General features: G+C 53.9%; 116 protein-coding genes and 1 tRNA gene (1 of these 117 running past the window's edge). 66 read left to right on the top strand and 51 right to left on the bottom strand.

Annotation, left to right across the window (positions count from 1 at the left end; translation table 11 throughout):
• From B2T33_RS14885 to motA, 4 genes are all read right to left on the bottom strand, one after another.
• On the bottom strand, positions 1 to 131 hold a 131-nt coding region (locus tag B2T33_RS14885; RefSeq protein ID WP_286792523.1), incomplete at its 3' end, for a twin-arginine translocation signal domain-containing protein.
• Between the two features lie 184 nt (positions 132 to 315).
• Entirely contained in the window at positions 316 to 1,056 is a 741-nt protein-coding gene (locus B2T33_RS14890; RefSeq protein ID WP_286792466.1) for an arginyltransferase, read from the bottom strand.
• Between the two features lie 119 nt (positions 1,057 to 1,175).
• Positions 1,176 to 2,162, bottom strand: a complete 987-nt coding sequence (locus tag B2T33_RS14895; protein WP_286792467.1) for a flagellar motor protein MotB — start codon at positions 2,160 to 2,162, stop codon at positions 1,176 to 1,178.
• A gap of 40 nt (positions 2,163 to 2,202) precedes the next feature.
• On the bottom strand, positions 2,203 to 3,057 hold the full coding sequence (gene motA / locus B2T33_RS14900; protein WP_063089439.1) for a flagellar motor stator protein MotA: 855 nt from the start codon (positions 3,055 to 3,057) through the stop codon (positions 2,203 to 2,205).
• Between the two features lie 256 nt (positions 3,058 to 3,313).
• Here motA and B2T33_RS14905 point away from each other — a divergent pair, with 256 nt between their 5' ends.
• Positions 3,314 to 3,796 carry a flavin reductase family protein gene (locus B2T33_RS14905; protein ID WP_064781452.1) on the top strand — a complete coding sequence of 161 codons (483 nt, stop codon included), beginning with the start codon at positions 3,314 to 3,316 and terminating at the stop codon, positions 3,794 to 3,796.
• Positions 3,797 to 3,887: 91 nt separating this feature from the next.
• On the opposite strand, the gene B2T33_RS14910 is transcribed toward B2T33_RS14905, so the two are convergent.
• Positions 3,888 to 5,108: a threonine ammonia-lyase gene (locus B2T33_RS14910; protein ID WP_064781451.1), complete on the bottom strand. Its 1,221-nt coding sequence runs from the start codon at positions 5,106 to 5,108 to the stop codon at positions 3,888 to 3,890.
• 354 nt (positions 5,109 to 5,462) lie between these two features.
• Positions 5,463 to 6,950: an aldehyde dehydrogenase family protein gene (locus B2T33_RS14915; protein ID WP_210517943.1), complete on the bottom strand. Its 1,488-nt coding sequence runs from the start codon at positions 6,948 to 6,950 to the stop codon at positions 5,463 to 5,465.
• Between the two features lie 238 nt (positions 6,951 to 7,188).
• On the opposite strand from B2T33_RS14915, the gene B2T33_RS14920 reads away from it, so the two are divergent.
• Together B2T33_RS14920 and B2T33_RS14925 are read left to right on the top strand one after the other, a co-directional pair.
• Complete coding sequence (locus B2T33_RS14920) at positions 7,189 to 8,373, top strand: type III PLP-dependent enzyme (RefSeq protein ID WP_209272184.1); 1,185 nt, start codon at positions 7,189 to 7,191, stop codon at positions 8,371 to 8,373.
• A gap of 158 nt (positions 8,374 to 8,531) precedes the next feature.
• Positions 8,532 to 10,049 (top strand): malonate--CoA ligase, encoded by a 1,518-nt coding sequence (locus B2T33_RS14925; protein ID WP_286792468.1) that lies wholly within the window; start codon positions 8,532 to 8,534, stop codon positions 10,047 to 10,049.
• Between the two features lie 108 nt (positions 10,050 to 10,157).
• Here the strand turns inward: B2T33_RS14925 and B2T33_RS14930 are convergent, their stop codons facing one another.
• The gene (locus B2T33_RS14930) at positions 10,158 to 10,316 is read right to left on the bottom strand and encodes a DUF1127 domain-containing protein (protein ID WP_082923501.1); all 159 of its coding nucleotides are present in this window, start codon (positions 10,314 to 10,316) and stop codon (positions 10,158 to 10,160) included.
• A gap of 479 nt (positions 10,317 to 10,795) precedes the next feature.
• Here B2T33_RS14930 and B2T33_RS14935 point away from each other — a divergent pair, with 479 nt between their 5' ends.
• A complete protein-coding gene (locus tag B2T33_RS14935; protein ID WP_286792469.1) occupies positions 10,796 to 11,767 on the top strand; it encodes an HAD-IIA family hydrolase in 972 nt (323 codons plus the stop codon).
• A gap of 75 nt (positions 11,768 to 11,842) precedes the next feature.
• On the opposite strand, the gene hemB is transcribed toward B2T33_RS14935, so the two are convergent.
• The 4 genes from hemB to B2T33_RS14955 form a co-directional block, all read right to left on the bottom strand.
• Positions 11,843 to 12,850, bottom strand: a complete 1,008-nt coding sequence (gene hemB, locus B2T33_RS14940; RefSeq protein ID WP_064789151.1) for a porphobilinogen synthase — start codon at positions 12,848 to 12,850, stop codon at positions 11,843 to 11,845.
• 56 nt (positions 12,851 to 12,906) lie between these two features.
• A complete protein-coding gene (locus B2T33_RS14945) occupies positions 12,907 to 14,100 on the bottom strand; it encodes an MFS transporter (protein WP_286792471.1) in 1,194 nt (397 codons plus the stop codon).
• A 34-nt stretch (positions 14,101 to 14,134) separates the two neighbouring features.
• Positions 14,135 to 14,896 carry a DeoR/GlpR family DNA-binding transcription regulator gene (locus B2T33_RS14950; protein WP_286792472.1) on the bottom strand — a complete coding sequence of 254 codons (762 nt, stop codon included), beginning with the start codon at positions 14,894 to 14,896 and terminating at the stop codon, positions 14,135 to 14,137.
• Positions 14,897 to 15,028: 132 nt separating this feature from the next.
• The gene (locus tag B2T33_RS14955; RefSeq protein ID WP_286792473.1) at positions 15,029 to 16,315 is read right to left on the bottom strand and encodes an O-acetylhomoserine aminocarboxypropyltransferase/cysteine synthase family protein; all 1,287 of its coding nucleotides are present in this window, start codon (positions 16,313 to 16,315) and stop codon (positions 15,029 to 15,031) included.
• 227 nt (positions 16,316 to 16,542) lie between these two features.
• On the opposite strand from B2T33_RS14955, the gene B2T33_RS14960 reads away from it, so the two are divergent.
• From B2T33_RS14960 to B2T33_RS15005, 10 genes are all read left to right on the top strand, one after another.
• A complete protein-coding gene (locus tag B2T33_RS14960) occupies positions 16,543 to 17,682 on the top strand; it encodes an acyl-CoA dehydrogenase family protein (RefSeq protein ID WP_286792474.1) in 1,140 nt (379 codons plus the stop codon).
• Positions 17,683 to 17,685: 3 nt separating this feature from the next.
• Positions 17,686 to 18,774: an enoyl-CoA hydratase/isomerase family protein gene (locus tag B2T33_RS14965; RefSeq protein ID WP_286792475.1), complete on the top strand. Its 1,089-nt coding sequence runs from the start codon at positions 17,686 to 17,688 to the stop codon at positions 18,772 to 18,774.
• An 83-nt stretch (positions 18,775 to 18,857) separates the two neighbouring features.
• Positions 18,858 to 19,748, top strand: coding sequence for a 3-hydroxyisobutyrate dehydrogenase (gene mmsB, locus B2T33_RS14970; RefSeq protein ID WP_286792477.1), 891 nt, complete (start codon positions 18,858 to 18,860; stop codon positions 19,746 to 19,748).
• A gap of 123 nt (positions 19,749 to 19,871) precedes the next feature.
• Positions 19,872 to 20,063 carry a DUF6898 family protein gene (locus tag B2T33_RS14975; RefSeq protein WP_008891119.1) on the top strand — a complete coding sequence of 64 codons (192 nt, stop codon included), beginning with the start codon at positions 19,872 to 19,874 and terminating at the stop codon, positions 20,061 to 20,063.
• A gap of 352 nt (positions 20,064 to 20,415) precedes the next feature.
• Entirely contained in the window at positions 20,416 to 21,339 is a 924-nt protein-coding gene (locus B2T33_RS14980; protein WP_008891118.1) for an ABC transporter permease subunit, read from the top strand.
• Positions 21,339 to 22,859, top strand: coding sequence for a high-affinity branched-chain amino acid ABC transporter permease LivM (gene livM, locus B2T33_RS14985; protein WP_286792478.1), 1,521 nt, complete (start codon positions 21,339 to 21,341; stop codon positions 22,857 to 22,859). The genes B2T33_RS14980 and livM overlap by 1 nt, the downstream gene beginning before the upstream one ends.
• On the top strand, positions 22,856 to 23,710 hold the full coding sequence (locus tag B2T33_RS14990) for an ABC transporter ATP-binding protein (protein ID WP_064789159.1): 855 nt from the start codon (positions 22,856 to 22,858) through the stop codon (positions 23,708 to 23,710). Before livM ends, B2T33_RS14990 begins: the two co-directional genes overlap by 4 nt.
• Before the next feature lie 20 nt (positions 23,711 to 23,730).
• Positions 23,731 to 24,441, top strand: a complete 711-nt coding sequence (locus tag B2T33_RS14995; protein ID WP_286792524.1) for an ABC transporter ATP-binding protein — start codon at positions 23,731 to 23,733, stop codon at positions 24,439 to 24,441.
• Between the two features lie 11 nt (positions 24,442 to 24,452).
• Positions 24,453 to 24,809 carry a DUF6867 family protein gene (locus tag B2T33_RS15000; protein WP_008891114.1) on the top strand — a complete coding sequence of 119 codons (357 nt, stop codon included), beginning with the start codon at positions 24,453 to 24,455 and terminating at the stop codon, positions 24,807 to 24,809.
• Positions 24,810 to 25,015: 206 nt separating this feature from the next.
• Positions 25,016 to 26,131, top strand: coding sequence for a branched-chain amino acid ABC transporter substrate-binding protein (locus B2T33_RS15005; RefSeq protein ID WP_008891113.1), 1,116 nt, complete (start codon positions 25,016 to 25,018; stop codon positions 26,129 to 26,131).
• Positions 26,132 to 26,253: 122 nt separating this feature from the next.
• Here B2T33_RS15005 and B2T33_RS15010 read toward each other — a convergent pair whose 3' ends face one another.
• On the bottom strand, positions 26,254 to 26,673 hold the full coding sequence (locus B2T33_RS15010; protein WP_008891112.1) for a MucR family transcriptional regulator: 420 nt from the start codon (positions 26,671 to 26,673) through the stop codon (positions 26,254 to 26,256).
• A 464-nt stretch (positions 26,674 to 27,137) separates the two neighbouring features.
• On the opposite strand from B2T33_RS15010, the gene rpiB reads away from it, so the two are divergent.
• The 9 genes from rpiB to thiL all read left to right on the top strand — a co-directional run bounded on the left by rpiB (position 27,138) and on the right by thiL (position 34,258).
• Complete coding sequence (gene rpiB, locus B2T33_RS15015; protein ID WP_008891111.1) at positions 27,138 to 27,581, top strand: ribose 5-phosphate isomerase B; 444 nt, start codon at positions 27,138 to 27,140, stop codon at positions 27,579 to 27,581.
• Between the two features lie 88 nt (positions 27,582 to 27,669).
• The gene (gene glyA, locus B2T33_RS15020; RefSeq protein WP_064789160.1) at positions 27,670 to 28,944 is read left to right on the top strand and encodes a serine hydroxymethyltransferase; all 1,275 of its coding nucleotides are present in this window, start codon (positions 27,670 to 27,672) and stop codon (positions 28,942 to 28,944) included.
• 24 nt (positions 28,945 to 28,968) lie between these two features.
• The gene (nrdR, locus tag B2T33_RS15025) at positions 28,969 to 29,442 is read left to right on the top strand and encodes a transcriptional regulator NrdR (protein WP_008891109.1); all 474 of its coding nucleotides are present in this window, start codon (positions 28,969 to 28,971) and stop codon (positions 29,440 to 29,442) included.
• Positions 29,442 to 30,563, top strand: a complete 1,122-nt coding sequence (gene ribD, locus B2T33_RS15030; protein WP_286792479.1) for a bifunctional diaminohydroxyphosphoribosylaminopyrimidine deaminase/5-amino-6-(5-phosphoribosylamino)uracil reductase RibD — start codon at positions 29,442 to 29,444, stop codon at positions 30,561 to 30,563. The genes nrdR and ribD overlap by 1 nt, the downstream gene beginning before the upstream one ends.
• Positions 30,564 to 30,567: 4 nt before the next feature.
• Positions 30,568 to 31,155, top strand: a complete 588-nt coding sequence (locus B2T33_RS15035) for a riboflavin synthase (RefSeq protein ID WP_063089459.1) — start codon at positions 30,568 to 30,570, stop codon at positions 31,153 to 31,155.
• A gap of 6 nt (positions 31,156 to 31,161) precedes the next feature.
• Positions 31,162 to 32,316 (top strand): 3,4-dihydroxy-2-butanone-4-phosphate synthase, encoded by a 1,155-nt coding sequence (ribB, locus tag B2T33_RS15040; protein ID WP_286792480.1) that lies wholly within the window; start codon positions 31,162 to 31,164, stop codon positions 32,314 to 32,316.
• 4 nt (positions 32,317 to 32,320) lie between these two features.
• Complete coding sequence (ribH, locus tag B2T33_RS15045) at positions 32,321 to 32,785, top strand: 6,7-dimethyl-8-ribityllumazine synthase (protein WP_008891105.1); 465 nt, start codon at positions 32,321 to 32,323, stop codon at positions 32,783 to 32,785.
• Positions 32,785 to 33,282, top strand: a complete 498-nt coding sequence (gene nusB, locus B2T33_RS15050; RefSeq protein ID WP_063089462.1) for a transcription antitermination factor NusB — start codon at positions 32,785 to 32,787, stop codon at positions 33,280 to 33,282. The genes ribH and nusB overlap by 1 nt, the downstream gene beginning before the upstream one ends.
• A 1-nt stretch (position 33,283) precedes the next feature.
• Positions 33,284 to 34,258: a thiamine-phosphate kinase gene (gene thiL, locus B2T33_RS15055; RefSeq protein ID WP_286792481.1), complete on the top strand. Its 975-nt coding sequence runs from the start codon at positions 33,284 to 33,286 to the stop codon at positions 34,256 to 34,258.
• 29 nt (positions 34,259 to 34,287) lie between these two features.
• On the opposite strand, the gene B2T33_RS15060 is transcribed toward thiL, so the two are convergent.
• A complete protein-coding gene (locus B2T33_RS15060; protein WP_008891102.1) occupies positions 34,288 to 34,737 on the bottom strand; it encodes an outer membrane protein assembly factor BamE in 450 nt (149 codons plus the stop codon).
• A gap of 156 nt (positions 34,738 to 34,893) precedes the next feature.
• Here B2T33_RS15060 and B2T33_RS15065 point away from each other — a divergent pair, with 156 nt between their 5' ends.
• The 7 genes from B2T33_RS15065 (at position 34,894) to B2T33_RS15095 (ending at position 39,480) form a co-directional block, all read left to right on the top strand.
• Entirely contained in the window at positions 34,894 to 35,475 is a 582-nt protein-coding gene (locus B2T33_RS15065; RefSeq protein ID WP_371810694.1) for a ubiquinol-cytochrome C chaperone family protein, read from the top strand.
• Positions 35,468 to 36,046 carry a YceD family protein gene (locus B2T33_RS15070; RefSeq protein ID WP_008891100.1) on the top strand — a complete coding sequence of 193 codons (579 nt, stop codon included), beginning with the start codon at positions 35,468 to 35,470 and terminating at the stop codon, positions 36,044 to 36,046. Before B2T33_RS15065 ends, B2T33_RS15070 begins: the two co-directional genes overlap by 8 nt.
• 255 nt (positions 36,047 to 36,301) lie before the next feature.
• A complete protein-coding gene (gene plsX, locus B2T33_RS15075) occupies positions 36,302 to 37,381 on the top strand; it encodes a phosphate acyltransferase PlsX (RefSeq protein WP_063089467.1) in 1,080 nt (359 codons plus the stop codon).
• A gap of 41 nt (positions 37,382 to 37,422) precedes the next feature.
• Positions 37,423 to 38,394 carry a beta-ketoacyl-ACP synthase III gene (locus B2T33_RS15080; RefSeq protein WP_286792483.1) on the top strand — a complete coding sequence of 324 codons (972 nt, stop codon included), beginning with the start codon at positions 37,423 to 37,425 and terminating at the stop codon, positions 38,392 to 38,394.
• Positions 38,395 to 38,549: 155 nt separating this feature from the next.
• Positions 38,550 to 38,840, top strand: a complete 291-nt coding sequence (locus B2T33_RS15085; RefSeq protein WP_008891097.1) for an integration host factor subunit alpha — start codon at positions 38,550 to 38,552, stop codon at positions 38,838 to 38,840.
• A 12-nt stretch (positions 38,841 to 38,852) separates the two neighbouring features.
• Positions 38,853 to 39,335: a MerR family transcriptional regulator gene (locus B2T33_RS15090; RefSeq protein ID WP_286792484.1), complete on the top strand. Its 483-nt coding sequence runs from the start codon at positions 38,853 to 38,855 to the stop codon at positions 39,333 to 39,335.
• 68 nt (positions 39,336 to 39,403) lie between these two features.
• Positions 39,404 to 39,480, top strand: a tRNA-Pro gene (locus B2T33_RS15095).
• A 46-nt stretch (positions 39,481 to 39,526) separates the two neighbouring features.
• Here the strand turns inward: B2T33_RS15095 and B2T33_RS15100 are convergent.
• Both B2T33_RS15100 and B2T33_RS15105 read right to left on the bottom strand, forming a co-directional pair.
• Complete coding sequence (locus B2T33_RS15100; RefSeq protein WP_286792486.1) at positions 39,527 to 40,105, bottom strand: histidine phosphatase family protein; 579 nt, start codon at positions 40,103 to 40,105, stop codon at positions 39,527 to 39,529.
• A gap of 117 nt (positions 40,106 to 40,222) precedes the next feature.
• Positions 40,223 to 40,468, bottom strand: coding sequence for a hypothetical protein (locus B2T33_RS15105; protein WP_064781426.1), 246 nt, complete (start codon positions 40,466 to 40,468; stop codon positions 40,223 to 40,225).
• Positions 40,469 to 40,571: 103 nt separating this feature from the next.
• On the opposite strand from B2T33_RS15105, the gene cutA reads away from it, so the two are divergent.
• Positions 40,572 to 40,928, top strand: a complete 357-nt coding sequence (cutA, locus tag B2T33_RS15110) for a divalent-cation tolerance protein CutA (protein WP_008891093.1) — start codon at positions 40,572 to 40,574, stop codon at positions 40,926 to 40,928.
• Between the two features lie 63 nt (positions 40,929 to 40,991).
• Positions 40,992 to 41,555, top strand: a complete 564-nt coding sequence (locus B2T33_RS15115) for a septation protein A (RefSeq protein WP_286792487.1) — start codon at positions 40,992 to 40,994, stop codon at positions 41,553 to 41,555.
• An 81-nt stretch (positions 41,556 to 41,636) separates the two neighbouring features.
• On the opposite strand, the gene B2T33_RS15120 is transcribed toward B2T33_RS15115, so the two are convergent.
• Complete coding sequence (locus tag B2T33_RS15120) at positions 41,637 to 42,842, bottom strand: bifunctional 2-C-methyl-D-erythritol 4-phosphate cytidylyltransferase/2-C-methyl-D-erythritol 2,4-cyclodiphosphate synthase (protein ID WP_286792488.1); 1,206 nt, start codon at positions 42,840 to 42,842, stop codon at positions 41,637 to 41,639.
• Between the two features lie 116 nt (positions 42,843 to 42,958).
• Here B2T33_RS15120 and ccsA point away from each other — a divergent pair, with 116 nt between their 5' ends.
• The 11 genes from ccsA (at position 42,959) to B2T33_RS15175 (ending at position 56,127) form a co-directional block, all read left to right on the top strand.
• Positions 42,959 to 43,765 carry a cytochrome c biogenesis protein CcsA gene (ccsA, locus tag B2T33_RS15125; RefSeq protein WP_063089477.1) on the top strand — a complete coding sequence of 269 codons (807 nt, stop codon included), beginning with the start codon at positions 42,959 to 42,961 and terminating at the stop codon, positions 43,763 to 43,765.
• 275 nt (positions 43,766 to 44,040) lie between these two features.
• Positions 44,041 to 45,051, top strand: a complete 1,011-nt coding sequence (dusB, locus tag B2T33_RS15130; RefSeq protein ID WP_286792489.1) for a tRNA dihydrouridine synthase DusB — start codon at positions 44,041 to 44,043, stop codon at positions 45,049 to 45,051.
• A 56-nt stretch (positions 45,052 to 45,107) separates the two neighbouring features.
• Positions 45,108 to 46,253: a two-component system sensor histidine kinase NtrB gene (locus B2T33_RS15135; protein ID WP_008891088.1), complete on the top strand. Its 1,146-nt coding sequence runs from the start codon at positions 45,108 to 45,110 to the stop codon at positions 46,251 to 46,253.
• Positions 46,250 to 47,698, top strand: coding sequence for a nitrogen regulation protein NR(I) (ntrC, locus tag B2T33_RS15140; RefSeq protein WP_008891087.1), 1,449 nt, complete (start codon positions 46,250 to 46,252; stop codon positions 47,696 to 47,698). Before B2T33_RS15135 ends, ntrC begins: the two co-directional genes overlap by 4 nt.
• Positions 47,695 to 49,971 (top strand): sensor histidine kinase NtrY-like, encoded by a 2,277-nt coding sequence (locus B2T33_RS15145; protein WP_197147445.1) that lies wholly within the window; start codon positions 47,695 to 47,697, stop codon positions 49,969 to 49,971. Before ntrC ends, B2T33_RS15145 begins: the two co-directional genes overlap by 4 nt.
• Positions 49,972 to 50,018: 47 nt before the next feature.
• Positions 50,019 to 51,398: a sigma-54-dependent transcriptional regulator gene (locus B2T33_RS15150; RefSeq protein ID WP_008891085.1), complete on the top strand. Its 1,380-nt coding sequence runs from the start codon at positions 50,019 to 50,021 to the stop codon at positions 51,396 to 51,398.
• A 42-nt stretch (positions 51,399 to 51,440) separates the two neighbouring features.
• Positions 51,441 to 52,820: a Trk system potassium transporter TrkA gene (gene trkA / locus B2T33_RS15155; protein ID WP_008891084.1), complete on the top strand. Its 1,380-nt coding sequence runs from the start codon at positions 51,441 to 51,443 to the stop codon at positions 52,818 to 52,820.
• A gap of 63 nt (positions 52,821 to 52,883) precedes the next feature.
• Complete coding sequence (locus B2T33_RS15160) at positions 52,884 to 53,570, top strand: HAD family hydrolase (protein WP_197147446.1); 687 nt, start codon at positions 52,884 to 52,886, stop codon at positions 53,568 to 53,570.
• A 121-nt stretch (positions 53,571 to 53,691) separates the two neighbouring features.
• Positions 53,692 to 53,949, top strand: a complete 258-nt coding sequence (hfq, locus tag B2T33_RS15165) for an RNA chaperone Hfq (protein WP_008891082.1) — start codon at positions 53,692 to 53,694, stop codon at positions 53,947 to 53,949.
• A gap of 7 nt (positions 53,950 to 53,956) precedes the next feature.
• Positions 53,957 to 55,288, top strand: coding sequence for a GTPase HflX (hflX, locus tag B2T33_RS15170; RefSeq protein WP_414716644.1), 1,332 nt, complete (start codon positions 53,957 to 53,959; stop codon positions 55,286 to 55,288).
• Positions 55,289 to 55,302: 14 nt separating this feature from the next.
• Positions 55,303 to 56,127, top strand: a complete 825-nt coding sequence (locus tag B2T33_RS15175) for an inositol monophosphatase family protein (protein ID WP_252724118.1) — start codon at positions 55,303 to 55,305, stop codon at positions 56,125 to 56,127.
• 6 nt (positions 56,128 to 56,133) lie between these two features.
• Here the strand turns inward: B2T33_RS15175 and mazG are convergent, their stop codons facing one another.
• The 5 genes from mazG to ectA all read right to left on the bottom strand — a co-directional run bounded on the left by mazG (position 56,134) and on the right by ectA (position 61,133).
• Positions 56,134 to 56,958, bottom strand: a complete 825-nt coding sequence (mazG, locus tag B2T33_RS15180) for a nucleoside triphosphate pyrophosphohydrolase (protein ID WP_197147448.1) — start codon at positions 56,956 to 56,958, stop codon at positions 56,134 to 56,136.
• Positions 56,959 to 57,117: 159 nt separating this feature from the next.
• Positions 57,118 to 58,623, bottom strand: a complete 1,506-nt coding sequence (locus B2T33_RS15185; RefSeq protein WP_197147449.1) for an aspartate kinase — start codon at positions 58,621 to 58,623, stop codon at positions 57,118 to 57,120.
• An 83-nt stretch (positions 58,624 to 58,706) separates the two neighbouring features.
• A complete protein-coding gene (locus tag B2T33_RS15190) occupies positions 58,707 to 59,108 on the bottom strand; it encodes an ectoine synthase (protein WP_008891076.1) in 402 nt (133 codons plus the stop codon).
• A 66-nt stretch (positions 59,109 to 59,174) separates the two neighbouring features.
• Positions 59,175 to 60,458, bottom strand: coding sequence for a diaminobutyrate--2-oxoglutarate transaminase (gene ectB, locus B2T33_RS15195; RefSeq protein WP_197147450.1), 1,284 nt, complete (start codon positions 60,456 to 60,458; stop codon positions 59,175 to 59,177).
• Positions 60,459 to 60,584: 126 nt separating this feature from the next.
• Positions 60,585 to 61,133, bottom strand: a complete 549-nt coding sequence (gene ectA, locus B2T33_RS15200) for a diaminobutyrate acetyltransferase (protein ID WP_286792491.1) — start codon at positions 61,131 to 61,133, stop codon at positions 60,585 to 60,587.
• A 322-nt stretch (positions 61,134 to 61,455) separates the two neighbouring features.
• Here ectA and B2T33_RS15205 point away from each other — a divergent pair, with 322 nt between their 5' ends.
• Positions 61,456 to 61,944: a MarR family winged helix-turn-helix transcriptional regulator gene (locus tag B2T33_RS15205; protein ID WP_008891073.1), complete on the top strand. Its 489-nt coding sequence runs from the start codon at positions 61,456 to 61,458 to the stop codon at positions 61,942 to 61,944.
• Positions 61,945 to 62,142: 198 nt separating this feature from the next.
• Positions 62,143 to 63,081 (top strand): MBL fold metallo-hydrolase, encoded by a 939-nt coding sequence (locus tag B2T33_RS15210; protein ID WP_252724119.1) that lies wholly within the window; start codon positions 62,143 to 62,145, stop codon positions 63,079 to 63,081.
• A gap of 19 nt (positions 63,082 to 63,100) precedes the next feature.
• Here B2T33_RS15210 and B2T33_RS15215 read toward each other — a convergent pair whose 3' ends face one another.
• The 3 genes from B2T33_RS15215 to B2T33_RS15225 form a co-directional block, all read right to left on the bottom strand.
• Positions 63,101 to 64,195: a YeeE/YedE family protein gene (locus tag B2T33_RS15215; RefSeq protein WP_197147453.1), complete on the bottom strand. Its 1,095-nt coding sequence runs from the start codon at positions 64,193 to 64,195 to the stop codon at positions 63,101 to 63,103.
• A 110-nt stretch (positions 64,196 to 64,305) separates the two neighbouring features.
• Positions 64,306 to 64,668, bottom strand: a complete 363-nt coding sequence (locus B2T33_RS15220) for an ArsR/SmtB family transcription factor (RefSeq protein WP_040823953.1) — start codon at positions 64,666 to 64,668, stop codon at positions 64,306 to 64,308.
• A gap of 113 nt (positions 64,669 to 64,781) precedes the next feature.
• Positions 64,782 to 65,156 carry a transcriptional regulator gene (locus B2T33_RS15225; protein WP_197147454.1) on the bottom strand — a complete coding sequence of 125 codons (375 nt, stop codon included), beginning with the start codon at positions 65,154 to 65,156 and terminating at the stop codon, positions 64,782 to 64,784.
• 120 nt (positions 65,157 to 65,276) lie between these two features.
• Between B2T33_RS15225 and B2T33_RS15230 the strand changes: the two genes are divergently transcribed.
• From B2T33_RS15230 to B2T33_RS15280, 11 genes are all read left to right on the top strand, one after another.
• Positions 65,277 to 66,011: a cytochrome c biogenesis CcdA family protein gene (locus B2T33_RS15230; protein WP_197147455.1), complete on the top strand. Its 735-nt coding sequence runs from the start codon at positions 65,277 to 65,279 to the stop codon at positions 66,009 to 66,011.
• Between the two features lie 10 nt (positions 66,012 to 66,021).
• Positions 66,022 to 66,639: a SoxW family protein gene (locus B2T33_RS15235; protein WP_197147456.1), complete on the top strand. Its 618-nt coding sequence runs from the start codon at positions 66,022 to 66,024 to the stop codon at positions 66,637 to 66,639.
• Between the two features lie 196 nt (positions 66,640 to 66,835).
• Positions 66,836 to 67,297: a sulfur oxidation c-type cytochrome SoxX gene (gene soxX, locus B2T33_RS15240; RefSeq protein ID WP_064781412.1), complete on the top strand. Its 462-nt coding sequence runs from the start codon at positions 66,836 to 66,838 to the stop codon at positions 67,295 to 67,297.
• A gap of 19 nt (positions 67,298 to 67,316) precedes the next feature.
• A complete protein-coding gene (gene soxY / locus B2T33_RS15245) occupies positions 67,317 to 67,772 on the top strand; it encodes a thiosulfate oxidation carrier protein SoxY (protein WP_008891065.1) in 456 nt (151 codons plus the stop codon).
• Positions 67,773 to 67,792: 20 nt separating this feature from the next.
• On the top strand, positions 67,793 to 68,119 hold the full coding sequence (soxZ, locus tag B2T33_RS15250) for a thiosulfate oxidation carrier complex protein SoxZ (protein WP_063089497.1): 327 nt from the start codon (positions 67,793 to 67,795) through the stop codon (positions 68,117 to 68,119).
• Between the two features lie 61 nt (positions 68,120 to 68,180).
• Positions 68,181 to 69,041, top strand: coding sequence for a sulfur oxidation c-type cytochrome SoxA (soxA, locus tag B2T33_RS15255; RefSeq protein ID WP_197147457.1), 861 nt, complete (start codon positions 68,181 to 68,183; stop codon positions 69,039 to 69,041).
• 118 nt (positions 69,042 to 69,159) lie between these two features.
• Positions 69,160 to 70,854, top strand: coding sequence for a thiosulfohydrolase SoxB (soxB, locus tag B2T33_RS15260; protein WP_197147458.1), 1,695 nt, complete (start codon positions 69,160 to 69,162; stop codon positions 70,852 to 70,854).
• 94 nt (positions 70,855 to 70,948) lie between these two features.
• On the top strand, positions 70,949 to 72,244 hold the full coding sequence (gene soxC / locus B2T33_RS15265; protein WP_286792493.1) for a sulfite dehydrogenase: 1,296 nt from the start codon (positions 70,949 to 70,951) through the stop codon (positions 72,242 to 72,244).
• A complete protein-coding gene (locus B2T33_RS15270) occupies positions 72,228 to 73,328 on the top strand; it encodes a c-type cytochrome (RefSeq protein WP_286792494.1) in 1,101 nt (366 codons plus the stop codon). Before soxC ends, B2T33_RS15270 begins: the two co-directional genes overlap by 17 nt.
• Positions 73,328 to 73,774 carry a c-type cytochrome gene (locus tag B2T33_RS15275; protein ID WP_286792495.1) on the top strand — a complete coding sequence of 149 codons (447 nt, stop codon included), beginning with the start codon at positions 73,328 to 73,330 and terminating at the stop codon, positions 73,772 to 73,774. The genes B2T33_RS15270 and B2T33_RS15275 overlap by 1 nt, the downstream gene beginning before the upstream one ends.
• A 49-nt stretch (positions 73,775 to 73,823) precedes the next feature.
• The gene (locus tag B2T33_RS15280) at positions 73,824 to 75,098 is read left to right on the top strand and encodes an NAD(P)/FAD-dependent oxidoreductase (protein WP_286792496.1); all 1,275 of its coding nucleotides are present in this window, start codon (positions 73,824 to 73,826) and stop codon (positions 75,096 to 75,098) included.
• A 27-nt stretch (positions 75,099 to 75,125) separates the two neighbouring features.
• On the opposite strand, the gene B2T33_RS15285 is transcribed toward B2T33_RS15280, so the two are convergent.
• The 6 genes from B2T33_RS15285 to B2T33_RS15310 form a co-directional block, all read right to left on the bottom strand.
• Positions 75,126 to 76,247: an AbrB family transcriptional regulator gene (locus B2T33_RS15285; RefSeq protein WP_286792497.1), complete on the bottom strand. Its 1,122-nt coding sequence runs from the start codon at positions 76,245 to 76,247 to the stop codon at positions 75,126 to 75,128.
• Positions 76,247 to 77,929 (bottom strand): methyl-accepting chemotaxis protein, encoded by a 1,683-nt coding sequence (locus tag B2T33_RS15290; RefSeq protein ID WP_286792498.1) that lies wholly within the window; start codon positions 77,927 to 77,929, stop codon positions 76,247 to 76,249. The genes B2T33_RS15285 and B2T33_RS15290 overlap by 1 nt, the downstream gene beginning before the upstream one ends.
• A gap of 34 nt (positions 77,930 to 77,963) precedes the next feature.
• On the bottom strand, positions 77,964 to 79,502 hold the full coding sequence (locus B2T33_RS15295; RefSeq protein ID WP_008891055.1) for a tripartite tricarboxylate transporter permease: 1,539 nt from the start codon (positions 79,500 to 79,502) through the stop codon (positions 77,964 to 77,966).
• Positions 79,495 to 79,983: a tripartite tricarboxylate transporter TctB family protein gene (locus B2T33_RS15300; RefSeq protein ID WP_008891054.1), complete on the bottom strand. Its 489-nt coding sequence runs from the start codon at positions 79,981 to 79,983 to the stop codon at positions 79,495 to 79,497. The genes B2T33_RS15295 and B2T33_RS15300 overlap by 8 nt, the downstream gene beginning before the upstream one ends.
• 44 nt (positions 79,984 to 80,027) lie before the next feature.
• Complete coding sequence (locus B2T33_RS15305; RefSeq protein ID WP_174713879.1) at positions 80,028 to 81,026, bottom strand: tripartite tricarboxylate transporter substrate binding protein; 999 nt, start codon at positions 81,024 to 81,026, stop codon at positions 80,028 to 80,030.
• Between the two features lie 317 nt (positions 81,027 to 81,343).
• Positions 81,344 to 82,024: an IclR family transcriptional regulator gene (locus B2T33_RS15310; protein ID WP_286792499.1), complete on the bottom strand. Its 681-nt coding sequence runs from the start codon at positions 82,022 to 82,024 to the stop codon at positions 81,344 to 81,346.
• A 119-nt stretch (positions 82,025 to 82,143) separates the two neighbouring features.
• On the opposite strand from B2T33_RS15310, the gene B2T33_RS15315 reads away from it, so the two are divergent.
• Both B2T33_RS15315 and B2T33_RS15320 read left to right on the top strand, forming a co-directional pair.
• Entirely contained in the window at positions 82,144 to 83,361 is a 1,218-nt protein-coding gene (locus tag B2T33_RS15315) for a CaiB/BaiF CoA transferase family protein (RefSeq protein WP_197147462.1), read from the top strand.
• Positions 83,358 to 84,203: a citryl-CoA lyase gene (locus tag B2T33_RS15320; protein ID WP_197147463.1), complete on the top strand. Its 846-nt coding sequence runs from the start codon at positions 83,358 to 83,360 to the stop codon at positions 84,201 to 84,203. The genes B2T33_RS15315 and B2T33_RS15320 overlap by 4 nt, the downstream gene beginning before the upstream one ends.
• A 26-nt stretch (positions 84,204 to 84,229) precedes the next feature.
• On the opposite strand, the gene B2T33_RS15325 is transcribed toward B2T33_RS15320, so the two are convergent.
• Complete coding sequence (locus tag B2T33_RS15325) at positions 84,230 to 85,288, bottom strand: ABC transporter substrate-binding protein (protein WP_245227857.1); 1,059 nt, start codon at positions 85,286 to 85,288, stop codon at positions 84,230 to 84,232.
• A gap of 209 nt (positions 85,289 to 85,497) precedes the next feature.
• On the opposite strand from B2T33_RS15325, the gene B2T33_RS15330 reads away from it, so the two are divergent.
• Both B2T33_RS15330 and B2T33_RS15335 read left to right on the top strand, forming a co-directional pair.
• Positions 85,498 to 86,163, top strand: coding sequence for a response regulator transcription factor (locus B2T33_RS15330; protein WP_008891048.1), 666 nt, complete (start codon positions 85,498 to 85,500; stop codon positions 86,161 to 86,163).
• Complete coding sequence (locus B2T33_RS15335) at positions 86,160 to 87,581, top strand: sensor histidine kinase (RefSeq protein ID WP_286792500.1); 1,422 nt, start codon at positions 86,160 to 86,162, stop codon at positions 87,579 to 87,581. The genes B2T33_RS15330 and B2T33_RS15335 overlap by 4 nt, the downstream gene beginning before the upstream one ends.
• Before the next feature lie 38 nt (positions 87,582 to 87,619).
• Here the strand turns inward: B2T33_RS15335 and B2T33_RS15340 are convergent, their stop codons facing one another.
• A complete protein-coding gene (locus B2T33_RS15340; protein WP_063089521.1) occupies positions 87,620 to 88,354 on the bottom strand; it encodes a response regulator in 735 nt (244 codons plus the stop codon).
• On the bottom strand, positions 88,335 to 89,540 hold the full coding sequence (locus tag B2T33_RS15345; RefSeq protein ID WP_286792501.1) for a hypothetical protein: 1,206 nt from the start codon (positions 89,538 to 89,540) through the stop codon (positions 88,335 to 88,337). Before B2T33_RS15345 ends, B2T33_RS15340 begins: the two co-directional genes overlap by 20 nt.
• A gap of 439 nt (positions 89,541 to 89,979) precedes the next feature.
• On the opposite strand from B2T33_RS15345, the gene B2T33_RS15350 reads away from it, so the two are divergent.
• The 5 genes from B2T33_RS15350 (at position 89,980) to B2T33_RS15370 (ending at position 95,773) form a co-directional block, all read left to right on the top strand.
• The gene (locus B2T33_RS15350; protein WP_063089524.1) at positions 89,980 to 91,092 is read left to right on the top strand and encodes a substrate-binding domain-containing protein; all 1,113 of its coding nucleotides are present in this window, start codon (positions 89,980 to 89,982) and stop codon (positions 91,090 to 91,092) included.
• A gap of 74 nt (positions 91,093 to 91,166) precedes the next feature.
• Positions 91,167 to 92,732, top strand: coding sequence for a sugar ABC transporter ATP-binding protein (locus B2T33_RS15355; protein WP_286792502.1), 1,566 nt, complete (start codon positions 91,167 to 91,169; stop codon positions 92,730 to 92,732).
• Positions 92,729 to 93,754, top strand: a complete 1,026-nt coding sequence (locus tag B2T33_RS15360) for an ABC transporter permease (protein WP_083952776.1) — start codon at positions 92,729 to 92,731, stop codon at positions 93,752 to 93,754. The genes B2T33_RS15355 and B2T33_RS15360 overlap by 4 nt, the downstream gene beginning before the upstream one ends.
• 9 nt (positions 93,755 to 93,763) lie before the next feature.
• Positions 93,764 to 94,765, top strand: a complete 1,002-nt coding sequence (locus tag B2T33_RS15365; RefSeq protein ID WP_063089527.1) for an ABC transporter permease — start codon at positions 93,764 to 93,766, stop codon at positions 94,763 to 94,765.
• A 63-nt stretch (positions 94,766 to 94,828) separates the two neighbouring features.
• Positions 94,829 to 95,773 (top strand): SMP-30/gluconolactonase/LRE family protein, encoded by a 945-nt coding sequence (locus B2T33_RS15370; protein ID WP_286792503.1) that lies wholly within the window; start codon positions 94,829 to 94,831, stop codon positions 95,771 to 95,773.
• A 41-nt stretch (positions 95,774 to 95,814) separates the two neighbouring features.
• Here the strand turns inward: B2T33_RS15370 and B2T33_RS15375 are convergent, their stop codons facing one another.
• The 17 genes from B2T33_RS15375 to B2T33_RS15455 all read right to left on the bottom strand — a co-directional run bounded on the left by B2T33_RS15375 (position 95,815) and on the right by B2T33_RS15455 (position 111,144).
• Complete coding sequence (locus B2T33_RS15375) at positions 95,815 to 97,050, bottom strand: beta-ketoacyl-ACP synthase (protein WP_286792504.1); 1,236 nt, start codon at positions 97,048 to 97,050, stop codon at positions 95,815 to 95,817.
• Positions 97,047 to 97,772, bottom strand: a complete 726-nt coding sequence (gene fabG / locus B2T33_RS15380; protein WP_286792505.1) for a 3-oxoacyl-ACP reductase FabG — start codon at positions 97,770 to 97,772, stop codon at positions 97,047 to 97,049. The genes B2T33_RS15375 and fabG overlap by 4 nt, the downstream gene beginning before the upstream one ends.
• Positions 97,769 to 98,278: a hypothetical protein gene (locus B2T33_RS15385; protein WP_286792506.1), complete on the bottom strand. Its 510-nt coding sequence runs from the start codon at positions 98,276 to 98,278 to the stop codon at positions 97,769 to 97,771. The genes fabG and B2T33_RS15385 overlap by 4 nt, the downstream gene beginning before the upstream one ends.
• Positions 98,275 to 99,480: a beta-ketoacyl-[acyl-carrier-protein] synthase family protein gene (locus tag B2T33_RS15390; protein ID WP_286792507.1), complete on the bottom strand. Its 1,206-nt coding sequence runs from the start codon at positions 99,478 to 99,480 to the stop codon at positions 98,275 to 98,277. The genes B2T33_RS15385 and B2T33_RS15390 overlap by 4 nt, the downstream gene beginning before the upstream one ends.
• A gap of 2 nt (positions 99,481 to 99,482) precedes the next feature.
• Positions 99,483 to 100,052: a DUF3261 domain-containing protein gene (locus B2T33_RS15395; protein ID WP_286792508.1), complete on the bottom strand. Its 570-nt coding sequence runs from the start codon at positions 100,050 to 100,052 to the stop codon at positions 99,483 to 99,485.
• Between the two features lie 50 nt (positions 100,053 to 100,102).
• On the bottom strand, positions 100,103 to 101,341 hold the full coding sequence (locus B2T33_RS15400; protein ID WP_197147471.1) for an NAD(P)/FAD-dependent oxidoreductase: 1,239 nt from the start codon (positions 101,339 to 101,341) through the stop codon (positions 100,103 to 100,105).
• Positions 101,338 to 103,644 carry an MMPL family transporter gene (locus B2T33_RS15405; protein WP_197147472.1) on the bottom strand — a complete coding sequence of 769 codons (2,307 nt, stop codon included), beginning with the start codon at positions 103,642 to 103,644 and terminating at the stop codon, positions 101,338 to 101,340. Before B2T33_RS15405 ends, B2T33_RS15400 begins: the two co-directional genes overlap by 4 nt.
• Positions 103,644 to 104,282, bottom strand: coding sequence for a LolA family protein (locus B2T33_RS15410; protein WP_197147473.1), 639 nt, complete (start codon positions 104,280 to 104,282; stop codon positions 103,644 to 103,646). Before B2T33_RS15410 ends, B2T33_RS15405 begins: the two co-directional genes overlap by 1 nt.
• Positions 104,279 to 104,686: an acyl-CoA thioesterase gene (locus tag B2T33_RS15415; RefSeq protein ID WP_197147474.1), complete on the bottom strand. Its 408-nt coding sequence runs from the start codon at positions 104,684 to 104,686 to the stop codon at positions 104,279 to 104,281. Before B2T33_RS15415 ends, B2T33_RS15410 begins: the two co-directional genes overlap by 4 nt.
• 39 nt (positions 104,687 to 104,725) lie before the next feature.
• The gene (locus tag B2T33_RS15420) at positions 104,726 to 106,411 is read right to left on the bottom strand and encodes a glycosyltransferase family 2 protein (protein WP_197147475.1); all 1,686 of its coding nucleotides are present in this window, start codon (positions 106,409 to 106,411) and stop codon (positions 104,726 to 104,728) included.
• Complete coding sequence (locus B2T33_RS15425; RefSeq protein WP_197147476.1) at positions 106,408 to 107,787, bottom strand: AMP-binding protein; 1,380 nt, start codon at positions 107,785 to 107,787, stop codon at positions 106,408 to 106,410. The genes B2T33_RS15420 and B2T33_RS15425 overlap by 4 nt, the downstream gene beginning before the upstream one ends.
• Before the next feature lie 302 nt (positions 107,788 to 108,089).
• Entirely contained in the window at positions 108,090 to 108,683 is a 594-nt protein-coding gene (locus tag B2T33_RS15430; RefSeq protein WP_286792511.1) for a hypothetical protein, read from the bottom strand.
• Complete coding sequence (locus B2T33_RS15435) at positions 108,664 to 108,912, bottom strand: acyl carrier protein (RefSeq protein ID WP_064781383.1); 249 nt, start codon at positions 108,910 to 108,912, stop codon at positions 108,664 to 108,666. The genes B2T33_RS15430 and B2T33_RS15435 overlap by 20 nt, the downstream gene beginning before the upstream one ends.
• Before the next feature lie 2 nt (positions 108,913 to 108,914).
• Complete coding sequence (locus B2T33_RS15440; protein ID WP_197147478.1) at positions 108,915 to 109,178, bottom strand: phosphopantetheine-binding protein; 264 nt, start codon at positions 109,176 to 109,178, stop codon at positions 108,915 to 108,917.
• The gene (locus B2T33_RS15445) at positions 109,153 to 109,995 is read right to left on the bottom strand and encodes a lysophospholipid acyltransferase family protein (protein ID WP_197147479.1); all 843 of its coding nucleotides are present in this window, start codon (positions 109,993 to 109,995) and stop codon (positions 109,153 to 109,155) included. Before B2T33_RS15445 ends, B2T33_RS15440 begins: the two co-directional genes overlap by 26 nt.
• Positions 109,988 to 110,731, bottom strand: a complete 744-nt coding sequence (locus B2T33_RS15450) for a beta-ketoacyl synthase chain length factor (protein WP_063089556.1) — start codon at positions 110,729 to 110,731, stop codon at positions 109,988 to 109,990. Before B2T33_RS15450 ends, B2T33_RS15445 begins: the two co-directional genes overlap by 8 nt.
• An 11-nt stretch (positions 110,732 to 110,742) precedes the next feature.
• Positions 110,743 to 111,144, bottom strand: a complete 402-nt coding sequence (locus B2T33_RS15455; RefSeq protein ID WP_286792512.1) for a hypothetical protein — start codon at positions 111,142 to 111,144, stop codon at positions 110,743 to 110,745.
• A 93-nt stretch (positions 111,145 to 111,237) separates the two neighbouring features.
• Between B2T33_RS15455 and B2T33_RS15460 the strand changes: the two genes are divergently transcribed.
• Positions 111,238 to 111,831: a 4'-phosphopantetheinyl transferase family protein gene (locus B2T33_RS15460; RefSeq protein ID WP_286792513.1), complete on the top strand. Its 594-nt coding sequence runs from the start codon at positions 111,238 to 111,240 to the stop codon at positions 111,829 to 111,831.
• A gap of 82 nt (positions 111,832 to 111,913) precedes the next feature.
• Here the strand turns inward: B2T33_RS15460 and B2T33_RS15465 are convergent, their stop codons facing one another.
• Positions 111,914 to 112,682 carry the 3' portion of an MBL fold metallo-hydrolase gene (locus B2T33_RS15465; protein ID WP_197147480.1) on the bottom strand. 5 nt of this gene lie beyond the right edge of the window, so the window shows 769 of its 774 coding nt (coding positions 6–774); its start codon lies beyond the right edge, outside the window; it ends in the stop codon at positions 111,914 to 111,916.

A 112,682-nucleotide genomic window follows, 5' to 3' on the forward strand; every position in this document is an offset into this window, starting at 1 on the left:
TTTTTCGGCCAGGTGGTGACCATCCGCCATTCGCGGACGTCCTGGGCAATTGCCGGTTTGGCGAAAGTTGACGCGGCAGCAGCAGTCGCACCTGCTACGGCAGCGCCGGAAAGAAATTGGCGACGTTTCATTGGTTACAACCTCCCAAAGATGCAAGCTCATGATTTATCTGTAAAAGCTGGATGATCAGCTTTGAGACGAAGCTTATATGCGTCTTTACGGGCAGGCAACCGAGGATCGAGTTGTTGTATGGTACTTTAGTCTAATTGGGGAAAGTGGTTCGCGCAATTGGTGCGGAACGCGAACTTTTACAGCTTAGTCCGCGTCGCTATCAGCGTCTTCCATCGAGATCCATTGACCATCGCGGAAGCCTTCAAGGGGTTGGAAGCGCATCTTATACGACATCTTGCGGCAATCGCCGATCCAGTAGCCAAGATAGACATGCGGAAGAGAAAGCGTTCTGGCTTCGTCGATCAGATCAAGCACGATGTAAGTGCCCAGTCCGCGGCGGTCTTCTTCCGGGTCAAAGAAGCTGTAAACGGCAGATAATCCGTCGGCCAGAATATCAACCAGCGCCACAGCAATCAGGCTGTCATCCGCGCGACGATATTCGAAGATCGAGGTTTCCACAGTGCTGTCTTCGATCATTGCGCGGTAATCACGGGCATCCATGCGCGCCATGTCACCATTGCCATGTCGGGCATCCTGATAGGTGCTAAACAGCTGATATTGTTCCTGTGTCGCGGACGGTGGCATCACCTTGCGGACAAGATCGCTGTTTCTGTTCTTGATGCGGCGGAAAGACCGGCTGGGTTCGAACCCGTCACAGCGGACGCGAACCGGAACGCAGGCATTGCAATCACTGCATGCCGGCAGATAGGCGATGGAGTGGCTGCGGCGAAAGCCTGCACGCGACAACAGATCATGGACGTTGTTGGCCTCGGGTCCGCGCAACTCCGTGACCAGTTTACGTTCGAACCGGCCGGGCAGGTAAGGGCACGGCATCGGTGCGGTCATAAAATAGTGCTGGGTCAGGCGCCGCTGATTAACTGTCATTTGATCCGATCAGTCCCGGTCACATCAAAGAGAACTATTCTATGAGATTAGGTGTTGTTTATGACAGTTTAAAGGCCTGACGGTCAAAAGGGCACCGATTTCTGTTGCCGGAATTCAAATCACCGTTGTGACGGAACCGAGAAGGTCGGGCGGCGCTGGTTTTCACCCTGTGCCGGTTGTTGTGTCGGCGATGGTGCCCGGCCAGCGGGTGCTGCACCTGCCGGTGCGGTCTGTCCAGATTCTTGGCCGTTTTGGCCAGCTTCGCCGGTGCCTTCAAGCGCGGAACGTTCGCCGGTACCACGCAGCAAGGTGATACTGATGCGGCGGTTGCTTTCATTTTCCGGCGCGTCAGGCAGGAGCGGGTCGGTATCCGACAGACCGGCAACCTTGGCAAAGCGTCCGGTTTCAAGCCCCATGTCTTCAAGCGCACGACGGGTTGCCAGCGCACGATCGGCGGACAGTTCCCAGTTGGAATAGCCATCTGTCCGGTTGAACGGCACGGCATCGGTATGGCCTTCGATCGAGACATCCTGTGGCATGTTTTCAATCACGCCCGCGACCTGTTGCAGCAGAAGGCGGGTATGATCGGCCATGGCGGCACTGCCACTCGGGAACATGGCGGTGCCGTCTTCGTCAAGGATCTGGATGCGAAGCCCTTCATCGGTGTTTTCGATGCGGATGTTCTTTTCAAGGCCCTGAAGTTCCTCATTGGCTTCGATTGCCTTAAGGAGTTCTTCCTGGGCCTCGTTGAATTCCTGTTCTTCCATCTGGGCCACGCGGATGGCTTCGCGTTCTTCCGGTGTTTCGACCGGCGGGATTTCCATACTGATGGATGGTGATCCGAATTCGGAACGCAGCGCACCTTCTTCGGCAAGGCTGGTGCCGCCCAGCAAACCGCCGGAACCCGATTCATTTTGCGAGATGGTCTCGGGCGTGAAATACATCGACACGCCTTGCAGCTGTTCCTCGGTCGCGCTGGAAAGCAGCCACAGCAACAGGAAGAATGCCATCATAGCCGTCACAAAGTCGGCATAGGCAACTTTCCAGGCACCACCATGATGCCCGTGCCCACCTTTTTTGATCTTTTTTATGACGATATCGGGCATTTGCTGCGTTGTCCTCTAAACCAGATCTTTTATCGCAAAATCAAGCCGTGGGCGCGTCTTGCAGCGCTTCGTCAAGCTCTTTGAAGCTGGGTCGAAGATTATGCGGGAGGGTTTTACGTGCGAACTCCACCGATACCTGCGGGGCATATCCCTGCATGTGACCAACCAGGGCGGCTTTGATGCAGCTGTAATATTTGCCGTCTGCGTCCACGGTGTTTTTGATGATCGAGGCGGTCGGGCCGACAAAGCCATAGGCACCAAGAATACCAAGGAAGGTACCGACAAGGGCCGCCGCAATCAGGCCACCGAGAATTTCAGGCGGTTCTGTCACCGAGCTCATGGTGACGATAACGCCAAGAACCGCCGCAACAATGCCAAGTGCCGGCAGGCCGTCACCAGCCGTTTGCACGGCGGACGCAACGGCGTGTTCTTCTTCGTGATGGGTTTCAAGTTCCTGATCCATCACGGCTTCAAGTTCATAGGCGTTTGTCGTGCCAAGGGTAAGCAAGCGCAGATAGTCACACATGAATTCCATCGCATGATGATCTTTCATCAGCATCGGGAAACTGGAAAACAGACTGGAGCTTTCCGGGTTTTCAACGTGGCTTTCAAGCGCAAGATCGCCTTTGGATTTCGCAAGGCGGAAGATCGCATAAAGGCAGATCAGAAGTTCCAGATAGGCGGCCTTTTTCTTTGGGCCTTTCATGGCGCGAATGGTGTATGTGAAGGATTTCTTCACGATGCCAAGCGGGTTGGCAGTCAAATAGGCACCAAACGCCGCCCCGAAAATGATCAGAACTTCAAGCGGTTGTACAAGAATGCCAAAGTCGCCATGCGGCAGATAGCCACCCAGGACAGAGCCGACTACGACGATATAACCAATGATCAAGAACATTCTTTTTTCTTCTCCGCTACCCCAAGCCAGATACCTGAACGATCAACCCCGAGTTCATCGAAACATCTGCCTTCTGCGGCAGTGCAGAACGTGTTTCTGATATCTATATGCTCTTATTAAGTTTTAATCTTATTAACATCGCGTTTAAATTAGCTGCGAGTTAGGTTTGACAGCGCGGTGAATAGACGCCATTTTCCCCAAGCTCCATTCGGGACGCGTCACCCATCCATATTGGTATACGAGAGCTTCCTTCAATATGTCTTTCTCTGCGCGCGATTTTCGCGATTGCCTTGGTCAATTCACAACCGGCGTTGCCGTTGTAACCACCCGCGCCCAAGACGGTGCAAAAGCGGGCATTACCATCAACAGCTTTGCCTCGGTGTCGCTTGATCCAGCGCTGGTTTTGTTTTCGGTTGATCACCGTGCGGCGACTCACGCGCTGTTCACGGGAGATGCCAAACGATTTTGCATCAATATCCTGAGCCAAAGCCAAAAGCAGGTGTCCGAGCTGTTTTCAGCCCCCGGGCAGGATGGTTGGGACAAGGTTGCATATGAAGACGACAGCCTTGGCATGCCGCGTCTTAAAGGCAGTGTTGCAGCTCTGACCTGCGAACGTCACGCCCTGCATGAAGGCGGTGATCACAGCATCATCGTTGGTCATGTTCAGGAACTGGTGATGGGCGAAACCGGTGCGCCGTTGCTGTATTACGGTGGGCGCTATCGCACGCTGGGTGACTGATGTTGTTGCTTGCGATGTGATGTAGTTCACAAAAGAAAAGGGCCGTGGTGACACACCAACGGCCCTTTGTCGTTTTTAGGTGCAGGGGGCCCTAGTCGAGGGACGTGTTCCCAAGTAGGCGACCACCGAATCCTTCCTTGATCAGGCGGTCGATCACCTGTTGCCCGTGCTGGGTGTCGCGCACTTCAAGCACCATGTCGACATCGGTCTGTTTTGCCGGTACGTCATAGAAATGGCGCTGGTGATAGACTTCAATGATGTTGGCGTCTTCTTCGCCGATCAAGGCACTGATCGTGGATAGTGCGCCCGGCACATCCGGAATTTCGATCCGGACACGAACAAGGCGGCCTTCGCGGGCCATGCCACGCATCAGAACCTGTGCCAGCAGGCGGGTGTCGATGTTGCCACCACTGATGATCAGGCAGACTTTCTTGCCCTTGAAGCGATCCGGGTGATCAAGCAGGGCGGCAAGCGGGGCCGCACCGGCACCTTCGACAACGCTTTTCTCGATCTCGATCATCATCTGGATGGAACGTTCGATCGAGCTTTCTTCGACCAGAACGACGTCATCGAGCTTTTCCTTACAGATTTCAAGCGTCAGGCCGCCGGGCTGTTTGACAGCGATGCCTTCGGCAATGGTGACGCCACCGCCGGTGAATTCCTTGCCGTGTATGCCTTCATACATGGACGGGTAAAGCTTGGTTTCAACCCCGATCACTTCGATGTCGGGCCGGCGCGATTTGATTGCGGTGACAACGCCCGATGCCAGACCGCCACCGCCAATCGGCACGACAACCGTGTCGATGTCTTTGTTTTCATCAAGGATTTCGAGCCCGACAGTGCCCTGGCCTGCGATGATATGCGGATCATCAAACGGATGGACGAAGGTCAGACCGCGTTCTTGCTGGATGCGGCCCGCGGCCTCAAGGCTTTCGGCAAACACGTTGCCGGTCAGAACGACTTCGGCGCCGTGCGAGCGCGTATGATGAACCTTGGTGTAGGGGGTGTTTTTCGGCATCACGATGGTGGCGGGAATACCAAGTCGTTTGGCGTTATAGGCGACACCCTGCGCGTGGTTGCCAGCCGATACGGCGATAACACCTTTTTCGCGTTCTTCCGGAGTCAGGCTTGCCAGTTTGACATAGGCGCCACGTTCCTTGAACGACGCGGTATATTGCTGATTTTCAAGTTTCAGATAAACATCCGCCTGGCAAATGTTTGATAGCGTTAAGGATTTGACCAGTGGGGTTTTCGCAACAATGCCTTCGAGCAAGCCCGAGGCGCGAACAATATCGTGATAGGAAACAGTCATGATTTCCGTACTCCTGCGGCCATCCGCAATCTGATGCGATGGCTATAGTAATATTTTATGGCGTGAATAGCGGTATTAAACCGGTCCTGTCATCCGCAGATGACAGGGATCACATTCGCAGGTCGGAAATACCCATAATCATGGCGATCACACCGGCACGAAGAGGCGGGCAAGAGTGTGATGCGAGGATGTCAGTAGCTGCAGACATAGCCATGTACTTTCCGGGTTTCGATGAGTTTGAGAAACGCACCTTTGCGGATTGCGCGCGCAAGGTCAAGCATCGGAAAAGAAAAACCGGGTTGCGTCACGTGCAACCCGGTTTCTTGAAGTCAATCGTGTCAAGCGACAGACACGTTATTCCATGTTCAGGATAATCGTCTTCTTGTAGGTGAAGTGTTCAAGCATGCTTTCAAGCGATGCTTCCTTGCCCAGACCGGAAAGTTTGATGCCGCCATAAGACAGGTTCGGCTGGACAACAAGGTTCTGGTTGACCTGAACAAAACCGGCTTCGAGGCGCTTGGTAGCGACAAGTGCGGTTTTAAGGTCCGTCGTCCAGACGGTCGCAGCCAGACCAAAGTCGCTGTCATTGGCAAGTTCAAGGGCCTCTTCAAAGGTTTTGAACTTGAACACGCAGGCAACAGGGCCAAAGATTTCTTCACGGGCAATCCGTGCATTCGGATCGACATTGGTGAAGATCACCGGACGGACAAACAGGCCATCGGAAAGGGCGCTGTCAGTGGGAAGTGCGCTTAGTTCGTTTTTGGTCGCACCTTCTTTTTCACCGACTTCTATATAGCCACAAACCTTGTCGAACTGTTTGCGGTTGATGATCGTGCCGATGTCGGTTTCTTCATCCAGCGGATCACCCATTTTAAGGGTGTTGACCTTATCAATCAGGCGTTTGACGAATTCGTCATGCAGGCTTTCATGCACCAGCATGCGTGACGCCGCCGTGCAGCTTTGCCCCTGACGGGTGAAACGCATGCCGCCAATCGCACCGGCAATCGCCTTATCAAGGTCGGCATCACCCATGACGATCATCGGGGATTTGCCACCCAGTTCAAGGGTGACCGGAATGAGTTTTTCGGCAGCTGCGCGATAGACCGTGCGGCCGGTTTCAACCGATCCGGTGAAGGAAACCTTTTTGACATCCTTGTGTTCAACCAGCGGGCCGCCACAAGACGGGCCAAAGCCCGACAGGATGTTAAAGACGCCAGCCGGGAGAACTTCCTGCATGATCTGACACACGCGCAGAACCGCAAGCGGGGTGTCTTCGGCGGATTTGACGACGACTGCGTTACCGGCAACCAGTGCCGGGGCAACCTTGATCGCCATCAGCATCATCGGAACGTTCCACGGAATGATCGCGCCGACAACACCAACGGCCTCGCGGGTGGTCAGGGTCATCATGTTCGGGTTAAACGGAACTGTTTCACCTTTAAGCTCGGAAGCCAGTCCGCCGAAAAAGACGAACATATCGGCCAGAACCGATGCCTCAACCCGGCTTTCGGTGCGAAGGGCCTTGCCCGATTCAAGGGCGACCAGACGTCCCAATTCCTCGGCATGGGACATCAGGATACGACCGCATTCGGCCAACAGTTTGCCGCGTTCACGCGCCGGGCGTTCGGCCCAATCTTTCTGGGCGGCCTTGGCGGCGGCGACTGCAATCGCGACATCGTCGGCGTCACCGTCGGCAGCCTGCCCGATGACCTTGCCCGTGGCAGGATTAAGAACATCAAAGGTCTTGCCGTTTTTCGGGGCGACAAGTTTACCGTTGATCAGATGATAACCGGACAGCTCCTTGGCCAGAACGGATGGATCAAGGATCGGATCGATGGGCATTTCAGGCTCCCTGTGGGTTGGCGTGCATCTGCGGTAAACCGCGCGGGGCGCACGATATTGGTTATTTGGTATTGGTTTACCAAATTATCGACAGGGCGATGCAATATCAAGCGCAATTAGTTCCCTAATCGGTGTGGTGCACATGCAAGTCGCATGACAGGCGGCAAGAGGGCTGTTACCCTAACTCAAAGGCCAGCCCGGCGGCGGTACGTGTCTGGGCGCCTGATATTGGTAAACGATGGAGTATATTGTGCCACGTCATTTCGATACGACGTTCGATGTTGTTAAGGAACTCAAGCCTTCCTATCCGGTGTATTGCCTTAGACCCAATATTCTTCGAGAAACAGCGCAGCGCTTTGTCGAAATGTTCCCGGGAGACGTCCTGTATGCGGTGAAATGCAATCCGCATCCGGAGGTCATGCGATATCTTCACGAAGGCGGAGTGCGTCATTTTGACACGGCTTCGCCTGAGGAAATCTCGATCGTGCGGCGGCAATTCCCGGGGATGAAGGCCTATTTCATGCATCCGGTCAAAAGCCGCGATGCCATCCGCAATGCCTATCGGGTGTTCGGAATTGATCATTATGTGATTGATACCGCCGAAGAGCTTGAAAAAATCCGCGAGGAAACCGAGGGCGACACGAACCTGGTGATCCATGTGCGCCTTGCAACACCGCCCGCCGGTGCGACCTATAACCTGTCAGCAAAGTTTGGTGCGCGTCCGATGGTGGCGGCCGAGCTTCTGAAGAAGGTTGATGAATATGGTTACCATGCGGGCTTGTGTTTCCACGTCGGGTCGCAATGCACGACACCGACCGGGTATCGGATCGCGGTCGAGCTTATCCGTCAGGTCGTTGATTTTTCTGGCGTGAAGGTCAAGCATATCGACGTTGGTGGCGGTTTCCCCGGCCAGTATATGAACCAGCGTGGTGCCAGCCTTGAAGAGTTCATGGACGAGATCAAGGATTGTATCCGCTGGCTTGATATGCCCGATACGACCTATATGTGCGAACCGGGCAGGGCACTGGTATCGAGCGGTATTTCCCTGATCACGCAGGTGCATCTGCGCAAGGAAGATACGCTGTTCATCAATGACGGTGTTTACGGCAGCCTGTCGGAAACCGTGACCGGGCAATTGCGTTATCCGGTGCGTCCGCTGCGCATTGAGGGTGATTTCGATCCGGAAGAAACACTGGAATTTACCATCTATGGGCCGACCTGCGACAATATGGATGTCTTGCCAGCGACCGTGACCTTGCCTGCCGATATCCGTGAAGGCGACTGGATCGAGTTTGGTCATATCGGGGCATATAGCAATGCGCTGGCCACCCATTTCAACGGCTTCCACCCCGAAGTGCAGGTGACGGTCAGTGAAGCGTTCCCGTATATTGACGGGGAGTTCCCGTCGGTTGCGCTGGACTAGCGTCGCAAGGCCAGAGCAGTCTGTTTGACAGACAAAATCGATCATTGCGGTAAAAAGGTACTTGTTTACCTATAATGGTTGGTTGCACTATGCTGCCCGCAGAAAAGACCGGCAGGGGAAACCTGCCGGTCAAAACGAATTCTCGGGGAAGCAGTACAGTGACCAACAGCCTTTTTATGCGCATCCGTGACCGGTTTCCGGCCGATCTGTCTTCAGTTCTGATTGAGACGCCAGATGGCAAGACCTATAGCTATGGCGATGCGGACACAGCATCGGCCCAGATTGCCGGTCTTCTGACGTCGCTTGGTGCGAAGAAAGGCGACCGGGTTGCCGTTCAGGTCGATAAATCCCCCGAGGCACTGTTTCTTTATCTTGGCTGCATTCGTGCGGGCCTTGTTTATTTGCCGCTGAATACCGCCTATCAGGCGGGCGAGCTTGCCTATTTCATGGATAACGCATCACCGGTGATCTTTGTTTGTCAGCCCCATCGTGAAGATGAGGTCAAGGCCATCGCGGACGAGCAGGGCGTTGCGCATGTTCTGACACTGGGCATGCAGTCTGAGGGCAACCTGATGGATGGAGCGGCATCGCAAGCATCGGACTTTGCGCCGGTCGCGTGCGAAGACAATGAATTGGCCGCCATACTTTATACGTCGGGCACAACGGGCAAGCCCAAGGGTGCGATGATGACCCAGATGAACCTGTGGTCCAACGCATCAACGCTTGAAAAGCTGTGGGGCTTCAAGGCCGACGATACCCTGCTGCATGCCTTGCCGATCTTCCATACCCACGGGCTTTTCATTGCCTGTCATTGTGTGATGCTGTCGGGATCGAAGATGTTCTTCCTGCCGAAATTTGATCGTGACCAGGTGATGGCGCTTTTGCCGCGCAGTACGGTGATGATGGGGGTTCCGACATTTTATGTGCGTCTGTTGTCGGGCGACGATTTCACCAAGGACGTCACTGCAAACATGCGTCTGTTCATTTCCGGGTCTGCGCCGCTTCTGCCAGAGACTTTTACCGCATTCAAGGAGCGCACGGGCAAGGCGTTGCTTGAGCGTTACGGTATGACCGAAATGGGTATGGCAACATCCAACCCGCTTGATGGCGAGCGCATCGTTCATACTGTGGGGCCGGCACTGCCAGATGTCGAAGTGCGCGTGTGTGATGAAGACGGCAATGTTCTTGGTACGGATGAGATTGGCGTGCTCGAAGCGCGCGGACCGAACGTATTTGCCGGTTATTGGCAGATGCCCGAAAAAACCGCCGAGGAATTCCGCAAAGACGGGTTCTTTATCACCGGTGATATCGCCAAGATCGATGCCAATGGCTATGTCCATATTGTCGGGCGCGCCAAGGATCTGGTCATTTCCGGCGGGTTTAACGTTTATCCCAAGGAAATCGAAACCCTGATCGACAAGATGGAGGGCGTTGTTGAAAGTGCCGTGATTGGCGTTCAACATCCCGACTTTGGCGAGGCGGTTGTAGCCGTGATCGTGCCGGAAGAAAAAGGCAGCTTAAGCGAAGAGGGCGTGATTGCCGCGATCAAGTCGGAGCTTGCCAACTTCAAGGTGCCCAAGCGCGTGTTCTTTGTCGATGAACTGCCGCGTAATGCGATGGGCAAGGTGCAGAAGAATGTCCTGCGTGAAGAGCACAAGGCCCTGTTTGCCAACTAAGACGAAGCAGGCAAAGCGGATCTTTTCGCGGCAATCCCAAAATCCGGACAAAGAAAAACCCCGACAGATGCTCTGTCGGGGTCTTCCTCATGACGCTACGGTCGTGGCTTAGCGACCGAAAGCAACACGGTGTGCTACATCATCGATCATGTCGCGGTTCAGACCGATGTCTGCCAGTTCGCGCGTATCAAGCTTACGCAGCGCATTCTGGGTCTGGTACTGAACGCGCAGAGCGCGAAGGAAAGCAAAAATCTTGGTTACGATCATTTCATCACCTATTTCAAACCGGCCGATTATTCGGCGTCTGTTCAGTTAACCGGCATGTTCTCACCGAGATATTCCGTACAGGAATAGTTAGCTGGTTTGACGTGTCGGTTTGCATGGGATGTATCGAATGATCAACTGCTTGGTGGCGCATTCATCAGTCGATACGTCCTATTCATTTCGTGAGGGCAATCTAAGGGTGATTGCGGATATAATCCAATGCGTTTTTTGCATGTCTGCGGATTGAAAAGCGCAGAAATCCCTGAAATCTCTCATTAACTGTTCTAAAGTGGATGGCTGACGCAGATTTGATGCTTTTTATTGCTATGCGTATGATGCATGGGTAATGAAGTTGCGTGATGCCTTGAGGTTGATTATCGGCGTTTGTGGTGTTGCGAATAATTTTGGGTGTAATTAGCGCGCTAATCGGTTTGAATACGCCGGAATTGTAATAACGTGCCGTTCGTGTGGGAGAAATGACGATGAGTGCTAATCGGTTGCAACTGGATTTTGCGCAGGCCCTGGATGCCTATTTGCGCTATGCACCGCGTCTGCCGCAGGTCGCACCCGATGCCGTGCCCAAAGCAACCGATTATGTCGACAACCTTTTGGCGATTGCCGATCAGTTTGATCTGATCGTGTTTGATGCCTTTGGCGTGCTAAATAGCGGGCAACGTGCCATTCCCGGTGCGGTCAAGACGGTCGCGACCTTGCAAGAAATGGGCAAGAAGATCGCGGTTGTCACCAATGATGCCTCAAGCTCGGGCGAGGCTATTCTGGCGCGTCATCGCAAACGCGGTTTTGATTTCGACAATAACAGCCTGATCAGCAGCCAGCAGTTTGTCGCCCCGCTGATGGGCGAATACGCCGATATCACTCATTGGGGGGCAATGGCGCCGACCGACTGGCCGTTTGATATTCTGCCCGGTTGGGTCGAGCCGCTTGGCAGTGATCCTGCGCTTTACGATGCGGTTGGCGGGTTCCTGTTGATTGACTCGGATAGTTGGACCGATACCCAGCAAGCCCTTCTGGAGCAGAGCCTTAAGGATAATCCGCGGCCGGTTCTGGTCGGTAATCCCGATATCTGTGCGCCGATGGGTGATTTCCTGTCGGTTGAGTCGGGGTACTTCGCGCATCTGGCGGGGGATGCATCCGGTGTCATGCCACGATGCGTTGGCAAACCGTATCACCACGTGTTTGAGGAGGTCCTGAAACGTCATCCCGGTGTTGATCGCAGCCGTGTGCTGATGGTCGGCGATACGGTGCATACCGATGTGCTGGGTGGACTAGCGTCGGGCATCAAAACCCTTCTGGTGCATCAGGGCGGGTTCCTTGATGGACAGGATATTGAAGGCGTGTTTGCCCGATCCGGCCTGCGTCCGCATTTTTGCGCGCGGGCGATTGGCCATGGCATTGAAGATGATGCGGATGGCATTGCGGCAAAGTCAGCATGATTTGATACTCGCCTCCCAAAACAAAAGGGCCTCGATTGAGGCCCTTTTTTATTGCTTGTCGTGGCGGCGGGGAAATCAGCCTTCCAGTGCCTCGGCGACTTCAATCGCGCTATAGGTCAGAACACCGGATGCCCCGGCGCGCTTGAAGCAGGACAGGGTTTCAATGGCGCAGCCGATATAATCAAGCCAGCCATTCTGACCGGCCGCACGCATCATCGCGTATTCGCCCGAGACCTGATAGGCAAAGACCGGCACGCCGAATTCCTGTTTGACGCGATAAAGCACATCAAGATAGGGCAGGCCCGGTTTGACAATGACCGAGTCTGCACCTTCATCAAGGTCATAGGCGACTTCGCGCATCGCCTCATCACTGTTGGCGGGATCAAGCTGATAGGTTTTCTTGTCGGCCTTGCCAAGCGCACTGGCCGAACCAATCGCATCACGGAACGGGCCATAAAAGGCGGATGCGTATTTGGCTGAATAGGCCATGATCTGAACGTTTTTGAGGCTTGATTCTTCAAGGACTTTGCGGATCGCACCGATGCGGCCATCCATCATGTCCGATGGGGCAACCACGTCACAGCCTGCCTGCGCCTGAACAAGGGCCTGACGGACAAGGGCCTCGGTCGTTTCGTCATTAAGGATCTGACCATCGACAACAATTCCGTCCTGTCCATCGGCATTAAACGGATCCAGCGCGACGTCGGTGATGACACCCAGATTGGGGCAGGCATCCTTGATGGCCTTGACCGCGCGGCAGACGACGTTGTCTGGGTTATAGGCTTCGCGGGCGTCCTTGGTTTTCAGGCTGGCATCGATATAGGGAAACAGGGCAAGGGCCGGAATGCCGAGCTTTTCGGCGTGTTTGGCGGTTTCGACCAAGATATCGACCGACTGGCGTTCAACGCCGGGCATGGACGGGATCGGGGTGCGTTCGTTTTTGCCGTCGATCACAAAGACAGGCAGGATCAGATCGTGGGAGGTCAACCGCGTTTCCGCGACCATGCGACGCGACCAGTCGGTCATGCGGTTGCGGCGCTGCCGGGTGCTTGGGAAGGTGCCATAGGCGAATTTGTTGACCATGATCTAATCTCTATAATGTGAGGCTGGGCAATTTATGGGACAGATTGCGCCGTTGATCAACCATTGGCCGCAATTTGCAAACGCCTGCGCATGGTTAACAGGTAAACCGGGATAATCATGGCAAGGAATGCCGATGTCAGGGCAAAGGCCGTGACCAGTCCGAGGGCTTCACCAATCGCACCGATCACCGGTGGCCCGGCCATGATGGCGGAATAGCCGGTTGCGGCAATGATCGAAACAACTGCACCGCCACCTTTGCCCGTTGTCTGGGATGCCGCAGACAGCAACAGCGGCAGAATGACCGCAAGCCCCATGCCGGCAATCCCGCAGCCGATCCAGGCGATAACGATATTGGGAGACAGGGTCAAAACAAGGGTACCAAGGGATGCCAGTACCGAACTTGTCAGCAATACCGGCACGCGACCATACCGGGTCACCAGTGCATCACCAGACAGGCGGGTGGCGGCCATGGCAAAGGAATAGATGGCAAAGCCGACGGCGGCCAATGTCGGGCCGGATGACAGTTCGGAATTCATAAACACCGTTGCCCAGTCTGTCAGGACACCTTCCCCGAATTGGCCGATAAAGGCGCAGACCCCGAACGGCAACAACATCAGGAACAGATTGCGATCCTTGGTCTTTGCGGCTGTGGTTTGGCTGGCATCCTTTTGGTCAGACAGATGTTCAGATGCCGCCTGATCCGACAAAAGACCCGCTTGTGCGATGATATGCGCGATCAGGAAAAGAGAAAGCACGATTGGCAGATGGAATTCATTGCCAACGGGCAGGGCGAACCAGGCGGCGGCAATCCCGGCGCCCACAAAACCGCCGAGACTCCAGAAACCATGTAATCCTGACATGATGCTGCGGCCCTTAACACGTTCGACCTGCAGGCCGTTGGCGTTCATCGCGACATCAAGAAATGCACCGGAAAAGCCAAGGGCGAACATCGCGATCGAAATGCTGAGATAATCGGGCATAAAGGCAGGCACGCCGACCGCGATGAAATAAAACAGCCCCGAATAACGCACCACGCATTCGCTGCCAAACCGGTCTGCCAGTCTTCCGGCGATTGGCATCACGGCAAGCACCCCGATGGCCGCCGCCAGCAAAATGCCGCCAAGTTCGTCATGGCCAAGGCCAAGACGTTCCTGCACCAGTGGGATATGCGGCACCCAGCTTGAAAAAGCGGCACCATGCAAAAAGAAGATGGCGCGCACCCGGTTATGGGCAGTGGCGTGGGTTTGCATTTAACGAGTTTCTCCGCAAGGCGAGGGCAGGCGTTCAGGCCTGAATGACGTTCAGCCCACGCCGGGTGTAATTGGCAAGATAGCCGTTTGAAAGTTTGCGCCCGGTGACCAGATGGGAAATCGCGTCAATATCGCAGACCCGGTGCGGCAAACTGGTTTCAAGTTTGTCGGCGGTGGTGATGGCAATGACTTCGGCCGATTGGGCGATCATGGCCGCCTTGGTGGCGCGTTCTTCGGTGCTGCTGGTCGACAGGCCCGCCTCGGGGTGAAGCGCGCAGGTGCCAAGCAGTGCGATATCGGCATTAAAGTTTCTAAGCTGATCAAGGGTCGTCGGGCCGCACACCACCAAATCTGCTTTGCGAAGCGTGCCGCCCAACATGATGACTTCGGCATTCGGATGACTGGCGAGCTCGACCGCGATCATCGGATTGACTGTAATCACCGTGCCGCGAAAGGATGGTTTGAGGTTGCGTGCAACTTCACAAACGGTGGTGCCGCTATCGAAAAACGCCACGCAATCATCGGGGATCAGTTCGCGTGCAGCCTTTTGGGCGATGGCAGTCCGTTCGGGTTGCAGTTCCTGCGCCCGTTCCGCGTAACTTTCCTGTGCCGAATTGGGCAGGACAGCACCCCCGTGAATGCGTCGCAAATAACCATCTTCCTCCATCTGGCGCAGATCACGGCGGATGGTATCAAGGGATGCGTGAAACAGGGCGGCCAGATCGTGGATATGAACCGTGCCCTGGCTGCGCAGAAGTTTCTGGATTTCGTCCTGACGGCTTGAAACGCTCGACATCGATATGCCTGTTTTGCCTGTTGTGCATGTATTGCCGATATTGGTTAGCCCGGGCATACAAAAGCGTCAATAGAAAAACCGGCCAGACGAAGGTCTGACCGGTTTTGCAGCAAAGCAGCATTCGGTGGTTTATCAGGCTTTATCAAGCGCCTGGGTCAAATCGGCCAGAATGTCATCAATATGTTCGATGCCAATCGACAGGCGGACATAGCCATCGGTCACACCCGATGAAAGGCGATCTTCCTCTGAGAGCTGGCTGTGAGTCGTTGTGGCCGGGTGAATGGCAAGGGATCGCGTGTCACCGATATTGGCCACGTGGTAGAACAGCTCCAGCGAGTTGATGAATTTTTCGCCGGCATCTTTGCCGCCTGCCAGCTCAAAGCCCATCAAAGAGCCCAGACCACCCTTAAGGTATTTGTCCGCGCGACGGCGGGCTTCGCCATCCTGTTTGCTGGGATGGATGACCTTGGTGACTTTCGGGTGCGTTGCCAGGAAGTCGGCAACCTTAAGCGCATTTTCGCAATGGCGTTCCATCCGAAGCGGCAAGGTTTCCATGCCTTGAATGGTCTGGAAGGAATTAAATGGCGATGCGGCGGCACCAACATCACGCAGCAACGTGCAGCGCAGTTTGATTGCGTATGCCACCGGGCCAATGGGCTTAACAGCCTCGGTCCAAACCGCACCGTGATAGCTTGGATCCGGTTCATTGAGAAGCGGGAAGCGTTTGGCGTGTTTTTCCCAATCAAACTTGCCCGAATCAACCACGATCCCGCCGACAGAGGTGCCGTGACCGGCAATGAATTTGGTGGTCGAATACATGACAATGCTTGCACCGTGGTCGATCGGTTTGCAGATCACTGGCGCGGCAGTGTTATCCACGATCAACGGAATGCCCAGATCATCACCGATATCGGCAACTTCGCGGATCGGGAAGACCTGAAGTTTCGGGTTGGGCAGGGTTTCGGCATAGAAGGCGCGCGTCTTGTCATCGGCAAGGCGACGGAAGTTTTCCGGATCGGCCGGATCGGCAAAGCGGACTTCGATGCCCATCTGTTTGAAGGTGTTGGCAAACAGGTTCCAGGTGCCACCATAAAGGTCGGTGGAACTGACGATGTTGTCGCCCGCCTGTGCGATGTTCAGCACCGCAAAGGTCGATGCCGCCTGACCCGATGCCAGTGCGACCGCCGCAGCACCGCCATCAAGGGCCGCCACGCGCTGTTCAAGCACATCATTGGTCGGGTTCATCAGGCGGGTATAGATGTTGCCCAGTTCCTTAAGCGCAAAGAGGTCTGCAGCATGCTGGGTGTCGCGGAACTGATAACTGGTGGTTTGATAGAGCGGGACGGCGACAGAACCGGTTGTCGGTTCGGCACGGTAGCCTGCATGAAGGACAATTGTTTCCGGCTTGGTCGAAGACATGATGACTGTTTCCCTGATTTATTGTGATTCCTGAGGCGAGGAGGGTATGCGCAGCGGCCCTGTATTCGCAAGGAAGATTTGGCGAAATGCCAGAGCAACATGCACGCCATAGGCGTTCAGGACGAGAATTGTGATAATTCGGTACGATTATACCGAATGAATTGACAAGCAGCAGATTTCACGTTTACGTAAAGGGAAAATAGAAAATCAAAAGAGGCGGCGATCCAATGGAATTCAACCTGTCTGAAGATCAGCAGGCATTTGCCCAAGCTGCGCGTGATTTCGCGCAGAATGAAATGGCGCCATATGCAGGCGACTGGGATGCCAATCATACATTTCCCGAAGAAACCCTGCGCAAGGCAGCCGAACTTGGTTTTGCCGCGATCTATACCAGCGAAGAACATGGTGGCACGGGGCTTGGGCGCCTTGATGCTGCGGTGATTTTCGAAGAGCTTGCGGCGGCTTGCCCGTCGACAGCGGCCTATGTTTCGATCCATAATATGGCCTGCTGGATGATTGATACGTTCGGCAATGACGCGCAGCGTGCGAAATATCTGCCCAAACTCGTCACCATGGATCATTTCGCAAGTTATTGCCTGACCGAGCCGGGGGCAGGATCGGATGCCGGGTCGCTTCGCACCCGGGCCGAGCGCGATGGCGATTATTATATCCTGAATGGCGAGAAGGCGTTTATTTCCGGTGGATCGCGCAGCGATATCTATGTCGTGATGGCGCGTACTGGCGATGACAGCCCGAAAGGCATTTCGACCTTTATCGTGCCAAAGGATGCGGAGGGGCTATCATTTGGCAAGCTTGAAGAAAAAATGGGCTGGAACAGTCAGCCGACCGCAGCCGTTATCTTTAGTAATTGCAAGGTGCCGGTCGAAAACCGTCTGGGTGACGAGGGCGAAGGTTTCAAATTCGCCATGAAGGGCCTTGATGGCGGGCGGTTAAATATCGCGGCCTGTTCGATCGGTGGTGCGCGTGCGGCAATGGAACATGCCCGCGAACATATGAAAGTCCGCAAGCAGTTTGGCAAAAGCCTTGATCAGTTTCAGGCGTTGCAGTTCAAGTTTGCTGATATGGTGACCGAACTCGAAGCCGCCCGGCTGATGCTGCATAAAGGGGCATGGAAGCTGGATCACAAGACTGATGATGCCACGCAGTTTTGTGCGATGGCCAAACGGTTTGCGACCGATATCGGCTTTAATGTCTGTAACGAAGCGCTGCAGCTTCATGGCGGATATGGTTATATTCGCGAATACCCCATCGAGCGGCTTTTGCGTGACTTGCGCGTGCACCAGATCCTTGAAGGTACCAATGAAATCATGCGCCTGATCATCGCGCGTGCAGCCCTGAAAGACTAGGTTATGAGCACAGTTTCAAATTCGCCGAAGACCGCAGACGCACCGGTTCTGTTTTCCCAAGATGGGCCGGTTGGGCGTATCCTGTTGAACCGTCCCAAGGCGCTAAACGCACTTGATCTGGTGATGGTCGATATGATGCTGGCGCAGCTGAAATCCTGGGAACAGGATCCTTCGGTGAAAGTCGTCATCATTGAAGGGATGGGGGAGAAGGCATTCTGCGCGGGTGGTGATATCCGCGGCCTTTATGATGCCCGCAAAGTTGATGACGAAGAGATGCTTGATGCGTTTTATCGTCGGGAATATCACCTAAACCATTATATCGCGACCTATCCAAAGCCCTATATCGCGCTGATTGATGGGATCACCATGGGCGGTGGTGTCGGGGTTTCAATCCATGGCCGGTTCCGGGTCGTGACCGAACGGACGTTGTTTGCCATGCCTGAAACCGGCATTGGATTTTTCCCGGATGTGGGCGGCGGCTATTTCCTGCCACGGTGTCCTGGCAAAATCGGGATGTATCTTGGTTTGACTGGGGCGCGGATCAAGGCCGCAGATTGCCTTTATGCCGGACTTGCAACCCATGGGGCGGAAAGTGCGAAACTGGATGCCATCAAGAATGCGCTGGCAAGTGCGGCGTGGGACGGTGATGGCTTTGCGACTGCCGAGGATATCCTCAACAAGCATGAAACGCCGTTCGGTTCAGCGCCACTTTCAGAAATTCGTAGCGAGATCGATCATTGCTTTGCTGGCGACAGTGTCGCGGCGATCTTTGAAGCCTTGCGGAATGCGGCCAGTGCATTTGGCACAGAGACCCTTGAGACGTTGCTGGGCAAATCGCCGACATCCCTTTGCGTCAGTTTCGAGCAAATCCGTCAGGGCAGTGATATGTCGTTGGCAGAAGTCCTGAACATGGAATACCGAATGTCGCAGCGCATGGTGTGCAAGCCGGATCTGTTTGAAGGTGTGCGGGCGGTGATTGTTGATAAGGATCACGCGCCGAAATGGCAGCATGGCGATATCGGTCAGGTCGATCCACGCGAAGTGGCGGAATATTTCGAAAAGCTGCCAAAAGACAAAGAGCTTAATCTTTAGACTATTGGGCTGGGAACATCACCCTGCCAGATCACCATAAATCAGAACAAAACACCCAGATAGGGTGTCAGAGGAGACTTCAAATGGCGAATATCGGTTTTATCGGTCTGGGCAATATGGGCGGCCCGATGGCGGCCAACCTTGTGAAGGCTGGACATGCGGTCAAGGTCTTTGATCTGTCGGCAGATGCGGTGGCAAAGGCCGTGGAGGCCGGTGCCTCAAAGGCGGCATCGGTCGGCGCAGCGGGCAGTGATGTCGAATTTGTTGTCACTGTTTTGCCCGCGGGCAAGCACGTGCTGGGCGTTTATGATGGACCGGACGGTGTCATTGCACATGCCAAGCCGGGCACCGTTCTGATCGACAGTTCGACAATTGATGTGGACTCGGCCCGCAAGGCAGCCGAACTGGCCCGTGCGGCGGGTCTTGGTGTTGTTGATGCCCCGATCTCTGGCGGGACGGCCGGTGCGGCGGCAGGTACGCTGACATTCATGGTTGGTGGATCTGAGGCGGACTTTGCCAGTGCACAACCCATTTTGGCGGGCATGGGCAGCAATATCATCCATGCCGGTGACAGCGGTGCCGGGCAGGCGGCAAAGATTTGCAACAACATGGTGCTTGGTGTCAGCATGATTGCGGTTTCCGAGGCCTTCATGTTGGCAAAGCGCCTTGGCCTGGATGCCCAGAAGCTGTTTGAGGTGTCTTCAAAGGCATCAGGTCAGTGCTGGGCTTTGACAAGTTATTGCCCGGTCCCGGGGCCGGTTCCGACGTCCCCGGCCAACCGCGATTATCAGCCGGGCTTTGCGGTGGATATGATGCTGAAGGACTTGAAGCTTGCCCAGCAGGCATCAGCGGCATCTGGTGCAACAACCCCGATGGGGGCGTTGGCCGAAAGCCTTTATGCGCTTTATTCAAATGGCGGCAATGGTGGCATGGACTTTTCGGCCATCGTTAAAATGCTGGATGGCGACAAATAGAAGTACCCAGAAGCGGTACCAAACGAGCGGGTCCGGATTTCCGGGCCCGTTTTGTTATATGTTGCGTTGTCTGAAAATGGGAGCACAATAGACAAGTCCATTTTTGATAACAGCAGTGCATCAATGACCTCACGCTATAACACCTCGAACGAGATTTATTTTGAGCTTCGGCAAGTCGGCACCTATCTGCGGTGTACGGCCATTGACGGCAAAACTGGCGTGGAAGTGACTGTTGCCGGACCTGTCAGCCGGAATCCGGAACAACTGAAGCGCGTTGCTGCACAAAAACTTGAATACGTTCTCAAAAAGGGATAATTTATACAATATAAAGCGTGGGTGACTTTCGAAGTCAGTGTTTTATGCCAATTTCAAATCCTGTTTTGGTGATTTTCACTAAAATGTCAAAGCGGCTTGCAGGGTTTGAAATCGTGTGTCTAATGTCCTCGCTCTAATCGCGCTCTTTATGTAATGGTCGCAAAAAGAATGACCGGCATAGAGGGTTAAAACCGGGGGTTACCCGATAACAATAAGACGGAGGCTTTGCGGGTTTGCCAGGGGGCTATGGGGAGACAGTGTCTCATCCAATCATTACATCTGTGTGTGAATTGATACCTTCTGCTGATCTGGCGAAGTCCTTGTATGTCTGTGCCAAATCTAAGGTTGTGCAATGGATTGGGCTTATTTCCTACAACAATTGATCAATGGTCTGACGCTGGGGGCCATTTATGGTCTGATCGCCATCGGTTACACGATGGTTTATGGCATTATTGGCATGATCAACTTTGCGCACGGTGAGATCTATATGATCGGTGCGTTCCATTCCCTGATTACCTTCCTGATCTGTCAGGCTGCCGGTATCAGTGGAATTCTACCTCTTACCCTTCTTTTGATGCTGTTCGTTTCAATGGTTCTGACCTCTGTCTATGGTTGGGGCGTGGAACGAGTGGCATATCGGCCGCTGCGCGGCTCATTCCGTCTGGCAGCTTTGATTTCTGCCATCGGGATGTCCATTTTCCTGCAGAACTTCGTTCAGATTTCGCAGGGCGCGCGCGTGAAACCGATGCAGCCGCTTGTTGAGGGCGGCATTACCCTGATGGAAAGCGCGAATTTCGACGTTCAGCTTAGCTATATGCAGATCGTGATTATCGTTCTGACATTTGTGCTGATGGTTGTCTTCTCGCTGCTGATTGCCAAAACGTCCCTGGGCCGCGCACAGCGTGCCTGTGAGCAGGACCGTACGATGGCAGGCCTTCTGGGTGTTAACGTTGACCGCACCATCTCGACCACGTTTGTCATGGGGGCTGCCCTGGCATCGGTCGCGGGGATGATGGTGACGTTGTATTACGGCGTGATCGACTTCTATATCGGCTTCCTTGCCGGTGTTAAGGCGTTCACCGCAGCCGTTCTTGGCGGTATCGGATCTTTGCCGGGCGCAATGCTTGGCGGTCTTCTTATCGGCCTGATCGAGGCCTTCTGGTCGGGTTATCTCACGATTGAATACAAGGATGTCGCAACGTTTGGCATTCTGGTTCTTGTGCTGATCTTCCGTCCGTGGGGTCTGCTCGGCAAGCCGGAGGTGGAGAAAGTCTGATGTCTGCTGCATTTGCTTCTTCTCGTACCAATGGCTCGGAAGTGGTCAAGGAACTTGCGTTCTTTGCCGTGATCGCGCTGTTGATGTCGGTCATGCTCCTTGGTGTCGAGACGGTTGACCGTCCGACCGGTCTGGAACTGGCTGTGCGTTGGGATCTTGTCCTGATTGCAATCGGGGCGACTGTGATCGGGCGTCTTGGCCTGATTTTCCGCCGCGAGAACATTTCACGTCTCGGCCAGGCCGTTCTGATTACGCTTTCTGCCGTTGCCGTTTTTGAAATGTTCGTACGTTTCCGCGAACTTGACGACCGTTGGGTTTCGCCGGTGGTTCTTGATATGGCGTTTGGCAGTGTGGTCAGCACCATCGTCGGTATCGCGTTTGTGGCGATCATTTTTGCCACGGCCTATTTCACGATGAAAGACAAGACCGCGGCTGATGTCGATGAAAGCGCCAAACTGTCGTCCAAAATCCAGTTGGCGTATCGTTCGAACACCAAGAAAATCGGTATGATCGGGATTATCTTCTTTATCATTTTCCCGTTCATCTTTGGCGAAGACCGTTCCGCAATCGACCTTGCGACCCTTGTGATGATTTACATCATGCTGGGGTGGGGCCTGAACATTGTGGTTGGTCTGGCAGGTCTTCTGGATCTGGGCTATGTGGCGTTCTATGCGGTCGGGGCTTACTCCTATGCATTGCTGTCACAGAACTTCGATCTGAGCTTCTGGCTGTGCCTGCCGCTGGCCGGTATCTTTGCGGCAAGCTTCGGGATTATCCTTGGCTTCCCGGTTCTGCGTCTGCGCGGTGATTATCTTGCGATCGTGACCCTTGGTTTCGGTGAGATTATCCGCGTTGTTCTGATCAACTGGTATGACCTTACCGGTGGTCCGGACGGGATTTCGTCAATTGAACGTCCGAGCTTCTTTGGTATGGCCGATTTCTCGCGGCGTGTTCCGGACGGGGCGATTGGCTTTAACGAGCTGTTCGGCATGGAATACTCGTCCATGCATCGCCTGATCTTCCTGTACTACCTGATCCTTGTGCTGGCGCTGGTGACGAACTTCGTGACCCTGCGTCTGCGCAAACTGCCGATCGGTCGTGCCTGGGAAGCGTTGCGTGAAGACGAGATCGCCTGCCGTTCGCTTGGCATCAACCCGACCAACACCAAGCTGTCGGCATTTGCCATCGGCGCGATGTTTGGTGGCTTTGCCGGCGCGTTCTTTGCAACCCGTCAGGGCTTTATCAGCCCGGAAAGCTTCACCTTCCTTGAATCGGCTGTGATTCTTGCGATTGTGGTTTTGGGCGGCATGGGCAGCCAGATCGGCGTCGTGTTGGCGGCAATTGTGATGATCGGTTTCCCGGAAATGTTCCGTGAACTGGCCGAATATCGCATGCTGATCTTCGGGGCAGGTATTGTTGCCATCATGCTCTGGCGTCCGCGCGGTCTGTTGTCCTTCCGTGATCCGACCATTCTGCTCAATATGAGCCAGAAAGAAAAAGTTGCCGGAGAAGTCAAATGACCGACAACAAACTGCTTGAAGTCGAACATCTGACCATGCGTTTCGGTGGTCTGGTCGCGATTGATGATCTGTCTTTCAATGCCAACAAGCGTGAAATTACAGCCATCATCGGCCCGAACGGGGCAGGGAAAACCACTGTGTTTAACTGCCTGACCGGGTTCTATGTTCCGACCGAGGGTCGCCTGACCCTTCATGCCGACGATGGGCCGCGGTTGCTGGAACGGACCGAAGGGTTCCGCATTCCACGTAACAAAGGTGTTGCCCGCACGTTCCAGAACATCCGCCTGTTTACCGGGATGACGGTTCTGGAGAACCTGATCGTTGCCCAGCATAACCGACTGATGGAGGCCTCTGCGTTCTCTCTTGCCGGTTTGTTCAACCTTGGCAGATATGCCAAGGCGGAAAAGGAAGCGGTCGAGAAGGCGGAGTTCTGGTTGGAGAAGGTTGGTCTGTATGCGCAGGCTGACTGGAATGCCGGTAACCTGCCATATGGTTCCCAGCGTCGCCTGGAAATCGCACGTGCCATGTGCACCGACCCGTCACTGCTTTGTCTGGACGAACCGGCTGCGGGCCTAAACCCGCGTGAGTCGGCGGAACTGAACGTTCTGTTGCAAAGCATCCGTGATGATCAGGGCGTTGGCTGTCTTCTGATCGAGCATGATATGAGCGTTGTCATGCAGATTTCCGACCATGTGATCGTTCTTGATTACGGTAAAAAGATTGCCGATGGCAATCCAGAGGCCGTCAAGAATGATCCGGCTGTTATCCGCGCCTATCTTGGCGAAGAAGAGGATGACGAGCTTCCGCCGGAAGTTGCTGCCGACCTTCATCTTGATCCGAAAGCGCAGTGAGGGAGTCCATCGATATGTCCATGCTTAAAATCGAAGGTGTTCATACCTTCTATGGCAATATCGAAGCCCTCAAGGGCATTGATATGGAAGTCAATGAAGGTGAAATCGTCACCCTGATCGGTGCCAACGGTGCCGGCAAAACCACGTTGCTTATGACCTGCTGCGGTTCGCCGCAGGCCAGCAAGGGGCGCATTCTGTTTGAAGGCCAGGATATCAGTCGCATGCCAATGCATGAGATCTGCCAGCTTGGTATTCAGCAGTCCCCGGAAGGGCGTCGTATTTTCCCGCGCATGTCGGTTTATGAAAACCTTCAGATGGGCGCAATCACCCAGGATCCGAAATATTTCAATTCGGATATCGAAATGGTGTTTGATCTGTTCCCGCGTCTGAAGGAACGCATCAACCAGCGTGCCGGTACGATGTCTGGTGGTGAACAGCAGATGTTGGCGATTGGCCGTGCGCTTATGGGCCGTCCGCGTCTTCTTCTGCTTGATGAGCCGTCACTTGGTCTGGCGCCACTGATCGTGAAGCAGATTTTCGAAACGGTTGAGAAGATTAACCGCGAGAAAAAGATGACGGTCTTCCTCGTTGAGCAGAACGCATTCCATGCGCTCAAACTGGCTCATCGTGGATATGTGATGGTCAATGGCAATATCACGCTCTCGGGGACGGGTGCAGAACTTCTGGCAAACCCGGAAGTCCGCACAGCCTACCTCGAGGGTGGCCACTAGGGAGTTCTGAGATGGAAGCGATTACGGGTACCAGCATTGGTGTCACAATCGGAATGACCATCATCCTGATGGGGTTCTGCGGTTTCATGACCGGTCAGGCCATCGCAAACACGTGGCGTCCGGCCTGGCAACTTGTGCCTTATGCACTGTTGCTTGGCTGCGTTGACCGCTTCATGGTTTTTGCCCTGTTTGAAGGTGAGCTTCTTTCACTTTCCGGCTACATTTTTGATACGGTAATCCTGTTTGCAATCACCTTCGCGGCGTTCCGCCTGACGCAGGTGAACAAGATGCTGTCGCAATATCCGTGGCTGTATGAACGGGTTGGTCCGTTTGCGTATCGCGCCCGCGAAGGTGCTGATGTTCGCTGATATTTGCGGGGACGTAACGCGTCCCCGCATGGTTGCCCGATAACGGGCAATCATCTGGTTTGTACTCATGCGCCCCGAATACGGAGCGCTATGGTGCGAGGGAACTGAAACCGGTAATCGGCGATAAACACGGGCCGGTTTCAGATCCAAAAAGATGATTCTGTCATGGTGATGGAATCAACCTTTGGAACAGGGAGACTTCTCTTATGTCGAAAACCAAGCTCGGCCTTCTTGCCACTGCTTCCGCGCTTGTTCTTTCAATGGGTGTAGCAAAAGCTGACATCGTTGTCGCGACCGTTGGTCCGATGACCGGTCCGTATGCTGCATTTGGCGAACAGATGACCCAGGGTGCAGAGAAAGCAGTTGCTGACATCAACGCAGCTGGTGGTGTGAACGGCGAAATGCTCGTCCTCGAAATCGGCGATGACGCTTGCGATCCTAAACAGGCTGTTGCTGTTGCCAACCAGTTGGTTAGCAAAGACGTTGCACTTGTTGCTGGTCACTTCTGCTCTGGTTCCTCGATCCCGGCTTCGGAAGTTTACTTCGAAGAGGGCATCATCCAGATTTCCCCGGCTTCGACCAACCCGCAGCTGACCGAACGTGACATGGACAACGTGTTCCGTGTTTGCGGTCGTGACGATCAGCAGGGTGAAGTTGCTGGTAAATACCTGGCTGCAAACTATGGCGACAAGAAAATCGCCATCGTTCACGACAAACAGGCTTATTCCAAAGGTCTGGCTGACGAAACCAAGAAAAACCTCAATGCGAACGGCGTAACCGAAGCCCTTTACGAAGCAATCACCCCGGCTGAGAAAGACTACTCGGCTCTGGTGACCAAGCTGAAGTCCGAAGGCATCGAAGTTCTGTATTATGGTGGTTACCACACCGAACTCGGTCTGATCGTTCGTCAGATGCGCGCACAGGGCATGGACACCATGGTCATGTCTGGTGACGCGATCAACACCCTTGAATATTGGGCAATTACCGGTGATTCCGGCGAAGGCACCATCTTCACCGCATCGCCTGCAATTGAAACCGATCCGCGCAACGCCGACCTCGTCAAATACTTCGACGAAATCGGTTACAAGCCGGAAGGTTACACCCTGTTCACCTATGGTGCGATCCAGGCTTGGGCTCAGGCTGCCAACAAAGCTGGCTCGACCGACTTCGAGCCGGTTGTAGATGCCCTGCATTCCGAGAAATTCGACACCGTTCTTGGCGAAATCTCGTTTGACGCCAAAGGCGACGTCGATGCTCCGGGTTACTGGATCTACACCTGGAAAGACGGTCAGTACACCGACGGTGCTATCCAGAATCCGTGATCAACTGCGAACGGTCAGTCCAGCCTAGAGCTGGGCTGACCCGACTTTTGCAGTCGGATACGAAAAACGCCGCCCTGAATGAGGGCGGCGTTTTTTCTTTCGGTATTTGGTTGGGGAAGGCGTTATTTCGCCTTGCGACCCAAACCGATTTTCTTGGCAAACTGCGAACGCTGCTTGGCGTAATTCGGTGCGACCATCGGGTAATCTGCCGGCAGGCCCCATTTCGCACGGTATTCTTCCGGGGTGAGGTTGTAGGTCGTGCGCAGGTGACGTTTCAGCATTTTCAGCTTTTTGCCGTCTTCGAGGCAGACAATATAATCATCGCCAATAGATTTTTTGATCGGAACAGCCGGTTTCAACGGTTCCTGTTCCGGTTCTTTTTCAACACCGTGTATATCATCAAGAGAAGCAAAGACAGTCGAAATCAGTTCCGGAATCTGTGCCGCGGCAAGCGCATTGTTGCTGACATAGGCAGATACAATGTCGACGGTCATCTGTAAAAGTTCGTCGCGATCAAGCACGCTGTTCTCGGTTTCAGCCATAATTGAAGTAATCCTTCATTTGATAAATCACATTAAACTTAATGCACTATTCAATCGGTATAGTCAAACCACAGAAAAACACAAGGTTATTTGTTTAATAGAGCATGTTTTGGTTTATAGGGATGTTATATTAAAGTTTATGCTTTGGCAGAGAAGATTAAACCCTCTTAAATTTCAGACCGTACAGGAAATACAACCAAACAGATTGCGCAATAATACTGTTTATATGGCTGGATCGTACTTTACGGCCATGGCGGCATTCTGATACCTGCATGGACCTTGTTGACGGCGTTAAAGCTGACATATGTGTTCAATATACGGAGCGTTTGAACCATAACGGTTTTACTGCGTCAGTTCTGTTTGGAAAACTTGCTGTTTTGCATGAGCTGCGCGTTGGCAGCCCCGACGCTATATGCTACAAGGCGCTCAAATTTTAACTTTTGCTTTTGAATAAAGGCACGCCTATGACCGTCAAAACCCTTGCGATTGCCTCCGACCACGGTGGTGTGGAACTGAAATCAACCATTGCTGAAACCTTGAAAAAGCGCGGGATTGAAGTGCTTGATCTGGGCACAGATGGTTCGGCTTCGGTTGATTACCCCGATTATGCGCAGGCAGTGGCCAAGGCCCTTATCGATGGCAAGGCCGAGGCGGGTATTCTCGTCTGTGGATCTGGCATCGGTATGAGCATGGCAGCCAACCGTTATCCGCAAATCCGCGCAGCGCTGGTTCATGACCGTCTTTCCACGGAACTTTGCCGTCAACATAACAACGCAAATGTTCTTTGCCTTGGTGCCCGCCTTATTGGCGAAGCCACGGCACTTGATTGCGTTGATACCTTCCTGTCGACCGAATTCGAAGGCGGTCGTCATGAAGGTCGCGTCGCAAAAATGTCCTGCTCCGTCTGATTTTCTCGCCATCTGGCATCAACCGGAACGGGCAGGCGGTTCCTTAAGGGATCGTTACCCGTCACATCGCATCGAAAGAGGCCCCCGCATGTCGTTCAAAGGCTTTTTCACCACCAGCTTGGCCGAAGCTGATCCGGCACTGTACAAATCTGTCACCGACGAGCTTGATCGTCAGCAGAACCAGATCGAGATGATTGCTTCGGAAAACATCGTTTCCAAAGCGGTTATCGAGGCACAGGGCACTGTCCTGACCAACAAATACGCCGAAGGTTATCCTTCGCGCCGTTATTATGGTGGTTGTGAATATGTTGACGTTGCCGAACAGCTGGCAATTGATCGCGCCAAGGAAATCTTCGGCTGCGAGTTTGTCAACGTTCAGCCCCATTCCGGTGCGCAGGCAAACGGTGCGGTGATGCTGGCCCTTTGCAAGCCGGGCGATACCATTCTGGGTATGTCACTTGATGCTGGTGGTCACCTGACGCACGGCGCACGTCCGGCACTGTCGGGCAAGTGGTTCAATGCGGTTCAGTACGGCGTTCGTGAAGACGATCTGACCCTTGATTACGATCAGGTCGAAGCCCTTGCGGTCGAGCACAAGCCAGCCCTGATCATTGCCGGTGGTTCGGCCATTCCGCGTCAGATCGATTTCAAGCGTTTCCGCGAAATCGCTGACAAGGTTGGCGCTTTGCTGATGGTTGATATGGCGCACTTTGCTGGCCTGGTTGCCGGTGGCGTTCATCCGAGCCCGCTTCCTTATGCAGATGTCGTGACCACCACCACGCATAAAACCCTTCGTGGTCCGCGTGGCGGCATGATCCTGTCAAACAACCTCGAGATCGGCAAAAAGATCAATTCCGCCGTCTTCCCGGGTCTGCAGGGTGGTCCGCTGATGCATGTGATTGCGGCCAAGGCGGTTGCCTTTGGAGAAGCACTGCGTCCGGAATTCAAGGCATATGCCCAGCAGGTTGTTGATAACGCCAAGGCACTGGCCGAAGTCCTTGTCAAACGTGGCTTTGACATCGTGACCGGCGGTACCGATACGCACCTGATGCTGGTGGATTTGCGTCCGAAGGGCCTGAAAGGCAACACGGCGGAAGTCGCACTGGAACGTGCAGGCATTACGTGTAACAAAAACGGTATTCCGTTTGACACCGAAAAGCCGACCATTACGTCTGGCGTGCGTCTTGGTACGCCGGCTGGTACCACGCGTGGTTTCGGTGTTGCCGAATTCCAGCAGATCGGTGAACTGATCGGTGACGTTCTGGATGCCATGGTCGACAACCCGGAAGGCAATGCCGAAGTCGAGGCCGCCGTCCGTGCGAAGGTTGAAGACCTCTGCAAGCGTTTCCCGATCTATTCCTGATCGATTTGAGGCTTAGATAAAAATATGCGTTGCCCGTTTTGCGGACATACCGATACCCAGGTTAAGGACTCCCGTCCGACCGAAGAGCATCATGCCATTCGTCGCCGCCGGTTCTGTCCTGCCTGTGGATCGCGCTTCACGACATTTGAACGTGTCCAGTTGCGTGAATTGATGGTTGTGAAGACAGACGGGCAACGCGAATTGTTCGACCGCGACAAGCTGGCGCGGTCGATCTTTCTTGCCTGTCGCAAACGCCCGATTGAAGACGAACGTGTTGAGAAGGCCCTTAATGGCATTCAACGCCGTCTTGAAAGCAGTGGCGAAAGCGATATTTCCACCGATACCATTGGTGAAATGGTGATGGAGGCGCTGAATGCCCTCGATCAGGTGGCTTATGTACGCTACGCTTCGGTGTACAAGAATTTCCGTGAAGCGCGTGACTTCGAACAATTCGTCGAAAAAATGCATGATGGGGAAGAAGAGGCGGACGCAGAGTAATGACAGCCCCCGCGTTTAGCGAAGACGACCGGCATTTCATGCGGGTCGCATTGAGCCTGTCAAAACGCGGTTTGGGAAATGTCTGGCCTAACCCGTCGGTTGGCTGTGTCCTTGTTTCTTCTGATGGCACCATCGTTGGCCGTGGTCACACGCAGCCCGGTGGCCGCCCGCATGCCGAACGTGTTGCCCTTGATCTGGCCGGTCCGCTGGCCCGTGGTGCAACCGCCTATGTTACCCTTGAACCTTGTAGCCATGTTGGCAAAACGCCGCCCTGTGCAACCGGTCTTATCGAAGCCGGGGTGTCGCGCGTTGTCAGCGCGCTGACAGATCCGGATCCGCGCGTGTCGGGCAGAGGGCATGAAATGTTGCGTGATGCCGGCATTCAGGTTGATGTCGGGCTTTATGCCGACGAGGCCCGCCGTGTCAATGAAGGGTTCCTTTCCAAGGCCGAGCGTTCCCGTCCGTTTGTCACCCTTAAACTGGCATCGACCCTTGATGCGCGATCTGCGACGGCCAGTGGCGAAAGCCAGTGGATTACGGGTGCTAGCGCACGCGAAGCCGGTCACATGCTGCGCGCCAACCATGACGCCATTCTGGTTGGTGCCAAGACGGTTATCGCCGATGATCCGAGTTTGACTTGTCGCATTGCCGGGCGGGAGTATCAATCGCCGGTGCGTGTCATTCTGGACCGCGCAGGCGACGTACCGGTTACTGCCAGGCTTGTCGAGACGACCGACGATGTGCCGACATGGGTGGTGACAGCCGACAAGAATTTCGCCGAACTATCGGAAAAATTTGAAAAAACTGCGGTAAAAGTGATTTCTGCGGGATGCGCAGGCGATCATCTGGACCTACATGATGTCCTGCGTAAGCTGGCAGATGAAGGTCTGACGCGTGTCCTTGTTGAAAGTGGCGGAAATCTTGCCGCCGGTTTGATCAGGGCGGGAGTTGTCGATCGTATCATTCATTTTGTCGCGCCATCGCTGATTGGTGGTGACGGCAAGGCAATGATTGCGGACCTTGGTTTGAAACAGCTTGCAGACGCACCGCATTTCAAACGTACTTCAGTTCGTGAAGTTGGTGCAGATATTGCGGTAACCTACGATAAAATAGCGGAATAAATGAATGTTCACTGGCATCATCACCGATATCGCAACCGTTCGCGCAATCAAGAAAACCGGCGACACCCGGTTTGAGTTCACCACATCGTTTGATACCTCAAAGATCGTTTTGGGGGCGTCGATCGCGTGCAATGGTGCCTGCATGACCGTGATCGAAACCGGTGATGACTGGTTTGCCATCGAGGCATCGGCAGAAAGCCTGTCGCGGACAACGCTGGGTGATCTTGTTGTCGGATCCAAGGTCAACCTCGAACAGGCGACGCGTGTCGGCGATGAATTGGGTGGTCACATCGTATCCGGGCATGTCGATGGCGTTGCAACGCTGACCAAACGCGTACCCGAAGGCGACTCTTTGCGCCTGACATTCGAAGTGCCCGAGGCCTTTGCAAAATATATCGCCTCCAAGGGGTCGGTGACACTTGAAGGTGTGTCTTTGACTGTCAACGAGGTTGACGGAAACACATTTGGTATCAATCTGATACCTCATACCCAAAACGAAACCACATTGGGTTCAAAGCAACCGGGCGACCGGATCAACTTTGAAATCGATATGCTGGCACGCTACGTCGCGCGCATGCTGGGCAAGGATTGATCAACAATGCCGCATAATTATCTTTCGCCAATCGAAGACGTCATCGAAGAAGCCCGCAATGGCCGGATGTTCATTCTAGTCGATGACGAGGACCGCGAAAACGAGGGCGATCTTGTTATTCCGGCCCAGATGGCAACGCCCGATGCCATCAATTTCATGGCAACCCATGGCCGCGGCCTGATTTGCCTGACGCTTGAGTCTGAGCGCTGCGACGAGCTTGGCCTGACCATGATGAGTGCGCATAACGGCACGCGCCACGAAACAGCCTTTACCGTATCGATCGAAGCCAAAACCGGCGTCACCACCGGTATTTCGGCACCGGACCGTGCGCGGACTGTGGCCGTCGCAATTGATCCCAATGCTGGTCGCCACGACATCGTGACACCGGGCCATGTATTCCCGCTTCGTGCCCGTCCGGGTGGGGTTTTGGTACGTGCTGGCCATACAGAGGCTTCTGTTGATATCGCACGCCTTGCGGGCCTGAACCCGTCGGGTGTCATTTGTGAAATCATGAGTGATTCGGGTGAAATGGCGCGTTTGCCAGAACTGGTCGAGTTCGCCAAGAAACACAATCTCAAGATCGCGCAGATTGCCGATCTGATCCGCTATCGCCGCAAGCATGAAAAGGTCGTGCAGCGTAAGGCCACCACCAAGATCAAAAGTGTGAATGGCGGCGAGTTTGACATGCATCTTTATGTCAACAACGTCACCTATGCCGAACATATTGCGCTGGTTAAAGGCGATATTTCTGATGAAGCGCCGGTTCTGACCCGTGTGCATGCCCTAAATGTGATAGAAGATGTCTTGGGCGATACCCAAACGGGGCATCAGGGCCAACTTTCGGCCGCCATGCGCCAGATCGGCGAGGAGGGGCGTGGTGTGGTTGTCCTGATCCGTGAACCGCGCCCGAACACGCTGTCTGCTTCGATTGCCAAACTGATCGAGGTGAATGGCGGTGATGGCGATGCCCTGCGTCAGGAACTGGCGAATGAAAACGGTGATGGCGATTTGCGCGACTATGGTGTTGGTGCGCAAATCTTGCATGATCTTGGCATTCGCGACATGATTCTGCTTTCAAATACCAAACGCCACATTGTAGGACTTGACGGCTTCGGTCTAAATCTGGTTGATCAGCGTCCGCTTGTCGTCTCGGAGGAATAAAATCATGAGCAACGCCCCCCACATTCTGATTGTGGATGCGCCGTATTACACGCATATCGTCGAAGACCTTGTCAAAGGGGCTGCTTCGACGCTGCAAGCTGGTGGCGCGACATGGGACCGTATTTCGGTCGCGGGTGCGTTTGAAGTGCCAATTACCATCCGTTATGCTGTGCAGTCGATGGAAGAACTGGCTACCGGTCCGCGCTATGACGGTTATCTTGCGCTGGGTTGTGTTATCCGTGGCGAAACCACGCATTACGATCACATTTGCGAAGAAGCCAACCGTGCGCTGATGCAGCTTTGCCTTGACTACAACCTGGCAATCGGCAATGGCATCCTGACTGTCGAGAACGAGGCGCAGGCACTTGCACGGGCCAAGGCTGACGAAAAGAACAAGGGCGGCGAAGCTGCCAAAGCTGTTCTGCGTCAGATTGAAGTTCAAAACCACTTTGGAATACATCACAAGTAATGACCGAGAAATCAAAGGCATCAGCCGCACAACGGCGCAGCGCGGCGCGTTTTGCCGCTATTCAGGCGCTTTACCAGGCAGAGCTTTCGCAACTGCCTGCCGCTGATATCGTGCGCGAATATTCCGACTTCCGCCTTGATGGTACGGGTGGTCGCGATCTTGATGTGCCGAACGAAGACCTGATCGATCCGGATCGCGGCTTTTTCGCCGATCTGGTTCAGGGTGTTGCCGCGCGCATGGTCGATCTTGATGCGCTGATCAATGGTGCGCTTGAAAAGGGCTGGACCACGCAGCGTCTTGAGACGGTTCTGCGCAGCATCTTGCGTGCGGGCACGTATGAACTGATCGCACGTGAAGACGTGCCGATGCGGGTTGTCATCACGGAATATGTCGACGCAGCGCATTCGTTCTTTGACGAGAACGAACCGAAGCTGGTCAATGCCGTGCTGGATCGCATCGGGAAAACCTTGCGTCCCGGTGAAGCCGGACAGAATTGATATGGCAGCGCGATCCGGCGAATTTGAACTGATCGCGCGCCATTTTGCGCCCATTGCGCAAAGTGATCCGGCCGCATTGTCTTTGAAGGATGATGCGGCCGTATTTTCACCACCAGCCGGGCACGAGGTTGTTGTCACAACCGATGCGCTGGTGGCTGATGTCCATTTCCGAAGCATTGATGAACCGGAACTGATCGCGAAGAAAGTTCTGCGCGTGAACCTGTCGGACTTGGCGGCCATGGGCGCCCGACCGGGCGGCGTCGTCTTGAGTTCGGGTTATAATCGCGATCTTTCTGATGACTGGGTTGCGCGATTTGCCAAGGGCTTTGGCGAAGACTGTGCGGCTTATGATGTTTCACTTTGGGGCGGAGATACGGTTGCAACCCCGGGTCCGACATTCTTCAGTCTGACCGCATTTGGCTATGTTCCAACGGGCAGGGCCCTGCGACGTGATCTGGCAAAGCCGGGCGATGTTTTGGCCGTCACCGGAACGTTGGGTGATGCGGCCTTGGGGCTCGCACTACTGAACGGCGAATTTCCCGATCTTGACCCGGATTTGGCCGAGTTCCTGAAAGACCGTTATTGGTTGCCGCAGCCGCGGATGACGGAAAGTGCGGCCTGTATCGCATCGGAAAGACGCCTGGCTGCCATGGATATTTCCGACGGGCTTGCAGGGGATTGTCGCAAAATTTGCTCTGCTTCGGGTGTCGGTCTTGTGATCAACCGCGATGCTGTTCCGTTATCCAAGGCAGCGCGCGCTGTGCTGGATGGTGATGAAGACCAGTGGTCGCGCATTCTTGCGGGCGGTGATGATTACGAACTTCTGATTGCTGGCGCACCCGATGATGTTGCTGCCCTGGGCGATGCGTTCACCGTCATCGGCGGGGTGACGGATGAAGTTGGTGTTGTATCACTGATCGGGACGGATGGAAAAATGGCCGAACTCGCAGATGGCGGGTTCGACCATTTTAAATAACGACAGATCTCTTGATCGGCTCAGCCGGCTTATTTCTGCTCGCTGAAGCGGCCGAGGTTGCCGAACAGCTGTTGCAGGATCGTGATTTCACGACCGGCAGTCGGTGTAACGCGGTCCGTCGGGATAACCGGTTTGCCGTCTTCGAGGTCATATTCACTCAGGATTTCGACGCGATTGGCCGCATCGAAGCTGATCAGAATGACTTTCTGCTGGACGGTTTCAGGTTCGAAAAACGCAACGGTCTCGGTCACACTGGAAATATAAAGCCAGACATTTTCGTCAAAGGCGGCAACCGATGATGGCGATCCCAGAATATTGGTCACATCACCCTTGGTCGATTCTCCGACAGAGATCTGTTCAAGCTGTTCTGGGTCCGGCGCGTGGCCGCGGGTCGCAATTCTGGGGCTGCAGGCAGCGACAAAGGCAATAGCCAGCCCTGCCAGCATGATCAGGGGAATGCGGGTAGTTTTGTTATCCATGAAGCTCACCTGAGCGACCCTCTTCTTGAAGCGAAACCGGAATTGCCTTGAGTTTCTGCGCGAGGCGCATGATATTGCCGGGCAATGCATGGGGCAGACATGCCCCAATGAGATTTACGGCATTCTGCGTGCCACGACAGGAATGTCAACGAAGGAGTGTTACTGTTGTTTGGATGGCTTAAGAAAAAAGACCGCAAGCAAACTGCTGCGTTCGAGCTTTACACGGCAATGGTAACCCAGGCGCGCCAACCGGACTTCTACGCAAAGCTTGGCGTTCCCGATAAGATGGAAGGGCGCTTTGACCTTATTCTCGTTCATGCATTCATCCTGTTTCGCCGTTTGAAGGCCGATGATGGTGACCGTGATCTTGCACAGCGCATCTTTGATGTGATGTTTTCTGATCTTGATCAGAACATGCGTGAAATGGGGATCGGCGATGTCGGTATCCTGAAACGGATCCGCAAGATGTCTGAATCCTACCATGGGCGCATTGTTGCCTATGAAGAAGGTGTTCAGTCTGGCGCAGCCGAGCTTGCCGCCGCACTGGACCGTAATCTTTACGCTGACTGTAATGTCAGCAATGAACAACTTATGGCGATGGTCGGCTATATCCACGACGCGCTGACCAGCCTTGAAAATCAAACCATTTTGCAAATGCAGAACGGCGCGGTTCATTTTCCCGATGTCCCGGCTGTTGCTGTATCTGACTCGCACGAGAAAGAACGACCTGATGCCTGATAATTTTACCCCCGAGTTTTCCCGTATTGTCAAAACCGATGAAATGGTCAGTGGCAAAGAGAAACTTGTTATTGAAGCCAATGAAAAGGAACGTGCCGAACTGGCCAAACGGTTCGAGCTGGTTTCCATCGATAGCCTGCGCGCCGAGCTCGAAGTTAAAACCGCGTCAAACGGCGAAGTTACCGTGCGTGGCCCGATGAGTGCCGAAATCGTTCAGCGCTGTGTCGCAACACTGGAGCCCGTGCCGGAAACCGTTGAAGATACGGTCGAAGTTCTTTTCTCGCCGCATGTTTCCGAAGAAGACATGCCGTCAAACCCGGACGATCTTGAAAATCTGTCGGAAGCCGAATTGATGGCGCTGCTTGAACAGCCCGAACCGCTTGTTGATGGCATGATTGATCTGGGCGAGGTTGTTGCACAGTTCCTTGCCGTTGCGATGGACCCGTATCCGCGCAAGGATGATGCGGAGCTGCCGGACTCGATCCAGACCGAAGAAGAGGCCGACGCCGACAAACCCAACCCGTTTGCGCAGCTTGCAGGCCTTAAAGAACAGCTTGAAAAGAAAAAATAGTGGTCATCCAGGCGGGAACGTCTGATGATTAGGCTTGTTGAATATGCCGGTATTTACCGGCATTTCACATTTTGACTGCACTATGATCGAGTTCACGCTGTTATGGTGTGGGCAGCCGGAATGTGCTTTACCTTGTATCTGGTGGAGAATTCCGGTAATTACGGGCGTTCCGGCCCATTGATGACAAGCTTTGCCTATTGGCTTGCCTGCCGGATACCCGGTTCAGAGATTTTAGAACAACCATAAGAGAATACGTTGCCTGAACAGGTTTGCATATCACTTGACGCGATGGGAGGAGACCACGCGCCTGAGATGGTTTTGGCTGGTGCCGAAATTGCGCTCAAGCGTTTGCCCCATCTCAAGTTTCTGATGTTTGGTGATGAAGCGAAACTCAAACCGCTTTTGGCCAAATATCCAACACTGGAAGCTGTCAGCGACATCCGCCACGCTTCGCAGGAAGTCATGATGGAAGACAAACCTTCCGTCGCGCTTCGCCAGCGCCGTGATTCCAGCATGCGTCTTGCCATCAACGCCGTCAAAGAGGGCGACGCACAGGGTGTCGTGTCTGCCGGGAATACCGGTGCGCTGATGGCGATGGCCAAGTTCGTTTTGAAAACTGTCCGCGGCATCGATCGCCCGGCAATTGCCACCTATATGCCGACACAGCGCGGCGAGACGGTGATGCTTGACCTTGGCGCAAACATCGAATGTGACGAACACAACCTTGTGCAGTTTGCCCTGATGGGTGAAGTGTTCACACGGATCCTGTTTGGCCTTGAAAAACCGTCTGTCGGTTTGCTCAATGTTGGTATCGAAGAACTCAAGGGGAATGAGTCGGTCAAGAAAGCCGCGGCGATTTTGCGCGACATTGATCTGCCGATCCGTTTTGAGGGCTTTGTTGAAGGGGATGACCTGGCCAAGGGTACGGTCGATGTGATCGTGACTGACGGGTTTACCGGCAACGTTGCGCTGAAAACCGCAGAAGGTACTGCGCGTCTGCTGGTGCATTTCCTGCGCGAGACGTTCAAAAGTTCGTTCTTTGCCAAGATCGGTTATCTTCTTGCCCGTCGTTCGCTGCAGCGTTTCCGTGATCGCATGGATCCGCGCCGTTATAACGGGGCCATGTTGCTTGGCCTGAATGGTATTGCGGTCAAAAGCCATGGCGGCACTGACGCGCTTGGTTTTTCCAACGCCATCGGGGTTTGCCACGATCTGATCGTGAACAACCTCAATGACAGCATCAAGCACGAGCTTGCACTATTTGAAGAGGCCATGAGCGGCCTTGAAAATGCGGAGCAAGAAGACGTTGCCGTTCCTGTTGGTCAAGCCAACTGATTAACCCACCAGAAAAACAGAAAACCGGCGGTCCCCAAATCATGACAACTCGTTCTCGCATTATTGGTTGCGGTTCATATTTGCCTGCAAACGTTGTAACCAATGATGATCTGGCCAAGCGCGTTGACACGTCAGATGAATGGATTGTTGCCCGTACGGGCATTCGTCAGCGTCACATCGCAGCCGAAGGTGAAACCACCAGTGATCTTGCCTTTGCTGCTGCCAAAAGCGCGATGGAACATGCCGGTGTCACATCTGATGACATCGATCTGATCATTGTTGCGACTGCGACCCCGGACAACACATTTCCGGCGACAGCCACCAAGGTGCAAAATCGTCTTGGGGTCAAAGGGTTCGCCTTTGATGTGCAGGCGGTCTGTTCTGGCTTTATCTATGCGCTGACGACCGCGGATATGTATATCCGTAACGGTCAGGCCAAAACCGCGCTTGTTATCGGGGCGGAGACTTTTTCGCGTATCCTTGATTGGGAAGATCGCCGGACCTGCGTGCTGTTTGGCGATGGTGCGGGGGCCGTCGTTGTGCAGGCCGTTGAAGGCACGGGCACGATTGAAGACGTGGGTATTCTTGCCAACCGTCTGCATTCCGATGGCAGCAAGTATGAGCTTCTTTATGTTGATGGCGGACCGTCTGCGACCCAGACCGTCGGGCATTTGCGCATGGAAGGTCAGGAAGTCTTCCGCCACGCTGTGACAAACCTTGCCAGCGTTATCCGCGAAGTTCTGGCCGATACCGGCCTTGAGCCGGGCGATATTGACTGGCTTGTACCGCATCAGGCCAACCAACGCATTCTTGATAGTACGGCGCGCAAGTTTGGTATTTCCAAGGATAAGGTGGTTGTGACGGTTGATCGTCACGCCAACACGTCTGCGGCGTCAATCCCATTGGCACTGGCCGAGGCTGTCCATGATGGACGTGTCAAACGCGGTGATATTGTCGTGCTGGAAGCCATGGGCGGCGGTTTTACCTGGGGCGCATCGATAATGCGTTGGTAAAGCCGGACCATTTGTGCGGAATGACACAAATTCACGTGAAATTCTTAATTTTCACAACATTCCGTCAAAAAGCATTGTATCCTGTTGATATTGAGTGATTTCGCTACCAGATATAGCCTTGTAAATTAAGTCCCGTAATTAGGAGGCGGCCTGTCATGTCGGAAACAACGATTACCCGTGCGGATCTCGCGGAAGCCGTTTATCAGGAAGTTGGTCTGTCGCGGAATGAATCCGCCCAGCTGCTTGAAACTGTTCTCGATGAAATTTCATCGGCACTGATCAAGGACGAAGTTGTAAAAATTTCCTCTTTCGGAAGTTTCTCTGTTCGTCAGAAAGGTCAGCGTATCGGACGAAACCCGAAAACGGGTGAAGAAGTACCGATCCTTCCGCGTAAGGTGCTTGTCTTCCGGCCTTCACAGGTCCTGAAAGCCCGAATTAACGCTTAAGAAAAAGAAGTCATGAAAACGAACTTGGGGGCTGCGGCGGGAACTTCCCGCCGGACAGCAAAGTCTGACTCTGCTTTTCGCACAATTAGCGAGGCTGCAAAGGAGCTTGGTCTTCAGCAGCACGTCCTGCGGTTCTGGGAATCCAAGTTTCCCCAGATCCAGCCGATGAAACGGGCAGGGGGCAGACGTTATTATCGTCCAGAAGACATTGATTTCCTTGCCCATATTCGCACGCTGCTGCACGATCAGGGCTTTACGATCAAGGGGGTCCAAAAGCTCCTTGATCAGAACAAGGGCAAGTTGCCATCGGAAATCGCTGTAACCGGCCAGGACGCAGAGACGGGCGCATCGGATATGGCGCCAGGTACAGCTGTGTCTGGAATGACCAGTGTCTCCGGTCAGGACAAAACAGCGCTGAAAGCTGTTTTGGGCGAACTCGAAGAACTTCAGGCGATCCTGCGCACAGGCCTGCAGGACGTTAAAAAAAATCCATAAAAACCATTTGCGTCTTTGGCGTGGCGCCGCTATTTATCGAGCCGCGCCAAACGGCGCAACTCTACGGTCGGAGCGTGGCGCAGCCTGGTAGCGCACCTGCATGGGGTGCAGGGGGTCGGAGGTTCGAATCCTCTCGCTCCGACCAATTATCTCCCCTTTGATATTATTGCGAAATTTCGCGTCTTGGGATGTTACGGCATCAGGCGCGCAAGAACTTTTAGTTCCTTGCCATCATCAGACATCCTGAACAGAATGATTTCACCGGACCGCGGGAAAATGTCGGTCAGGGCGGTGATGTTCACCTGATGGGTCACCAGTAACAGCTTTTCATCACCAGAAAGGCTGGCAAGCTTTGCTTTGATTTCGGCGGTCTGTGCCGCTTCTGTGCTGCGATTGCGGAAAAAGGAATTTAGTGCGGGCTCCTCGGTCACCGGACCAAGATCAAGCAACCGTGCGGTATCAACGCATCGGCACCACTGGCTTGTCAGGATTAAGGTTAATTCAATCCCCATGGCGCGGATGCGATCGCCTGTTTCTCGCGCTTGTTGGCGGCCGGTGTCGTCCAGATTGCGTTGTGTCGTGCAATCACCAACGGTGAAGTTTGCCGGATCACCAGTGCCCGGCGCAATGGCATGGCGCATCAAGGCATGAACACCGTCAGACTGCCAGATCTGCCATGCTTCGTCGGAGGCGGCAGCCGCCTGCGGAAGGCTCAGTAATGCCCCCAGAACAGTAACCACCCGGAACATGTTTCGCAGCAATATCGGCATGATCTTTACCCATCTGTTGCCATCAGCAAGATGAGTCTGATACCCGAAATCATCGGGATCGGATCAGATCGGTCAGGATTTTACGGCATTGGAAGGCCAAGCGTAGGGAAGGGAACGTTAATTGCCTGCACTGGCGACCCGACGCCCTTCGTCCGTCAGCTTGCAGATCAGCCAATCGGGCTTGACAGGGTTGTCAAACCACGGTGCCGCCCAGCCATGATCAATACAGCTTCGAACCGTTTTTTCGCTGATCTGTTTGCCATTGCCGTCAAAAAGCGGCAATTTGCCACCGGGCTGGCTAAGACCACGGCGCAGCCATTCAAGCTGCACATCGGTCGGTTTCGAATGTTTTTTCCCCGTCATCGGTACTCCTCGCACCGTTATGATATGATTGGTGATACAAACATCGGATGTTAGGTCCTGACCCTGATCAGTGTGACGGATTATCAACCATGGAGCAATCGCAATGACGCCAGAAGAGTTCCAACCAAGTGAGATGTCATTTCTGTATGTCACGGTGCCGGACATGGATATGGCGCGTGTGATTGCGGGTGGTGCTATTCGCGAAAAACTTGCGGCCTGTGCCAACGTCTTGCCTCATATGACTGCGATCTATGAATGGGATGGCGATGTCGAGGAAGAAACCGAGGTGGTGGTTATCCTTAAAACGTCAAAAACCAAGGCGCTTGAATTGGCGCAATGGGTCGAAGATCACCACCCCTACGAGGTCCCCTGTATTCTTGAGCTCCCGTTGGGGCGGGGCAATCACGATTATGTTTCATGGCTGCAAACCCAATTGGGATCCGGATCACGGCTGATGTGATTGCATCTGGTGGGCATGCCCCCTAGGATGGCGCAAATTTATTCCATGGGATGATGCGAGTTAATGAACCAGCTTACCAAAATGGCCCTCGAAATGGGGCCGTTGGTCCTGTTTTTTGCGGTGAATGCAACGACCAACCTGATGACAGCAACGGCAGTGTTCGTCGCCGCCACCGTCGTAGCACTTGCGACGTCATATGCGCTGGCGCGAGCCATCCCGGTGATGCCGCTGATTGGTGGGGTGTTTGTCATCGTGTTTGGTGGTCTGACGCTGTATCTTGATGATGAATTGTTCATCAAGATCAAGCCGACCATTGTGAACTTGCTGTTTGCCAGCATCCTGTTTGGCGGACTGGCAGCAAGAAAACTGTTCCTGAAGCTGGTTCTGGAAAGCGCGTTTAAGGCAACCGATGAAGGTTGGCGTATTCTGACCTGGCGTTGGGCGTTCTTCTTTGTGTTTCTTGCCGTGGTCAACGAAATCGTCTGGCGCAATTTCTCCACCGATACCTGGGTGGCCTTCAAGGTTTGGGGCATTATGCCGATCACCATGGTGTTTGGCATGGCGCAGGTGCCGGTGCTGATGAAACACCAGTTGCCAGAGGAAGAAGGCGACAAGGCCGCGTCCTAAGCTGTTGATGCACGCATATCCTTGAAATGCAAAAGGGCAGGATTTTGATCCTGCCCTTTGTTTGTTGGTCTTCGCGGTTGATCAGTTGATCGGAAGGGCAACACTGACGGCTGCCTGTGCCGCAATGCCTTCTTCGCGCCCGGTAAAGCCAAGTCGTTCGGTGGTGGTGGCCTTGACGTTGACGCGGTCCACATCAATCCCAAGAATTTCCGCGACTTTTTGGCGCATTGCCGGGGTGTGTGGCCCAATTTTCGGACGTTCACAGATCAGCGTCACGTCGACATTCACAATCCGCCCGCCACGCTTGCGCACAAGGTCTGCCGCGTGTCTGAGGAAGATGTCAGACGCCGCACCTTTCCATTGCATGTCGCTTGGCGGGAAGTGTTGGCCAATGTCGCCAGCACCAATCGCGCCCAAAATGGCATCGGTCAGGGTATGCAGGCCGACATCGGCATCAGAATGGCCTTCAAGGCGCGCGCTGTGCGGGACTTTTACCCCGCAAAGGATGCAATGATCCCCCGGCGCGAAGCGGTGAACATCAAATCCGGTGCCAGCCCGATATTCTTCTTGCGACATATGCGCTGTTTCCTTGTCTGTCGTATTAGCCCAGCTTTGTGCCCGGCCAAAATCATCCCGATGGGTGATCTTGTCATTGTTGGTGGTCCCGGCAACGCAGATCACATCAAGCCCGATGGCCTCCAGCAGGGCTGCGTCGTCGGTGAATTCTTGGCCTTCGAATTTCTGATGCGCATCGAGAATCGTTTTGAAATCAAACCCCTGTGGGGTTTGCGCACGTTGCAGGGTTTCGCGTGCAATCGTTTTGGTGATGACGCCATCCCGATCTGTCTGCTTGATGGTATCCGCCACGGGCAGGGTGGGTATCGCCCCCGGATGGGTCTGAAGCGCTGTCATAACCCGATCAATCACGTCATCGGATATCCCCGGGCGTGCTGCGTCGTGGATCAGAACGATATCCGGTCCCTTGTCCTCAAGGGCGCGCAATCCGTTCAGAACCGATTGCTGTCGGGTGTCACCACCTGGCACCGGCGAGGGGAGTGATCCGGTTTCATTCAAGGTCGCTGTTGCGCTTTCATACCAGTCCTGATGGGCGGGATTATAGACCACCTGAATAAGGTCGGGATCGGTATGTCGTGCAAAGCATTCGATGCAATGTGCAAGAATGCTTTTGCCGCCAAGCATGTGATATTGTTTTGGTATCGGGTCGCCAAATCTGCTACCGCTGCCGGCAGCGACGATGACAACGCCTGTTTTTTGGGTCATAAACATAAAGCCATAGCTTGTCGTGAGTGCGCCGCAGGCTATCTTTCTGCGGAGGTTTTGCCAAGTCGGCAAATGCAATATCGGGGTCGCGATTGATCCCGGAGACTGAAACGGGTTTCAAGATGCTTGCAGCATATATCCATATCCTTGCCCTGTTGCCCCTGACCGGACAGATCATGCGCCCTGAACCACGGCGTGATATCTGGCTTTATGCATCGATTTGTCTGGCGGCTGTTGGCACGATGGTGTTGCTGGGGGTTACCGGCGAGGAAGTTCAGTCCCGTGGCTTTGCCGCGGCCCTGCATTGGTCGGAACTAACCGTAATCCTGATCTTTGGTGGTCTGGTGATTTGCAAAGGCCCGCATCAGGTCTGGCGATTGGCTGGGTATATCGGCGGCTATCTTCTTCTTTTCGCGGTTTTGGCGGCGGTCTTCCGGGTGTTTGGCAACAACGTTGCTGAAACCGTCGATGGGCCGGCACTTTATTCCGGTTGGCTTTGGGCGCATATCGGCAGTTCATTGATCACCTATGCGCTTGTGACTTTGGCAGCGATTGCGGCGATGGCGTATGTCGTTCAGGAATATGCCCTGAAAAAACGCAAGCCGACCCGCTGGAGCCGACGTCTGCCGCCGCTGCGCGACAGTGAATACATGTTGGTCGGGTTTTTAAAATGGTCGGCCTGGATCCTGATCATCGGGATCATTTCAGGCTTTGCGCTTCGGTATGTTGAAGGTCAGAGCCTGTGGGAAATCGACCACAAGATGCTTCTGACCTTGCTGGGTTTTGCGACCATTTGTGTGCTGATCTTTATCCATGAACGCTCCACCTTGCGCGGACGCATGGCCGTACGCTTTGTTCTTGGCGCCTGGTTGCTTCTGACCTTGGCGTTTCCGGGCGTTCGGTTGGTAACCGGCTATATCATCGGCTAGCCCCAAAGCAGGGCGACCAGATAGCCCTGCCAGATTGTGTCTTGCTCAATTTTTACGATCATCCTTTTGATGTATGCATAATTGCTAGTCATTATTCAGGCATGGACAAGCATTCCTGATCGGATGGTTAGTCCCGGCAATGTTGAACTTTCGTCGGATTTTCCTAGAATTTTCAGGTTTGAAACAACGATAATTGCAACAACAGGCTGAGAGTTGTTGCATGTGGTGGCCAGTTTTATTAATCTGCCCAAGTTTTAGGCAATTGGAATTCCTTCATGTCATTGCAGATCGGTTCTGTACATGTGCCAGAGAATGTTGTGCTGGCACCGATGTCAGGTGTGACTGACCTTCCGTTTCGGCAACAGGTCCGCCAGTTTGGCGGACATCTTGTTGTGTCCGAAATGATTGCGTCGGATGCCATGACCCGCATCCAGCGGCATGAAAAAGAAGTCCGTAAAATGCATGGTGATTGTGCTGCTGAAAGTCCGCTTTCGGTTCAGCTTGCCGGCACCGAACCCGAAGAAATGGCCGAAGCAGCCAAGATGAACGAAGCCCGCGGGGCCATGATCATCGATATCAATATGGGGTGCCCGGCCAAGAAGGTGACCAAGGGCTATGCCGGCTCGGCACTCATGCGTGATGAAAAGCTGGCCGCCGATATTATCAAGTCGACGGTGGATGCGGTATCAGTTCCGGTGACGTTGAAAATGCGTCTTGGCTGGGATGATGATAACCGCAATGCCCCGAAGCTTGCCCGCATTGCCGAGGATCTGGGGATTGCGATGCTGACCATTCATGGGCGCACGCGCTGCCAGTTCTATAAGGGCGATGCCGACTGGGATGCGATTGCACTTGTCAAAGACGCAGTTTCAATCCCGGTTCTTGGCAACGGCGATGTAAACAGCGAAGAAGATGCCAAGGAACTGCTTGAACGATCCGGTGCCGACGGGGTCATGATCGGTCGTGGGGCACAGGGGCGCCCGTGGTTCCTTGCTCAGGTTTCGCACTATCTTGCGACGGGGAAAAAGCTTCCGGCGCCAACACTTGAAGTTCAGCTTCAGACCATCCTGCGTCACTATGATGCGATGATTGATCATCATGGCCGTCAGGGTGTTCGCATCGCACGCAAACATCTGGCGTGGTATTGCAATAGCCTGCGCAACGCGACGGAATTTCGTCGTGTTGTCAATGTGTTGGATGACCCAGCCGAAGTCAAAAATCAAATCCGGTCGTTCTATGAACGGTTGATCGAAAACGAAATCAAACTGGATCAGGCAGCCGCCTGATTACCTCATAACAATAATATGGCGACGGTCAAAAACTGTTGTCGGGGAAGATATGCATGAGACTGGGATTTGGAAAAGGCAATGGGGTCGACCCGACCGGCGTTCTGAACGCGATTGCGAGTGCTGTTGTCGTGGCCAACCGGGATGGCAAAATCAAGTTTGTCAATCAGGCCACCGAGCAACTGTTTAACACCAGTGCCGCCGTGTTGTGCCGCAGTGACCTGACGGATTTCATCCCACAGGACAGCCCTGTTTTTTCCCTGATCAGACAGGCCGTTGATGAGGCAACTTTGGTTGCCGATCATAATCTTTTGATCGAAAGCCCCAAAATCGGCAAACACACGGTCAATCTGACGGTTGGCTCCATGCCTGATGACAGCGATTGTGCGGTTCTGACTTTTGAGCCGCGTTCGATCGCGCAAAAGATCGACAACCAGTTGCTGAGCCGAAATTCAGCACGCTCTGTCAGTGCCATGGCGGCCATTCTGGCGCATGAGATCAAGAACCCGCTTTCGGGTATTCGTGGTGCCGCGCAGTTGCTTGAGCAAACCAGCAACGAAGATGATCGCGTGCTGACGCGCCTTATTTGTGATGAAGCCGACCGCATTGTCGAACTTGTTGACCGGATGGAGATTTTCTCTGACAAGCCGCTGGAACGCGGGGCTGTTAATATCCATACGGTTCTCGAGCATGTGCGTCGTCTGGCCGAAAATGGCTTTGCCAAGAACCTGACATTCGAAGAAATCTACGATCCGTCCTTGCCGCCGGTATTTGGCAATCGGGATCAGCTTGTTCAGGTGTTCTTGAACCTGATCAAGAATGCCGGTGAGGCAGTCGATCCGAAGGACGGTGTTATTACCATTTCGACCCGCTATCAGCATGGTATCCGCCTTGCCGTGGCTGGCGGTGACGCGCGCGTTCACCTGCCGCTGGTGGTGTCGGTGCGTGACAACGGGCCGGGTATTCCACAAGACATGCGCGAAAGCCTGTTTGACCCGTTTGTGACGACAAAACCAACCGGATCGGGACTTGGTCTTGCGCTGGTTGCGAAAATTATCAATGACCATGGCGGTGTGATTGAAGTGAAAGATGTACCCGGGGGAGGTGCAGAGTTTCAAATCATGCTGCCAATTTACAATCGGGCATTGGCCGAGGGGGCCGCTGATCCGATCATAATCAATAACAGGGAAGAAACCGCATGAGTACGAGCCCTGCGAGAATTCTGGTTGCCGACGATGATCGGGCCATTCGCACTGTCCTGACGCAGGCATTGTCGCGTCAGGGACACGAAGTCCGCAGTACTGGCCATGGCCGCACACTTTGGGACTGGATCGCCGATGGGGATGGCGATCTGGTGATTACCGATGTGATGATGCCTGACGAGAACGGGTTGGATATGGTGCCGCGCATTCGCAAGCTGCGCCCGGACCTTCGCGTTATTGTCATGAGTGCTCAGAATACGCTGATGACAGCGGTGAAGGCCGCCCAGCGCGGCGCGTTTGAGTATCTTCCAAAACCATTTGATCTTAATGAGTTGATGGGGATTGTTGATCGCGCACTTGAGACACCGCAGGCAAATGAAACTGGTAAGTCCGAGGATGAGGAGGGCGATGATCGCCTGCCACTGATCGGCCGTTCGCCGGCGATGCAGGAAATTTATCGTGCGCTGGCGCGTCTGATGAATACCGACCTGACCGTGATGGTGACCGGGGAAAGCGGTACGGGCAAGGAACTGGTTGCGCGCGCATTGCATGAATATGGCGGACGCCGTCATGGTCCGTTTGTTGCCATCAACATGGCCGCCATCCCGCGCGAATTGATCGAAAGCGAGCTGTTCGGTCACGAAAAAGGTGCCTTCACCGGTGCAAACGAACGCAAGGTCGGCCGGTTTGAGCAGGCCGAGGGCGGGACGCTGTTTCTTGATGAAATCGGCGACATGCCGCTTGAAGCGCAGACCCGCTTGCTGCGCGTATTGCAGGAAGGTGAGTACACCCGTGTTGGCGGGCGTACGCCCATTCGGGTCAATGTGCGCATTGTTGCGGCCACGCACCGTGATTTGCGCAAGCTGATCCGCGAAGGCACGTTCCGTGAAGATTTGTTCTATCGCCTGAATGTCGTGCCGATCCGTCTGCCGTCGCTGCGTGAACGGCTGGAAGATATTCCGGAACTGGTCAATCACTTCCTGATGCAGGCCAGTGAAGAAGGCCTTCCGCGCAAGACGTTGTCGTCCGAAGCGATGGCGCGCCTAAAAGCGCATCGCTGGCCGGGCAACATCCGAGAACTTGAAAACATGGTACGGCGCCTGACGGCACTTTATTCGCATGATGTCATCGGTGTCGATGTCATCGAGACCGAGTTTTCCGAGAATAATATCAGCGAAGCCGCACCGACTGCGGAACCACAGTCGCTTTCAGAATCCATAGAACGCCATGTTCGCGAATATTTTGATGCCCATGATGACGATCTGCCTGCGAACGGTCTTTATGATCGCATTTTGCGGGAAATGGAGCGTCCGCTTTTGAACGTCACACTTGAAGCAACGCGGGGCAATCAGGTCAAGGCGGCAGAGGTTCTTGGCCTTAACCGCAATACGCTGCGCAAGAAGATCCGTGATCTTGGACTGGAAGTCGTCAGGGGCACGAAATGAATAATACCGACCGTTCGATCTCCAACCGGTTCTTGCGGTCGGGCTTTGTACGGTTTCTGGGGCGGCTGGGACAGTCACGGCGTTTTGCGTTTGGATTGGTTACTTCTGCCCTTGTTTCGGTAACGGCGACCTACCTGGCGATGACCGGGACGGCGCCATTCCGGCCTGATCCGCGCCTGATTTTGTTGCTGCTAAACATCGACCTTGTGTTGGTGTTGCTTTTGGCGACGCTTGTGGCGCGCAAGCTTGTCCAGATCTGGGTGGAACGCCGGCGCGGGGTTGCCGGGGCCAAGCTTCATACCCGTATGGTTTTGATGTTTTCGCTGGTCGCAGTGACACCGGCGATTGTGGTTGCGATATTCTCGGCACTTTTCCTGCATTTCGGTATTCAGGGCTGGTTTAGCGACCGCATCAGAACCGCCGTTGAAGAAAGTATGGTGATTGCCGATGCCTATTTGCGCGAACATCAGGAACTGATCCGCGCGGATGCCTTGGCAACCACCAGTGACTTGCAGCGTTTCGGCGTCAATTTTTCGACCAGTCCGGACCGCATTTCGAACTTTCTGACCGATCAGGCACTGGCGCGCGGGTTGCCGGAAGTGATGATGGTCGACGGATCCGGTCAGATTATCGCCCAATCCGAATACAGTTTTTCCTACGATACCAATCAGGTTTCGGTGCCACCGGAAGTCTTTGACGAAGCACGTCAGAAAGACGTTGTTCTGATGATCGGTTCAAGCGATAACCGCATCCGCGCAATCGCCAAAATCCCAAGCTTTATTGATGCTTTCTTGCTGGTTGGTCGTTTTGTCGACCCCAACGTTCTGGATCGCATCGACAAGGCCCGGCGTGCGGTTGATGCCTATGAAAGTCTTGAAGGTGAACGTTCGGGGATTGTGATTACCTTTGTCATGATCTTCGTTCTGATCTCTGTTGTGCTGCTTTTGGCGGCTGTGACGCTGGGCCTTATGGTGGCAACCCGTTTGGTCCAGCCTGTGTCGCAGTTGATTACCGGCGCGGAACGTGTGCGCGACGGGGATTTGTCTTTCCGTGTGCCGCTTGACGGGCAGGGCGATGAGCTTGAAGCGCTTAGTCGTGCGTTTAACCGCATGACAGCCCAGCTTGAAACCCAGCGCAATGAACTGATTGCAGCCAACCGGCTGAACGATGAACGGCGTCGCTTTACCGAGGCCATCCTTGGCGGGGTTACCGCCGGCGTGATTGGCCTTGATCCGGCACGCAAGATTGATCTTCCAAACCGCAGTGCATCGGATCTTCTTGGCGTTGATCTTGAGGATTACCTGGCACAGGAACTGACCGACGTTATTCCGGAGTTTCAGCCACTGTTTGACGATTTTGCCCGCGACGGAGATCGCAGCAAGCCACGCCAGATCGAAATTCGCCGTGATGGTGTCAACCTGACACTGATGGCGCGTGTGACAGCGGAATGGGCCGATGATGGCACGGTGTTTGGCTATGTCGTGACCTTTGACGATGTCACGGAACTTCAGACCGCACAGCGTATGGCAGCCTGGGCTGATGTCGCGCGCCGTATCGCCCATGAAATCAAAAACCCGCTGACACCGATCCAGCTTTCAGCAGAACGTTTGAAGCGCCGGTATCTGAAGCAAATCACTGATGATCAGGAAGTCTTTACGACCTGTACCGATACGATCATCCGACAGGTTTCCGATATCGGGCGGATGGTCGACGAGTTTTCCAGCTTTGCCCGCATGCCATCACCAACCATGCGATTGGAAAACATCGGTGAGCTGGTGAAAAGTGCGGTCTTCCTGCAAAAACAGGCGCACAGCAATATCACTTATGATTTTGACCGCAGTGGCATCGAAGATCTGCAAATTTCGTGTGATGCGCATCAGGTCAATCAATGCCTGACCAATACGCTCAAGAATGCGGCAGAGGCGATTGAAGGCCGTGAAAAGCCCACAGAGGGTGAAGTGCCACCTGGCAAGATCGAGATTTCAGTCGCGGTGTCGCCCGACAATCAACGCGTTTTTGTGGCTGTGTCGGATAACGGCAAGGGCCTTCCGGCAGAACATCGCGAACGCCTGACCGAGCCCTATGTCACCACCCGATCAAAGGGAACCGGGCTTGGATTGGCGATCGTAAAGAAAATCATGGAAGACCATGGTGGAGAGCTTATACTCTCCGACGGCGTTGAAAGCGGAGCTACGATTACGCTATCTTTCCCAAAGGTTGTAGAAGCCGAAATTGATAGTATGGCTTCGGACGCACATTCCTCAGGCAATTGATTTAGTTGTCAAAATCGAAACAAGAAAAAGATTGATTTGGTCACGACATGGCGCACGACATTCTTATTGTCGACGATGAAGAAGATATCCGGGCTCTGATATCAGGCATCCTCGAGGACGAGGGTTATACAACCCGTCAGGCAGGATCAAGCCAGGGCGCGCTGTCAGAGGTTGCCGCCCGTCGGCCGAGCCTTGTGGTGCTTGATATCTGGATGGATGAAAGCGATCACGATGGCATCGAGACGCTTAAGCTGATCAAGCGCGAGCACAGCGAAGTCCCGGTCGTGATGATTTCCGGTCACGGTAATATTGAAACGGCACTCGAAGCGTCGCGCATCGGTGCCTATGACTTCATCGAAAAACCGTTCAATACTGACCGCCTTTTGATGGTGGTCGAACGCGCCATTGATGATGCGCGCCTGCGCCGTGAAAACCGTGAACTGACCTTGCGGGCCGGCGGCGATACCGAACTCGTTGGCAAATCATCGGTTTTGAACAACCTGCGCCAGTCGGCCGAACGGGTTGCGCGTACCGGCAGCCGCATTCTGATCCATGGGCCGGCCGGATCGGGCAAGGAAGTTGTCGCGCGCCTGATCCATCAGAAATCCGCCCGTGCCGAGGCGCCGTTTGTCGTGCTGAACTGTGCCAATATTTCGCCCGACACCATGGAAGAATCGCTGTTTGGTGCGGTTGCGACTTCGGATCGTGAGGCGCGCACAGGCGTGCTTGAATTGGCCCATGGCGGGACCTTGTTGCTTGATGAAGTGGCCGATATGCCGCTTGAAACCCAGGGCAAGATTGTCCGGGTTTTGCAGGATCAAACGTTTGAACGCGTTGGCGGATCGGTTCCGGTCAATGTTGATGTGCGCGTTATCGCAACAACTGCACGCGACCTTGAACAACGCATTGCCGAGCAGAAATTCCGCCAGGACCTTTATTACCGCCTCAATGTTGTGCCGCTTGAAGTACCATCCTTGCAGCAGCGTCGCGAAGATATTCCGATGTTGGCGGAAATGTTCCTTGATCGTTATGCCGATGCGACGGGGCTTCCCAAACGGAAACTTTCGCCCGAGGCAATGGCAACCCTGCATGCTTATGATTGGCCGGGCAATGTGCGCCAGTTGCGCAATGTCATCGAAAGATTGATGATCATGGCGCCCGATGATGACGACAAGGTGGATCTGATCAGTGGTAAAATGCTGCCATCAGAGCTGTTTTCTGACGTGCCGACGTCGCTAAGTTTTGACAAGACCAGTGAAATCATGGCATTGCCGCTCCGCGAAGCGCGGGAGATGTTTGAAAAAGAATATCTCCAGACACAGATCGACCGTTTTGGCGGGAATATCTCCAAAACGGCAAGCTTTGTCGGCATGGAACGCTCAGCCTTGCATCGCAAGCTGAAAAGCCTTGGTGTGAACGGTCAATAAGCCCAAACTCACCATGGACTGTTGTGAACGGGAGAATTCGAAATGAAGGTCATCATTTGCGGCGCCGGGCAGGTGGGGTTCCACATTGCCAAATATCTGGCTGCGGAAAACAATGATGTAACCGTGATCGACCAGTCCGAAGAACTGGTACGCAAGATTTCCGACACGCTTGAGGTCAAGGGCATCATTGGCTTTGGGTCGCACCCGGATGTGTTGCAGCAGGCCGGCGCCGAAGAGGCCGACATGCTGATCGCGGTGACCTTTGCCGATGAAGTCAATATGACAGCCTGTCAGGTGGCGCATTCGCTGTTTAACGTGCCAACCAAAATTGCCCGTATCCGCAGCCAGACTTATTTGCAGCCGGAATGGGCCAGCCTGTTTGGCCGTGAAAAGCTTCCGATTGATGTGGTGATTTCGCCCGAGATGGAAGTCGCGCGCGCGGTTGCACGCCGCCTTCAGGCACCCGGTGCGTTCGACATGATCCCGTTTGCCGATGACAAGGTCAAAATCCTTGGCATCCGGTGTAGCGATGATTGCCCGGTGATCAATACGCCGTTGCGTCAGCTTCATCAGCTTTTCCCGGATCTTAACATCTCGATCCTTGGCATGATCCGCGGTGACAAGGCCGTCTATCCCAAGGGCGATGACCAGATGCTGGCGGGTGACCTTGTGTATCTTGCCGTATCGAGCGACCAGGTGGATCGCGCAATGTCGGCCTTTGGTCATGAAGACCCCGAAGCACGCCGTATCGTGATTTTTGGCGGCGGGAACATCGCATTGTTCCTGGCCGAGGAAATCAACAAGAACTTCCCGGGGGTGACCACCCGACTGGTCGAAGCCGATCCGGAACGCGCGCGCTATGTCGCGCAGAAACTGCCAAAGAAAAGCGTTGTTCTGCGCGGGGACGTTCTTGATCCGGAACTGCTTGAAGAAGCCAATGTCGGCAATGCCGAGGCGGTTGTTGCGCTGACCAATGACGATGAAACCAACATTCTGGCATCACTTCTGGCCAAGCGGTATGGCTGCCCGCGTGCGCTGACCCTGATTAACAAAAGCACCTATAACTCGCTGGTTTCCGAACTTGGCGTGGATGTGGTGATCAGCCCGCGTATGACGACGGTGTCGACCATCCTGCATCATGTACGCCGCGGCCGTATTCGTGCCGTGCACAGCCTGTCAGAGGGCTTTGGCGAGGTTCTTGAGGCAGAGGCACTTGAAACTGCACCAATTGTTGGCAAGGCGATCAAGGATATCGCGATGCCGGCAAGCGTGGTCTTTGGGGCCATTTTGCGCGATGGCGAAGTTGTGATGCCGCGCGCCGCCACCGTGATCGAGGCCAACGACCGGATTGTCGTATTTGCCGGTTCGGAACAGATCAAGAAGGTCGAAAAGATGTTCGCTGTTCGTCTGGAATACTTCTGATAAATCAGAGCGCTGCCGTAATCCTCATACAATATATTCCCGATCCTGCCAACGGAAGTTCAAATGTCTGATCAATTGCCCCATCCGCCAAAGGCCGTCATATTTGACTGGGATAACACCCTTGTCGATAGCTGGGGAACGATCCAGGCAGCGCTTAACATGACATTTGACGACTTCGGGCTTGAGACATGGACGCTTGACCAAACCAAGCAGCGTGTCGCGCGCTCGATGCGAGACAGTTTCCCGATCTTGTTTGGTGAAGATCGCTGGGAGCAGGCCAAAGACAGCTTTTATGGTCACTTCCAGTCTATTCATCTTGAAACCCTGATGCCGTTGGCCGGGGCGCATGATCTGTTATGTGCACTGCGTGATAACGGCACTTATATCGGGGTGGTCAGTAACAAGAACGGGGATTTCTTGCGCAAGGAAGCCGATCACCTTGGGTGGACACCATTTTTTGGCAGGATTGTCGGTGCAACCGATGCCGCCAAGGACAAACCGGCACCCGATCCGGTGCATCTGGCGATGGGCGACTCTTCGGCGCCGCAATATGAGAATCTGTGGTTTGTTGGCGACAGCGTGGTCGATATTCAGTGCGCGCGCAACGTCGGGGCGACTGCAATTCTGATTGGCGATGAAATTACCGGTCACGGCGATACGCAGAATTCCGCGACTCTTAGCCCTGATTGGCATTTCGCTGATTGCGGGGCGCTTGTAGGGGTTGTAAAAGGCTTCTCGAAAGTCTTATAGTTCATAGAGGTCATTAAAAATGGGGCCGGAATCGTGACAGACCTTTAAGTCGACGGTTCCACATTTTCCTTGACCGCCCGAAACCAAAAAAACGCTCATAAAAGAAGGCTAGGTCTAACCGATGGCGGAAAAATCACAGAATGTTCAGGACGTCTTCCTGAATTATTGCCGTAAAAACAAAACGCCGGTTACCGTGTTTCTGGTCAACGGAGTCAAATTGCAGGGCATCATTACCTGGTTTGACAATTTCTCTGTTTTGCTGCGGCGCGATGCTCATACCCAGCTCGTATACAAACATGCGATTTCGACGGTAATGCCGACGACGCCGATCAAACTGTTTGATCCGAGCCAGCCTGCGACGGAAGAAGAAAATAGCTGAAGAATCTCTGACTTCGGGGGGCGGCGATACGCCAGAAGCTCCCCGGGTCCTAGTTTTCCACCCGGAACTAAAACGCGCAGACCAGACCGGTGCTTGGCGCGACGCATCGTCGCGTCTCGAAGAAGCGGTCAGTCTTACGGGTGCACTTGATTTTGAAGTGGTGGGCGCGGAAATTGTGCCCATCGCGAAATTGCGGCCTTCAACCCTGTTTGGCAAAGGCGTTACCGAACGTCTTGGTCTGCAGATCAAGGCCATTGAGGCCGACATTGTCATGATCAACGGCCAGCTTTCCCCGATCCAGCAACGTAATCTGGAACGCGAGTGGAAATGCAAGGTTATTGACCGGACCGGCCTGATTCTTGAAATCTTTGCTGATCGCGCGCGGACGCGTGAAGGCCGTTTGCAGGTTCAACTGGCACTGCTGAGCTATCAGCGGTCGCGCCTTGTCCGGACGTGGACGCACCTTGAACGTCAACGTGGTGGGCGTGGCTTCCTTGCCGGTCCTGGTGAACGTCAGATCGAGATCGACCGTCGTTTGATCGGTGACAAGCTTGCCAAGCTCCGTCGTGAGCTTGAAGAAGTCAAACGGACGCGCGAACTTCACCGTGAAGCACGCCGTCGGGTGCCGTATCCGATTGTGGCTCTTGTCGGTTACACCAACGCCGGTAAATCGACGCTGTTTAACCAGCTGACCGTGTCCGAGGTCTTTGCCGAGGACATGCTGTTTGCGACGCTTGATCCGACCATGCGTGGTTTGATCCTGCCAAGTGGTCGCAAGGTTATTCTGTCTGATACCGTGGGATTTGTGTCAGATCTTCCGCACGATCTTGTCGCGGCGTTCCGTGCAACGCTTGAAGAAGTTCTTGAAGCCGACCTGATTGTTCATGTCCGCGATGCGGCTTCGCCGGAAACCGAAGAGCAAAAGCTTGATGTGCTTGAAGTTCTTAAGGAGCTTGGGCTTAAGAAGGCGATTGACGGCGAGGAACTTGTCGAGGCGCTGAACAAGATTGATCAGCTCAAAGGCGAAGAACTGCAAGCCGTTTCGGAATATTCTGCGCGCCATGACAATACGATCGCGATTTCAGCCATCAAAGGTACCAATTGCGATGCATTGCTTGGCCTGATTGAAGACCGGCTGACCGAAGATATGCCGGTGTTTGAGCTTTGTGTGCCGTATTCGGATGGCAAATCACTGGCGCGGCTTTATGAGCAGGGCGAGGTTTTGAAACGCAACGAAGGTGCCGACGGCATTTCGGTTCAGGTGCGCGTCGATACGACCCGCGTTGGCCGTTTCGAAGACTGGTGTGCCAAGGCCGGGCTCGATGTTCATCTGGTTTGATAGGGAGAGAGCGCGTGGCGATTAAAGTCGATATGGACAAAGTGACCGAAATCATTCGGGAAGTGTCGGCTGCTGAAATTGCCCCGCGTTTTGGCCAGTTGGATGATGCAGATATCGATACCAAGACCCATGCGATGGATCTGGTGACGATTGCGGATACTGAAGCTGAGCGCGTTCTGACTCGCCGTTTGACCGATCTTTTGCCGGGCAGCCGCGCCCTTGGCGAAGAAGCCGCCCATGAAGACCCGACTTTGCAGGAGCGGATCTTTGCTGGCGATGATCCGTTCTGGATCATTGATCCGGTGGATGGCACCAAGAACTTCGCCCATCACAAACAACCGTTCCGTTGCATGGTCGGCCTTTATTCTGGTGGCGAAACCGTTGCTGCCTGGATTGTCGATCCGATTGAAGGGGCGGCAACCGTTGCAGAACTGGGGTCGGGGACGCGTTACCGGGATCAGCCGGTTTCCGTGCGTTCCAACATCACCAAGGCGTCTGATGCCAAAGGTTTTCTGATTTCCTACGCACGGGACCGCATCCGCAAGCATTACGGCCATCTCGATTTCTTTGCCGATGTTGCGCATTATTCCTGCTGTGGTGCCGAGTATGAGGAAACAGCGCGTGGGGCGTTTGATTTCTGTGCCTATCGGACACTTAAACCCTGGGATCATGCGCCGGGCACATTGCTGGTGCGTGAGGCTGGTGGCTATGCGCGCTATATCACTGCCGACAAGAACAATGAATATAACGCCAATGCCACGGCGGCCGGACTTTTGTGCGCCAGCTCCGAGGAGCTGTGGGCAGAAATCAATGAAATTCTGATACCGCTCTTTACCTGAGTTTGATCAGACCTGACCGCGTTCGGTCTTTTTCGCCACATCCCAGAGACTATCCATTTCAGCCAGATCGGAGTCCGCAGCCGTGCGGCCGTCGCGTGCCAGTTCGTCTTCGATGAAGTGGAAGCGTTTGGTGAACTTATGGTTCGCGCCGCGAAGGGCCACTTCGGGATCAACACCGATCTTGCGCGCAAGATTGGCCATCACAAACAACATATCACCAAGTTCATCCTGCAAACGGGCCGGATCCGGGTTTTCCGTCATTTCGGCTTTGAGTTCGTCGATTTCTTCGTGAAGCTTGTCAAAGACTTCATCGGTGCTGGGCCAGTCGAACCCGACACGCGCGGCGCGTTTGGTCAGTTTTTCCGCACGCATTAACGCGGGCAGGGCGCTTGCGACCCCATCAAGGGCGCTGTGGCGTTCGTGTCCTTTGTCTTCGGCCTTCCGGGCGCGTTCGGCGGCCTTGATCTTTTCCCAAGTCTGATTGACGCCATCGGTCGTCGTAGCATCCCCGTCGCCAAAAACATGCGGATGACGGCTGATCATTTTTGAAACGATGCTGTTGGCGACGTCTTCGAACTCGAAATGACCGGCTTCCTTCGCCATCTGGGCATGGAACACCACCTGCAACAGCAGATCGCCCAACTCGTTGCAAAGCTCTGGCATGTCATTGTCGGCAATCGCATCAGCCACTTCGTAGGCTTCTTCGATGGTGTAGGGGGCAATGGTGGAGAAATCCTGTTCGAGATCCCACGGGCAGCCACCATCGGGATTGCGCAGCTTTGCCATGACGTCGAGGAGTTCGTTGATGGCTTTGCTGTTATGCGTGGTCATGGTCGATGTCCCGTCTGTTTTGCTGGTGTGCCCCGATTATCCTTTAAGTCCTATCGCGCTGCATCAAAACTGACAAGCATATGATCAAGGCAAAACAAAACCCGCAAGGCCAATGCGGCACTTGCGGGTTTTGCTGTGATGTTCGGATGCCCTTTTGGCTTATGCAGCCTTGAGCTTTTCCTGTTTTTCGGTGCTGTCATCCTTGGTTTGCTTGGATGATGCTCTTTCTTCTTTTTTGCCTTCGACGAGGCCGCGATGCAGGGCGACAATTGCCTTGTTGAAGTCGCCTTCGGCAACAACAAACTGCAGATCAACGCGGCGGCTCGGATAGTGGGAGGCCACCAGTTCAACACCGGCATCATCAAGGATCGATACCGCGCGGGCGAACAGACCCGGCTGTTCGATGTTGGCACCAATCACCGAGACAATAGCGACCTTACGGGTCTGAACGGTTGCCTCTGGCTGATTTGCCTCGATCTCGTCAACGCAGCGGCGGATCTGCTTGAGCGGTGCCGACACGTAATGCGTAATCGTATTGGCGTTCAGGTTCTTGGTAACGGTCGGGACCTTGTAACGTTTCAGAACGTTCAGGATCGCTTCCTCGCCACCTGGAACACCAACCATATCCTGATTGAAGACTTCAATCTCGAACGCGGTCGGAACGCCAGTCACGATTTCAACACGGCTGTTTTCCGGCTCCCAATGATCGTCAATAACCGTGCCCGGATGTTCCGGTTCAAAGGTATTGGCAATCCTCAGCGGAATATCGTTCTGACGAAGGCCTTTGGCCGCACGCGGGTGGATGGCTTCCATGCCCATGTTCGACAACTGGTCGGCCACGTCGTAGCTGGTGCGGCCAATCGGGCGCACAGCATCTTCGCCGACGATGCGCGGATCAGCACTCGACAAGTGGAATTCCTTGTGAATGATCGCTTCGCGCGCCTGGGTCAGGCAGGCAATGCGCGAGAAGGTCACTTCACTGTAGCCACGGCCATAGATGCTCATCAGGCCTTCGCTGCACTGGGCATAGCCCGTCGCAATGGCAAGCTGCTTGGAAAGGTCGATGTCATCAAACACCTTCCCAATACGACCATCAAGGGTAGAGGCCTCTGGCTCACGCCAGCCCGAAAGATCGGCAAAGACCGCATTCACACCCTTGGCGCGCAGGAGAAGCATGGTGTTGTGCGCACTGTGCGCTTCACCAATGGCTGACAGCATTTCACGTACGGTCAGAAGATGCTTTTCAAGCTTGAAGTGACCGAAGCTGCACAGACGATGAAGATCCATCAGGCAGCTGCGCGTGCCTTCAATGCGTTCCTGTACAAAGGCATTGGCAAGTTTCAGTTCCGGCGCGTCGCCAAAAATTTCTTCGTTAATGGCGCACATCTTTTCGGAGACCTTGGTCAAGGCATCGCCCCAGGCCCAATCGGTTTCCGAGCCGGCGTAAAGCTGATAGACGCCCGGTTCACCGGTCTTTTTGTTTTCCAGCAAAAGGTCGGTAAAACCGCCATATGCCGAAACAACAAAGACACGGTTGTAAAGCTCGTCTTCCTTACGGTTGCCGACAAGAATGTTGTCCATGACCGCATCAACCTGGGTCATCGACGTACCGCCGATCTTGTGAACGCTATGCCCTGCGTCCTTGTTTTTCTGGGCTGAAAGCATGTTGCCTCCTTTAGGGGCGTTTCCTTTAAAGAATATGCTTTAAATGGTCGGGCAGTCGTTAGGTGCCGCCCGACCAGAAATTGTTAGCTTGCGAGTGCTTCGCCATCGAGCGGATAAACACCGTTCTCGTCATGCACTTCACGGCCATTCAGCGGCGGGTTGAAGGCACAGGCAACTACCATGTCCTCGGTGCCGCCACGCAGATAGTGGCGGTCATGCTTGTCAAGGATGTAAACCGTGCCCGGCTCGATCTTGTATTTCTTGCCGTCAGCAATGGTTTCGACTTCGCCGTTGCCCGAGATGCAGTAAACCGTCTCGAAATGGTTGGCGTAGCATATCTCGGTTTCGGTGCCGGCATAAATGGTGGTGATGTGGAACGAGAAACCCATGCCATCTTCGGCGAGCGACAGGCGGGTGCTTTCCCAGTTGTCCGAAACCACGCGGCGACCGGATGCTTCACATTCTTTCAGAGTACGAACAATCATTTTTAACTCTTTGATATAATTAAGTTGTGGGGCCGGGCGACGCAGTTAAGCGTCGCCCAAACTATGTTACTCAGCGGCTGCTTTGGACGGGGAAACGTCCTTGCCCATGGCTTTGGCGGTTGCCAGTTCAAGGATTTCCAGTCCATGTGCCAGATCCTGCTTGGAGATGATCAGCGGCACAAGGCATTTGACCACTTCATCTTCCGGACCACTGGTTTCGATCACAAGGTTATGCTTGAAGCATTCCTTGGTGACCTTCGATGCCAGTTCGCCACTTTCAAAGCAGATACCCTGCATCAGGCCACGGCCCTTGCGATAGAGTTTGCCATCGCCATAGCGATCAATGATTTCATCGAGGCGCGTTTCGAGGAACGCAGCCTTGTCGCGTACATCAGCAGCAAACTTGTCATCCGACCAGAAATGGTCAAGCGCAGCAGCGGCAGTCACAAACGCGTGGTTGTTACCACGGAAGGTGCCGTTATGTTCGCCCGGATGCCAGACATCGAGTTCCGGCTTCATCAGAACTACGGCAAGCGGAAGACCATACGCCGAAAGGGATTTCGACAGCGTGATAACGTCCGGCTTGATGCCAGCAGGTTCGAAGCTAAAGAACGTACCGGTACGGCCACAGCCCGCCTGAATGTCATCGACAATCAGAAGGATGTCATGCTTGCGGCAAACCTTTTCCAGGTTCTTGAGCCAGCCAAAGTCAGCGGCATTCAGGCCACCTTCACCCTGAAGGGTTTCGACGATCACGGCTGCGGGCAGGGCGATGCCGCTGGAGTTGTCCGAAAGGACACGGTCCAGATACTCGGTGGTATCAGCACCGTCACCCATGTAACCGTCAAACGGTACTGCAACAGCATTATCAAGCGAGACGCCAGCAGCACCACGATGATGTTCGTTGCCCGTGATGGCAAGCGAACCAAGCGTGCAACCATGGAAGCCGTTGGTAAACGAAATCACGGTTTCGCGGCCCTTGACGCGACGGGCCAGTTTAAGAGCAGCTTCGACGGCGTTGGTGCCGGTCGGGCCAGTAAACTGGACCTTGTATTCCATGTCGCGCGGCTTGAAGATTTTCTCTTCGAGCGCTTCAAGAAAGGCTGCCTTGGCCTTGGTGTGCATGTCGAGACCATGGGTTACGCCGTTTGATTTGATATAATCAATCAGCTTTTCCTGCAGGACAGGATGGTTATGGCCATAGTTCAGCGTGCCGGCACCGGCAAGGAAATCAAGATAGCGGTTGCCATCGACATCGGTCAGCCAAGCGCCCTCAGCACTTTCAAAGGTTACGGGGAAGGAGCGTGCATAGCTCTGAACTTCCGATTCAAGGCGATCAAATACAGTCATAGTTCCCTCTTTCAGATTGGGAAAATCAAGTCCACCTGTCATACCGAACGTTCCGGCGTGCCGGATGTTCCAGAAATGGTCGATGCCATTTCGCGTATGACAAGTGGGGAAATTAGGTCAGCCGGATTAGGCGGCGACGCGTTCGACGTCTTCGCGCTCGAACGGACCGATCTGCCAAAGAATTTCGCTGGCAGCGGCGCCTTCGAAGTGTGTTTCGCGTTCAAACTGGACCTTGCGCTTAACATCAGCACCCAGTTCGCGCGCAACGGAACGGAAGACACCCTGCGACGGTGCGTTCGTCGAGGTGATCGTTGTGTTCAGCTGCGAGACGTTGTGGCAGGACGGACGATCCAGAATGTCAAGGATCAGACGCTTCGCCAGACGCAGGCCTCGGGCCTTGGGCGAAACTGCCACCTGCCAGATGAAAAGCTGATCAGGCTGGTCGGGGACGATATAGCCCGAAACGAAACCGACGGCTTCGCCGTTCAGTTCGGCAATCGCGCACGTGCCTGAGAAGTGCGAGCACTGCAGCAGATTGCAATACATCGAGTTTTCATCCAGCGGCTTGCAGTCGGCAATGAGGTTATTCACCGCAGCGCCGTCTGTGGCCTTGGGTTTACGGATAATCAGGTTGGCTTTCTGGCCGGTATTGCCGTTTGTGTTGGCAATTTTCATCGGTCTGCCTGCTCTGTTATTTCGATACACGATCATTTATGTCGCGAGAGATGTATAGAACAACGATACAAATTGATCAACCCCTTCTCTGTGACTTTCCTGTGAAACTCTATAAGTTATTGATATTAAGCTAAACATTGATGTATCGCCCTTCGATAAGGATAATATTCTTTCGATGAAATATTGTTTCCTGAATAGAGCGATAATCGATGGAATAAATGATCGAAATTCGATATAAAAGTGTCTTAAAGCGTTGCGCAGCCGCGGGTCCGGGGCTAAAACAACGCTTGCTATAGAAACGAAAAACGTCCGGAAAATAACAATGGATAAATTGCATGAAGCGTTGATCTCCATCCGCCGCATTTTGCGGGCGAGTGATATCCACGCCAAAAAGCTTGGTAAAGTGACCGGGCTTAAAACATCCCAGCTTCTTGTTTTGCAATCGCTTGAGGAATTCGGTGAGATGACGGTTGGCCAGATCGCGGCCAAGGTTAATCTGGCCCAGGCATCGACCACGGCGCTTGTCGACAAGTTGCAGGCGATGCGGCTTGTGACACGCGAGCGCGGCGACACCGACAAGCGCAAGGTGTTCGTCAGGCTTACCGATCAAGGCAGGGCCATTCTGGATCGCGCGCCGATGGCGCTTCATGACCGTTTTTCGGACAAGTTCAACAATCTTGAAGAATGGGAACAGACGTTTCTCATCGCAGCCCTGCAACGTGTTTCAGGGATGATGGATGCCAGTGATATCGACGTCGCCCCCGTTCTGGACCACGACGAGATTGTTGAAAGGGCGGTAGATCGACACTGAATGCAGTGAGATCAATGTTTCCTTTAGTTCGTTGTAAATAAAGAAAAAAGTACACGACGCGACCTAGGTGTCGTACCTGGGCTTTGGTGTGGCATCCGGGGCTGTTGGCGTGTGGAAAGCTCCACTTGGTATGTTTTTAGGTTGACCAAATCAACCATGAGTGCATTCATTCAAAAAAACATATATGTGGAGGATGCAATGTCTGGAAGCAATTCCTGGTCTCGTCGTAATGTTCTGAAATCTTCGTTGGCACTGGCGGGTATGGGGGCAACCGGGTTGTTTCCCGGGGCTGCGTCAGCGCTTGGTTCCCTGAAACTTGGTGCGTCAGACATCACGGTCATATCGGATGGTAATCTGATGTTGCCGTTATCTTTTGCCTTTCCTGATGTGTCACAGGATGAACTGGTTGCTTTGCTTAAGGCCGAGGGGCAACCAACGGATGCGTTGCTGCCCGATTGCAACATCACCGTTTTGCGCCGTGGTGATCGGGTGGTGATGTTTGATGTTGGCGCTGGCCCGAATTTCATGCCGTCAGCCGGCAAGCTTATGGACAACATTGATGCGGCCGGTGTCAGCCCGGATGAAGTGACCGATATTGTTTTTACGCACGCGCATCCCGACCATCTGTGGGGGCTGATTGATGATTTCGACGAATTGATCTTTGCCGACGCGCGCTATCACATGAACCGGATCGAGTGGGAATACTGGCAGGCCGAGGATACGCTTGAAAAAACGCCCGACGCGCGCAAAAGCTTTGTGGTCGGGGCGCGCAACCGCATGGCCTTCCTTGAGGATCGTATCGAGTTGTTCGATTATGACGCAGAGGTGGTACCCGGTGTCGAGGCAGTCGATACTGCCGGTCACACACCCGGGCATACATCTTTCATGATCCATGACGGATCAAACAGCGCACTTGTGGTGGGCGATGCCATTACCAATGTTGCCGTCTCCTTGATCCATCCAGAATGGCCAAGCGGATCTGATCAGGATGCCGAAAAGGGCATTGCCACGCGCAAGATGCTGCTCGATCGGCTTGCCGTCGATGGATCGCGGATTATCGGCTTTCACATGCCGCATCCAGGCCTTGGCGTGATCGAGCGGGCACGTCCGGCATATCGGTTTGTTGTGGCGGGATAATTGCTGCGTGGGTTTTGGTTTAACCGTGCTTGCGCAGCGATATTGCGCGCAGGAACCCAAACGGTGATCCTTCAAGAAGGACGCCAAGGCCGACCCGCGCGCCGATGGCAATCGAGATCATTACAATCGGCGAAGAAATTGCCAGCGTGGAGAACGCGCTGACACCTTGGCCGATGGTGCAGCCAAGGGCAAAAACGCCGCCAGTTCCCATCAAAAATGCGCCAAGCAGGTGGCGACCAAGTTCGCGGGCGTCATCGCAGGCTTCCCAGCGCATGTCGTTGCTTTTCCAAGCTGCCAGTGCCGCGCCCAGAAACACCCCAATCACCAATCCAACCCCGTAATCGGGCAGGGCCCCGGTAACGGTGATGATCTGCATGATTGTATCGCCAACCGGGGTGACAAAGGAGCCTGCCTCGATCTGGGTTTCAACAAAGCGATATTTTGCAAAGCTCGTCGTCCAGATCCAACCAAGCGATATGCAGGCACCAATTGTGATGGCGCCAAGCGCCTTTGCGCGTTCGGCACGGAAATCAGAACTGCGAAAGACCCACCAAAGGCCGATGGCACTGATCAGCAGGGCAATCGGATAGTGCAGATCAAATCCGCTGGCGTTTGATGCGATCGCGCCAATCGATTGCGATCCGGCCGAGGTGAACTCAATCGACAGCGGATCAAGAAACCAGACACGAAAATGGCCCGTTACGCCGCGAAGGGCAGCAATGGCGGCTAGTCCGATACCGGTCAGGACAACCAGTGCACGCAGATTGCCACCGCCCAGACGAATGATCGCGCCAAATCCGCATGTGCCGACAAAGGCCATGCCAAAGCCAAACATCAGCCCGCCCAGAATGCTGCCTGCAATCGGCAGGGTCGGGGTAATGTAGAAACTGTTGGAAAGATCAATAACGCCAAGGGCGATAAACGTTTGGGTGCAGAACAGTGCAGTGATGGCCGCCAGCACCCAGGCGCGCAGACCGATGCTATTGGCGGCAAACCAATAGCGTTCAAGGGCTGCCATCGTGCAGAAATGTTGTCGACGTGCGACAAATCCCACCACGATGCCGGTCAAAACACCGACAAGCGGCAGGGCCCAAGGATTATCCAAACCCAGCATGACGTTTTCCTCCCGCCTTGTTGATTGTAATTTTTTGCCAAGGCGTCGGCGGAATCGTGACGTTTTTTCTGTTCTAATTCAAGGAAGCTTTTTCGATCAGCAGTTGTCGCCTATTCGGCAGCGGCCTTTTCTTCGTCGCGGACCGGGGCGCAGAACAAGTCATAAAGCGTACCAATGATGGTCGCCATTTCTGTATCGACAATGCGGTAATAGATCATGCGGCCTTCGCGGCGGGCCGAGACCAGACCATCAATGCGAAGCCGTGCCAGTTGCTGTGATACAACGGCCTGGGGCATGGACAGAATTTCTTCGAGATCGGATACCGACTTTTCGCCTTCCTGGAGGATGCAAAGGATCAGCAAGCGTGTCTCATGCGACAGCGCCTTGAGCATCTCGCTGGCCTTGCGCGCCTGCTTGAGGAGAGCTTCGGCTTCGGTCGAGTCCATGTTTTGCTTGAAACGTGGTAGGGCCATCGTTTGCTGTGCTCGTCGGTTAAAGGGCCAAAGCCGTTAGATGTCCGATTATACCAGACATCGAGGTCAATACACGATTGGATACTGTGCTTCAAACCGAATATACAGTTTTCCTAATCGTTCGGCAATTGCGAGAGCATCTCGTCAAGCATCGGCCAGAAAAAATGATCGCCGGGATAACCCCGCAGGCGGGCGACTTCCCGGTTGTTGCTGATTAACACGAATGTCGGTGTAACACGTTCACGCGCGATGTGATCAAGGTCTTCGGGCCATTCCTGAATATCAACACGGCGAAGAGGGGCCAGTTTGCCCTGATCGGTGTTGGGGTAGGCTTCGCCGATTTCCTGATGCCAGCGGACACACCATGCGCATCCCTTTTGTTCAAGCATCAGCAATTCGGTCGCCAATGCAGAGCCGATCCACATCTGTGATGCGAAAATCATGGCCAGAGTGAGCCGGAACACCCGGGAAATGTGCGGTTTTTTCATATGTCTGGATTCTACATAAAGTTATGATTGAATTATATATATGAAAAATACTATTCTTTGAATAGGCGCTGATAAACAAATTCCAAAATCAGATACCCACAGTGCCGGGAGGAACATGAATTGCTCGATATTGGTTTCGGCGCAGCCTTCCTTGCGGGGGTGTTGTCGTTCTTTACGCCATGTGTTTTGCCGATTGTGCCGCCATACCTTGCCTATCTGGCAGGGGTCAGTGTGGCGGATCTTGATGATCGCGCGGTCGCAAGTGCGAAGTCACGCCAGGTGTTCTTTACGGCATTGGCCTTTGTCGCGGGTTTCAGCACGATTTTCATCGCCCTTGGCGCGACGGCGAGCGTCATTGGTCAGTCACTGGCCAGCTATTTTGACATTTTATCGATCATTGCCGGGATCATGATTGCGGTCATGGGCCTCCATTTCATGGGGGTGTTCCGGATATCGCTTTTGTATCGCGATGCGCGGGTCAACGTTGCGAAAAAGCCGGCGGGTCTTGTCGGGGCCTATGTGATGGGGCTTGCCTTTGCCTTTGGCTGGACACCGTGTGTGGGGCCAGCATTGGCCGCAATCCTGTTTGTTGCCGGGGCGGAAAGCACGGCATTGCGCGGGGCTGGGTTGCTTGCGGTTTATTCGCTGGGAATCGGTTTGCCCTTTGCGCTGGCGGGGCTTTTCGCCGGGCAATTCGTTGGCTGGTCCCGAAAATTCAAACGACACATGCACACTGTTGAACGTGCGATGGGGATCTTGTTGGTGTTGACCGGTGTCTTGTTCATGACCGGGCAGATGTCGGCCATCGCCCAATGGTTGCTTGAAACTTTCCCTTCGCTTTCGACCCTCGGATAGGAGTTGCGTCATGAATATGCGTCATCTGCTGCGTGGAGTGCCTTTGGCGAAATATCTGCTCGCCGGTTTGCTGGTAATGAGTTGGTCACACGGATCGCACGCGGAAACCGTGGGCGAAGATGGTCTGCACAAGCAGGACTGGTTTTCGATCACATTTCGCGACATTGCCGACGATATCGCGGCCGCCCGGGATGAAAACAAGCGCCTCGTGATGATCTTTGAACAGCGTGGCTGCATCTATTGCGCCAAGATGCATACCGAACTGCTGAGCGATCCAGAGGTATCCGACTATATCAAGGAGAACTTCAAGGTCGTCCAATACAACATGTTTGGCGACGAAGAAGTGACTGATCTCGATGGCGACGTGCTGAGCGAGAAAACCGCCGCCCGCAAGTGGGGCTATGTCTTTACCCCGACCATCGTTTTTCTGCCTGAAGAAGCACCGGAAGACGGCAAAAATGCCGCCGAGGCCGCGGTTGCGACCATGCCCGGTGCGTTTGGCAAATGGACGTTCCTGAATATGTTTCGCTGGGTAAACGAGAAGGGCTACGAAACCGACGAGCACTTCCAGAAATATCATGCCCGCATCATTCAGAAGCTTCAGGAGGAGGGGCGATTAGGGCAGTAACAACCCCTTGCAATGTATGCATAATTAATAGTTCAGAACATGAAACATTAAAAATATCATATTTATGTGTTGAATTAAAAGTTGAGTTTGAATAACTTGAACTAAAGGCGCCGTCAGAGCCGCCAGATGTCAGACCGGGGATGTTCATATGCCACACAGAGGGCAGGGGCATCGTCACAGGAGGAACCACAACGCCATGTCTTGGAAACCAAGAACCTTTCTTGCGTGCCTGATCGTTGGCCTTCCGGCCCTTGCCGCAGCTGATGCACTCGCACCTGCCGATGTCAAATTCGATGACATGTCTGTATCCCAGTCATTGACCAGCCAGCCGGGAGACCCGGAAAACGGGCGTAAGGTCTTTGCCAATCGTAGCCTTGGCAACTGTCTGGCATGTCACGCTGTCAAAGATCAAAGCGACCAGCTGTTCCACGGCGAAGTCGGGCCGCCGCTTGATGGTGCTGCCGACCGCTGGAGCGAGGGCGAACTTCGCGCCATCGTGGCTGATGCCAAAGAAGTTTTCTCCGAAGAGACGGTTATGCCGGGTTTCTATTCGCTGAATGTCGGCATCAATGTCCGCGAAGATCTGGTCGGCAAAACAATCCTGACCGCGCAGGAAGTTGAAGATGTCGTGGCCTATTTGGCGACGCTCAAAGAATAACAACCACCGAGGAACCAAGATGAATCTCACACGACGCCAAATGCTTTGTGCATCGGTCGGTGCAGCTGCAGCCGGAGTGTTCGGCTTCTCGCTGTCCGCCTCTGCCACGCCGGAAGCCACAGCCGAAAGCATCAAAAACTTTGCCGGTGGTAAAGAGCCCGCGATGGGTGGTGACCTGACCCTGACGACGCCGGAAATTGCCGAAAACGGCAACACCGTGCCGATCGAGGTGTCTGTGGCAAGCCCGATGACGGATGACGATTACGTTGAGTCGGTTGTCATCTATGCCGAAGGCAACCCCAACCCGGATGTCGCTGTATTCCACTTCACGCCGATGAGCGGTGCAGCCGAGGCGAAAACCCGCATGCGTCTTGCGAAAACCCAGAATGTGGTTGCGGTCGCAAAGACCAGTAAGGGGCAGGTTTTCATGGATAAAAAAGAAGTCAAAGTGACCATCGGTGGTTGCGGCGGCTGATCGGATCGGGAGAAAGTCAAATGGACAATATCAAGCCGCGTGTAAAGGTGCCGAAATCCGCATCGGCTGGTGAGATCATCACCATCAAGACCCTGATCAACCATCCGATGGAATCAGGTTTGCGCAAGGGCAAGGATGGCAATCTCATCCCGCGCCAGATCATCAACAAGTTCACCTGTGAATTCAACGGCAAGCCCGTGTTTTCCTGTGAACTCGAGCCGGCAATTTCCGCCAACCCCTATATCGAGTTTTCCGCCAAGGTTAACGAGGCTGGAACATTCAAGTTCAGCTGGTTGGATGATGACGGTTCTGTCTACGAGACTGAAAACAAGATCGCCATAAAATGATTCGGGACGGGTCCTTGATCCAGGTGATCACGGGCCCGCCACTGCATCGGGAGGGAATGTCTTGAGAAACCAAATCATAGCCAAAGCTGCTGCGGTTGCCATGACCGCACTTGTCCCGGGGATTGCGTTTGCCGGTGGGCCGGTTGACGATGAACTCGTCATCGACGGCGAAATCCAGATGATCACCCGTGCAGCACCGCCAGAAGGTCACCCGCTTGACGAGGTGCTGTCAGGCTGGCTGTATCGAACCGAAGAAACGCGTCTTCTGGAAACCGATACCTTTGAAAATCCCGGAATGCTTGAAGTGCAGGACGGTGCGGATCTTTGGAATACGGTTGACGGAAGTGCCGGTAAATCCTGCGCATCCTGTCACGGGGATGCCGAGGAAAGCATGGCTGGTGTCGGGGCAAGCTTCCCGAAATGGGATGAAGCATCCAACCGCCCGATCAATGTGGAACTTCAGATCAACAAGTGCCGCACCGAAGAGATGGAGGCAGAGGCCTATAAGTTTGATGCGCCTGAGCAAAAGGCGTTGACCGCCTATGTCAAACATCAGTCTTTGGGCACGCCGGTCGCCATCGATCTTGCCGAAGGGCACATGCAGAGCTGGTGGGAGAAGGGCAACGAGCTTTATTACACCCGGACCGGGCAGCTCAATCTTTCCTGTGCATCTTGTCATGAACAGAACAATGGCAACTACATTCGCGCCGACCATCTCAGTCAGGGCAATGTCAACGGGTTCCCGACCTATCGCCTGAAGCAGGCCAGTCTGGTGTCACTGCATAACCGTTTTCGCGGTTGCATCCGTGATACCCGTGCGGAATTCCCGGCTGCATTTTCTGACGAACTGATGGCGCTTGAGGTCTATGTGACCTGGCGTGGCACCGGCTTGTCCGTCGAGACACCTGCAGTTCGCCAATAAGATTCAAAAGTTACTACAGGGGTGATTGGCTTATCCTCCCGGTTGCCCCGCCTTTCTTCCTTTAAATGCCTCGGCCGCGTTGCCGAACAGGTGAATATTGCCCGGAGGCCACCAATAAATGTTTTCGCGCCGTGAATTTTTGCAATGGGCAGCTGTGACCACCGCAGCGACCGGCTATATGGGTAGTTTGACCCGTGTGGCTGCCCAACAGCGTCTGACTCAGGACGATCTTTTGAAGTTTGACAGCAAAGGCAGCATTACGCTTTTGCACTTCACCGATGTTCATGCCCAGCTAAAGCCGGTCTATTTCCGCCCGCCATCAGAAAACTACGGTGTCGGGGCGTTTGAAGGCATTCCGCCGCATCTTGTTGGCGAGGAATTCCTGTCCCACTTCGGGATAAAGCGCGGCAGTCCGCTCGCCTATGCGCACACCATGGTCGATTATGTCGATATGGCGCGGACTTACGGACGGCTTGGCGGCCTTGATCGCACCGCGACGCTGGTCAAGGCGATCCGTGCGGAACGCGGGGATAGCAACGTTCTGTTCCTTGATGGTGGTGACACCTGGCAGGGGTCTTACACGTCGCTCAAGACCAATGGGCAGGACATGGTTGATTGCATGAAGCTGCTCAAGCCGGACGCGATGGTCGGGCACTGGGAATTCACCTTTGGCGAAGATCGGGTCAAGGAGATCGTTGATGATCTTGGTTATCCGTTCCTGGCCAGCAACGTTTTTGACACGGAATGGGATGAACCGGTTTTCGAACATACCGCGTTTTATGAAACCGGCGGGCACAAGGTCGCGGTGATCGGGCAGGCCATGCCCTATACCCCGATTGCCAATCCGCGCTGGATGATCCCGAACTGGTCGTTTGGTATTCGCCCGGAAGTCATTCAGGCCAATGTCGACGCCGCGCGCGAGGCCGGGGCCGCTGTGGTCGTCCTGTTGTCGCATAACGGATTTGACGTGGACCAGAAACTGGCGACCGTTGTGAACGGCATTGATGTCATCCTGACAGGCCATACCCACGACGCGGTGCCCGAGGCGATCAAGATCGGCAATACATTGCTTTTGTCATCGGGTTCACACGGCAAATATCTGGGGCGCGTTGATCTGGAAGTTAAAGATGGGCGCGTAACCGATTATAATTCAGCACTTATTCCGGTGTTCTCGGATGTAATCGATCCGGATCCGGAAATGGCCGCCAAGATTGACGAGGTCCGCGCACCTTATGAGGCGGAGTGCAATCGCGTCATCGGCAAGACATCAGGTCTGCTGTATCGCCGCGGTAATTTCAACGGGACATGGGATGACCTGATTTGTCAGGGCATCATGGAAGAACGAGATGCGGAACTGGCATTTAGCCCGGGATTCCGTTGGGGTACGACATTGCTTCCGGGTGACGATATCACCATCGATGATCTTTATAACCAGACCAGCATGAATTACCCGTCGGTTTATCGTCTGGAATTCACTGGCACGCAGATCAAGGAAATCCTCGAGGACGTTTGTGACAACCTGTTTAACAAGGATCCGTTCTTCCAACAGGGGGGTGACATGGTTCGTGTCGGTGGCATGGCCTATAGCTGTGCACCCAAGGAAAGCATCGGCAACCGTATCTCGAACATGACAATGATCAAGACTGGCGAGCCGATTGAAGCGGATCGCAGCTATGTTGTCGCCGGTTGGGCATCCGTCAACGAAGGCGTTGAAGGACCAGCGGTCTACGATCTGATGGAAAACTACATCACCCGTCACAAGGTCATTGATATTCCACGCAATGACACCGTGAAAGTGATTGGAATGAACTAGGCGAAATCACCTGGCCGGTTCCAATCACCGGGCAGGGCATTTTTCGCCTCAATATATATAAAATATCGAATGTGTAGGGAGGGCACCAAGAGCCATGTCCAAACAACCTCAGAAAGATAAGAATTTTGTGCCAAGTCGGCGCAGCTTTCTTCAGGGTGGTCTAACAGCCGCCGGTGGGGCGGCGGTTGCCGCAATTGGTGGCGGTGCTGCGTTGGCGGCCGGAACCCCGGATCCGGCGATCACGGAACTCAAGGACTGGAACCAGTATTCCGGTCCGGGCGTGGATGCCGCACCTTATGGTGTGCCGTCACCGTTTGAAGCACATGTCGTACGTCGCGATGTGCCATGGCTGACCGCCGATCCGATATCGTCGATCAACTTCACACCGTTGCATGAACTTGACGGCATCATCACGCCCAATGGTCTTTGCTTTGAGCGTCATCACAGCGGGGTCGCCGAAGTGGACCCGGCCGAGCATCGCCTGATGATCAATGGTCTGGTCGACAAGCCGCTTGTCTTTACCATGCAGGATCTGATGCGTTTTCCGCGTGAAAACCGGGTCTACTTCCTTGAATGTGCGGCGAACTCTGGCATGGAGTGGCGTGGCGCGCAGCTTAATGGCTGCCAGTTTACCCACGGTATGCTGCATAACGTGATGTATACCGGCGTTCGCCTGCGCACACTTCTGGAAGAAGCCGGTGTTAAACCAGCCGGAAAATGGATCCTGGCCGAAGGTGCCGATGCATCAGGTATGGGGCGTTCGATCCCGATTGAAAAGGCGCTTGATGACTGCCTTGTTGCTTTCAAAATGAATGGCGAGGCCCTGCGCACCGAACAAGGATATCCGGTGCGCCTGTGCGTTCCGGGATGGGAAGGCAATATGTGGGTGAAATGGCTGCGCCGGATCGAGGTCGGCGATAAGCCATGGCAGCTCCGCGAAGAGACGTCGAAATATACCGATCTTATGCCTGATGGGCGTGCACGGCGGTTTACCTGGGCGATGGATGTCAAATCGGTTATCACCAACCCAAGCCCGCAGGCGCCGATCACCCATGGCCGCGGCCATACGATCATTACCGGCGTTGCATGGTCTGGCCATGGCAAGATCAAGCGCGTTGATGTGTCGATTGACGGTGGCCGCAACTGGCAGCATGCCCGGATTGACGGGCCGAGCCTTAGCCGGTCGCTGCATCGCTTCTACTACGAATTCAACTGGGACGGATCGCCGCTTTATCTGCAATCGCGTGCGATTGATGAGCAGGGTTACGTTCAGCCGACCAAGGACGCCCTGCGCGCGGCACGCGGCGATAACTCCATCTATCACAATAATGGCATCCAGACCTGGTATCTGAAGTCGAACGGAGAGGCGGAAAATGTCGAAGTTTCTTAAGTTTACCGCAAGCATCGTTCTGCTTGGCGCAGCATGGGCAACCAATGCCAACGCGCAAGATGCAGATGCCGGCGAAAAGGTTTTCCGCAAATGTGCCGCCTGTCACGCCGTGGGTGAAGGGGCCAAAAACAAGGTTGGACCGGAACTCAATGAAATCTTCGGGCGCGTTGCCGGGTCGCTTGAGGATTTCAAATATTCCAAGGCGATGACCAAGGCCGGTGAAGAAGGTTTGGTTTGGGTTCACGACAGTCTGACCGAATATCTGGCGAAACCGCGCGACTATGTCAAAGGTACGAAGATGGCTTTTGCCGGCCTGAAAAAGGACGACGAGATTGCCAATGTGATCGCCTATCTGGCAACCTTCTCGGAAAGTGCAGAGCAAGCCGCAGCGGAACCTGAGTCCGCACCGGCATCAGAACCTGTTGAAACCGCATCAGCAACGGAACCTTCTGTGAATGCAGCGGATGCAGTGATCCCTGAGCATGGTGTTTATCATCTTGGCCGCGAAGCACTGCCAGAAGAAATTGCAGCATGGGATATTGATGTTCGTCCGGACGGTGTCGGGTTGCCTGTCGGCAGTGGTACGGTGGCCGATGGTGGCGTGCTCTATGATGAAAACTGCGCGGTGTGTCATGGCGTGTTTGGTGAAGGCGAGGGACGCTGGCCGGTATTATCGGGTGGCTTTGATACCCTGACGGCGGACCGTCCGGTCAAGACCATCGGGTCCTATTGGCCGTTCGCCTCGACGATTTTTGACTATGTCCATCGGGCAATGCCGTTTGGTAATGCCCGGTCGCTGAGTGCGGATCAGACCTACGCAATTACAGCTTACCTGTTGTATTTGAACGACATTGTCACAGAAGAAGACTTTGAGTTATCCAATGAAACCTTTAGCGAGATTTCGTTGCCCAACGAAGAGAACTTCTATCCCGATGATCGTCTGGAAGAGCCAAATTTCGCGACCAATGTTGAACCCTGCATGGAAAACTGTGGCGATGGACCGGCCGAGATCGTGATGCGCGCGCGTATTCTTGATGTCACACCGGACGGTGATGAAGAAAACGGTGCCGGGGGGATCGATTAATGCGTGACTGTCACCGGAAACATCATGAAACGGATGGTGGCAGGGCTTTGACGGCGCGCGTGTTTCGGGTGCTGGGCATTGATAAGATTTGGCTGTGTGTTGCGTTCGGGATCTTCTTGATCCCGAACTTTTCGTTTGCGGAGTCCGGTGCGGAGAAAACGACACCGGACACGCCATTGGGTGAGGCCATCGGACAGGTGTTGGCAATGCCAGGTGATGCAGATTATGGCGCTTATCTCGCAACAGAATGTGTGACGTGTCATCAGCGACACGCTGCCAATCATGCGATCCCGGTGATCGACGGCTTGCCGCGCGAGTATTTTGTCGAGGCGATGCTGGAATACAAATACCGCCTGCGCGACAATTCAGTGATGCAGGCAATCATGGCAAGCCTTGGTATGGAAGAATTGGCAGCGCTTGCGACCTATTTTTCGACGAAGGACTAAAGGTTGGAGTTTGTGAAACGTCGTTAATCAACGGATCAGGAACAAGAAAATGAGCAATGTCACAAGGCGAACGTTCAACAAGTTTCTCGGTGCCGGTGCAGGTGTCATGGCAATGCCGGGCATTTTGCGTGCCCAAGGCCGCAAGAATGTCGTGATTGTTGGCGGCGGTGCCGGTGGGGCAACGGTGGCCCGTCATTTGGCGGAAAAGGCCGGTGAGGCAATCAACATCACCCTGATTGAGGATTCCGAGAAATACACGACCTGCTTTTTCTCCAACCTGTACCTTGGTGGCTATCGCGATTTTGCGTCGATCACGCATGGCTATGATCGACTGGTCAATGATTTCGGCATTCGCAAAGTGACAGCCCGGGCAGAAGAAATTGATCGCACGGCGCATCAGGTGCGCACATCAACCGGGGAAACCATCCCCTATGACCGGCTGGTCCTGTCACCGGGTATTGATCTGATATTTGATAGTGTTCCGGGATATTCGGCGGAGCTGGCGGAAATTGCCCCGCACGCCTGGCAGGCGGGACCACAGACACAATTACTTAAATCAAAAATCGATGGCCTTAAAAACGGTGATCAGGTGGTGATGGTAGCGCCACCCAATCCGTATCGCTGTCCGCCGGGCCCGTATGAACGTGTTTCCATGATTGCCCATACGCTTAAGGCCCGCGGGCTCACTGACTGCACGATTGTTGTTCTGGATCCGAAAGAGAAATTCTCCAAACAGGGACTGTTTGCGGAAGGGTGGGAGAAATACTATCCGGGCATGGTGGAATGGTATGGGCCCAATATCCACGGGGGTATCAAGGGTGTCGATGTCGAAGCTGGAACGGTGGAGACTGATTTTGATACCTTTGGCGGTGCGTTGCTCAATATCATTCCGGCCCAACAGGCCGGACGCATTGCCATCAGTGCGGGGCTTTCGGATGAGACTGGATTTTGCCCGGTGGATGCCGAAAGCATGCGGTCCAAACGCGATCAGAACATCTTTGTCATCGGTGATGCGTCCATCGCAGGCGCTATGCCAAAGTCAGGATCAGCGGCCAATAGTCAGGCGAAAGTGGTAGTGATGCATCTGATGGCAGATCTGATGGATACGCGGGTCTTTCCAGCGCGTTATCTCAATACGTGCTGGAGCCTTGTCGAAACCAATGACGGGATCAAGGTCGGGGCGCAATATGGCAATGTTGACGGCGCGATCGCCAGCACTTCATCCTTTATCAGCCAACCCGATGAAAGTGCCGATGTCCGTCGGCATACCTTTGAGGAATCTGTTGCCTGGTATGACGGGATCACCAAGGACATGTTTGGCTAATCACAAGTACGCAATGGCAGAAACAGATTAATCTTGCCGTGCGGCTTTCTTTTGCATGTGGCGTTGAAACCACTTGGCAAGGAGTGGTGCTAGCAACACGATTTCGAAAATGCGCACGATATGGTGAAAGGCGACAAAACTCGGTTCGACATTGAGTGCCAGCGCAATCAATGACATCTCCGCAACGCCACCCGGCGCAAAGGCCAGTAATACGGCAATGAAATCAAGATGCAGCCATTGCGATACGAACCATGCAACCCCGCCTGTAAAGGCCAGGACAACAAAGGTTGCCAGCACCGAATAGCCCGCAAGGCGGACAAGGACCGCGATCTTGACGCCCGAGAACCGACTGCCAATGGCAGAGCCAAGGATCAACAGGCTTCCGGCCAGAAGCCAGTCGGGCAGGTTACCCTCGACGATGCCCGATACATGCAACACCATGCTAGCCGCCATCGCTCCGGTCATATAGGCCGCAGGGATGCGCAGCTTGCGAAAGACCAGAACTGTGATAATCGCGCAAACGGCGGTCAAAAGACCTTCGTTCAGTGTCATTTGAACCGATTGGCTATCGCCATGGCCGTTTGCCACAACGCCCGTGATCATCAAAACAATCAGTGGTGCGGACATCACCAGCAGCAAAACACGCAAACCCTGCGTCAGGGCAATTTCCTGTTCATTGCCGCCGGCAGCCGCCCCAAGAACGACCATCGGTGTCAGGCCACCCGGTGTTGCGGAAAACAGCGCTGTGGCAGGATCCAGGCGGGCAATGCGGGAATAGAACCACGTGATCACGAATGTGATGATCGGAACATACAGAAGAACCGCGATCATGCTGATCGGCCACTTTGCGGCCTGATCAAGTGTATCGGGGGCAAAGGATGCGCCAAGGAAAATACCGATAACCCCAAGGATGCCAGAGCGAAACTGCATCGGCACACCCATCGGCACGCGCAGCAGGCTTGCGACAAACGTGGCCAGCATCGGGCCCAACATCCAGGCCAGAGGCATATTGATGAAATGGGCGATCAAGCCGCCAATAAGGCCAATCCCCAAAGCAATCGACAGTTTTTTGAAAAACTGGGGTGTCAAAACACCGGAAACTCGGTTGATCCAATGGGCGCCTGAGCGACCATCCGGTGTTCTCGTCATTATGCTTCGGCCTTGTTCTTCTCGATTTGTTCAAGGAAGCCATCAATTGCGTTACGCAGTTTGGTCGCTTCGTCATTCAATGTGCTGGTGGCGCGCGTTACGTTTGCAGAACCATTATGTACGCGGGCTGTTTCGTTATCCAGCGCACCAACCGCCTCGGCCACGGTCCGCATGCCACCATTGGCGTCCTGAATGCTGTCGGAAATACCGGCTGTGGAGGCCTGTTGTTCTTCAACGGCAGCGGCGATGGCAGCGGCGGACTGATCCACCTCGCCAATCACATCGGCAACACCGTGCAAGGCATTGACCACGTTATCGGTAAGGCCGCGGATTTCTTCGACCTGACTTGCGATATCTTCGGTCGCGCGTGCGGTCTGGGAGGCGAGGTTTTTGACTTCCCCCGCAACAACAGCAAATCCCTTGCCAGCGTCACCGGCGCGTGCGGCCTCAATGGTGGCATTCAGGGCCAGAAGGTTGGTCTGGTTGGCGATGTCTTCGATCAGGCTGACGATATCACCAATCCGTTGGGTGGCGTTGGTCAGCTGTTCAAACAGGGCGCGTGACTGTTCGCTTTCGGAACGTGCACGTCCGGCAACCTCGGCCGAGTTTTGGGCCTGTTGGCCGATTTCAGCAATGGCTTCGGACAAGCTTGCGGTCGTCTGGGAAACAGCTTCGATGTGATGAAGAACCTGCTCGGAATGCTGGTTTGCGTCGGCTGACCGTGCACTGGCAAGGGTTGCGATCTGTTCCATGTCGCTGGCAGATCCGTTGAGCGAGCTGAATTCCTGATCAAAACCGGAAAGGGCTTCCTGGACTACGCGCTGGAAATGATTGGTGGCGTCGATCAGGTTTTGTTGGCGCTGTCTTTCAAGGCCACGCACACGTTCGCGTTCCTGACGCAGGACTTCTGCCTCCTTGGACTGATCCCGCAGCACCATGACAGAGCGCGCGACTTTGCCAATCTCGTCAGCGCGTTGTCCGCCGCGAACACTCACATCAAGATCGCCATTTGAAATTTGTTCGATCAATTCGGCAAGGTCGGTCATTGGCCGTGAAATGCGCCGGGAGACAAAGACCGACACAACAACCGCAACAACCACAACAATCAGTGCAACGATGACAAAGACACGCTGCAGGGCTTCGGCCTGCGCATATGCATTTGCAAACGATGTGGTGGCAATTTCATGTGATTGGGCAAGGATATCGTTAAGCGGTGCCTGAAGGGCCTGGAAGGTTTCATCAGCCTGGGCAATGACTTCCAGCGCGCCATAGATGTTCATTTCGCTTTCAACAAGGAACTGGTTCACCTGTTCCATGTATTTCGAATAATTCTCGGTGAAGGCATCACCACCCACAGCGGCAAGACGCTGGGCAAGGGGGGCGAGTTCTTCTTCGAGTTTGGCGACCTGTTCGCGAAGATCCGGGACAACAGCAGCATTAATGCCGTTTGAGTCCCAGGTCAGGATACGAAACAGCGATCCGTGCGCCTCGTTCAGGGCGTTGCTGAGTGTCAACGCATCGGATCGCCGTTCATAGGCTTCAACGCGAAGGCTGGTAAGGGTGTCTTTTTCGCTTTCGAGGGTTGCCACCGTGGCAATCCCCATCGCGACAATGACGATCATCAGGAAGACCGGAACCAAAAGGGTTTTGGGACCAATCGACAGATTATCAAGAAACCGCATTACCAATATCCTTCACGTCGCTCAGAGGCAGATCTTAGAGTTCACCATCATTGGGAAGCGCTGATTTGCGGTTTGCCAACCAGCTGCGCAGATTGCCGATCAACGGGGCTGCAAGGAACAGAATGCTGATCAACAGGATCACCAGCGTGATCGGGCGTTCCCAAAGGAACGAAATGGAACCGTCACTAATGGCCAGTGCACGACGGAGGTTTTCCTCCATCATCTTGCCCAGAATGAAGCCAAGCAGCATCGGTGCCATCGGATAGTTCAAAAGACGCAGGCCGATCGCGATTGCAGCTGCAATCACCATCATGTGGATGTCCATGGTGTTAAAGGTCACCAGATAGACACCAACCAGCGAGAAGAACAGAACGAACGGAACAAGAAGCTGCTGGGGCAGGGCCAAAAGACGAGAGATATACGGGATCAGCGGCAGGTTCAGAACCAGCAGGACGATATTGCCGATATACATCGAAATGATCACCGACCAGAACACGTCAGGCTGTTCAACAAACAGACGCGGACCCGGCTGAACACCGTAGGAAATCAGCGCGCCCATCATCACAGCCGTGGTGCCCGAACCCGGAATACCAAGGGTCAGAAGTGGTACGAAGGAACCAGAACACGCAGCGTTGTTTGCGGTTTCCGGCGCCGCCAGACCACGAATGGAGCCCTTGCCAAAGCCGAGCTTTTCCTTGGCCGAGGCAATATTGCGTTCCATGCCGTATGCAAGGAAGGATGCAATCGTTGCACCGGCACCCGGCAGAACGCCGGTAAAGAAGCCAAGAACCGAGGAACGGCCAATGACCGGGATCATGATCTTGACTTCTTCCTTCGAAAGCTTCATCGAGCCCAGGCTTTTAAGCGCCTTTTCTTCCTCGGAACGGGTGTCCTTGGTCGGACGCAGGATCGAGAGCAGGGCCTCGGAAAGGGCAAAGGTCGACATGGCCAGCAAAAGGAAGCTGATGCCATCGACAAGATCCATGCTGCCAAAGGTAAAGCGGGCAACGCCAGCCGCCGGATCCGTGCCGATGGTCGAAAGCATGATCCCGAACAGGGTCATGGTAATCGCCTTAAGGACCTGTCCCTTGCCGGCAAATGCAGACACAGCCGTGAGGCCAAGCACCATCAGTGCGAAATAGTCACCCGACTGGAACGACAACGAAACTGATGCCAATGCCGGTGCGGCCACCAGCAGGAAGATCGCAGCAATCGTACCGCCAGAGAAAGACGAGTAGGCGGCAATGGCCAGTGCCTTGCCAGCCTGACCCTTTTGGGCCATCGGGTAACCGTCAAAGGCGGTCGCAACCGTTCCGGCAACACCCGGCGCGTTGATCAGAATAGAAGATGTCGAACCACCAAAGATTGCCCCGTAATACACGCCCGCCATTAGAATAAGGCCGGTGGACGGATCAAACCCATAGGTGATCGGGATCATCAGGGCAATGGCAGTGATTGGGCCAAGACCTGGAAGCATCCCGATAAAGGTGCCTGCGAAACAGCCGACCGCAACCATCAGAAGGTTGATCGGCATGACAGCGGTCGAAAGACCGGAGAAAATTCCCTCAAGCATCGTTTGACATCCAACCGAGATAATAGAAGAAATCGCCCGGGGTCAGGTAGATGCCCATGGCATAGAGCAAGCCCCAGAAAGCAAGCGTGACACCGACAGCCGTCAGGATCAGAACCAGCGGACGGCGTTCGCCAAGCGTATAGAAACCGCCCATCAGGAAGAGCGATGTTGAAATCGGGAAGCCCAGCTGGCGGATGGTCAGGCCATAAAACACCATCAGTGCCGCCAGGATAACAACGCGTTTCCACTTAAGACCGCGGAAAGCGTGTTCGAGGCTGCCGGCCTCTTTGTTGGTCGGCAGCACCAGTTGGATGAAGGAAACCACACCAAGCAACCATGCAAGGGCGTTAGGGAGGGTTCTGGCATTGAACGGGGCATCCTCGTCGCCAAACAGCAGCGGGATGTCATCGACATAGAAGCCATATATCAGCGCAAGGCAAAGAAATAGCAGCGCGCCGAATTTGTCGCGATTGATGGACATGGCGTGGTTTCCTTCGGAGGTCTTTTTACTTGTGTATTAACGGCTTATTTCAGGAAGCCAAGGTCGCGCATCAGGTCGCCAACGACCTTTTCCTGATTTTCCATGAAGGCAGAAAACTCAGCACGCGGCTTGTAGATTTTTTCCCAGCCATTGCGGGTGCGAACGGTTTCCCATTCCGGGGTTGCCTGAACGTCCTTGAGGATCGCAGCATAGGCATCCGCTTTTTCAGCCGACAGAGACGGCGAACCGAAGTAACCGCGCCAGTTGACGAATTCAGCATCAATGCCGAGTTCACCGAGCGACGGAACGTCCGGAGCAGCTTCAACGCGTTCTTTCGAGGTTACAGCCAGAATGCGAACCTGACCTGCCTTGGCAAGTTCAAGCAGTTCACCCAGACCGGTCGACAGAACTTCGGTTTCACCCGACAGAAGGCCAGCAATTGCTTTACCGCCTGCGTCATACGGAATGTATTTGACCTGTTTGGCATCGCCGCCGCCCTGCTGAACGGCATAGGCTGCAACGATGTGATCCATGCCGCCACGGACCGAACCGCCACCGAACTTGACCGAAGACGGATCAGCTTTGACCGCGTCAACAACGTCGGTGAAGGACTGATACGGGCTGTCAGCCGGAACAGCAAATGCTGCATATTCGGCAACAACGGCTGCGATCGGGGTCAGGTCGCGGAACGACTGCGGGAAGACACCGGTCAGCGAACGCACGATGATCGGGGTGGAGTTGACCATAAGGGTGTTGTCAAGACGATCAGCAGCTTCGATCATGTAGGCAATGGCTTTACCGCCGCCGCCGCCAGACATGTTTTCGTAGGACGCGGTGCCAACAAGACCCGATTTGGTCAGGGCTTCACCGGTACCACGTGCGGTGCCATCCCAGCCGCCGCCTGCGCCGCCCGGAATGACGAAGTGAATTTCGTCGATTTCTGCAGCTTTGGCATCCATTGCACCAAATGCAGCAGTCGAAACAGCAACAGCCGTGGCTGCTGCGATAAATCCGCGACGCGAGAACATCGACAGTTTGTTCATCAGGGTCTCCTCCAGACACTAAAGCAATTTCCCAGCCACCCGAATAGTGGCAAGCCGATCAATGGAACAAAGCACCAGCAAGGGGAGTCCGAACACCGCTTTCAGAGGCATGAATGCCTACCTGACCCCGGAAATTGACCTGACCTCCCTTGCCGAATTTTCTTCTTGTTTGTTCCGGGGCCAATTTATGACTCACGGATCGGCAGTGGCGGGACGGTAACAGCCAAACCTGTCACCAACCTGTCATTGGCAAAAAATGGGTGAAAAAAGTTCACATGATTTATGCGTTAACGGCAAAGATGGGCGGCGTTTTGTGATCAAGAAGACATGCGTTTACCGCAATCCGCAGCACGTGATTGCAGCGAAGCCAGGCATTTAAGTCTCTTTTCCGGGGTGAACCGACTGATCGGACCAGAAAGGGCAAGAGCACCAAGCAGGTGGTTCTGCCGATCCAGTACCGGTACGGCAATCGCCGAGACATCCGGATCACGTTCACCTTCGCTCAGGGCAAACCTGTCTTCGAGGACCTGTAACGAACGGTCATCGACGCCATCGCCCCATGCACGGATGACGTGGCCAGCCGCCCCGAATTCACAAGGAAGAATGGCACCTTCTTCAAGATGATGTCGCAGGCTGCTTGGGGAGTTTTCGCGAAACAGGCACAGGCGATTGGCGCCTTCGGGCACGTAAAAGGACGCGGTTTCCCCGCTTTCCGTGACAAGGATCGATAGGTGTGGGCGGACGATATCGTCCATGCCGTATGATCGTCGGTAAATGGAGCCAAGACGCCAAAGTGCCGGGCCAAGGCGATAGCGGCCACGACCCGAAATCATCAAAAAACCACAAGACTCCAACGTTCCCGCCAGTCTCGAGATGGTGCTTTTATACATTCCGGTACGCTCAGACAGGTCCTTGAGCGACAGGTCATGGTCCTGATCGGTGAAGGCATCGAGAATTCCCAAGGCGCGCTCAACCGCTGTAACGTTTTGTTCTGACATGGATTTACCTGCTCCCGTTCTCTGGGGTGTGGCCTTGGCGGGGCGAACATCATTTTCCCTAAGTTCAAAATTCTATATAATAGAACATAATTCTACCAGACAGAATTTAGGAAATATCCATGAGTGGACCAAAATCTCTTTCCGGAATAACGGTTCTTGACCTGACCAATGTGTTGGCCGGGCCGTTTTGCTGTCACCAGCTGGCCCATATGGGGGCAGATGTCATCAAGGTCGAAGCGCCGGGGCGTGGCGATCTTGCCCGCCAGCTTGGTGCCGACATGGAGCTCAATGAAAAGCTGATGGGCGTTTCATTCATGGCACAAAACGCGGGTAAACGTTCGATCACGCTGAACCTTAAGGATCCGCGCGGGAAGGAAATCCTCAAAAAGCTCGTGGCCAAGGCCGATGTTCTGGTCGAGAACTTTCGTCCGGGTGTCATGGATCGTCTTGAGCTTGGCTATGATGTGCTTTCAAAGGTTAATCCGGGGCTGGTTTATTGCGCGATTTCCGGCTTTGGCCAGAGTGGCCCGATGAAGAAGCTTCCTGCCTATGACCAGATTGTCCAGGGCTTGTCGGGGATTATGACGATCACTGGCGAGGAAGGCAAAGGGACCTATCGCGTCGGGTATCCGATGGCCGATACCATTGGCGGCATGACAGCGGCCTTTGCGATCAGTTCAGCGTTGGCGGGGCGGGCCATGGGAAACAAGGATGCCAAGGGCAGTTTCATTGATATTTCGATGCTGGAATCGGTGATTGCCACGATGGGTTGGGTGGTCTCGAACTATCTGATTGCCGGCAAGGAGCCGACAGCCAATGGTAATGACAACTTCACGTCTTCACCATCTGGTGCCTTTGCCACGGCAGATGGCCAGATCAACATTGCCGCAAACAAGCAGGAACAGTTCGAAGCTCTGTGTGGTGTTCTCGGTCTTGAAACGCTTATCAAGGATCCGCGGTTTGTGTCGCGCAAGGAACGGCTCGAAAACAGATCGGCTTTGACCGAACTGCTTGAAGAAGTGCTGGTTAGACAAGAAACCGATTACTGGGTTGAAAAGCTTAACGCCGTTGGTGTTCCGGCCGGTGCGGTTCTGACCGTGCCACAGGCGCTTTCGCTGCCACAGATTGCTGATCGCGGGATGCTGGCGTCGTTTGAGAATGTGCCAGGCGCTGATCGGGATATCCGCATCCTTCGAACCGGAATCAAAATGGATGGTGATGCACCGTCGGTGAGTGCACCGCCGCCGGAACTTGGACAAGACAATCAGGACATTCTGTCGTCGCTTGGCTTTTCCAATGATGAAATCGATAACTTTGCCAAGGAGGGCGTGCTGTGAGTTCGAAAACCGTTGAAGACGTTGAAAACGAAGTGCGCGACTGGTGGCAGACCGGCATCATCGATATGGAGCCAGGCAAAATCCATTATGGCGGTTACGCGATTGAGGATCTGATTGGCAATATCAGTTTTCCGACCATGATCTGGTTGATGACACGCGGCGAATTGCCATCGACCCCGCAGGCCAAGCTGCTTGAAGCAGCGCTTGTTTCGGCCGTCGATCACGGGCCGCAAGCCCCCAGCATCGCCATTGCCCGTATGGCGGCAACTTGTGGCGTTGGTCTGAACAATGCCATGGCCAGTGCGGTTAATGTGTTGGGTGATGTGCATGGCGGGGCGGGCGAGCAGGCAGTTGCCCTTTATCATGATATCGCAGCACGCATGGATGCCGGACAGGATATGGCCGCGGCGGTTTCAGACGGCCTTGATCATCAAATCGCTGAGCATGGCAAACATGTGCCGGGCTTTGGCCATCGGTTCCACCCGGTTGACCCGCGTGCACCACGGCTTTTGGCACTCGTAAGCGCTGCAGCACAGGACGGTCATGTGTCGGGGCGGTATGGCGAAATTGCCAGCGCGATCGAAGCAGAGCTTTTGGCGCGTAAAGGCAAGCGGATCCCGATGAATATCGATGGTGCAACGGCAGTTATTTATGCCGAACTTGGATTTGCGCCGGAATTGGCGCGTGGGCTGTTTTGTCTTTCGCGGTCGGTCGGCATTCTTGCCCATGCATGGGAACAAACCCAACAGGGTGGCCGCAACAAGGGACCAATCCCGCGCCGGATGATCTGGAACTATACCGGTCCTGATCGTCGTCCAGTGCCCGATAGTGCCAAGTCATAACAAGACACGTGGTTGGGCAGGGTGCGTTATCTGCGGTTCAGTAACGCATCCTGCCAGCGGCGCAGGAAGCGCTGACGCTTGGCCTGATCAAGGTAGACCAGCAATCCCGGCCCAACCGGGAAGGAACGCACGCGTTCGCCATATCGGTCAAAGATCAGCGACGAGAATGTGCTGGGCGGAACGTCGGCGCGCACCGGGTTGAAGTTGCCTTCATTTTGCAGAACGCTTTGGCCCTTGATCGACAACATGAAATCAAGGAACCGTCCGCCAAGGTCGGGGTTGCGTGCACCACGGGGGATGATGGCGATCCTTGAATAAACGACAATAAAGTCGTCAGGCAGGATCACGCCAAGGTTCGGGTTTCGTTGGGTAAAGGTTTCCGCATACGATCCCAGCAGGTTGTAGCCAAGCACCACCTGACCGGATGCGATTTTTTCAAGCATCGGAGATGTGTTGGAATAAAGTTTTACCTTCGCCTGACCCAGAATGCGTACAAAATCCCAGATACCGGGGAAAAATCGTTCATCACGCGCCAGAAACAGGAAGCCGACACCGCTGCGTTCAATGTCATAGGTCGTGACTTTTTCACTCAGCAACTCGTCGTGGTTGACCAGTAACCGGATAAAGTCTTCTCGGGTTCTGGGCGGTTCAAGTTCGTTTTCGCGGAAAAACTCGCGATTATAGGCGATGACGGCGGGTTCCTGCGTTACAGCGAAGGCTTCGTTGCGCCAGCGCGCCCAATGGGGCAAAGCGTCTGTTTCACTGCTTTGATAGGAGGTCGCATATCCGTCATTGGCCAGTTTCATCTGCAGGTCCATCGAGGAGCTGATGATCAGGTCCGCCGTTGGTTCACCGTTTGCGCGCTGGCTTTGGGTAATGTCATACATCTCAAGCGTTTGCAGCTGATGGTATTCAACGCCAATGAACGGGTTATCTTGCTGAAAGGCCTCGATCACCGGGACAAAGGCACCGATATCGGCGGAGCCATAGATAACCGCCATCGGTTGTGTGCTGGTCAGCAGTGACTGTTCTGGATCGGATGCCTGGGACGAACGCAATGCCGGATAGGTGAAAACTTCGGCCATCGCAGAAGAAACTTGCATCGCGAGGGCGATGAAACATAAACCAATACAGATACGGCCCGAAATCATGCTGCAATACTCTGTGTCGCGGATGGTCATTGGCATATGGTGCCGGGGCGAGGATATCGCTTGTTCTTGAATGCCTTTGCCGGGAAAATGGCAGAACAGAAATTACCTCTGTCGAGGTTTATCAGGGAAAAGTCACGCAAACAATGAGAGTCCTTGTTGTCGAAGATCATGCCGCACTGGCAGATGGAATTGCAGGGTCCCTGCGACAGTCTGGCTATGCGGTCGATGTGATCGCCGATGGCGAGGAAGCTGACGACGTTTTGCGTACCCAGGAATATGGCCTGGTGGTACTTGATCTGAACCTTCCGAAGCTTGACGGGCTCGAGATACTCAAACGTTTGCGTCATCGCGGAGCCGAAAGTGCCGTTCTGATCCTGACCGCGCGCGGTGATATCGAAGACAGGGTCAAGGGACTTGATCTTGGTGCGGATGACTATCTGGCCAAACCGTTCGAGCTGGTCGAGCTCGAAGCCCGGGTGAGGGCGCTTATGCGGCGCAATGCAGGGACCCATAATACCCAGCTTAAATGCGGGAAGCTCAGTTTCGATACAGTGGCGCGACGGGTAACGGTTGATGGCACGGATGTCGATATTCCAAAGCGCGAGCTTAATATCCTTGAAATCCTGTTGATGCGGGTCGGCCATGTTCTGAGCAAAGAGCAAATCGTTGATCAGTTGGCCGGGTTTGAAGACGATATCAGTGCCAACGCGGTCGAGCTTTATATCAGTCGATTGCGCAAACGGGTCGAGGCGGCCGATGTCAAAATCCAGACCGTTCGCGGTCTTGGCTATCTGTTGAAAAAAACATGAAATGGCGTAATCGATCGCTTCGGCGCAGGCTTGTCATATCGCTGCTGATCCCGCTTTTGGCGGTCAGTTCCCTGATGCTGCTTGAAGTTCGCAGTAACGCGGTTAATTCCACAAACCAAGCATTTGACCGTGCTCTTTTAAGTTCTGCATTAGCCATTGCGGACCGTGTTGTCCTGATCGGTGGCAAGATCGAGGTGGACGTTCCCTATGTCGCGCTCGAGATGTTGACAAGTGCCGCAGAAGACAGGGTTTTCTATCAGGTCAGTACCGCGCAGGGCGAATTCATTACCGGCTACGAAGACCTGCCGCCGGTACCCGAAAAGTTCCTTCCACTGCGCGAAGAACCGGTCTTCTATGATGCGGTATATAACGGCGAGACGGTTCGGATTGGCGCGCTTTCACGTTATGTGGCGAGTGTTCGCAAAGCGACCCGTTTTCATGTGCTGGTTGCCGAAACCATGGGAACCCGCACAAGGCTTAGCGAGGATATTCTTGCCAGTGCCGCCGCGCGCCAGATCTTGCTGATTGTCATTGCCGCCATGATCGTTTGGTTCGGGATCGGTCAGGGCCTCAAACCGCTGGCCCGCCTGGAGGAGGCGCTTAATCGCCGTTCTCCGAGTGATCTCAGGCCGATTTTGCACGATGTGCCGATCGAGGTGCGCCATCTGGTGGGCGCCATCAACCAGCTTTTCGGCCGGCTGGAAAACAGCCTGAAGACCATGCAACGCTTTACAGCAGATGCAGCGCATCAGCTTAGAACGCCATTGGCAGCACTTCGAACGCAGGCAGAACTTGGTCAGCGTGAAAAGGATCCCGAGAAAATTCACCAGATCATGGATACCATCGCGGCTTCGACCCGGCAGACATCGCATCTGGCCAATCAGTTATTGGCATCCGCACGTGCAGCGCCCGAAGGCCTTGCCGGCCGGCCGTTTGACAAGATTGATCTGTGTGAGATTACACGTGCGGTAACCGGATCAAAAGTGCCGGTCGCGATTGAGCGCGGCATTGACCTTGGATATGAGGGGATCACCGATCCTGCGTGGATTATGGGTGATGCGACCTTGATTGAAGAGCTGCTTAAAAACCTTGTCCATAACGCACTGACATACTGCCCAAGTGGTAGTGCCGTGACCGTTCGGCTTGAACAGAACACTGCCAAAAATAAGGTGATATTGACCGTCGAAGACAACGGCCCGGGTATTCCGGTCGAACATCGCAAGGATGTCTTTAAGCGGTTCTACCGGATCAATGATGCCGGATATGACGAAGGATGCGGACTGGGACTTTCCATCGTCAAGGAAATCGCTGCACGCCACGAAACCAAGGTTAAACTGACGCAACCCAAAGAGCATAGCGGGTGCATCTTCAGTATCAGTTTCGATATGGCACCTTTGGACGAGCGCAAAGAAATCTGATTGCCCAGTTCTGCTGATTGTTGGTGGCCAACAAGAATCTAGTCCAGCGGTACTGGTTGACCTGCAAGCCAGGCGGACAGTTCCTTGTTGGCGCTTATCAAACCCTCGCGATTAATGACCTTTCGGGCGATGGCACTGGAAACAGCGCGTGTGCGTTTGTTAAGCACAATGCCCATTTCGTTCTGGTCTTGTGACTCAACTTCCAGCTTGTCATAAAGCGACAGCAATCGGTTCTGGACAGTGCGGAGCGATAGTTTCCGGCGCATGGCAATTGCCTTGTCAGGAAGACCCAGCGCCAGATCAAGCAAGATCAGATATTCGAATTCTGTCAGTGCACTGCGCGAGCGCATCTGCTGTGCCTGGATCTGGTGGACTTCGCGATCAACAACAATCTGTGCTTCGATAAGGACGGCACGCAACGCCAGTCGCATCTTGTCCGGTGTTGCGGTTTTCAGCACATACCCATAGGCCGCTTGATCGGGAACAATGCGAGTGATTCCCCGCAGATACGCCTCATCCGAATAGTTCGACCAGAAAAGTATCCTTGTGTGGGGGCGTTCTGCCCAGATGGTTCGCGCGGCTTCAATGCCGTTATGTTCCTTCATGCGAAGGTCCATTACGACTGCGGAAATCTGATGTAGATGAGCAAGTTTTTCGGCCTCCTTGCCGTTATGGGCAACAAGGATTTCGTCAAATTCCGGCAACGCATTTTCAACGATTTCCATCAGGAAATCCGCGTGCATGTTGTCATCTTCAACCAGCAATATTTTCATTGATCGTTTCTCCTTGTTGTCTGGTCGCTTGATGCAACTGAATTGTTATTTGTGTGCCGTCCGACGTTGAAAGGTCATATTTTGCCCCGATCAGGCGGGCGCGTGTTTTCATATGTTCCAAGCCACTGGACGGTTTTCTTGGATGCGGCTGGAAGTTTCCGTTATCCGAAACGCGGATCGTCAGGCAGTCATCCGGGCTTTTGGTAATCAAGACCGAAACAAGTGACGCATTCGAATGCAGCACGGCATTGTTGATGGCTTCCTGACAGATACGGAAGACTGCGATTCGTGTGGTTTCGGGCAGCAGGTCAATCGCCCCGTCTGTCTGATCATCGACCTTGAAGCGCATTGCGCTGTCATAGCTTACAGCCCGTTCCAGATGCGTCTGCACAGCATGATGGAAGCCAAACAGGTCAAGAATCGATGGGATCGAGGTATCAATGATGTCGCGCAGACCCTGGATCATGTTTTGGACTTGCTGCTGCAGTCTTAAATACTGTGCTTCGCTCAGCCCCGGGCGAAGATCCCGTGCAATGCGTGTCAGATCAGCCAAAGTTTGATCATGCAGGTCCATGCCAATGCGCTGGCGTTCGGCCTCCAGCGCGTCGGTAAGGCTGAGTGCGCCAAGACGCAGACCTTCTTCGCGTGCAAGGATTTCAGCCCGAATGATCGCCTCCTTGTTGGCCTTTTCGTTGGCGCGCAAGGCATAGAAATACGGGGCCAGCATGTCGGCCAAAATGCGCATCTGTTCAAGGTGGCTCTGGTCGTAGAAACCTTCCTTTTTCGAAGAACAATTCAACGATCCAACGACTTCCCCCAGAACCTTCATGCCGACACTGACACGGCTACGAAGTTCGTGGTCGATAATCGGGGCACTTACCGCGCCGGGGAAAAGGAAACGGGGATCCTCAAGGGCATTTCCAGTCAATAGATGGTCTGTTTTACCCAGCAAAATATCTCGGATAGGCGCCTTGCGCACATGGGAGCGCATCTTGCTCCAGGCTGTTTCCACACCAACCTCATAGGCCGTCGCCCACCTTTTGTCCGTGTCAATCAGGCACACATCAAGGTGATCAAACTCGATAATCTTCTCGATCTCGGTTTTGACCGAGCTGAGCGCCGAGTGAATATCAAGGTTCCCCGCAAGCAAGTTGGAGATGCGAAGGTAATGAGCAAGATCCGACATGAGTGGTTTCCTCCAGCTCTTCGATAATATTCACAGGCATTTCTCTTGTCTTGCGGGAACCCGCAACTTGGATGCGTAACACCGTATGCGTTCTGCGGAAACTGCTCTTTACGATTTAATCGGAACTGATGAAGATTGCGCCATGGTTTGGTGGCTGACTTTCAGGCATTGACCACTCCTTGCCGCATGACGGCAAAGAGCCAAACAAAAACAATAAGTCACATGCTGACATCAGGGGGGAAATCTCGGTTCACGCCAAAACGGCGTGAGAACGAAATTTCTCTGAAAATACCAGAAGAACCGCGCCTTGTGATCTTTGATCAGAAGGCTCGTCGTCGGCATGCGACAAACGAGACGTCAAGAACTTGCACAATGCGGGCAGGGGCGCTGACCTGCTGAGGAAGCGATAAAGAACAGCGCATCCAACGGGAGGACTACCATGAAAAAATTACTGACGATGACGACAGCCACTGTCGCATTGATGATGACTGCACAAGTTGCGTTTGCCGGGCCGAACACTGTTGCTGGTCCGGGTGCCGATCCGGCGTGTTTCACACCAGTTTCCGATGATACTGCCTATTTCCAGTGGCCTGCGCGCGAAGGGCCTTACAAGATTGCGCTTGTAAACGGCTTCATCGCCAATGACTGGCGCGTTCAGATGATTGCGGTCGCAAAGGCCTATGCCGCACAACCGGAAGTCGCGGCCGAGATCGAAGAATTCAAGGTTGTTTCGGTCGGTGAGGACATCGCCGCACAGATTGCAGCGGCCAACAACTTTATTGATCAGGGCTTTGACGCCATTATCATTAACGCCAACAACACACGCGCATTCGGATCGGTGGTGCGTAAAGCCAATGAAGCCAATGTCGTCGTTCTGTCGTTTGACAACGTGATTGATGATCCCAACCAGATCGCGATCAACGTTGATCAAAAAGGACTTGGAATGTCGGCCGGTAAGTTCCTTTTGGAACAAAGCGGTGATGGTCCGGCCAAGTTCCTGCATGTCCGTGGTCCGGCTGGCCAACCCGTCGACATCGCACGTAATGAAGGTTTCCATGAGGTAATCAAGGAATCCGGGCGTGATATCGAAGTCGTCGATGTTGTCGGAAACTGGGCGCCAGGTGACGGCCAAAAAGTGACGGCAGATGCCATTGCGGCCGGCGGTGTGTTTGACGGTATTTACGTTCAGGGCGGCTCACAAGGTGTTGCCACCGCAATGCTCGATGCAGGCGTGTTCAAGGCCCCGATTTCCGGCGAAACCGAGAATGCATTTCGTCAACTTTGCAACAGCGCAGAGCTGAGCTGCCAGTCGGGTGGAACGGGACCGGCACAATCATCTGTGACCATCAAAACCGCGATCGCGGCCTTGAAGGGTGAAGTCGTTCCGTCAGAAATCGCGCTTCCGACCTCGATTTCCTATTCCCCGTTCAAGGAAGGTGTCGAGATGTTCCCGAAACTGCCGGGCAGCTTCTTTGCGGGTAACAATTTTGAAGCCTGCAACATTGGCTTTACGGCTGAAGAAATCGCGTCTCAGACAGGCGAAAACAACTAACAACAATAAACGTCCGGGTACCGTCGATGCCGAGGTTGGCGTCGACGGTATTCAAAGAAGTTAGGAAAACTGCCGTGTCAGAGAGCAAATCTCCTTATCTGTTATCGATGTCGGGCATCACCAAACGTTACGGTGGTGTCCGCGCACTGGAAAATGTCAGCTTCGATACGCACCGCGGATCAATCCATGCGCTGCTTGGTGAAAACGGTGCGGGGAAGTCGACGCTGATCAAGATCCTATCGGGCGTTGTGCAGCCCGATAGCGGAACGATCGAACTTGATAGCAACACCGTAAGCTTTGCCAATCCACAACAGGCCAATGATCTGGGCGTGTCGTGCATTTTTCAGGAATTGTCGCTGCTGCCGGACCTGACAGTAGCCGACAACATTGGCATTACTCGTCCGCCACTTAAATTCGGAATGATCGACTATCGGGCCCAGCGCCGCATCGCCGAAGAGGCCCTTGCGCGTGTCGGCGGCGAAAACATTGATCCGATGGAGACCGTCAGCAATCTTTCGTTGTCACGGCGCCAGATGGTGGAAATTGCCAAGGCACTGGCACGTAACCCCAAAATTCTGATCTTGGATGAAGCGACGTCTGCCCTGACCGCGGCCGATGTCGACAAGGTCTTTAAGATGCTTCATCGGCTTCGTGATGAAGGGATGGCGATCATTTATATTTCTCACCGCATGCCCGAAATTGCTGAACTGGCCGATACCTGTACGGTTTATCGCAATGGCACGAAAGTCGAGACATTCAAAAACGGCACAAAATCGGACAGTGCCGTTGTCGAGATGATGATCGGTCGCGAATACAGCAGTGTCTATCCGGCAAAAAGCACCCGACCCACCGCAACCAAACCGATCCTTAAGGTGTCTGATTTCTCGTGGAACGATGAACTTAATGGCATCGATCTGGAAATGCGGCCAGGGGAAATTGTTGGGCTCGGCGGTTTGGATGGGCAGGGGCAACGGCAACTGCAATTGGGGCTGTTTGGGACCCTGATCGGGTCGAGCGGATCAGTGGAAATCAATGGCGCGCCGGTCAAATTAAACAGTCCGAAGATGGCGAAGTCAGATGACATCGGCATTGCTTTGGTGCCCGAAGACCGCAAATACGAAGGCCTGATGTTGTCGATGACGGTGCGTGAAAACCTGTCCTTCGCCGCGGTCGAAAAAATGAGCCGGATGGGTGTTGTTGATAAGCGCGCAGAAGAGGCCGCGATTGACGAGATGATCGCACTCCTCAAGATCAAGGCAGACGGCATTGATGGCCCTGTCGGGGCGCTATCCGGCGGGAACCAACAGAAAGTCGTTATCGGCAAGTGGTTGATGACCAAGCCACGCATCATTCTGTTGAACGATCCGACGCGTGGAATTGATGTCGGCACCAAGCAGGAAATCTATCAACTGTTGCAAAAATTGGCGGCAGAGGGATGTGCAATCCTTTTGTATTCCACCGATTACGACGAGTTGATTGGCTGCTGTGATCGAGTGCTGGTGATGTATGACGGCAGGATCGTTCGAACGCTTGCCGGCGATGAGCTTAATGAAACAAATCTGGTGTCAGCTGCGCTTAACCTGCCGGAACAGGCAGTGAACCGACCTGAACCAAAAAAGCTACAGGGAGCGTCGCTATGACTGTGAGCTCAGAACCAGCAGATCTGGTTTCACGCCAAAAATACTTCGGCTGGGTGGGCCGCCTGTCGGCGGCACAGCGCGGTATTCTGATCGCAATGCTTATCTTTGCCACCATGTTCATCGTTTATGGCTGGAAGCAGGCAGCGGGCTTGACGCCCAACATGATAAATACCGCGGCCAACAAGGGCGCATTGCTCGCACTTGTCGCCATGGCGCAAACACTGCCGGTTATTACCCGCGGGCTTGACCTGTCGGTGGGGGCGACCTTTGTTCTGGCGAACTGCCTTGCTTCGACGATTGTCGTTGATGGGCCGATTGCAACCACGTTTGGCATTTTTGGTGTGCTGTTGCTTGGGCTGGCTTGCGGGGCCGTAAATGGCTTGATTATCGTCTATGGACGGTTGCAGCCGCTGATCGCGACACTGGCCACCAGTGCGGTTTATTTCGGTATTGCGCTTGCCGTTCGACCCCAGCCGGGCGGATCGGTCAATTTTGAACTTGCCGACTTCATGACGCGATCATCTTTTGCCGTACCGCACAGCGTTTTGCTGTTGCTGGCCGTCGTTGTGTTCATCTGGATCCCGTATCGCCGATCAGTTCTGGGAAGAGCCGCCTTTGCCATCGGTTCGTCCGAACAGGCAGCATATATGTCCGGAATTCCGATCAATCGGGCAAAGATGCTGGCCTATACCCTAAGCGGGTTGCTTGCATCGATTGGCGGGATCCTTTTGACAGCATTGACCTATTCCGGCGCAGCGAAGATGTCGATTGCCAATGAGTACACACTCAACTCCATCGGCGCAGTTGTCATTGGCGGCACGTCTTTGTTTGGCGGTGTGGGCAGCGCGGTTGGCTCGATTTTCGGGGCCTTCGTCATGCGGACCGTTGGTGATCTCTTGATCGTGTTTGACATCAACCCAGTCTTGCAGCCGCTATTCGTGGGCGTCGTACTGCTTGTTGCGGTCAGCCTCGGGTCGCTACGCGTGCTCCGGATCAAGAACAGACTAGATATTTATCGGTAAGGCGGAAAAATGAGTGTTTCAGGCGTAATCGCAAGGCAATTTGATCGGGCAACCCTTATTGCATTTGCATGTGTGATTGTTCTGCTTCTGATCGGGGCAATGGTTGAACCTGCCTTTCTGTCACCGAAATATTTGATCCAGCAGCTCCATACCGCGTCCTTCCTGGGTGTGGTGGCAAGTGGTGTGATGTTGGTCATTCTGCTGGGGCATATTGATCTGTCCATTCCCTGGACAATCGGCGTTGGTGGCATGATGGCAACGGGAGCCACCGGATTCCTGGGGCCGGAGTGGGGCGTTACACTTGCTGTTCCATTTGGTGTTTTGTGTGGTGCATTGATCGGGACGGTAAATGGACTTGGCGTGGCATATTTGCGTGCGCCAGCCATGATCTTCACGCTCGGTATGAATGCCGTGGCGCAAGGCCTTATGGTTTATCACACCGGCGGTTTTGCCCCGCAGGATCGGGCGACCGAATTCATGCGCGAATTGGCGGTCGGGCATTTCATTCCGGGCATTCCCAATCCGCTTCTGATCTGGATCATTTTGGGGGCGGCGATTGTCTTCATGCTGAACCGGTCCGTTCTTGGTCGTCGGATCTATGCTGTCGGAAATCAGGAACGTTCAGTCTTTCTGAGTGGCGTTGATACCCGCAAGGTCATTCTGGCTTGTTTTATCTTTTCCGGCGCGTGTGCTGCCTTGACGGGCGTTCTATTGGCGGGGTGGGCCAACCGGTCCTATCAGGCGATGGGCGATCCGTATCTGTTGCCGACCATTGCGGCGATTATTCTTGGCGGGACGAATGTTCTGGGTGGTCGCGGTAAGTATGTTGGGACGGTTGCCGGCGTCATTTTGATTACCATCTTGCAATCGATGCTCTCGGTGGTTCAGCCGCAGCGGTATTTTGCCCAACTCGGTGTTGATATTCCTGCCGATACCTTCCGACAGGTGGTGTTCGGGGTCGTGATCATCGGGATGTTGTTGATCTACGGGCGGCAACAGTTGGTGCGTTAACGGCCTTTGCGCGGAGGGGCGTAAACTTTCGGACATCAGATACATTTAGCAAAGGACGTTCAATTGGCTAACTGTGCCGCAGACAAGCATCAAGATGCATTCGGTATGGTGGAACCCTATCAGGTTCTGGACCGTCGGTTCCGCGACCTTGTGTTGCCAAATGTCAGGCTGAGAAAAATCTCTGGCGGGCATTTGTGGACAGAGGGACCTGTTTGGTTTCCAGCGCACCAGTGTCTGTTGTTTTCTGACATTCCAAATCAGAAGATTTTCCGCTGGATGTGTGACGGTTCGGTCAACGTGTTCCGGAATAATTCAGACTTTGCCAACGGCAATACGATCGATTTCAACGGTCGTCTGATTACCTGTCAGCACGGAACGCGATCAGTGACACGAACTGAACATAACGGCGCAATCACGACGCTTGCTGATGGATTTGAGGGTAGGCGGTTTAATTCTCCAAACGACGTTGTCGTCAAATCCGATGGGTCTATCTGGTTTACCGACCCGACCTACGGAATATTGTCGAACTATGAGGGCTACAAGGCCACACCGGAACAGAAATACAACAATGTATTTCGTCTTGATCCTGAAACGGGCACTTTAACTAGTGTCACACCGGAGTTTCATAAACCAAACGGGTTGGCATTCTCGAATGATGAGAAGCTGCTTTATATCGCGGAATCAGGCAGCAGCCACGACGAGGCTATACCGGCGGTCATTCGGGTTTACGACATTGTTGACGGAAACAGACTTGAGAACGGTCGTGACTTTGCCAAGATCGATCAAGGTCTGCCGGACGGGATCAGAGTTGATTGCTATGGCAATGTGTGGAGTTCTGCGGCCGACGGCGTGCATTGCTTTGATCCGACAGGTGTGTTGCTTGGCAAGATACTGGTGCCAGAAACCGTATCGAACTTAACGTTCGGCGGTGCACGGGGGAACGAGCTTTTGATTACGGCAACGACAAGCGTCTATGCCATACATGTCAACAGCGAAGCATTGGTTTGATAGGCTAAGTTGTTGGCGGATTTTAGACCCGACGCAGTGCCTTAGTAGCCGTCGAACCTGAAAATAAGCGAGGTGTTGATGCCACCGAATGCAAAGTTGTTGCTCATCAAATGTTCGGCTTGGATATTTCTGGAATTGCCTGAAATGTAGTCCAGCTCGGCGCAGGCGGGGTCGACCTCTGACAGGTTTGCAGTCGCCACGAAATTGCTTTCACGCATCATTTCCAGCCCCAGCCAAGCTTCAATCGCGCCGCATGCACCGAGGCTGTGGCCAAAGTGACCCTTAAGGGTGTGGATCGGGACCGCACGATCGAAAACAGCACGAGTAGCTTCACTTTCGGCGATGTCTCCGTGGTCAGTTGCTGTGCCATGTCCACTAACAATGTCGATGTCACTGCCAGATAGCCCAGCATCATCAAGAGCCCCCTGAAGGGTGCGGGCCATTGTTTTGCTTGCCGGGTGCGTTATGTGTGAGCCATCCGAGTTGGTCGCAAACCCGACAATCTCGCCCAGAATTTTTGCTCCGCGTGCCTTTGCGTGCTCGTATTCTTCAAGGATCAGGGTGCCAGCACCTTCGCCAATTACCAATCCATCGCGTTTGACGTCATAAGGGCGGGGTGTTGCTTCTGGCGCATCATTGCTGACACTGGTTGCAAACAGCGTATCAAACACGGCCACCATGGTCGGGCATAGTTCTTCAGCACCACCCGCAATCATGACATCTTGCTTGCCATATTTGATTGCCTCATACGCATATCCGATCCCCATGCTGCCAGATGTGCAGGCGGTTGAGGTGGGAATGATGCGACCGGTAATCCCGTAAAGAACACCGATATTGACCGCTGCTGTATGGCTCATCATCTGAATGTAGCTGGTGGCGGTGATCGCGTTGCTATCGCCGTGTTCCATCAGACGGGTAAAGCCGAGGACCGGCGGGGTGCTTCCAAATGACGATCCATATGCGATGCCGAGCCGCCCACCTTCGAACAATGCGGTATCATTCCGCAAACCTGCCATTTCAAGCGCGTCATCGGTTGCCGCGACAGCCATCTGTGCGACGCGCCCCATGCTGCGTAACTGTTTCCGGTTAAACCGAGTTTTCAGCGAAAAGTCCGGCACAGGTGCGGCAAGACGGGTACGCAGATCGTATTTGTCATCCCACTCCGACATTCGAGCAATGCCGGTCTCGCCAGCTTGCATGCGGGCTTTGATGGTTGGCCAGTCGTTCCCAAGTGCTGTAATGCCGGACATTCCGGTGACGACAACGCGGCGGGTCATAACATGCCCCCATTCACGCTGATGACCTGACGGGTGACATATGATGCATCGTCGCTGCACAGGAATGAAATGGTCGCGGCGACTTCATCGGCTGTTCCGTAACGGCGCATCGGGATCATGGCCTTGACCTCATCTTCGGGCAGGTCTTTGGTCATCTGCGTTTCGATGATCCCCGGTGCCACAGCATTGACGGTGATTTTACGTTTCGCGAGTTCCAGGGCGAGGGACTTGACCGCCCCGATGATCCCGGCCTTGGACGCCGAATAGTTCACCTGGCCGCGGTTGCCTGCAATTCCAGCAATTGATGTCAGGGCCACGATGCGCCCACCTTTGCGCTGCTGAATAATTGGCATCAATAGCGGCTTGATAACGTTATAAAACCCGTCAAGGTTGGTGTGAATGACGCTGTCCCAGTCGTCGTCTTCAAGGGCGGGAAATGGACCATCCCGTGTGACACCAGCGTTCAGAATAATGCCATATGGTGCGCCATGTTCGGCGATATCGTTTTCCAAGGCTTTGCGTGTCGCGTCCCGATCGGATATATCAAACTGCACCAGCCGGGCCTGAACCCCTGATGCCAGGACATCTTTTGCGACAGATTCAGCGCCATCACGATCAGAGTTATAATGAAGAACGATGTCAAAGCCATCCCGGGCAAGACGTCGTGCTGTTGCGGCCCCTATGCCCTTGCTGGCGCCTGTTACCAATATGGTCCTGGTCATTGGTCTGTTGTTTCTTGGTTGTTGTCCGAAGGTGATGTCAAAGAAGTTTCATTGTCTTTGGGCTGATATACATTGATACGTGCGGCGACAAGTATTTCCTCGCCCAAACGGATTTCCCCGTCAAACACACCCATTTCACCATCTTCAAAGATGTTGCTTATGTGAACCGACAGGGTGCGGCCGATAGGGAACCAGTTGCGTGACAGCGTGACCTTACGCGATCCCAAAAGGTATCCGACACGTGGTGTCGCGTCAGGATCAGTGTTTTTTGCCCGCCAGCCGCTATAGGTGGCAACAGTCTGTGCAATATACTCAATGCCCACATAGCTCGGCACACCTTTGTTGGGAATGCAGAACATGCTGTTGGCCGTGATGTCGACTTCGGCGGTCAGTGAGGTTTCGTCAGCGGACATCGCCCGATCAATCAACAGCATCGGCTTGGCGTGCATTACCAGGTCACTGATCGGGGGCAGGGCATGATTCTGGCGCGGTGACATGTTGGTCATGAAGTTGTCCATCCTTTTCCAAGGATGACAGAGACATTGCTGCCGCCAAAGGCAAATGAGTTGCTCATCATTGCCAGGCGATCCGCCGGCGCCACGGATTGCTGTGCAGCCACAAGGTTCAATTCCGGAATGTCATCATCCCGTTCGCCATCCCAGCGATGCTGTGGGAGTGGTGCGCCAGTCTTGTTTTCGCTGAGAGAAAGCCAAAGAATTGCAGCTTCGATTGCGCCAGCAGCCCCCAAGCTATGCCCGGTCAGGGGTTTGGTCGAACTGGCCGGTACGTTTGATCCCAGAACTTCTGTAACAGCCTTGGCCTCCATAACATCATTAAGTTGCGTTGCCGTGCCATGAAGGTTGATATAGGCGATGTCATCCGCTGTCAGGCCTGCATGCGCCAAGGCGATGCGCATGGCACGTGCCGCGCCAACGCCATCCGGGTGCGGGGCGTTGGGGTGATAGGCGTCCGAGCTTTCACCCACACCAAGCAATTCGATATCGCCTGCATCCTTGCGCAGAATGAAGAGGGCGGCACCTTCACCAATATTGATGCCGTCGCGGTTCCGGCTCATCGGGTTGCAAATCGACATGGACAGCGATTGCAACGTATCAAACCCGCCAACAGTCAGCCGACACAGACTGTCAACGCCCCCAACAAGAACGGCATCGCAGATATCCGCGTTTAACAACCGCATACCCGATGCAAAGGCCTTTGCACTCGACGAGCAGGCCGTAGAAACAGAGTAGGCGGGGCCCCCAAGCTGAAAGGCATCCCTTAAAAATGCCGATGGGGATCCTATTTCCTGATGTTCATAGCGGAATGTATCAGGAAACTCGCCGGTTTCGATGCGGTGCTGATAGTAATTGGTGCCTTCTTCAATCCCGGAGGTGCTGGTCCCGATCAGAACGCCAATCCGTTGCCTGCCATAGGTGGCAATCAGCGCATCAATCTCATCATTGATCTGGCTTGCAGCGGCCCAAAGAAGGCGGTTGTTGCGGGTATCATGTGCTGATAATTGCGGCGGCAGCGCAGGCAGGTCTGCCGTAACGGAGCCAAGAATGGTGTCACGGTCCGGTAAAAAACCGCTTCGTTTTATCATGTCTGCCGGTCTGCGTCCGGCAAGTGTCGCCGCGGTCTCTGCCTTGCCACTTCCCAACGCGGAAATGATGCCAAGCGATGACAGATAAAATGCATGCCGGGCCATACTTAATTCCCGGTCCGTATTGAATTGATCTTGATGCGATAGTTGAATTGCTGGTTTTTCAGAATGGCCTGACCTTGCCAGACGTCTTTGATCGGGTGTTCGATGGTGGCATATTTACGGCCCGTATCGTCAAGCCGAATGGTTCGTTCACCAAATCCCTCATGAACCGACATATTATCGGGCAGGGCATCTTCAACAGCATCAAGTGGCCAATAGGTCATCACAATGTCTGCGAGAAGTCTTTTGGTATCAAATTCTTGCGGCAACCAATTCGCATTCTGGATTATGATTTCTTCAGCGGTCCAGTCGATTTCAACGGCACGACGGCCAAGATCATCAATCAGGACAATTCGCGCGCGATCGGGCTGAATATTGATACGCCCCTGAAAGGTTGCGGTTCCGGATTGGGCTTGATTGTTCCAGGTTGCTTCAACCTGTTGGGTAACATCAATTGTCTCGTCTTCATCCCAAGGGGCAGCGGGCAGCGTGAATTCAAGCCCGTCAGCCAAGGCAACCTTATGCCCAGCATTGCCTGAAAACACATCCGGCAGGGTCACCTGAGGCAGGTTCATTGTCTCACACGCCGACAGGCCGATCATGCAGGCCAAGATCATTGCGGCTTTTAGGATGCGGGAGCGCATAGGTCGTGCAACATCTCAAGATAACGGTCGGTTTTGGCAACCAGCGGATTTTCCATGTTCCATGCATAACCTGCCAGGATGGAAACGACCATACGTTTCAGTTGGGAATCATCATCTGGTTGTTCAAAAATAATTTTCTGCAAGCGGCCGTCATACCATGCATCGACATAAGATCTGAAGGTTTCCACGCCTTGGATCAATGGTTTGGCAAAGCCCGTTTCCCAGTCGATGTCCGTGCGTCCCTGATGTCGCGCGATCAACATATCCGCAGCCAATTCCGCAGAATGAAGGGCAATTGTAACACCTGACGAGAATACCGGATCAAGAAAACCGGCAGCATTGCCAAGCAACACGTACCCATCGCCGCACAGCTTTTCAGATTCCGCATTGTATCCAGCGATTGATTGCAATTGTCGGGTTTGTTTCGCATTTGCCAGCAAATGACCAAGACGGGTTTCGGATATCAACCGGTCAAAGATATCCTGTTCACGCATACCGGCAAATTCAGGGTCGCCATCAGGATAAATAACCCCAACGGATGCGGTGCCATCTGAAAACGGGATCAGCCAGTACCAGATATCGTGACGATCAGGATGAACGGTGATCAGGATTTTGTCACGGTCGTAGCCAGTATCGTCAATGCGGTCCATGACATGGGTAAACAATGCTCGGCGGGAAATTGATTGCGGTGCACGGGCAAGTCCCAGAAGCTTTGGTAAAACACGGCCATAGCCGCTGGCGTCGACAATAAAACCAGCCCGCAATTCGGATGTTGCGCCAGCTTTATCCTGATAGGTGATGAGACAATCACCATCTGAGGTCTCTACCGCTGTGACCGTATGACCAAATCGAAGGTCAACACCGGCGCGTGCGGCCTCGTTGGCAAGGATATGATCAAATTCCGCACGCTTTACCTGATAGGTTGTCCCCCAACCAGTGGTCTCGAAATTCTGGCGGAAATCAATAGTGCGATGTTTTTTGCCGCACTCAAAGACAGCGCCGTTTTTGTGCTGGAAACCCGCTTTTTCAAGGGCGGGCAGAAAACCGGCACGTTCAAGCACATTCATGCAATTGGGCAGCAGACTTTCGCCGATGACGAAGCGTGGAAACTCCTGCGCCTCAAGCACTGTGACGTGAAGTCCTGCATCGTGAAGCAGTTTGGCCACTGTACTGCCAGCGGGACCGGCGCCAATGACGGCGATATCGCAATCTTGTCTCAATTTGCCTGTCCTGTTGTTGTCGTGAGCTTGTTTGGTGCTGTCATCCAGAAGGCAAGGAACCAGGCGCCAACCAATCCGATTGCTATCACAGTGCCGATATCGCTAACCAACGGGACTGAACTGGTCGCCAAAAGTCCGAATGCAAGAACGCTGCTAATCAGCGACAGAAAAACAGCAAGCTGGGTATGGGTTGCTTGTTCCCCCTCATTTCCTTCACTGAGGAAAAGGACATAATCCGCGCCAATCGCAAAGACGAGGAACATCGCCATTGTTGTAAAGAAACTGATCGAAACACCCAACACAGTCCCGCCAAGGAGCGCAAACAAGATCGCGCCGGCAGGGGCGGAAAAGATACGGATACCTTTTTGAACGCCATAGCGCAGCGAGGCAAGAAACAGCGCAATCAGCAGAACCGAGCCAAGTGCGACATAGGCCCAATAGCGGTATTCAGCGAATTGAGCGCTGATCGTTTCCGTCGGGCTGATCAGGCGGGCTTCCTCAAAAGGCTCAAGAACCTTGGCGACTGCAGCGCCATCTGAAACACCACGCAGCCGGATGATATCAGATGCACCGGTTTGAAGAGTAGTCACCTCTGGCAAGGTATTGCCTACCTTATCAGGACTAAGGTACGGCGCGTCCAAATCCGGGGTGTTGAGGGAAATTTGCAGAACTTCAGCCAATGCAGGGGCGAATGGCTGGTAAAGGTTGTTTCGAACCAGTTCTCTGTTGGCTTTCTGGCGCGCAATGGATGGGACAAAATCTGATAATGCGATAGCACCCTGAATTTTCCCATCGGCGATCAGCGGCGAGATGGCTTGGCGAACCGCCTCGGATGTCTCAAGGCGCTGCTGTGCGTTTTTGCCGTTAATCCTGATAAATGCCGGGCTTCCGCCCAAGCCAAGGGTTTCAGATATGGTCCGGGCGTCTGAAACCAGGGTCGGATTGCTTTGGCCAAGTGCGCGTATGTCATCATGGCCGGGAACAAGATAGGCAGTAACGGGAAGGGCAGCGATCAGGATGCCTGCCACAATCAATCGCAGCCGTGCTGAAACAACAACGTAGGACAAGGCGACCATAAGGTTGTTGTGTATGGCCGCGATCGGCGAGTTAGTCCGAACTTCACGGGCCGGAAAAAGCGGAAGCAGGAATTTTACTGAACAATAGGCCGAAAGCAGCCCGGCAATCGAATAGATGGCGATTTGAAGCAACAAACTGGTGGGGCTCAGTCCCAGCGCGATAAAGCCGATCACCGAGGTTAAAAGCCCCAAACCAAGACCGCTTCGGATTGCGTTAAAACGATCATCGGGCCCCGTCTTACCCGTCGGAACCACAAGACAATGCAGGGCATAGTCAATTGAGATCCCGATCATTGTTGCGCCGAACACCAAGGCAATCGCATGAATGGTGCCGAAAAAGGCCGTCAAGGCTGTGGCACCCGCAATCAGTCCACTTCCGACAACCACAATCGCGCCGATAAGTGGTAACACCGAAAAGAAGGTCAGGCCGATCATGATTGCGATCCCAAGTGTCGCAATCAAAGCAATGGTTTGAACGTCACTTTTGGCCGTGGCGGCTTCGTTCACAGCAAAGAATATCTGACCGGTTTTAATGATCGTAAGTTCGGGGACATTTCGGTGCGCGTCTGTGATAATCCGGTTGATCTGATCAACCCAGTTTTTTGCGTGGCTGCCAGATTGGTCATTTTGTAGCGAGACAATCAACGGAAGATAAATGCGATCAATTTTGGTGACGATGTCATTCCCGGGGCCGAGTTTTGTCGCCAACCCAGTCAGAAATTCCGGCATCAGCAGGAACGGGTCCAGCTTTAGTGTCGTGCTGGTAAAGGATGATGCAGGCGAATAGAGCTGTTGAAGTGTGCGTTGATACAGCTGCTCTGCTTGTCCGTTGGCAAGTGCAGTCCTGTCACTGTCAGACAACAACCCGCTGGCATAGGGGCCATAGAGGCTGCGCACGTCTTCAAGGCGTCCGGCGTTTTGTCCGGGCAGCGTGACGCTTTCAGTGCCTGCAATCTGCGAGATTTCTGTTTTGAGCTGTTCGGCAAGGGCCTCTAGCTGATCCCGGTCAGTAGTATGCGACAGCATCAAAATCGCCTGTCGACCATTTTCCCGTAGCAGGGCGCGTACCGCATCAATATCGCTGAGGCCATCCTGATTGCGCTCCTGTTCCTGGCCAATCAATGACAGAAAGTCAGCATCCAATTGGGTCCGGTCTGTCGCAAACTGCCAAACAGAGAAGCTGGCCATCACGAGAAGACAAATGATCCAAATGAATGCGCTGCGCATTATTCGGGTATCCCGTCTGTGAAGAGTTTGGCGAATTCAGGGGGAAGAGGAAGCATTCCGATCACCTGATCATCAAACGTAATGACATCCTGATCTGACGATGGTTTTTTGATCGTCACCGTTTTCACAAAGATATCGCCAGACGCCGCGATCCGGTTCACCTGGGTCGCGACAGCACCGTTAGCTTTCGGCGTTAGGATGGCTTCCCATGTGTTTGATTTTTTGGTGTTTTCGGTAATATTAAACTGGCTTTGCAAGGTTTCCCAGTTACCTGACAAAACCGAAGAGATCATGCGGACGAACTGTCGTGTCTCTGATCCGCTTGCCATGGAATTTCGGTCACCATTTGGGGTAATCGTAAAAATTCCATCATCCTCAAGGACGGTTATTCCGGGAAACGGGAAAGTTGTTTTCCAGATCAAACCATTTTGAGGCGATATAACGAATTCACCACGCGACAGCAGCGGCTTTTCAAATCCGTCCAGATGACGGGCAAGCTCAAACCTGCCGCGAAGGTACTCGTTCTCATCAAGCGGTGCGGGTTTTGCTGTCTCTGCGTGCAATGCCCGCTGCCCTGTCGACAGACCGACAATGACGATTGCACACAGTGTGATCAGAACAAGAAAACGGTGGGTCACAGGAGAACCTCCATCTTTTCGATGAAGAAATCCGGGCTGCGATACAGCATTTCGCCGCTGTCTTTTTCAACAGCGACCTGAATGGTAAATCCCTTGGTCAGTTTCTGGCCCGTTTTCGCATCCGTAACCAGATAGTCGATCTTCAGGCGGTTTTCATATTCCCGCAGGGTTGCGGTGATCGTGATTTCCTGACCAAAGCGACACGGGGCGACATATTTGACGCGCATGTCGACGATTGGCCAGACAAAGCCGGACTCATCCATCTGCGGGTAATTGTAGTCAATCTTGTCGAGCAGGGCACACCGGGCATTCTCGAAGAACTGAACATAGTTGCCGTGCCAGACCACATTCATCGGGTCGAGATGATAAAACTGTACGATTTCAGTGACAGATGCGCTGATCATCAAACGCCCTCATTGCCACATATGGCGTGTTCCTGGTGGTTATTCATTTTTATCCTTCTTGTCTGCCCAGAAATCGTAAAAATTGAACCATTGCAGCGGTTGTTTCACAACAAGCTTTTCCAGCCAGCTTGCATATGTTTTTGCATATGTCGTGATTGTGGCTGTGCGTGTCTTGCGCGGCAAGTCTATGCGCTCAGCCAGTTTTTCCCAAGAAATGTTGAAACGTTTGCCATCTCGCCAGGCCGCGACCATGTAGACCGGGCACCGCAGAAGGTGAGCAAGGATAAATGGCCCCTGCGGGAATGGGGCATTCTGGCCGATAAAGGGCACAGAAACCGTTTTATCCCGGGCGCCGATGGCCACACGGTCAGCAGCAATCACGATCCATTCACCACGTTCCACCTTTTCACGAAGAAGCATCGCGGTATCCGGGCCGATATCGCTAACCTCGATCAAGTCGACCTGGCTTGCCGGGGCAAGCTTTTGAAGCACGCGGCCAAATCGGGCGGCGTTTTTCTGATGAAGCAGCACATTGACCCGAAAGTTACGATCACGGCTGGCGATGGCGCGAACGAGCTCGATATTGCCAAAGTGCGAGACAAAGAGGATTACCGCCTGATCCCGGGGGATGTAAGAAAAAAGACTGTCCGCATCTTCGGGCAGGTCAAGATCATCAATGTTCATTTCGCCGCACCAGGCAGCGATTTTATCAAGGGCGGATTCCCCGAACTTCATGAAATGGCCAAAGCAGTCACGCCAGGTCGGCTTGGGATCGCCATTATGCTTTGCTACGCGTTCAAGGAAGTCTCGCGATGCCGCCCGTGCTGTGCGCCCTGTCACGAAGAAATAGGCAATGATCGGCGACATCACTGCCAGACAGAGCTTTCGTCCACCAAAACGATAAACCTGTCCCAGTAAACGCATGCCCCAATAAATGCCGCGTTCATCGATTTCAGACCAATGATTTTCGGTGTTTGCGTTTGTGGGTGACTCAAACTTTCCGCCCTTGGCAATGAAGCGTGGAAGCCTTGCAAGCATGCCACACACCAGTCGGGTATGCATCCAGCTGATCAGAACGTTATCGCGCCACATGCGGAAGTTCGACGTGTTTCCAACCGGGTAGGTGACCTTGATGGGCATATGGATTACGGGCACGCCCTGCCAGAAAAGGCGAACCATGATTTCGGTGTCGAAGTCCATCCTGTGGCCGATGCCATGGCGTTTCCAGATATCAAGGCTTGGGCCAATGGGATAGATGCGAAACCCGCACATGCTGTCGCGGATATGAAGCGACAGTGTTTCAATCCACACCCAGACATGGGTCACCCAGCGGCCGATCTTGCGCCCGGTGGGGATGCTGTCATCATATATCGGAAGTCCGGTAATAAGGGCTCCGGGCGATTGTTGCGCAAGTTTGACCATGTCATCAATGCGATCAAGTTCATGCTGACCATCGGCATCAATCTGAAAGGCATGGGTGAACCCATGACGCTTGGCCGCGGCCATGCCCGTCATCACGGCCACGCCTTTGCCAGCATTTTCATCAAGCCGTTGGCAGAAAATACCGCTAACAGGTGCATGTAACCTGCTTACGGTGTTTCGGGTTTCGGTGTCCGAACCATCATCGACGATAAAAACCGGGATGTCGTGCGCACGAATGCGCGTTACGACACTTTCCAGCGCGGAACTGTGGTTATGGGTGGGGACGACGGCACAAAGCTTCATGCGGCGTCACCATCATATTTCAATATGCCCGAGCTCAGATCGCCGTCACTGTCCGAGAAGTAACGGAATTTTACTTTCTGGCGACTTGCATCAAGGCGCATTTCCAAGTTCACAACATGCCCCGGGAGGATCGGTTTTCGGAACTTAAGCTGGGAAACCTCAGAGGTCGTTTCCGGCGTTCCGAACATGGAAGACGCATAGGACGTCGCCCAATGCAGTTGGGTGACGCCTGGTAAAATCGGCATGTCCGGGAAATGACCGGCAAAGTAAATCAGGTCTTCGCGCAGCCTCAGTTTGAGCGCGACCTGATCGTCGGTTTGAAAAGTATCCAGAATATCGGGTTCTGTTGGCCTTTGTGCGAACACAGCGCGTAACAGATGAAGCGGGCGCTTGCCCTGGCTGTCTGTTGGGATCTGGTCAACAAACCGCCAGCGCTGCGGCAGAGCGGCGTCTTCTTCAAAGTCGGCGATCTCACGACGTAACAAACGGCCCATCCGAAAAGTGCCCAATTCTTTGTGCCGGGCAACCCCCGCATCGCTAAGAACAATGATCGCACCAAGTCGGCGATCCTTATCGTCGGGAAGTAAAACAACCGCCTCCGATACCAGATCAGAGACCATCAAATGTTGTTCCACCGAACTCAGTGAAACACGTTTTCCTTCAACCTTTACAATTCGGTCGGCACGCCCCAGCAAGCGAAACTTCCCGGAAGTCTGGTCAATATCGGCTTTGTCTTCGGTTTGATACCAGTCTGACTGGGCAATATGCGGTCCCTGCACCGCAAGGCATCCCTTATCATTCAGACGCGGTTTTACGCCGGGCAGGGGCGTCCAGTCTGTTTCAGTGGACGTTTGGCGTCGATAAGCAATGCCGCCGGTTTCCGTGCTGCCATATATTTCGATAGGGCAAGTCCCGAACATGTCCCGCGTCGCTTGTGCATGTTTGTAGTCAAGTGGTCCGCCGGACGAGAAAATCAGAGATGGTCGTGCTATATCGGCCAGACCCGGATGCAGGTTTTTGAGATGTGCGGGACTGGTGATCAGGACATCTCCCTGATTGAGGTCACCCTGCATCATTTCCCAGAATGGCGCAGGGTCAGCGGTGAATATCCGGCCAGACATAACCGGCCAGATCACACGAAAGATCAGGCCGTAAATATGCTGGTGCGAAACAAGCCCGACAATCCGTGCGCTTGGTGAAATCATCGGTGACCACAGCGGGTCCTGAATGGTGACTTCTTGCTCAATCTGTTCAAGTGTTTTCGTGATGGGCTTCGGAAGGCCTGTACTGCCGGATGTAAAAAACACGGCAAAACAACGTGTTGGAGTCGGTATTGTGTCTGGTTGCTGAGGACAGGTTGCTTGACCAGCTTTCATCAGATCTTCGATTGATGCGTCATCAAGGAAAAGATCAAACTGATCATCGATGGTGCCGAGATAGGCGGGTTTGTCGGTCGCAGGCAGGATTACCGTCGAGCCACGCCGCCATATTGCCATCAGGGCAATCGCGAACAGATGTGCAGATTGACAGTGAACTGCGATGCGTTTTTCACCCGGAAGGTTTGCTGCAAGTGTGATGGCATCCTTCATCAACTCCGCACGCGTAATTAGCCGTTCACCAACAATGCATTGGGGCCTATTGCGGCTTTCTGTCTGGTAAAGGGCTGTCAAAAATCCGGTCATACTCGATGATCATTGATATGATGTTGGTGGCGGGCTTTGATGATGCGGCGAACAGGCCATTCCCCGACGAACAAACTCGCAATCAAAATATATGAAATCAACCCGTTATATAGGGTCCATGTTTCAAGTGTTGCGTAAAGTGCGGTCCACAAGGCAACCAGGCCATTCGCAATAAAAAACGCGATCCATACTTTGGTCAGTCCGCGGGTGTACATCACCCCGAATGTATCTAGTTCCGGTGTTTGCAGGCGGGCGAACCGCTCAATAATCGTCATCCCAGAGAACAGCGACAGCGTAAACACCAGGGCAAGCGTCGCACTGATAATGACCGGGTAGAAACGCAAAGCCAAGATCTCGCTGGCAAAGCCTGCTGCGCCGAGGATGACAGCAACGATGCCGGCAATCAGTCCCGCACCATATTTATTGGCGATGAAGAACATAATAGCGCGTGCAATGACAAAGATGATGGCCGCGATCAGGATAATACGTGGGGAAACCGCGCCCAAACCGAAATACACGATAACCGGATAGGCGATGCCCAACAGGGCAATAACGATGGTCAAAATCCGTTTAGGAACTGACCAGGTCATGAATTTTCTCTACCACATCATCGACCGTACGCACCGACCGGAATTCCATGGCCGGGATTTTCTTGCCGGTAATTTCCTGAAACTTCACAATAAGATCAACCGCATCGATACTGTCGAGATCAAGGTCTTCCATCAGGCGGGCATCGGGCTGGATGTCCTCGGCCGGGACTTCGAACATATCGACAAGGTAATCGTGGAGCTGCTGATAAACGTCTTCACGGCTATGCATGATCACCCCTCCTTGCCGGACTGTTCGATGAAGCGCGCAAGGTTGCGGACCGAAGCGAAGTGGGTTTTGACATCTTCGTTCTTGGCATCAATACGTACGTCGTACTTCTTCTGAATGGCGACCCCGAGTTCGAGCGCATCAATGGAATCAAGTCCAAGCCCCTCGACAAAAAGCGGTTCTTCGCCGTCAATTTCTTCGACTGTGACGTCTTCAAGGTTAAGCGTCTCGATAATAAAGGCTTTAAGTTCGTTTTCCAGCGCGGTCATTCTTCAGTCTGTCCACAAAATAATCCCTGATGAACCGGGTAACATACCGGGCCTGTTTGGCACGGCTGAGCTCCGGATCATGCAAATCCCCAAATGCAAGCGGCTTATCCGCCACGATACGATAGCGTATTTTCGATGGTGCGATCCTATACCACGGTACCCCTTTTTTCAGAGTATCGTGATTACAGTGCACAACCACCGGAATCAAGTCGGCTTGTGTTTCTATCGCGATGTTGGCAACGCCACGTTGGAATTTCCCCAATGTTTGGTTGCTTGGCGTGCGGGTTCCTTCCGGAAAAATCAGGATGCACGCACCATCACTCAGATGATATTTCGCCTGTTTAATCAGGTGTTCCGGGTTGTCATCATTGCGAATAAAGCCGGCAGCCCGCACGACACCGAACAAAAACGGATTCCGAAACAGCTGGTGCTTTACGACACATTGGCACTTATCACGCTGTGCCAGGATCATCACAACATCAAGCAGAGTAGGGTGGTTCGCGATGATGATCGACCCGTTTGCTGCACGAAGCTGCGCAATATTCTTGGTTTCGACCGAGGCGACGCCAATTACATCAAGCATTCTGGCAAAAACTCGGAAACCGCGACAAATCACGAGCTGCGCATAGCGCCTTCGCTTTTCGCGGTCCTGAAGTACCAGCATCATGGCCGGAAAAATCGTAAGCGCCATAAAAAGCCCGCCGAGCCCGAAACTGGCAAAGGCAAAGCCCGTGGCTACAAGGCGCCAGTACCAGTTAAAGCCTTTTTGGGTGCCTTTGCGCTGAGGTCCTGGCCGCTGAGCTATATTGTCAGTCATTTTTGGTAACGGTCCAACAGCCGTTGGTTCCGGAAAGTGTGTGTTTTCCTAGACCGCTTTCCAAAAACTCGACAAAGCGTTCTGCCTCGAGAGGTGCCGATATCCGGGGCGTTTCCGAAGTCGTGCCGAATTCGGCCGTGTAGCTGTTGGATTGGCTGGCATGTGATAAAGGTTCGAGCCGCACGGCCAGCGCGGTTCCAGTTTGGTCACCCTGTTCAAGATGTCTGTAAACAGCAGGCAGCGGCAGGTCGATATAGCACAGTATGACGGGCAGGTTGGTGTCATTGATCTGACAAATTGCCTCTGTCATACCGGCGATAAGGCTATCCGGCCCGGCGGCAACGGCAGTATGGCTTTCAGTTATTGACCAATTAATCGATGCGATGCCCACCAGCGCATTGTGAACCGACATGCCAAAGTCGGCCGGAGACAGTGCTTCGTCCGTTATGACCTGGTGCAGAAGCTTTACAGTGCGTTCAATATTTCCGTGTCTTGATGCAAACACGATGTATGGATTGTCGTCTGTGCGCAAGGTTGTCGCCAAGACCTCTGCTGCGGCACGGCCATACAGATCCAGTCGGCGTTTCCATGCCGGTTTCAAACCGCCAGCCAAGTCAGCCTTGCCGATCCCGGTTTTGCTGGATTGAAGCAGCCCGGGCGTTCCGTATTTCAGATCAGCGTGATCGTTAGACCCGCACCAGAACGCCCAGTTTGTAAAGCTGACTTGCACTGCCATAAGTGGCGCGATCAGTTGGCAACTGCGGCTTTGGCCGACACTTCACGCAAGATATCCTGACGCAGGTTATTGACCCAACGATTGTAATTGTAATGGATCGAGGTGCCGTCATAGTTCAGGTTTGTACTATCGGCATAGACGATGGAGAATTCGGTTTTGTCAAAGCCGATTCTAACTTTTGCCATGTGCGAGCGTGGCGAGTAGGTGGCGAACAGTACGCCGTCCGCCTGACGGGTAATGATCCAGTCACGGTCGGACGCGGCTTTGATGATGCTTTCTTCAATTTGCGCAAGGCTGAGCTTTTCAGTGCCGGCCGGGAATGCATGGTGAGTGACATTTTCGATAGGTGCCGTACGGCAGGCCGCGACAAGAAGTGTCAACAAACCGACGACGGCAAACTTTAAACGGCGCATATCCAACCTACCAATTTTCGATATTATGTTGTGCATCCGATGCGGATGATTGTTGCATGTTACAACAATACTTAATTGTGTAATGAAACCATGATGAACCATTCAACCAAAACTTGGCCTTCAGACGAAAATTTCCCATCAGTTCCCGTTAATGTTGCGGGAAATGGAAGTGTTTTATGGTCCATTTTGCGATTGGAGCATGGGGCGAACGCAAGCCGTCGCGCACAGCGCCTGCGATCGTCAAGTGCCGCGCAATCAATGCTGCGTAACCTCGCGCTGAAGCATTTAGGACCTTCGCAGGCATTTGAGGTGTCCAAGGAGCCGTCGGGCAGGCCGGTAGTCAGGCTTTCAGATAAAGCCCTGATGGCAAGTATCAGCCATAGCCGAGATTTGGTCTGCGTCGCACTCGGATGCGATGAACAAATCGCGGTTGGCATCGATGTTGAGTTTCACGAACCTGACAGAAATATTGAGGGTATGATCCGGTCGCTTGGCTGGGCCGATGTGGGACTGTCGGCAGGAGCATTTTATAATGAGTGGTGTCTCTATGAGGCACGGTTTAAAGCGACCGGCATTACCGCTCGAAACGAGCAGCCTGAGATGTGCGTTTGTGCCTTGGCGGTGCCGGCGCAGTATAGCGGAATGTTGGTGTGGGCGTCAGAACCCAGCGATAGTTCAAATCGATAATTTGTCATAATATATATTATAGAACTATTCGGTGCTGTGTCGCGTTAGGGCATTTCGACCTCACCTCTGAAGTCTTAGGTGCTTAGTTCACCTCAATAACCAAGCCATCATAAGCTGGTTCGACGTGATCTGGCGTGTCTGCCATCGCCTGTGCGTAGTCAAACTGGATGCTCATGTGCGTCATGTAGACTTGCTTGGGCTTGAACTCTTCGACCCAGCCCAGAAGTTTTTCGAGATGTGCGTGCGTGTTGTGCGGACGATGCCGCAAGCAATCCACGACCCAGACATCCAGATCATAGAGATGATCTTTGGATTCTTCAGGGAACTCAACCACATCCGTTGAATAGGCAAACTTCCCTATCTTGAAACCCAGGGTCTCGCCATAGCCGTGGTCTTGGCTGAACACCGTGATTGGAACCCCTGCTGGCGTGATTGGCCCCGTGATGACATGCGGGATCAATACCGGCTTGAAATAGAACTCAACGCCTTCTGGCAGTGGCGTGAAGACATAATTGAAGCGATGATCAATGTCCGAGATTGTCTGTGCATTTGCATAGATATCAATCGGACGCTCCATGGCGACATTCAACCAGCGAACATCATCAATGCCATGCACATGATCGGCATGTGAATGGGTAAACAGGATGGCATCGACGTGGTCGATCCCGTGCGTCAGCGCCTGCTGGCGAAAATCCGGTGTCACGTCGACAAGGATCTTTTTCCCGGCTTCCTCGATCAGGATCGAGCTGCGTAAACGTTGGTTTTTCGGATTGTTCGGGTCGCACTTTCCCCATCCAAGGCCAACCGATGGCACACCATTTGAGGAGCCGCAGCCCAGGATGGTTACCTTC

Origin of the sequence: Thalassospira sp. UBA4513 (genome assembly GCF_002388495.1) — a bacterium.
Taxonomy (GTDB): domain Bacteria; phylum Pseudomonadota; class Alphaproteobacteria; order Rhodospirillales; family Thalassospiraceae; genus Thalassospira; species Thalassospira tepidiphila.

What these genes read in the sequence shown, in the direction of transcription:
- B2T33_RS14890 (WP_286792466.1), bottom strand. Translation starts at nt 1,056, where the DNA reads ATGACAGTTAATCAGCGGCGCCTGACCCAGCACTATTTTATGACCGCA.
- B2T33_RS14895 (WP_286792467.1), bottom strand. Translation starts at nt 2,162, where the DNA reads ATGCCCGATATCGTCATAAAAAAGATCAAAAAAGGTGGGCACGGGCAT.
- motA (WP_063089439.1), bottom strand. Translation starts at nt 3,057, where the DNA reads ATGTTCTTGATCATTGGTTATATCGTCGTAGTCGGCTCTGTCCTGGGT.
- B2T33_RS14905 (WP_064781452.1), top strand. Translation starts at nt 3,314, where the DNA reads ATGTCTTTCTCTGCGCGCGATTTTCGCGATTGCCTTGGTCAATTCACA.
- B2T33_RS14910 (WP_064781451.1), bottom strand. Translation starts at nt 5,108, where the DNA reads ATGACTGTTTCCTATCACGATATTGTTCGCGCCTCGGGCTTGCTCGAA.
- B2T33_RS14915 (WP_210517943.1), bottom strand. Translation starts at nt 6,950, where the DNA reads ATGCCCATCGATCCGATCCTTGATCCATCCGTTCTGGCCAAGGAGCTG.
- B2T33_RS14920 (WP_209272184.1), top strand. Translation starts at nt 7,189, where the DNA reads ATGGAGTATATTGTGCCACGTCATTTCGATACGACGTTCGATGTTGTT.
- B2T33_RS14930 (WP_082923501.1), bottom strand. Translation starts at nt 10,316, where the DNA reads ATGATCGTAACCAAGATTTTTGCTTTCCTTCGCGCTCTGCGCGTTCAG.
- B2T33_RS14935 (WP_286792469.1), top strand. Translation starts at nt 10,796, where the DNA reads ATGAGTGCTAATCGGTTGCAACTGGATTTTGCGCAGGCCCTGGATGCC.
- hemB (WP_064789151.1), bottom strand. Translation starts at nt 12,850, where the DNA reads ATGGTCAACAAATTCGCCTATGGCACCTTCCCAAGCACCCGGCAGCGC.
- B2T33_RS14945 (WP_286792471.1), bottom strand. Translation starts at nt 14,100, where the DNA reads ATGCAAACCCACGCCACTGCCCATAACCGGGTGCGCGCCATCTTCTTT.
- B2T33_RS14950 (WP_286792472.1), bottom strand. Translation starts at nt 14,896, where the DNA reads ATGTCGAGCGTTTCAAGCCGTCAGGACGAAATCCAGAAACTTCTGCGC.
- B2T33_RS14955 (WP_286792473.1), bottom strand. Translation starts at nt 16,315, where the DNA reads ATGTCTTCGACCAAGCCGGAAACAATTGTCCTTCATGCAGGCTACCGT.
- B2T33_RS14960 (WP_286792474.1), top strand. Translation starts at nt 16,543, where the DNA reads ATGGAATTCAACCTGTCTGAAGATCAGCAGGCATTTGCCCAAGCTGCG.
- B2T33_RS14965 (WP_286792475.1), top strand. Translation starts at nt 17,686, where the DNA reads ATGAGCACAGTTTCAAATTCGCCGAAGACCGCAGACGCACCGGTTCTG.
- mmsB (WP_286792477.1), top strand. Translation starts at nt 18,858, where the DNA reads ATGGCGAATATCGGTTTTATCGGTCTGGGCAATATGGGCGGCCCGATG.
- B2T33_RS14975 (WP_008891119.1), top strand. Translation starts at nt 19,872, where the DNA reads ATGACCTCACGCTATAACACCTCGAACGAGATTTATTTTGAGCTTCGG.
- B2T33_RS14980 (WP_008891118.1), top strand. Translation starts at nt 20,416, where the DNA reads ATGGATTGGGCTTATTTCCTACAACAATTGATCAATGGTCTGACGCTG.
- livM (WP_286792478.1), top strand. Translation starts at nt 21,339, where the DNA reads ATGTCTGCTGCATTTGCTTCTTCTCGTACCAATGGCTCGGAAGTGGTC.
- B2T33_RS14990 (WP_064789159.1), top strand. Translation starts at nt 22,856, where the DNA reads ATGACCGACAACAAACTGCTTGAAGTCGAACATCTGACCATGCGTTTC.
- B2T33_RS14995 (WP_286792524.1), top strand. Translation starts at nt 23,731, where the DNA reads ATGCTTAAAATCGAAGGTGTTCATACCTTCTATGGCAATATCGAAGCC.
- B2T33_RS15000 (WP_008891114.1), top strand. Translation starts at nt 24,453, where the DNA reads ATGGAAGCGATTACGGGTACCAGCATTGGTGTCACAATCGGAATGACC.
- B2T33_RS15005 (WP_008891113.1), top strand. Translation starts at nt 25,016, where the DNA reads ATGTCGAAAACCAAGCTCGGCCTTCTTGCCACTGCTTCCGCGCTTGTT.
- B2T33_RS15010 (WP_008891112.1), bottom strand. Translation starts at nt 26,673, where the DNA reads ATGGCTGAAACCGAGAACAGCGTGCTTGATCGCGACGAACTTTTACAG.
- rpiB (WP_008891111.1), top strand. Translation starts at nt 27,138, where the DNA reads ATGACCGTCAAAACCCTTGCGATTGCCTCCGACCACGGTGGTGTGGAA.
- glyA (WP_064789160.1), top strand. Translation starts at nt 27,670, where the DNA reads ATGTCGTTCAAAGGCTTTTTCACCACCAGCTTGGCCGAAGCTGATCCG.
- nrdR (WP_008891109.1), top strand. Translation starts at nt 28,969, where the DNA reads ATGCGTTGCCCGTTTTGCGGACATACCGATACCCAGGTTAAGGACTCC.
- ribD (WP_286792479.1), top strand. Translation starts at nt 29,442, where the DNA reads ATGACAGCCCCCGCGTTTAGCGAAGACGACCGGCATTTCATGCGGGTC.
- B2T33_RS15035 (WP_063089459.1), top strand. Translation starts at nt 30,568, where the DNA reads ATGTTCACTGGCATCATCACCGATATCGCAACCGTTCGCGCAATCAAG.
- ribB (WP_286792480.1), top strand. Translation starts at nt 31,162, where the DNA reads ATGCCGCATAATTATCTTTCGCCAATCGAAGACGTCATCGAAGAAGCC.
- ribH (WP_008891105.1), top strand. Translation starts at nt 32,321, where the DNA reads ATGAGCAACGCCCCCCACATTCTGATTGTGGATGCGCCGTATTACACG.
- nusB (WP_063089462.1), top strand. Translation starts at nt 32,785, where the DNA reads ATGACCGAGAAATCAAAGGCATCAGCCGCACAACGGCGCAGCGCGGCG.
- thiL (WP_286792481.1), top strand. Translation starts at nt 33,284, where the DNA reads ATGGCAGCGCGATCCGGCGAATTTGAACTGATCGCGCGCCATTTTGCG.
- B2T33_RS15060 (WP_008891102.1), bottom strand. Translation starts at nt 34,737, where the DNA reads ATGGATAACAAAACTACCCGCATTCCCCTGATCATGCTGGCAGGGCTG.
- B2T33_RS15070 (WP_008891100.1), top strand. Translation starts at nt 35,468, where the DNA reads ATGCCTGATAATTTTACCCCCGAGTTTTCCCGTATTGTCAAAACCGAT.
- B2T33_RS15080 (WP_286792483.1), top strand. Translation starts at nt 37,423, where the DNA reads ATGACAACTCGTTCTCGCATTATTGGTTGCGGTTCATATTTGCCTGCA.
- B2T33_RS15085 (WP_008891097.1), top strand. Translation starts at nt 38,550, where the DNA reads ATGTCGGAAACAACGATTACCCGTGCGGATCTCGCGGAAGCCGTTTAT.
- B2T33_RS15090 (WP_286792484.1), top strand. Translation starts at nt 38,853, where the DNA reads ATGAAAACGAACTTGGGGGCTGCGGCGGGAACTTCCCGCCGGACAGCA.
- B2T33_RS15100 (WP_286792486.1), bottom strand. Translation starts at nt 40,105, where the DNA reads ATGCCGATATTGCTGCGAAACATGTTCCGGGTGGTTACTGTTCTGGGG.
- B2T33_RS15105 (WP_064781426.1), bottom strand. Translation starts at nt 40,468, where the DNA reads ATGACGGGGAAAAAACATTCGAAACCGACCGATGTGCAGCTTGAATGG.
- cutA (WP_008891093.1), top strand. Translation starts at nt 40,572, where the DNA reads ATGACGCCAGAAGAGTTCCAACCAAGTGAGATGTCATTTCTGTATGTC.
- B2T33_RS15115 (WP_286792487.1), top strand. Translation starts at nt 40,992, where the DNA reads ATGAACCAGCTTACCAAAATGGCCCTCGAAATGGGGCCGTTGGTCCTG.
- B2T33_RS15120 (WP_286792488.1), bottom strand. Translation starts at nt 42,842, where the DNA reads ATGTTTATGACCCAAAAAACAGGCGTTGTCATCGTCGCTGCCGGCAGC.
- ccsA (WP_063089477.1), top strand. Translation starts at nt 42,959, where the DNA reads ATGCTTGCAGCATATATCCATATCCTTGCCCTGTTGCCCCTGACCGGA.
- dusB (WP_286792489.1), top strand. Translation starts at nt 44,041, where the DNA reads ATGTCATTGCAGATCGGTTCTGTACATGTGCCAGAGAATGTTGTGCTG.
- B2T33_RS15135 (WP_008891088.1), top strand. Translation starts at nt 45,108, where the DNA reads ATGAGACTGGGATTTGGAAAAGGCAATGGGGTCGACCCGACCGGCGTT.
- ntrC (WP_008891087.1), top strand. Translation starts at nt 46,250, where the DNA reads ATGAGTACGAGCCCTGCGAGAATTCTGGTTGCCGACGATGATCGGGCC.
- B2T33_RS15145 (WP_197147445.1), top strand. Translation starts at nt 47,695, where the DNA reads ATGAATAATACCGACCGTTCGATCTCCAACCGGTTCTTGCGGTCGGGC.
- B2T33_RS15150 (WP_008891085.1), top strand. Translation starts at nt 50,019, where the DNA reads ATGGCGCACGACATTCTTATTGTCGACGATGAAGAAGATATCCGGGCT.
- trkA (WP_008891084.1), top strand. Translation starts at nt 51,441, where the DNA reads ATGAAGGTCATCATTTGCGGCGCCGGGCAGGTGGGGTTCCACATTGCC.
- B2T33_RS15160 (WP_197147446.1), top strand. Translation starts at nt 52,884, where the DNA reads ATGTCTGATCAATTGCCCCATCCGCCAAAGGCCGTCATATTTGACTGG.
- hfq (WP_008891082.1), top strand. Translation starts at nt 53,692, where the DNA reads ATGGCGGAAAAATCACAGAATGTTCAGGACGTCTTCCTGAATTATTGC.
- mazG (WP_197147448.1), bottom strand. Translation starts at nt 56,958, where the DNA reads ATGACCACGCATAACAGCAAAGCCATCAACGAACTCCTCGACGTCATG.
- B2T33_RS15185 (WP_197147449.1), bottom strand. Translation starts at nt 58,623, where the DNA reads ATGCTTTCAGCCCAGAAAAACAAGGACGCAGGGCATAGCGTTCACAAG.
- B2T33_RS15190 (WP_008891076.1), bottom strand. Translation starts at nt 59,108, where the DNA reads ATGATTGTTCGTACTCTGAAAGAATGTGAAGCATCCGGTCGCCGCGTG.
- ectB (WP_197147450.1), bottom strand. Translation starts at nt 60,458, where the DNA reads ATGACTGTATTTGATCGCCTTGAATCGGAAGTTCAGAGCTATGCACGC.
- ectA (WP_286792491.1), bottom strand. Translation starts at nt 61,133, where the DNA reads ATGAAAATTGCCAACACAAACGGCAATACCGGCCAGAAAGCCAACCTG.
- B2T33_RS15205 (WP_008891073.1), top strand. Translation starts at nt 61,456, where the DNA reads ATGGATAAATTGCATGAAGCGTTGATCTCCATCCGCCGCATTTTGCGG.
- B2T33_RS15210 (WP_252724119.1), top strand. Translation starts at nt 62,143, where the DNA reads ATGTCTGGAAGCAATTCCTGGTCTCGTCGTAATGTTCTGAAATCTTCG.
- B2T33_RS15215 (WP_197147453.1), bottom strand. Translation starts at nt 64,195, where the DNA reads ATGCTGGGTTTGGATAATCCTTGGGCCCTGCCGCTTGTCGGTGTTTTG.
- B2T33_RS15220 (WP_040823953.1), bottom strand. Translation starts at nt 64,668, where the DNA reads ATGGCCCTACCACGTTTCAAGCAAAACATGGACTCGACCGAAGCCGAA.
- B2T33_RS15225 (WP_197147454.1), bottom strand. Translation starts at nt 65,156, where the DNA reads ATGAAAAAACCGCACATTTCCCGGGTGTTCCGGCTCACTCTGGCCATG.
- B2T33_RS15235 (WP_197147456.1), top strand. Translation starts at nt 66,022, where the DNA reads ATGAATATGCGTCATCTGCTGCGTGGAGTGCCTTTGGCGAAATATCTG.
- soxX (WP_064781412.1), top strand. Translation starts at nt 66,836, where the DNA reads ATGTCTTGGAAACCAAGAACCTTTCTTGCGTGCCTGATCGTTGGCCTT.
- soxY (WP_008891065.1), top strand. Translation starts at nt 67,317, where the DNA reads ATGAATCTCACACGACGCCAAATGCTTTGTGCATCGGTCGGTGCAGCT.
- soxZ (WP_063089497.1), top strand. Translation starts at nt 67,793, where the DNA reads ATGGACAATATCAAGCCGCGTGTAAAGGTGCCGAAATCCGCATCGGCT.
- soxB (WP_197147458.1), top strand. Translation starts at nt 69,160, where the DNA reads ATGTTTTCGCGCCGTGAATTTTTGCAATGGGCAGCTGTGACCACCGCA.
- soxC (WP_286792493.1), top strand. Translation starts at nt 70,949, where the DNA reads ATGTCCAAACAACCTCAGAAAGATAAGAATTTTGTGCCAAGTCGGCGC.
- B2T33_RS15270 (WP_286792494.1), top strand. Translation starts at nt 72,228, where the DNA reads ATGTCGAAGTTTCTTAAGTTTACCGCAAGCATCGTTCTGCTTGGCGCA.
- B2T33_RS15275 (WP_286792495.1), top strand. Translation starts at nt 73,328, where the DNA reads ATGCGTGACTGTCACCGGAAACATCATGAAACGGATGGTGGCAGGGCT.
- B2T33_RS15280 (WP_286792496.1), top strand. Translation starts at nt 73,824, where the DNA reads ATGAGCAATGTCACAAGGCGAACGTTCAACAAGTTTCTCGGTGCCGGT.
- B2T33_RS15285 (WP_286792497.1), bottom strand. Translation starts at nt 76,247, where the DNA reads ATGACGAGAACACCGGATGGTCGCTCAGGCGCCCATTGGATCAACCGA.
- B2T33_RS15290 (WP_286792498.1), bottom strand. Translation starts at nt 77,929, where the DNA reads ATGCGGTTTCTTGATAATCTGTCGATTGGTCCCAAAACCCTTTTGGTT.
- B2T33_RS15295 (WP_008891055.1), bottom strand. Translation starts at nt 79,502, where the DNA reads ATGCTTGAGGGAATTTTCTCCGGTCTTTCGACCGCTGTCATGCCGATC.
- B2T33_RS15300 (WP_008891054.1), bottom strand. Translation starts at nt 79,983, where the DNA reads ATGTCCATCAATCGCGACAAATTCGGCGCGCTGCTATTTCTTTGCCTT.
- B2T33_RS15305 (WP_174713879.1), bottom strand. Translation starts at nt 81,026, where the DNA reads ATGAACAAACTGTCGATGTTCTCGCGTCGCGGATTTATCGCAGCAGCC.
- B2T33_RS15310 (WP_286792499.1), bottom strand. Translation starts at nt 82,024, where the DNA reads ATGTCAGAACAAAACGTTACAGCGGTTGAGCGCGCCTTGGGAATTCTC.
- B2T33_RS15315 (WP_197147462.1), top strand. Translation starts at nt 82,144, where the DNA reads ATGAGTGGACCAAAATCTCTTTCCGGAATAACGGTTCTTGACCTGACC.
- B2T33_RS15325 (WP_245227857.1), bottom strand. Translation starts at nt 85,288, where the DNA reads ATGGCCGAAGTTTTCACCTATCCGGCATTGCGTTCGTCCCAGGCATCC.
- B2T33_RS15330 (WP_008891048.1), top strand. Translation starts at nt 85,498, where the DNA reads ATGAGAGTCCTTGTTGTCGAAGATCATGCCGCACTGGCAGATGGAATT.
- B2T33_RS15335 (WP_286792500.1), top strand. Translation starts at nt 86,160, where the DNA reads ATGAAATGGCGTAATCGATCGCTTCGGCGCAGGCTTGTCATATCGCTG.
- B2T33_RS15340 (WP_063089521.1), bottom strand. Translation starts at nt 88,354, where the DNA reads ATGAAAATATTGCTGGTTGAAGATGACAACATGCACGCGGATTTCCTG.
- B2T33_RS15345 (WP_286792501.1), bottom strand. Translation starts at nt 89,540, where the DNA reads ATGTCGGATCTTGCTCATTACCTTCGCATCTCCAACTTGCTTGCGGGG.
- B2T33_RS15350 (WP_063089524.1), top strand. Translation starts at nt 89,980, where the DNA reads ATGAAAAAATTACTGACGATGACGACAGCCACTGTCGCATTGATGATG.
- B2T33_RS15360 (WP_083952776.1), top strand. Translation starts at nt 92,729, where the DNA reads ATGACTGTGAGCTCAGAACCAGCAGATCTGGTTTCACGCCAAAAATAC.
- B2T33_RS15365 (WP_063089527.1), top strand. Translation starts at nt 93,764, where the DNA reads ATGAGTGTTTCAGGCGTAATCGCAAGGCAATTTGATCGGGCAACCCTT.
- B2T33_RS15375 (WP_286792504.1), bottom strand. Translation starts at nt 97,050, where the DNA reads ATGACCCGCCGCGTTGTCGTCACCGGAATGTCCGGCATTACAGCACTT.
- fabG (WP_286792505.1), bottom strand. Translation starts at nt 97,772, where the DNA reads ATGACCAGGACCATATTGGTAACAGGCGCCAGCAAGGGCATAGGGGCC.
- B2T33_RS15385 (WP_286792506.1), bottom strand. Translation starts at nt 98,278, where the DNA reads ATGACCAACATGTCACCGCGCCAGAATCATGCCCTGCCCCCGATCAGT.
- B2T33_RS15390 (WP_286792507.1), bottom strand. Translation starts at nt 99,480, where the DNA reads ATGGCCCGGCATGCATTTTATCTGTCATCGCTTGGCATCATTTCCGCG.
- B2T33_RS15395 (WP_286792508.1), bottom strand. Translation starts at nt 100,052, where the DNA reads ATGAACCTGCCTCAGGTGACCCTGCCGGATGTGTTTTCAGGCAATGCT.
- B2T33_RS15405 (WP_197147472.1), bottom strand. Translation starts at nt 103,644, where the DNA reads ATGCGCAGCGCATTCATTTGGATCATTTGTCTTCTCGTGATGGCCAGC.
- B2T33_RS15415 (WP_197147474.1), bottom strand. Translation starts at nt 104,686, where the DNA reads ATGATCAGCGCATCTGTCACTGAAATCGTACAGTTTTATCATCTCGAC.
- B2T33_RS15420 (WP_197147475.1), bottom strand. Translation starts at nt 106,411, where the DNA reads ATGAAGCTTTGTGCCGTCGTCCCCACCCATAACCACAGTTCCGCGCTG.
- B2T33_RS15425 (WP_197147476.1), bottom strand. Translation starts at nt 107,787, where the DNA reads ATGAAAGCTGGTCAAGCAACCTGTCCTCAGCAACCAGACACAATACCG.
- B2T33_RS15430 (WP_286792511.1), bottom strand. Translation starts at nt 108,683, where the DNA reads ATGACCTGGTCAGTTCCTAAACGGATTTTGACCATCGTTATTGCCCTG.
- B2T33_RS15435 (WP_064781383.1), bottom strand. Translation starts at nt 108,912, where the DNA reads ATGCATAGCCGTGAAGACGTTTATCAGCAGCTCCACGATTACCTTGTC.
- B2T33_RS15440 (WP_197147478.1), bottom strand. Translation starts at nt 109,178, where the DNA reads ATGACCGCGCTGGAAAACGAACTTAAAGCCTTTATTATCGAGACGCTT.
- B2T33_RS15445 (WP_197147479.1), bottom strand. Translation starts at nt 109,995, where the DNA reads ATGACTGACAATATAGCTCAGCGGCCAGGACCTCAGCGCAAAGGCACC.
- B2T33_RS15450 (WP_063089556.1), bottom strand. Translation starts at nt 110,731, where the DNA reads ATGGCAGTGCAAGTCAGCTTTACAAACTGGGCGTTCTGGTGCGGGTCT.
- B2T33_RS15455 (WP_286792512.1), bottom strand. Translation starts at nt 111,144, where the DNA reads ATGCGCCGTTTAAAGTTTGCCGTCGTCGGTTTGTTGACACTTCTTGTC.
- B2T33_RS15460 (WP_286792513.1), top strand. Translation starts at nt 111,238, where the DNA reads ATGAACCATTCAACCAAAACTTGGCCTTCAGACGAAAATTTCCCATCA.